The organism is Phycisphaerae bacterium (assembly GCA_019636475.1).
Lineage (GTDB): Bacteria > Planctomycetota > Phycisphaerae > UBA1845 > UTPLA1 > JADJRI01.
In genome coordinates, this window is record JAHBXN010000003.1 from 1 (window position 1) to 115,343 (window position 115,343).

A 115,343-nucleotide genomic window follows, 5' to 3' on the forward strand; every position below is an offset into this window, starting at 1 on the left:
AAGGAGGGCCCCATCGGGTGGGACCCTCCTTCATCATTTCCTGTAACGGGCGGTTGAACTTATCGGCGTCGACAGCGGCATCCCAGCCCGACCATCAAAAGGCCCGCGAACATTGCAAGCGTCGGCAGCGCCAGGCCAATCCCGCACGCCACGCCGCCCGGCAACAACGGCGACAGCGGAATGAACAACTGGAGGCCGGGTTGATTGGGATTGGGTTGCGGCGCTGGTTCCGCTGGATCGATGCAATCGGGAATGCCGTTGGCATTTGTATCCTGATCGGATTGACCGCAGCCGCACGCGCCGGGATCGAGTTTCGCGGGGTCATTGGGACAACCGTCGAGGCAATCCGCGACGCCATCGCCGTCCGTATCCGTGTCCGCGTTGCCACAGCCGCACGCGCCGGGGTCGAGTTTCGCGGGGTCGTTGGGGCAGCCGTCGAGGCAATCCGCGACGCCATCGCCGTCCGTATCCGCGTCCGCATTACCGCAGCCGCACGCGCCGGGATCGAGTTTCGCGGGGTCATTGGGACAACCGTCGAGGCAATCCGCGACGCCATCGCCGTCCGTATCCGTGTCCGCGTTGCCGCAGCCGCACGCGCCGGGGTCGAGTTTCAGCGGATCGGTCGCGCAGCCGTCCTGACAATCCTGCACACCATCGCCGTCTGAATCGCCGACTGCCGGACATGCATCGAGACAATCCGGAATGCCGTCGGCATCCGTGTCGGTCAGATCATCGGTGCCCGGGCACTGGTCGCAACCGTCAAACAACCCGTCGCCATCGGCGTCGGCCGGACAGCCAGTCGCATCCACGGAAGCAATCGCACAAGGCGGCGTGCCGCGGCACGCATCCGCATCATTCAGCACGCCGTCGCCATCTTCATCCGTTGTCGAGCAGCCGTCGGCATCCACGGTATCTCCCGCAAACGTGCCGGGGCATACGTCACAACCATCAAAGACGCTATCCGCGTCGCTGTCGATCGGACAGCCGGTTGGCGTAACGGCAGCGCAAGCGGGCGTCGCCGGACACGCATCATCGCAATCCAGAATGCCATCGCCATCGGAATCCACATCCGCAACGCCACAGCCGCACGCGCCGGGGTCGAGTTTCAGCGGATCTGCCGGGCAGCCGTCCTGACAATCCTGCACACCATCGCCGTCGGAATCGCCGACTGCCGGACACGCATCGAGACAATCCGGAATGCCGTCGGCATCCGTGTCGGTCAGATCATCGGTGCCCGGGCACTGGTCGCATCCATCGAACAACCCGTCGCCATCGGCATCGGCCGGACAGCCGTTCGCATCCACGGAAGCAATCGCACAAGGCGGTGTACCGCGGCACGCATCCACATCATTCAGCACGCCGTCGCCATCTTCATCCGCTGTCGAGCAGCCGTCGGCATCCACGGTATCTCCCGCAAACGTGCCGGGGCATACGTCACAACCATCAAAGACGCTATCCGCGTCGCTGTCGATCGGACAGCCTGTCTCGTTGACGACCGCACAGGATGGCGTATTCGGGCAGAGGTCCAGACAGTTGGGGACACCATCGCCGTCGACGTCCACCAACGTCTGAACTTCAAACGCTCCCACGTCCGGAGCGCATCCGACACGTGGAAAACCCCGCTGATCGGTGACCGGCGCGCCGGTCGTGCCGCCGCCGTCAATGAGGATGCTGCTGTTGTTTACCGGCGGCAGCGTGTCGGTCAGGCCCCCGTTGTTGAAGGGGAAAGCGATGAGGATACCCGTGTTCAACTGGGCGGGCACCGTCCCGAACTTATCAGTCGGGTCAGGCGCGAAGTTTGCGCCATCGAGGTGGCCGAAGAGGTTGTGTCCGAGCGACGTCGTCGTGCCGGCGACGGTGCCGACGTGCCCACCGGGATTTCCGCCGGCGGCGTTTGCGGTGAACAGGCTGTTCTTCAAAGTCATCGTGCCGCCGGCCACTGCGATCGCGCCGCCGGAATTCCCGGCGTTGTTGACCACGAAGGTACAGTTGGTCACCTCCGCGGTGTAGTCCGTCGTGCTGAACTGGCGGATCGCGCCGCCGGCCTGACTGGCGAAGTTGTTCACGAAGGTGCAATTGACAATGCGCGCGGTCGGGGTGCCGCCGCCCTGACCATACCAGATACATCCACCGCTGCCGGCGGCCTGATCGGTGGTGAAGGTGACGCGCTCGACGTCCACGCTGCCCGACAGAATGCAGATCGCGCCGCCCTCGTTTGTCACCAGGCACTGATCAAAGTGGCAGTCCCGGACGGTGAGCAGGTTGTCGGAGCCGCTGAACTGCACGCCGCCGCCGCGATCGGAGAAGCCGTTGGCGAGTCGAAGTCCGAAGAGTGTCAGCGAGGCGCCGGCATTGAGGATGCGGCGTGCATTGCCGCCACTGATCGAGACAATCCGGGGGCCCGGACCGTTGATGGAAAGTTCCGAGGTGATGGTGGGCAGATCGCTCGCCAGGGCGATCGTACCGGACACCCCGGCCTGAAACTCGATGACATCTGCGCCGGCCGCGGCGTTCGCATCGAGGATCGCCTGTCGCAGACTACCGGCTCCGGCATCATTGACGTTCGCCACCGTGAAGGTGGCCGCGTGCGCCGCTGTGGTAAACGCCAGCACCGCACTCGCGATCAGGATCCTCGCGCTCGCTCGGCGCGCACAATCCAACACCCGCATTGTCCATCCAGCAGTCGCGTTCATCGAAAGATTCCTTTTGGCTTCGAGGAGCCATCTGACTGAAAGGCACCGGCTGACGTTTGAAACACGCCATTTTGCGTCGGAGTCGACGTCGTCCGCCTGCCGTCCATTCTGGACAGGCCGAAAGGAAAATTCAATCCGCCGCGGGTCTTCGCGAAGGAAATTCAGGCGTGCGGGAAGCTCGCCGAATCCGGAACGGACTGATGCAGTTATTCTGGGACCTGTTCCGTTTTCCGCTCTATCACACTCGCTGCTTCGACCCGCATGATGCAATTCGTTTGAGCGCCCACCAAACGTTGGGAAGGTCAAGGGGCTTCCGATTCTTCGACTGTCAATTCCGCATCCTGAAACTGTTCGGCGTCCAGATCTTTGACGCGCTTGCGGAAGACGCGGTCCAGCATCTCCAGCTTTTGCAGCAGCCATGCATACTGCCTCGGCCATGCGGATTTTTCCGATGGATCTTCCGATTGATTCTCCAGTACGATCCAGCTTTCCTGCTTTTTAGGAAGTTCGCGCCAGTCCAACGCGCAGGCACTTTCACTTTCGATCTCAGCTCGCTCTTTCAACAGCAGATTGAAGTGCTGCTTTGCGTTGATCCCCTTGCACACCAGCGCAACGCGAATCAGCTTCTTCTGCGGCACCGCCCCGCAAATCAGAACAAATTCCGAGCGGCCGATGGCGACGTTCATCCAGTTTTGAGCCTGGGGCTTCTGGGGCTTGATCTTTGTTCGTTGGGTTGGAAGAAACTCATGAAATCCGGTCCAGAACTCCAACAACATGCGCTGGGTCCCGGTCATTTCATCTTTATCAATTTTCTTTGCCGCGTCGGTGACGGTCTTTGACCAGTCATTCGGCTTGCAAACGACATTGAACTTCGGCGCAATGGGCGAATTTCCAATCCGCCAAAGTTCCACCTCAAGCCCAAAGAAACTGAAACGATCATCTGTAATTTCATTGAGCCAATCGAGGGCGGCACGATGTTCGCTCGTGAATGTTCCCGCGATCCAGACAATGGTGACGGCCTTCAGTCCTGAGGCATAGGTGAGCAGTTGCCCGAGATGACAATGATCCGTGCGCTCGAGCTGATTCTCGATAAGCACCCAATGACCGGTCGAAGTGTCCTTGCAGAGAATGTCGGCGCGGAACGGTCCAACATTTCTCTCCAGCGCCTCGCACTCCAGTTCGAGGCCGATTGCCTCGCTAAGAAGTTCGAGATTCTCGGATTGTGCCAGCCAAGGCGTAAATGCCGTGGCTTCAGACTGCCAGACCTCGCGAAGCTCCAGTCGCTCCAAACGCCCCAATGTGTTCATGAGGGAAACCTCGATTATCTTGGAAATAGGCCGGATGCCAAATCGAATGTGCCCTCACGTTCGAACGCTCATCGCTTCCTCACGGGCGCGGCGCTGACGGGCGCGGTGACGCCGCCCTCACGCCCAGTTCTTTTCCACCCACGCGACGAGCTCCTTCACATGCGAAACGCTCGCGTCGAACAGCTTGCGCTCATCCGCGTCCAGCTTCAGCTCGATGACCTTCTCCACGCCTTCCTTGCCAAGAACGCAGGGCACGCCGACAAAGTAGCCGCCGACGCCGTATTCGCTCTTGCAGTATGCCGCGCACGGCAGGATGCGCTTCTTGTCCTTGATGATCGCCTCAGCCATCTGCACCGTGGCGGCGGCGGGAGCGTAGTAGGCGCTGCCCGTCTTGAGGAGTTTGACGATCTCGGCGCCGCCATCCCGCGTACGCTGGACGATCGCGTCGAGGCGTTCCTTCGGGATCAATTCCGTTACCGGGATGCCCCCGACGCTCGTGTAACGCGGCAGTGGCACCATGTCGTCGCCGTGGCCGCCCATCAGCACCGCGACAATGTCTTCGACGCTGCATCCCAGCTCCATCGCGAGGAATGTGCGGTAGCGGGCCGTGTCGAGGACACCCGCCTGGCCGACGATCTGATGGGTGGGAAGGCCGGTCGCCTTCCAGGCCGTCTGCACCATGGCGTCGAGCGGATTGGACACGATGATGTAAACCGCCTTCGGGCTGGCAGCCGCGGCTTTCTCCGCCACCTCGCGGACGATCTTCATGTTGGTGGACATGAGATCATCCCGGCTCATGCCCGGCTTGCGGGCGATGCCGCTGGTGATGATGACGATGTCGCTGCCCGCCGTGTCGTCGTAGCTGTTGGTGCCGACGATGTGGGCGTCGTAGCGCTCGACCGGGCCGGCCTGGCGCAGATCGAGCCCCTTGCCCTGCGGCATGCCTTCGACGATGTCGAGCAGAACGATGTCCCCCAGTTCCTTGGCGGCCGCCCAGTGTGCGCAGGTGGCGCCGACGTTTCCCGCTCCGATGATAGTGATTTTTGCACGCTTCATGATTTGTGGTCCTCCTCAAATCGACCGATTCGGCGAATTGGCAATCAGAAGATTTGGCGACTGCAATAACGACAACGAGGCGTTCCCGTGCCATCGTTGGACCGGCTTCATCAATCTGCCGATTTCGGTTCGCATCATACGATGGGCGATTCGGATTGAACAGGAACGGAGGAGGGTCAGCAGGGCCCTGCAATTCCCGGAATTATGCCTGATTCGTTCGATGGCTTGGCTTGAGCGAGCCCCGTGTCGGCGCGGGGCGGCGGAAAATCACCCCCGTCCTTCGACGACATGCCGGCCACGCCGGGACAAACCGGCATTTGACGACAGGTGCCCGCGCCGGGCCTCATCGGCCGGGTACGCAGAGACCTCGTCAGCGCCCTCTTGCAGCCTATCGACGGGCTCATCCGTGCGAAAGTCGAACTTAGAACTGCTGAGCGGCCCAATCGGGCCTTCGGGGACGAATTGACTGAATGGTTGAATTGATTAATCGCAGAATCTGCTCACGCGTGAAGGGCTTTGAGAGCACTCGATATCCCGGCGCCACTTCGCCACGATGGCGTGGCTCGTCGGTCGCGCAGCCCGTCATGAGGATGACTCCCAGATTGGTGAAGCGAGCTTTCAGAAGACCGGCCAGTTCATCGCCGCGCATCTGGTGCATCATGATGTCGGAAAGCAGCACGTCGATTTCGCTTCCATATCGATCCGCCAGGTCAATGGCCTCAGCCGGAGTGGATGCCACAAGAACGCGATGTCCCGCGCTGATCAGCATATCCGCGGCCACCTGGCGAACGGTTTCGTCATCTTCACAGAGAAGAATCGTTCCCTTGAATTCCGGCGTATCGCCCTCGTCGGCCGCATTAACAGTCGAGGGTGATTGGTCGGCCATCGGCCAGTAGATCGTGAATTCGGTGCCCGAATCGGGGATGCTTTGGACTTCGATTTCTCCTCCGGCCTGGCGCACGATTCCGTATACGGTCGGAAGGCCAAGACCGGTGCCTTTCCCCGTCGGTTTGGTCGTGAAGAACGGCTCGAATATCCGGTTAAGCGTTTCAGGCGACATTCCCATGCCGGTGTCCGCGGCACGCAAGCGCACGAACTCGCTCTGCGGCAGGTCCGGATGGGCGGCGCGGAACCTGCGATCGGGGACGAAACGATCAATGGAGAGCTGAAATGTTCCGCCGTTGGGCATTGCGTCCCGGGCGTTGATCGCGAGATTCATCAAGACTTGTTCTATCTGCGACACGTCCGCTCGAATCGGCGAAGTCTCCGCCGATTCATGAATCTCGAATCGGATGGGTTCTCCCAGCACGCCGCGAAGAAGGCGCTCGATATCCAGAATGACGCGATTCAGGTCGATGACGCGCAGCGACACCGGCTGCCGCCGACTGAACGTAAGCAGGCGGGAAGTGAGCATGGACGCACGCTGTCCGGCGCTGTCAATCTGATCAATGAAGGTGCGGACATCATTGCCAAGATGCGGATCGGCACGGAGTTTTTCACGAAGCAGGTCGGAACTGCCCAGAATGACGGTGAGCAGATTGTTAAAATCGTGAGCGATCCCCGCAGCGAGTTGTCCGGCCGTCTCCATTTTCTGAGTTTCGTGAATGCGTGCTTCGAACAGCTTGCGTTCCTCTTCGGCGAGTCGCAGTTCAGTCACATCTCGAAGCAGCAGTTGAACGACCGACTTCCCGCTGAGAACCACGTGAACGCCGCGAATCTCGACGCGCCGTTCGCCATTGCCGATTATCATCAGGCATATCTCGCCGAAATCGCTCGGCATTCGATTCTTGAGAATCTGCGCCAGACATTGCTCGACATACGATCGCTGATCCTCCCGAACGAACTCCCAGAGCCTTCTACCAATCAGCGATTGGACGTCCTGTGCGCCAAAGATCGTGACCGCGCTTTGATTGAGGTATGCGAACCCGGCATCTCCGTGCAGGGCGATGCCGTTCGGAGACAATTCGACCAGCGAGCGATATCGCTCTTCGCTTTCACTGAGTGAGGCGGTTCGCTCCGCGACGGCGGCTTCGAGATCGCCGGCGTAGCGATCGTAGTGGGACTGAATTGCACGGTGAACATGCCGGAGCAATTCTTCAGGATTGCCCGCTTTCTCGACATAAGCGAAAGCGCCGTGATTAATGGCATCCTTGGCGGAATCAAAAGAGGCGAAACCTGTGTGAATGATCACCCGGATCTGCTCGTTCATCTTCCGGATCTGTTCAAGTAGCACCGTGCCGTTGAGGTCGGGCAGCCGGAAGTCGAGTATCGCGACGCCGAACTCTTCGCGTTTCACGATATCGATCGCTTCGTGGGCGTCCACCGCGGTCGTCGTGCCGAAGCCCTCGTGTTGTAGAATGTCACTGAGGGTTGCTCGATGGTTGGCGTCATCCTCGACGATGAGCACATTCGAGAATCGCCGGCGTTCGTTTGTTGGATTTATCATTTGCCACCCGATCAATGCCGCGTCTCCAATTTCGAAGTGCCGTGAAAAAGTCCGGACATGCAGGACATTCGGCGACCTGCCTCGCGGCGCCGCCGGGCCAATCGAGAATACCCGGGGGTTGACCGATCAAGTTCCTCCACGCCGTTGAGTTCCAATGGGGCGGGCTGTGGCGCGCGGGCAATCACGAAAACCGCCGATCGAGTCCTTCGAGATGTCTTGCCCGGCGTGCCCTTGAACACCAGCGGAATAGAAGGTTATCACCGGGCCGAGTAAACTACAACCATATTGCGTGGGCAAATACCGTGAGGCTGCGAACCCGGGTCATCAGGCGGGTCGTTGATGCGCCGCAGAAGGTTCCCAGGTTCCGCGACGAAGTCGGCGGATGACGTTGTCCGACGTTGCGCCGCAAGTTTGAAACACACCCGACGAATCCGAAGGCGGCCTGACCATTGATCTCGCACACTCGACATGCGGTCCCGATGCCGTAACAATGTCATGTCGGGGTGTCACGTTGGGCGCAATGTAGTGTGGTGGCGCACTTGAGATTCAGACTATGAACGTGATTGTTCTTGCATCAATCGTCGTTCGTTTCATCGCCGTGGCCGTGTCGGTTCGGATTTTCCTTCGAATTCGAGATTTCCGAATCCTGCTCCTGACCGCGATGCTGCTGCTGACCGTGGCCCGGCAATTTCTGGGCGACTTCGATCCGGGTTCACCCGATGCGTTCGGACTGGCAGGTACCGGCGTCTCGGCGGCAGACTGGCTATTCGTCTTGGTCAGCCTGGTGTCGCTCCCCTGTGTCTATTACCTCGGGCGATTGATCGACGAACGTCAGTCGGCATTGACTGCGCACGCGGTCAGCGAGTGTCGCCTGAAGGCGTGTATCGACACATCTCCAAATGTGGCAATGCAATGGTTTGACGAAGACGGGCGCATCACGTTCTGGAATCAGGCCTCTGAACGGACTTATGGCTGGCCGGCTTCCGAAGTAATGGGAAAGCGGCTGAACGAGCTCATATTCACGGAAGAGACCGAACGCAAGTTTGAGCAACTCCTGGCGGAAGCGCGCGCCACGGGCAAGAGCATTGGTCCGATTGAATTTCCCTTCACGCGTCGCGACGGCAAAGCGTGCATATGCAGTTCATCGATTTTTGAAGTGTCGGCGCAGGACGGTCGTTCGATCGTGGCCTGCATGGATGTGGACATCACTGACCAGCGACAGATCGAGGCTGACTTGCGTCGGCGCGAGTCGCAGATGCGTCTGTTTGTCGAATACGCGCCAGCCGCGGTGGCGTTGCTGGATTGTGATTTGCGTTATCTGGCGGTGAGCCAGCGATGGAGGGAGGACTATCGCCTCGGTGATCAGGACATCATCGGTAAGACGCATTATGAGGTTTTTCCGGAGGTTCCGGAGCGATGGAAGGAAATTCATCGTCGATGTCTGAGCGGTGCGATCGAAAAGTGCGAAGAGGATATTTTCCCGCGTGCGGATGGCAAGATTGACTGGTTGCGATGGGAGATCCGACCGTGGGAACTCGAATCCGGCGAGCGCGGCGGCATCGTGATGTTTACCGAACTCCTGACGGACCGCATGCAGGCGCGAGAGGCGCTGCGCCAGTCCGAACAGCGATTCCGTCTGTTGGTCGAGAATCTGGAGGTGATCGCGTGGGAGGGTGATCCATCGGACAGGCGATTTACTTTCGTGACGGGTCAGCCCGAGCGCATCACGGGCTTCACGGCCGCGGAGTGGTATGCGCCCGGGTTCTGGATGAGTCGCATTCATCCAGAGGATCGTGACCGTGCGCTCAGTGAAAGCGAGACAGCCACGGCGGGCGGGATCGCGCACGACTTTGAGTATCGATTTGTCCGGAAGGACGGCAGCGAGGTATGGATCCATGATTATGTGACTGTCGAGATGGATAGCGGAAATCCGGTGCGACTACGCGGGATCATGGTCGATGTGACTGCCGCCCACTCAGCCATGGAGAAACTTGAGCGAAGCGAGGCGCGGTTGCGGGACACGATTGAAGCGGTAAGCCTCGGCTTCTGGGAGATGGACGTTGCAACACAGAGGCTGACGCTTTCTCCGGAATGGTATGCTCTTCTTGGTTATGCGGCCGGCGATTTTCCATCAACCTTCGAGACGGTCAATCAGCTTGTTCATCCGGAAGACAGGCACGAGACAACCTCTCGATTCGATGCATTTATTGCGGATCCTTCGACGCCGTTGGAACACCAGTTTCGCATTCGACATCGTGACGGCACGTATCGATGGTGGCTGTCGCGGGGATACGCCGTTCGGACGCGGGATGGGCGAGCGTCGCTGGTGCGAGGCGTTAACATCGATATCAGCGCCGATCGGGAGAAGTCGGAGGCGCTGCGGCTGAGCGAGGAGCGGTTCAGGGGAATTGCGGATCATGGATCGGTCGGATTCTGGCAGATTTCTCTCGATCGCCGGTCGATCTACGCGAATCCGGCGATGATTCGAATGCTCGAGGTCGACGACGCGGCGGAGCTTAGTTCGCTCAGGGTCGACGATTTCTTCGATGAACAGGATCGCCAGCGGATCATCGAGGAGTTGCGGCAGCGAGGCTGCGGAAACGCCTCCACGTATGAAGTGGAATTGGTCGGGCGGAAAGGCACGCGTCGGCGCGTCCTGATCTGCGGCGTGCCGCTGAGGGACCCTTACGGCGAGGTTCGCGGTTCGATCGGGACTTTCACGGATATCACGGCGATGCGGCAGGCCGAGCAGGAGGCGCGCGAATTTCGTGAATCACTTGAGCGCGCGCAAGCCGTCGGTCAGGTCGGAAGTTGGTGGTTTGATGTCGAGTCGAAGTCGGACCTGAAGTGGTCGCCGCATACGCACCGCATGTTCGGGCTGGCCGAATCGGAGTTTGACGGACGCGTGGAGACCTTCTTCCGGCTGGTGCATCCCGATGATCGCGCTCTTCTCCACGAAAAGCTCGATGCCGCAATTGCGGGAATGGGGCGTTATAGCATCGATCACCGCATCGTGAAACCGGACGGTGATGCCGCCTGGATCCACGAAGAAGCGGACGTCATCTGGGGTCCGGATGGTCGCGCCTCCAAGATGATCGGAATCTGTCAGGACATCACGGACCGCAAACAGGCGGAGGATCTGGGGCAGATTCGATCGTTCATGCTCGATCGATTGACTTCGGGGCGACCGCTTCCAGAGATATTGGAGGGCATTGCGCACATCATCGAACGCATCCGGCCGGGCGTCTTCTGTTCGATTCTGCTTCTGGATGAGCGGGGACGTCGTCTGCGGCATGGTGCGGCTCCAAGTCTTCCGGATTTCTACAACAAGGCCGTCGACGGTCTTGAGATTGGCGAGGGCGTCGGCTCCTGCGGCACTTCGGCGTTTCGGGGGCAACCCGTGGTGGCCGAGGACATCATGAACGACCCCCAATGGGCGGTAGCCCGGGAAGTGGCTCAGAAGGCCGGTTTGGGTTGTTGCTGGTCGTATCCGATCATGACGGCGGGTCGAAAGGTGCTCGGTACGTTTGCGTTGTATCGCGCCAGTCCCGGTGGGCCGAGTAGGTTGGACACAGAATTGATCGAGACATCGGCCCATTTTGTGTCGGTTGCGATCGAACGAAAGCGCGCGGAAGCGGCGCTGGCGCAGAGTGAAGAGCGTTATCGCGCGCTGATCAGTGCCACGGCGACAGTTGTCTGGACGACCGATTCCGAGGGTCGCTTTGTCACGTTGCAGCCGGCATGGGAGGCCTATTCCGGGCAGACGTGGGAGCAGTATCGGGGCACCGGCTGGGTTGAAGCGTTGCATATCGATGACCGCGAACAACTGCTATTGAAATGGAAGAATGCTGTTGCGAATGCGTCTTTCTTTGAGGCCGAGGGACGATTCTGGCATTCCGCGTCGGGAGAGTATCACCACGCCGTTTCGCGCGGTGTGCCGCTACTGAATGAAGACGGGAGCATTCGGGAATGGGTCGGCAGCATCACGGACATCGACGCACGCAAGCGAGCCGAGGAGGCCGTTCAGGCGGCGCAGAGCGCGTTGATTCGCCAGCAGGAGCGCGAGAAGGCTCGCATCGCGGCGGAACTCGCCCGGGCTCGGGATGAACTGGTCTTGAAGACCCGACTGGCCACGATCGGGCAAGTTTCAGCCAGCATCGCCCACGAGCTTCGCAATCCGCTTGGGGCGATTCGGAACGCCGCCTACTTCCTGAAGCGACGCTCCGGCGACACTGACGAGAAACTGACGCAGTATCTGAACATCATCGAGACAGAGGTCGCGACCTCGGATCGCATTATCACGAACCTGATGGAAATGACGCGTGCCCGCCTGCCGGACAAGCAGCCCGTGAATCTGGGTCAGATTATTGACTCCGTGCTGGGCAATTGTCGTGCGCCCGACAATGTGTCAATTCGTCGTCAGCTTCGTCCGGATCCGTTCATTGTATTCGCTGATTCCAGTCAGATTCGGCAAGTGCTCGAAAATCTCATAACCAACGCGATTCAGGCGCTGGATGGGGCGCCGGGTTCGGTGTCTATCGACGCGCTTCAGCAGGATGATTACGATGTCTTTGTTGTTCGGGACAGTGGCGTAGGCGTTCCGCCGGAGGCGCGACCGCTGCTTTTTGAGCCGCTCTTCACGACCAAGGCCAAGGCCAAGGGTACGGGACTTGGCCTGACCATCTGCCGCCAGTTGATCGAACGACATGGTGGCGTCATCGAGTATCTCGATGACGGACAGCGCGGCACGGCCTTTCATGTTCGCCTGCCTCGGGCCCAGGTATTTTCCGGAGAGTCCATATGACATCGGCGCCCCCGCAACAGACTGATTCAACCACTGTTCTGATCGTGGATGACGAGAAAAACATGCGCATCACGCTCTCAGACATACTCATCGAAGAGGGCTATCACGTCACGACGGCCTCCAACGGCGAGGAGGCGGTTGCAATGTGCGAACAACACGGTTTCGACGTGATTCTCATGGATGTGCGAATGCCTGGAATAAACGGGGTCGAAGCGTTCCGGCGGATACGCCGTCACCGCGAAGGCGTTCGCGTCATCATGATGAGCGCCTACAGCGTCGATGACCTGAAACAGGCGGCGCTGGATGAGGGGGCAATCGCCTTTCTGGCGAAGCCGCTCGACGTACAGAAAGTCGTGCAGATGATCGGTGAAGTGCGAGATACCGCCATTCTGATCGTCGAGAACGATGAGGGAGTGGCGACGTCGCTGCACGATTCATTGAAGCATTGTGGATATCGCGTCAGCCTGACCAGTTCACCGCACGATGCCCTTGAGATGGTGGAGCAGATCCGCTTTGACGTGATATTCATCGACACCCAGCTTCCAATCATGAATGGGTTGGAGTTGTATCTTGCGATTCGGAAGCTCACGCCAACGGCCGTTGCGATCATGTTGACCGGAAATGAAGTTGAGTTTGAAAGACTGGCGAAGGAGGCCGTAAAGCGGACAGCTTACACCATCGTGAGAAAGCCGCTCGACGTCGATTCGATCCTGTCGATGCTTCAACGCATCACGCACGAGCGAGCAGTCGGCGGCGAGATTGTGAAACCGGAATCAGGTGAATCGACCTGACGCTCGAATCCGTGCCGGGCATCGTCGCCGATGACAAATCGTAGTCACGCGGCTGCGAAGAACTTGCGGATCGTCTTCTCTGCCGGCGGGCGCGAGGCGAGCGAACCAATCACTAGTGCGAGCGCCGACGCTGCGAAGACAAACGTGACCGGCATCATTCCCCCAATCAGATAGTCACCTTTGCTTTTCAAATCCGATTTGCTGAAGAAGTAGAGCCCGACGGCGGCGGCGGCCAGAATCGAGCAGTAGGCGCCGACCTTGGTGGCGCGCTTCCAGTAGAGCGCCCCAAAGACAAGGGGCGAGAGCGCCGCAAAACCCGTGAAGCACCATGTCCCAAGAGCGAAGACGCTCGCATTTCGCAAATACAGCGACAATATGTAGCAGACCGCGACGATTGCGACGATGAACGATCGGCCAATGATGAGCTTCTGGCCGTCCGTCAGTCGTTCGTGCCCTATGTAATGGCCGACGATGTCGTTGGTAAAGATGCTTCCGAGGCAGAGAAACTGCGAGTCCAGGCTCGACATGATGGCGGCGAGCACGCCGGCGGTGAGGAGCCCGCCCATGACGGGCGTCGAGAGTTTGCGCACCATCAGTGGCAATACGCCGTTCTCCGGTACGCCGGGCGGGACGACGAGCGTGCCGTCCGGCATGATGGCGGATGTGGCCCAGACTCCGATGAGCACGCAGGGCAGCCATGTGAGCATCATGAGCAGGGGGTGAAGGACGACGCTGATCTTGAAGGCCTTAGCGTTTTTCGCGGTCAGCCAATGCTGAAACAAATGGGGAAACATCGCCACGCTTAAGGGGATGAAGATGTACGTGAGAAACTTCAGCGGGGGGATCTCATCGGGTTCACGCGGTGGGGCTTTCGTAATTCCGGCCGTGAATTCGGCGAGTCGCTGATCATAGAGGATGTGATCCTGTTCGGTCGCATCGAGTTTGAGGTAGGATGGGTTGTTCTCGACAACACGCTGCGTCGCCTCCTGCACCCCGCCGAGCTTATCGGCAATAACGAAAAATGTAACGATTCCCAGACCGATGAAGAGAATCGTCTGAACCGCGTTGGCCCACGCAGCGCCGCGCACGCCGCCGAAGAAGATGTAGATCAGCACGACGACACACATGACGAGGCCGCAAATCCAATAGGGAATGCCGCCCGCGCTTTGGGGAAAGTGGCCTGGGAAGGCGCCGGCGGTGATCTTCTCCATCGAGGTTGCGCCGCCGATGATCCCCATCAGGATGTAAGGCGTCACCAATCCGACCAATGCCGGAAAAAGCATCAGTCCGAGTTTGTCCGAGGCGAATCGGTCACGGAAATACTGTATCTGTGTCTGGTAGCCGTACTTCGCGCCGAGCGCCCAGAGCTTGATCCCAACGAAGAAAAAGCAAAAGGAGTGAAAGATCCCTGACCACGACACCATGAGGCCGTAAACGCCGATGCCGCTGCGGAACGCCTCGCCGCTGCTGCCGATGATCGCGAAACTGGTCATGGTCGTTCCGAAGAGCGACATGAGCAGCAGGAAAGAGCCAAGGCCGCGCGAAGCGACGAAGTAGTCGACGGCTGTGCCCCGGAACAATCGGCGCGTGATCACGCCGATGCCGATGAGCATGGTCATGTACAGGACAATCACGATACAGGAGATCTGACCCGGGTTCACGCATGCTCCTGGCCATCGAGGCGGGTTGAGGGCGAATTCGAAACATGGTCATCGACGGATTGCTCGAGGTCCCTGGGCCAGCAGAACCTGACCGCGAACGCACCCAAACACGCCGCACAGATGGAGATGCCGGCGTGCCACGCAAGTCCGACCGGAATGAAGCCGAAAACCAGAGGCTCGTGGGTGTGCCACCACCAGAAATCCTGATGAGCGACGACGAGCAGCAGGAAACCGAAAATCGCGATCGCTTTCTTCACGCGGATACGGACTCCTCAATCCTGATTTCAGGCGGAAGCGTCAAGTGCCGGCCCAGTGTATCAAAAAGCTCGGCGAGGTCATCCTCAAAAACATCGCCGACCAGGACGCGAGTGATCGCATTCTTCAAATGGGGGTATTGTCGTACAAACGCTCCCATCCGAAACTCGGGATTGTAATAGGCATACACGAGCATTCGGATTCGTTGCATTCCCTTTGCGACTCGGGGGCCGAAGGTCCCTAGCGCCGCTTCGGATACGTCCCCGGCGGCCAGCGCGACATCGATCGATTCAGCGGCGAGTTCGCCGCTCTTGAGCGCGAGCATTACACCGGACGAGTAAAGCGGATCGAGAAAGCCGAAGGCGTCGCCAACGAGCGCCCAGCCGTGACCCGCCGCTTTTCTGGAACGATAAGAGAAGTCCGCGGTCGTAAAGACCGGTTTGACGCGCTCGGCGCCGATGAGCCGTCGGGAGAGGCCGGGAGTGCCGGCGATGAGGTCGTCAAGGATTGTGCCGGGATCGTCGCCACGTCCGTTATAGATGAAATCCGGCGGTGCGACGACTCCGATACTCGTAACGTCGTCTTCGAGCGGAATGAACCAGAACCAGCCCTGTGAACCGGGAAGAGCAATGACCAGCGTGGCGCCACCGTTGCGACCCTCGTCCCGAATCGCGTTCTTCCAGTAGCTGTAGATGACGGCATTTCGGAGCTGCTCGTCGCCGTAGCGGAGCTTAAAGTGTCGAGAGATGATCGCCGACTGGCCAGTGGCATCAACCGTCACAGGCGCGCGAATTTCGGCCGGACGCCCATCGATGACGACCTCAACCCCAACGGCCCGCGCTGCGTCGAAGAGGACCTGCCTGACCGCGGCCTGTTCGATGACATGGACGCCGCACTCACGCGCATTGTCGAGCATCATTTCGTCAAACCGTGATCGCGTCACCTGCCAGGTGGAGGACCATTCGCACGGATCGAGATCGGGAAAGAAGAACGGAGCGGAATCCTTGCCGCTGGACGAGACGAATTGAACACTCTGCTTTACGACGAAATCGCTCTTTCGGAGCTTATCGAGCATGCCGAGCTTCTCAAGCGTGAAGTAGGTATAGGGAATAAGGGATTCCCCGATGTGATGTCGTGGGAATTTGCTCCGCTCAAGAAGAACGACGCGACGTCCTCTCTTTGCGAGTAGCGTTGCGACGGTAGACCCGGAGGGGCCGCCACCGATAACGATCACCTCAGGGCTCTGAAGAATTGATTGGGTCATGTTTCTATCGTTGGATTGCTGTCTGTCGCGACTCGATTCAAACCCATCCGGGTACGTTAGCTGTCCAGATAGTATCAACGATCATTCTAGCGATGTCACACGCAAATCGCCTTGAAATGCTGTGCTTTTTGTCACCGCATGAAACGGCCGTCGCGGGGAAGTCGTCCGTTGATCTGTGGCCGTCCGTCGGATTATGATCGGCCATCGCGTATGTTGACGATGTCCCTGCAATCCGGATCGAACGGCAACTGCATCTATGTGGAGGCAGGGGATGTTCGGTTGCTATTCGACGCAGGGATCAGCGGCAAACAGGCGTCGCTGCGGCTTGCATCGCGCGGCCGCGACATTTGCGAGTGCGACGCGCTGATACTTTCGCATGAGCATACCGATCATGTCAGCGGCGCAGGTGTTTTTCAACGCAAGTTCGGGATTCCGGTTTACTGCACACGGCCCACCTATCTTGAGACAAAGAAGCGCATCGGCTCGATTGATCAGGTTCGGTTCTTTGAATCGGGGCAATCACTTTCGTTTGGCGATGTTCAAGTGCATACGATTCGTACGCCACACGACGGAGTGGACGTCGTGTGCTTCATCATTGAGCACGAGTGCCGCCAGCTCGGCATATTTACCGATCTGGGTCATCCATTTCCTGCGCTGGCCGATGCCTTGGGGCAGGTCGACGCGGCCTATCTTGAAAGCAACTACGATCCCGATATGCTGTGGAACGGCTCATACACCCAATGGGCCAAGGAGCGTATCGCCGGTAGTGGTGGGCATATTTCGAACGACGAGGCGGCCGAACTGACGCGAAACTCGATGTCGGCGCGCCTGAAATGGCTGGCGGTGGCGCACCTGAGCCACGAGAACAACGTGCCGGAGTTGGCACTGGATGCGCAGCGAAGAAGAGTCGGCCGCACGCTGCCGGTGTATGTGGCATCACGCTATGGCGTCGGCGAGTTGCTTGAGGTGTGAGCAGGTGCGGCGAGCTTGATTCACTCGATTGGCCGGCGCGTCAATTCCGTACGGACCTGTTAAGCGAGAAAGGCAACAGCAGGTTCACTCCACACGTCTGCCCGGTTGATGGCGTTCTGATTGCCGGCTAAGGCGAGCCGACGCCACATCTCCGGCGAAATACTTCATCGATCCCTTCGCATGGCCACCTCATCGCGGTCGTACGGTCGCTGCCAATCATGGGCAGACGTTGCCATTCAGTGCTGCATCGACAAACAATGCCAGGTCCGTGACATCGATCGCGCAGTCATTAGTGAAGTCGCCGGCGGCTACCTGTGATGGAGTGGCTCCATCGCCACTGAGCCATGCCGTGGAAAATCCGGCGATATCGCTGCCGTCGACGATGCAATCGCCGTTCATGTCGCCCTTGAGAATCGATGGCGCGGACAACGGCTCAAGCTGGACCACCACTTGAATGGGCGAGTTCTCGACGCCGATCGGGACATCCTGAGTGACATAGCCCGGCTTCGAGACTCGAATCGTGTAGTTTGCATGGGGCGGGACCACATAGGTCCATCGACCGAACGGCAGATGCGTGTATCGCGGCAATTCGCCTGTATCGTACGCATAGTTCAGCAGGGTGACTTCGGCTTCAATCGGTGTGCAGCCATCGCGAACGTGCAGGTCAATTCGCGCCTGCCCGAGCCGGCCGAACAGATAGCGCCAACCCGCGCGATTCTCGTTGACAAGTCCGTTCACTGCCGAAAATGCGGGGATGAACGATGTGCCGACTTCAACGATGAATGGGTATGTGCCGCGGTGTGCGTAGTACCAGCTTGTGTCATCGCCGTTGACGGGGCCGGCTGCGACGGGCGAATTGACAGCGTACGTAACGCCGTTGACGGGCTGAATCGCCGCCGCCATGCCTCGCATCATCGAGTCGACGACGGCATGTTCGGGCATCCGGTTGTCGGGGTTGCCGTCGTTGCAGGCGTAAGGGTAGTCAATGAAGCGGCCGTAGGAATGATACGAAACGGCGATCGTGAAGCGAATCGTATCGGCCAGCGCGATCATCGCCAGGGTTTCGGGCTCGGAGGAGGCCGATGCGCCACGATAGGAATCGCTGCATGTGCTGCCGCTGGAACCATCGCCTCGCTCGCAGATCACGTTTCCCGGACTATTGGCCCCCCAGCTGTATGGATAGTTTCGATTGAGATCGACACCGGGATTGTTCGTGCCGGTCGTGCAGACAGGCCGCATGTTTTTGCGGTGGTTGAGATCGCCTGAGAATACTCTAGCGGAACCGTCGAGGTTGACCATCGGGACGCAGATCGTCTTGTAGTTTCGAACCCACGCAACAATCTGGGGATCGGCGGCTTCGTAGCCGTTGGTGAGATGCTGAATCGCGTCGACGACAATATGTGGCGTCACCACCTCCCGGGAGTGATGCAGGCCGTTGAGAAGTATCGCAGGCTCGTCCTCGTCGATGCCCGGGTTGTCCGAGATTTCGATTCCGAGGATGTTCCGCCCCTCGATCGTCGTGCCGACGATGAACACGCGCGTGATGTCGGGGTGTTGCTCAGCAGTTTGATTTAGAATGGTGGTGATGTCGTCCGGGTCGAAGTACTGGGGGTCGAGTCCGGGGCCGCGTGGGACCGCATCGGCCGGATTGGCGGCGGGATTGTCGAGCGGGTCGAAAGGAGAGACTTCAAATCCGACGGATTCAATAAGTGCCAACTGTGCGGCATCTTTCAATTCGAGCACAAAAGTTCGGCTGACGAAGTCCACCCCGCAGCGGTCGAGTACGAATTCCTGTTCGGCGAGCCAGCCTCGCCAGGTTCGGAGTGCTTCAATGTCTGAAAGGGCAACGGTCTGCGGATCAGCCGGCAAGCCGACACGCACGGTCTTCGGGAATTCGCCATCGTCGGCGCGTGAGGCATTCGCAAGGCCCGCCCATGCCATGCAGGATAGCGCAAACGCCATAGTGAAATAAGCCCGCGCGTGCCGTTTGGCGTGAATAAGCGTCGACAAGTTCGAATCCTTGAGCTTTTGTTTGCGGGCTCGCGGGCTTGCCACACGGCGAGCCGGCCGTCGGCAGGGGCCTTAACTACCTTGATCTTAACGTCTGCGGTGTAGGGAACCAAACGCAGGATTCCGACCTTCCCCGGCAGGGGCCGGTACAAGGGGGCAAATCGAACGCGATTCTGGGGAAAGTTGATTCGGCCGATTCAGGCTTTGACGTCTGTCTCCGTGGGCTTCACGCCGTGTGACAGGCCCAAGGCCGCCTGAACAAGTCCCAAAAAGAGCGGATCAGGGCGCAGCGGGCGGCTGGTCAGTTCCGGATGGGCCTGAGTGGCGATGAAATAGGGGTGCACGGCCTGAGGAAGTTCGAGCACCTGCATAATCGGGTAATCGGGCGCTTTGCCACTGAAGATCAGGCCGCCGCTTTCCAATTGAGCGATGTACCGCGGGTCAACTTCGTAGCGATGGCGGAAGCGTAAGCGCGTCTCGGGGGTGTTGTTGTACAGCCTGGCCGCGAGCGTGCCCGGGCGCAGAATCACGTCTTGGCCGCCGAGACGCATGTTGCCGCCGAGACCTTCGATCTGCTTCTGCTCCGGAAGAATGTCGATGACAGGGTGCTTGCACTCGAGGTCGAATTCCGTTGAATTGGCTCCGACCATGCCGCATGCGTTTCTCGCGAACTCAATGACGGCAAGTTGGAAGCCGAGACAGAGCCCGAGAAACGGCAGTCCGCTGTGACGGGCATATTGGATGCACGCGATCTTGCCTTCCACGCCGCGTGCTCCGAAGCCGCCCGGCACGATCAGACCGTGGAGTTTCGACATCCGCTCGGCAACGTTCGCAGAGGTGATGTCGGTGACCTCGATCCAGTCGATAATGACCCGGACGCCGGCTTTCGTGCCGCAGTGCTCCAGGGCTTTGATGACTGACGCATAGCTGTCACGCACCGAGGTGTACTTGCCGGCGACGCCGATCGTCAGTGGCGGGCCGCCGGCCGTCAGGCGAGCGAGATAGTCGCGCCAGATTTCACGGGCGGTGATTTCCATCTCGGGATGGGTTCGGTCCCCAAGCCTCAGGATGTCCACGATCTGACCGTCGAGTTTCGCGTCGCGGATCATTTCGGGGATGAGATAGATCGATTCACAGTCGTGCATCGAGAAGACGCGCTCGACCGGTACGCTGCTGTAGAGAGAGATTTTCTCTCGCGCCTTGGTGGTGACTGGGTGAATCGCCCGGCAGGCGATGATCTGCGGCTGAATTCCGCATTCAATCAGCTTCTTGATGCCCAGTTGCGCAGCCTTGGATTTCTGTTCGCCAAGCGCCGGCGGCTCCATGATGTAGGTCAGCGCAACCCAGCAGGTGCTGTGCTCGCCCTCTTCAAAGGCCAATTGCCGCAGAGCCTCAATGTAATACGCATTTTCCACGTCTCCAACGGTGCCGCCGATTTCGATGAAAATGACATCGGCATCCGACGCGACGGCCAATTGCCGCAGCTTGCTCTTCACTTCTCCGGTGACATGCGGGATCATCTGCACGTCGCGTCCGAGATAGCCGCCGCGGCGTTCCTTCTCGAGGACCGTGGTGAAGATCTGGCCACTGGTTGAAAAGTTCAACCTCGACATGTTCTGATCGAGCATTCGCTCGTAGGTGCCGAGGTCCATGTCGCATTCGATGCCGTCGTCGAGGACGAAAACTTCGCCGTGTCGAAACGGGTTGAGCGTGCCGGAATCCAGATTCAGATAGCCTTCAAGCTTGATTGGTGCGACTGTCAGACCCTTGTCTTTCAGGACTTTTGCAAGGCTGCTGGCGAAAATGCCCTTTCCGAGGCCGGACATGACGGTGCCGAATACGCCGACGTACTTCGTCTTGCCAGGCTTGTAACCCGCGGGAATCGGCGTGTAGAACTCGGTGTCGTCGGAGACGTTTGCAACGGAAGATAGAAGGTTCTGGGTGTTCATGCGTGCGCTCCGTGCGTGCCGACTTCAGCATTTCGGGCGGCAGTCCGAGTGACGAATCGGGAGGGTATGGGCCGCGAGTGAAACTTCGGGACGGGCATTGAAGAATTATACCGGGCCTGTCAAGTCCCAGTAAAACCGATCTCCACGGATGATGCCGCAGGGGCATTCGCCGATCGGTCTCGTTTTTTAGCTTTACGACTGAATCGTCATCTGAACTTGGGGCAGACGCCGGATTCCACCATCGCTTCGTGCATCTTGAGCACGCTCAGCGATTCCTCCAGCAAGCGTTTGACCGGCTGCCCAGGGCACTCCCTCACCACCGACGGGCCATGTGATTTTATGGAGGGGGCGTCGCACCATCGGCCTGTCGCCGCCGGACGCTTCGTCCGCCGGGATGAAGAACCTCGGTTCGTCGCATGCGTTCTCACTTAATCCACCGACAGGCGGTCAAGTTCGCGTACATGCGGAAATCAGGGTGCCACATTTTTGTCGCTGCCTGGGGCGGTTGTAGGCACCGTCGTCGTACCTTGTGTCGGATCATCGCTGATGTACCCCAGCGAACGGAGTTGTCGCATCCGTTCGTCGTACCCGGCGTGTTCCGCCCGATCTTGATCACGGCTGGAGAACCACTCCTGCGATTCGTGCGTGTCCACATAGTAGATGCGTAGTTCCCGGACACGACCTTCCGACAGAATCGATTGCAATGGCCTCCCGGTCATGTCTCGACCAATGGGAACATCCAGCAACGCCAGAATGGTCGGGGCAATGTCAATCACGCGACCGATGCGGCGAATGTCCTTTCGTTGAAGCGTTCGGATTGATTTTTCATCCGCCGTGGATGCCTTGAATGACGGACCTGCGGCAACGAATATCCCCGGCGGCCCATCAGTATGCGCGCCGGATTCCGACGTATCTGTGGGGCTGAACTGCATGAAATCCAGCTGTGTATTGGATGCGCCCATGCCGTGATCCGAGATCACGATGACGTCGGCGTTCCGGGGGAATGCACGAATGAACTCGCCGATCGCTCGGTCCGCCTCGATGTAGGCATTGGGGATGACGTCCGCGAAGGCCGAAACAAGCTCAGCTGGTGGGGGGTATTTAAATGCACCAGGCTCGTAGAATCGCCAGAAGCGATGGCCGACGACATCGGGCGTCGAGAGATACACCGCGAAGAGGTCCGGCACTTCCGGTTCCTTCATTAACCGAAGTGCAATCTGCCGATAGGCCTCGTCCGATCGGATTGTCCATCGCGACTGTTCGATGTGGTATCTCGCCAGTGGCGCTCGGACACTGCCGACACTGGCGAAGAGCCGATCGCAATACTCGTTGAGCCGGCCGTCAACCTCCGCGAAAATGCCAAGCATTTCATCCTGGCGTGATTCGGGATGAACCTGGCCGGGAACTCCTCGCAGCAATCCGCCTTTCAGAATCTCCCGCTTGCGAAACTCCTCATCAGTATTTGCCTGCGAGACGACGACGCCATTGACATCGCGATCAACCGGAAACGTGTTCCACCAACCGATCACGTCAACCCGGCGGCCGAATTCAGAAAGTATGTTCCATATCGCCTTACAGCGCCGGTCGCGGCTGTTGTAAAAACGGCGCGTCCCGGGCGACTCGGAAATCATGAAATCCAGAATTCCGTGATTCTCGGGGGGTTTGCCCGTGGCGACGGTTGTCCAGATGACCGGTGACTTGGCCGGTGCGTATGTCTCGAGCTCGCCGAACACTCCGTCTGCCATGAGCCGCGCGAGGTTCGGCATTTTCCCCTCCCGCAACAGCGGAAGGATCACGTTCCATTCGAGGCCGTCGATGCCGATGAGCAGAATTTTGCCGTGACCGTCGCGGTCGTCGGCTGCTTCTTCAACCTGCTTTGAGCAGGCCGGTCCGACCAGCGCGAGAAGGCTGCAGAGTTGCAGGATCCATCGTTTGAGCGGATGGGCAGATCGCCGGAGCATCGTGACCTCTTCGGACGGTTTACGCCGCCATCAGTGTTTCGGCATTGTATCGAAACCGGCAGAGGTCGTCATTGCCGCGATTCGCCCTCTGAGGCTGGCCGCACCGTCGAGAGAAAGAACGAAGCCTTCGATTGGGTATCGAAGGCTTCGGAGAAAGCATCAATTGTCATTTTTCGCGTCGGCTCGAGGCGATCAGGACGCCAACTTCTTCGCCTTGGCCACCGCCTCATCGACGCTGCCGACATACATGAAGGCCTGTTCCGGCAGGCTGTCATGCTTGCCGTCGCAAATTTCCTCGAAGCTTCGGATTGTGTCTTCGAGTTGGGTGTAGTTGCCGGGGAATCCGGTGAACTGCTCCGCGACATAGAACGGCTGCGAAAGGAATCGCTCGATTTTTCGGGCGCGGGACACGATCAGCTTGTCCTCTTCGCTGAGTTCTTCGACACCGAGAATCGCAATGATGTCCTGGAGGTCGCGATAGCGCTGCAGGATCTTCTGCACGCGCTGGGCGCAATCGTAGTGCCGCTGGCCGACGTACTGCGCGTCGAGAATGCGGCTTGATGACGCCAGCGGATCGATCGCCGGATAGATTCCCTTTTCCGAGATGGAACGGGCGAGAACGATGAAAGAATCGAGGTGGGTGAAGGCCGTCGCCGGAGCGGGGTCAGTCAAGTCGTCGGCCGGGACGTACACGGCCTGAACCGAGGTGACGGCGCCCTTGCTGGTTGAAGTGATTCGTTCCTGCAATTCGCCCATTTCGGTCGCAAGGGTCGGCTGATAACCGACGGCGCTGGGCATTCGGCCGAGCAGCGCGGAAACTTCGGAACCGGCCTGGCTGAATCGGAAGATGTTATCGACGAAAAGCATGGTGTCCGCGCCGGACTCATCACGGAAATATTCAGCCATGGTCAGTGCCGACAGAGCGACACGAAGACGGGCACCGGGCGGTTCGTTCATCTGGCCGAAGACCATTGCGGTGTGCTCGATGACCTTCTTGGTCTTGCCGCTGGTGTCCTTGAATTCCGCTTCCTGCATCTCGAGCCAGAGATCGTTGCCTTCGCGAGTGCGCTCACCGACACCGGCGAAGACAGAGTAACCGGCGTGCTCGCGGGCGATGCGGGCGATCATTTCTTGAATGATGACGGTCTTACCCAGGCCGGCACCTCCGAATAGACCGGTCTTGCCGCCGCGGACGAATGGCGCGAGCAGATCAACCACCTTGATGCCGGTGACAAGCTGCTCCGTCTTGGGAGTCAGTTCGGAAAACTCTGCGGGCAGCCGGTGAATGGGGCGGCGGTCACTGGATTTGACCGGCCCGCGGCCGTCGATGGGATTGCCCAGGAGATTAAAGACGCGACCGAGGATATCCTGACCGACAGGCACGGAGACCGGCGCGCCGGTATCGACGATGTCGATTCCTCGTCGTAGACCGTCGGTGCTGCCGAGTGCAATGGCCCGGACGCGTCCACCGCCGAGGTGGCTGGCAACCTCGCAGACGAGCGTGATTTTCTCGGTTCCCAGGCCCACCGATTGTTCGACTTCGACTTCAAGTGCGTTATAGAGGGCGGGCAGGCTGCCCTCCGGAAACTCGGCATCGAGCGTCGAGCCGATGACCTGAGTAACTTTGCCGGTTGAGGTTTTCGTTGCGACCATAATCGTCTCCGTTGGCGTGAACCGAGTTTGTTTGTCGAGAATTGTCGATTGCCGGATCAACGCCTATCGTTCAGTCTTCTCGTTCCGACTACCGGTTCCGCTCCTGCAATTCTCATCATTTACAGCATTCGATGCTGATTCATTCAATCAAAAATCCACGATACAGCCTACTTCAGGGCTTCGGCGCCGCCGACGATGTCGAGCAGTTCCATCGTGATCTGCGTCTGACGAGCGCGATTGTATTGCCGCGACAGCGATTTGATCATGTCGCCGGCCGCGTCCGTCGCCGCCTTCATGGCGACCATGCGGGCGACCTGCTCGCTCACGGCCATATCGGTGAAGCACTGATAGAGCCGGACCTTCACGGTCTGCGGCAGTAGTTTCTTGAGAAGTTCGGCAGGCTCCGGCGAGAAGTCATATTGGACTTCCGACGAGCCGCCCGTTGGCGCCGCGTTGCCCACGCCCGCTGATTCGCGCGTGAGCGGGAGCAGGTGCATCACGTCCGGCACCTGTTTGCCGGCCGAGATGAACCGCATGTACACGACGTACACGTTGCCGATTTCGCCTTTTTCGTAGCGATTGATGAAATCGGTCGCGAGCGGCTCAACCTGCTCAAAGCGGGGACGGTCGTCAATCGACGTAATGCCGCGTGCGATCGCGCGGCCGATGAACCTGAAGTATGCGATACCTTTTTTGCCGACGACGTGAATCTCGTTATTCCGGTCCGCATTCGCGTTGAGATGCTCATTCACTTTTCGAATGATGCCGGCATTGTAGCCGCCGCACAGCCCGCGGTTGGATGTCAGCACCAGCACCAGATCGGTCGTCGATTCATTTCTCTTCATCAGGGGGTGATCGATCTGCCCGGAGGCGGCCTCTGCAAGTTCGCTGACGAGCTGCGTGATCTTTCGTGTGTAGGGCTTGGTCGCTGTGGCGCGGTTGAAGGCCTGCTGAAACCGCGCGGTGGCGATGAGCTGCATCGTCTTGGTGATTTTTCGAATATTCGTGACGGCCTTGCGGCGCTTCACAATATGTCTTGCGTTTGCCATGCGAATCTGCTTCCGCTATCTGCATCCGGCCGACTGCCGGTGGTAAATCACCGCGAGAAAACGCCGCCGATCACTTCTTCTCGGTCTGGAACTTGGTCCGGTAGGTCTTGATGCCATCAACCAGCTTCGCTTCGATGCCGGAATCCAGCTCCTTCTTCGCCTCAAGCTCCTTCCAGACTTCAGGAATCTCATCGCGAAAATACTTGAGGAGACCGGCCTCGAACCGTCCGACATCGGAGATCGGCAATTCGTCCAGGAATCCCTTCGAACCCGCGAAAATGCTGATCACCTGATCGATGACGTTGTAAGGGCGATACTGGCCCTGTTTGAGCAGTTCGACCATTCGTGCGCCACGATCGAGCTGGCGCTGAGTGGCCGCATCGAGATCCGTACCGAGCTGGGCGAATGCTTCGAGCTCACGATACGAAGCGAGGTCGAGTCGCAGCGATCCGGCGATCTTCTTCATCGCCTTAATTTGGGCATTGCCACCGACGCGGCTGACGGAAATGCCGACGTTGATCGCGGGGCGGACGCCCGCGAAGAACAGATCTGGCTCCAGGTAGATCTGGCCGTCGGTAATTGAGATCACGTTGGTCGGGATGTAGGCGGAAACCTCGCCTTCAAGGGTTTCAATGACTGGAAGCGCCGTGAGGGAGCCACCGGAGGTGGGATCAGTCACCACCACATGTCCGGGCATGTTTTTGGCGTCGTGTTCGGCCTCATGCTTGCCGGGTACGCCGACATACGTCTTGCCATTCACCCCCCCGGCCTTGTAGGGCTGGCCTTGCGGGACGACGGCATATCGCTCGGCCAGTTTGCAGGAGCGCTCCAGCAGGCGGGAGTGTAAGTAGAACACGTCGCCCGGATATGCTTCGCGGCCCGGCGGGCGTCGCAGGAGCAGCGAAAGCTGGCGATAAGCCTGGGCCTGTTTTGACAGGTCGTCGTAAATGCAGAGCGTGGCCTTGCCCTGCGTATACATGAAATACTCGGCCATCGCGCAGCCGGAGTAGGGCGCGATGTACTGGAGCGGCGCGGGGTCGCTGCTGGCAGCGGAGACGACGATCGTGTAGTCCATCGCGCCAACTTCCCGCAAACGCTCGACGACTGTCGCGACGGTCGATTCCTTCAGGCCGATCGCGACGTAGACGCAAATGACGCCGGAGCCTTTCTGATTGATGATCGTGTCGATCGCAATCGCCGTCTTGCCGGTCTTGCGGTCGCCGATGATCAACTCGCGCTGACCGCGGCCGATGGGGATCATCGAGTCGATCGCCTTGATGCCGGTCTGGAGCGGCTCCTTGACGGGCTGTCGTTCGGCGATGCCGGGAGCCTTGTACTCAAGAGGCCAGTTCTGGCTTGACTTGATCGGACCCTTGCCATCGAGCGGGCGGCCAAGCGGATCCACGACGCGACCGATCAGAGCCTCACCCACTGGCACACTGAGCAGGCGGCCGGTCGCCTTGACCACGTCGCCCTCTTTCACGCCGAGGTAGTCGCCCAGGACGACCGCGCCGACGCTGTTCTCCTCGAGGTTCATCACCTGTCCGATCGCGCCGTTCTGATACTCGACCATTTCGCCGGCCATCGCATTGGACAGACCGTAGATCTGTGTGACGCCGTCGCCGACGCCTATCACGCGGCCGACTTCCGCAGCCTGCAACTGGTCGGAAAACTGCGCGATTTCCTGTTTGATAACGGACGTAATTTCGTCAACCTGAATCTTCATTCGATTACCCTTGTGTCACGAAGCGCGCCGTGCCCGCACGCAGGTGTTTGTCTGAGGAAGCGAGAAGGTGTGCCCGAAGTGCATTCAAGCGGCTTCGGATGGTCATGTCATAAAGGCGGTCACCGACTTGGATGGTCACGCCACCGAGCACATCGGGATCGACCTTTTCAATGAGGATCGCATCGCGATTGGCGAGCCGTTTAATCTGGGCTCGAATGCTCTCACGCTGTGATTCGGAAAGCGGGGTGGCCGTTGTCACGAAGACGTCTTCGCGGCCGTGCAGCCGGTCCAGCTTTCGGCGATAGGACTCGCAGACCCACGGAAGGATCATGGCGCGGCGATTCTTGTTGAGCACGAGAAGCAGATTCAGCACCAGCGAACTGACCCGCCCATTGCCGAACGCCTTCTGAATCGCGGTGTGCCGTGAATCCTCATCGACCGCCGCCGAGCGCATCAACGATGCGAAGGCCGGCTCTCGGTGCCATAGCTCTTTCAGGTCCGCAAGCTCGCGGCCGATTTCGTCCTCCTTGCCCTCGCTTTTGGCGAGCGACAGAAGGCTCTCGGCATAGATCTGAGCCGCCGCGATAAATGTGTCGAGTTCCGTTGCCATGAGTGCTCTGCTTCAGTTTCCTGAAAATGCGTCAGTTCATCTTGCTCAACTCGGCGAGCGATTCGTTGAGTAGCGCCTGATGATCGGCCGCGCTCAGTTCGCGCTTGATCAGTTTGCCGGCCACGGCGGTCGCCAGCATCACGCTCTGATCATGCATACTTTTGATCGCTTCGTCACGGGCCAGCTCGATATCCTTCTTGGCGCGGGCGACGATCGCTTCAGCCTCGGATTTCGCTTCGCCTTGAATCCGTTTTCGAAGTTCCTCGGCGTCGCGTCGGCCTTCTTCGACGATCGCTGTGGCCTCCTGATGGGACTCTTCAATCTTGGCCTTGTATTCGGCCATCATCCGTTCGGCGGCTTCGCGTTCATGTTTGGCCTGGGAGAGCGAGTCCCGGATGAAATTCTCTCGCTGATTCAGTCCCGCCAGGATCGGCTTCCACGCTGCGACCCGGAGGATCACGAGCAGGATGACAAACACGGCGATCGACCACAGTGCCGAACCGATGTCCCAGTGCAGGAGTTCAGCCTTGTGCTCGCCGTGACCGGCTTCCGACGCGGCGCTCGGCGCGGAAGCCTGCGTTTGGGCTGCGAACGACAGCAGCGCCGAGAATACAAGAACTGTGAGGAGCGTGTGCTTCATTTTCAAACTCTCGATTCGAAATGTGAACCGATCCGTCGGATTCCGTAATGAATGAGAACTCGACATCGCGCCGAACCGCGGCCCGGCGCGATGTCGATCAATGAGCAATATCAGCCGCCAACCATCTTCGACAGCGAACCACCGACGCCGTTGCAGACGACCAGCGCGAAGAATGTGAAACCTTCGATCAGCGCGGCCGCGATAATCAGCGACGTGAAGATTCGGCCGCCGGCTTCGGGCTGGCGAGCGATGCCTCCCATCGCCTCGCCGGCGAGGTGACCGATACCCTTGGCGGCGCCCATCGTAACGAGGCCCGCGCCAAGGCCGGCGCCAAGAGCCACAAGACCCTTGTCACCGAACAACATGGTGCCTTCTGCAAGCATTTCCAACATGAGTCGACTCCTTGTCTCTCTGCGGCGATTTCCCCCGCCGCGGGGGATGAATAAATCGTTCGTCGGCGTTTGTTCAAAGTATGGCCGGGGCGCCGACTACCCCAACCGCCGTCAGTGTTCGGCTGCAAGAGGCTCGGCCTCCATTGCAGCGATTCGATGCCAGCGAAATCAATGCTCCGGCGAAACCGACGCCCCGATGAACAGCGACGTCAGAAACGTAAAGATGTACGCCTGTAGAAAGGCGACAAACAATTCCAGACAACTCAGCGCCGCACAGCCAACCGCGATCATTGGCCCGACAGTTGACTCCATCATGAAAGTGCCGAGGCCGGTAATCAGCGCGAGAATCGACGCGAGCACCACGTGCCCCGCAACCATGTTCGCGAACAATCGCACGGCAAGCGCGAACGGCTTGATGATCGCTCCGATCGATTCAAGAACGAGCAGCACCGCCCACATGATTACGTCCGCGATCAGGAGCAGAATCGCCATCGGACTGTCGATCTTCTCCGGTTTGAACACGTGAGGGGCGAAATTCCAGACATAGAGAATCGGTGCAAGTATCGCCGCGGCGGGCGGTGCCATCCACTTGTCAACCGAATGATGTCCATGATGGGAAGGATCGTGCGCGAGACCGAATTCGTGGCCTTCGCCATGCAGTGCATGGTCTTCATCATGTTCATGATGGTGGCCATAGGTGCCGGCGACCAGATCGCGATACACCTGCATGGCACCTGACAGGTGAATCATTACGAAAGCGCAGAAGGCCAGTCCGGCGGTAATCATGATGTTGCCGGTGGCAGTTCCGCCGATGTGCTCGAGTCGTCCGCCCGTCGCTGCACCGATGATCTCGGCCAGTGGAATCATGCCGAGCAGATTGCATGTCAGAATATAGAAGAAAACCGTCCACAAAAACGGCATGAAACGATCGGTCTTGTCACCCAGCACCGGGCGAACCACATCGACGCGAATGAACTGCATCATCGCTTCGATCAGGTTCGTAAAACCCGATGGTATGTTGCGTTCAACTCCGGCGGCTGACATCGCGGCATATCGACGACCCAGCAGCGTGAAGCCGATCAGGACAATCACCGCCGCGACCAATGACATCAGTAGGTGATTTGTGAAATACGTATCGTGCGGCTTGATTGTGAAGAGATTGAGCGGCGCCGTAAAATCAAAGTTCCAGTGCATCAGCGGCTCATGGCTGATCGGATGCGGCAGAACGTGACTCAGCGGGTCGCCCGAGGCGAGTGTTAGAATTTTCACGAAGCGGGGCCCTCTTTGCGCGGCGGCGGCGTCCGATAGTACTTCTGAATGGCGACCACCCCGAATGTCGTGTCGATCGCAAGCACAATGAGGTAGAAAATCACCGCCCAGAACAGAAACGACTCAAAATGCGGGCGGGCAAGTATCTGGTATCCAATCATTCCGGCAATTGCCAATATCAGACGCAGCACCGTGCCCGCGAGCGCCGCGGAACCGATCTGATCCGGCCAGCGCGGCGCCACGATCACAATCGGAGCAAACGCCACCAGCGCCGTGACAAGACAGATCGAGCCGACGGCCACCATGCTCGCCACACCCTCTGCGCCCCATCGGGCCGCTGTCGGCGCGTAACCGATCGCGGCAGCCGTGGCGACGGCGAGAATCAGGCAAGTCACGCAGGTCAATGAAAGTTTCAACTCGCTTCTACCGGTTCAACTTTTCCAGTTGCTTGATCATCGTGAACAAGCCAATGGCCATTCCGATGATCAGTCCGCCGAACGTGCCCCACGGGTCGGAGCCATATCGCTCGTCCACCTTGATGCCCAGATATCCAAGGATGAGAACCGCGCCCGCGAACTCGAAGCCGATTGCACTGAAGCGCATCCCAATTGCAAAGAACTTCGAGTCATTCTTCGGGCCGTCGGGCTTTTCAGGCTCATCCATCTGGACTTTGTGAAAAAAGGTACGAAGTCCGAGATAAAAAAACAGCGGGTGTACGCAACGCCCACTGTATTTGCGGCGCAATCGGGCCGCCGCAAGAAGGCGAAGTCTAGCTACCCACCCATCAGGGTGTCAAGGGCGACCGCTTGCCCCGCTTCAAGCGAGCGACCCTGAGCTCTTCGCGTGCGGCGAGCGCGCAACCCTCGGCCCGCATACGCTACAGAAGCATACGCTTCAGCAGCGTCTGAAGTCCGTCCAGCAAGACTCCCCAACATGCCGCAAACCACCGGAACACCCCAAAGCCGTGAAAACGAGAATTTCCTGTCGTCATTGCCAGCAATCCATACAATGTTTCTGCATGAACTCCGCGCTCGATCAATTGACTGCCAGATTGGCCCGCCTCGCGACCCATTTTGACATGACCTCCGACTGGCCGGCTGAATCGCTGGAGTGCCTCGGCGCGGCCGGAGCATGGACGTGGATTATTCCGACGAAATTCGGCGGGATCGGCCTGCCCATCTCGTCGCAAATGCAAGCTTATGAAGCGGTTGCGGCCGGTTGCCTCTCATGCGCTCTGATCCTCACCCAACGCGATGGCGCGGCCGAATTCATCGCCGAGTCGGAAAACGACGCCGCAAAGGCGGATCTGCTGCCGAGCCTGGCGATGGGCAAGCGGTTCGCCTCCATCGGAATCAGTCATCTCACGACGAGTCGGCAGGGCGGCAAGCCGGCGCTGACGGCCCAGCCGGACGGCGACGGCTTTGTGCTGACCGGCTACATGCCGTGGGTCACCGCCGCGGATCATTGCGACCTGATCGTGACCGGTGCCGTTGTGCCGGATGGATCACAGGTGCTGGTCTGGGTGCCGACCGATACCGTCGGAGTCCAGATCGATCCGCCGATGCGCCTGGCGGCGCTCCAGAGTTCGCATACATCGGAGGTTCATTGCCGACAGGTGCGCATTAAGAAAGAGCATGTGCTCAGAAGGCCGTGTGACAACGCCTTGCGCCGCGGTTCACCCGTCAAATCGATGGTCGTCTCAGTCGTGGGCATGGGGCTGGCGAAAGCGCTCGTTCGGGATATTGAGCGTCACACCGCGGGCGAGGGCGGCGCGCTGCGCGAATTGGTTGACGATGCCGTGGCTCGGTACGACGCTTTGCGCGAACGTGTTTTTTCGCACGTCGACCGTCTGGCCGATGAGTCCGCCGACGTGCCGAAAACGGCCTTGCGCATCGCTGTGAACGACTTGCTTATGCGGCTGGCCATCACGGCGGTCACAATGGGAAAGGGTTCGGGATTCATTCGTCAGCGCGACACACAGCGCCTGGCGCGTGAAGCGATGTTTTTTCTCGTCTGGTCAGCTCCCGAGGATGTCAGATCCAGGACACTCTCAAATATGCTGGATCGGCCCATGCCGGAAATAAAGTCAATGGGATTCTGACGCGGAGTGCTGTTTTCACAAATTTCATCGCGTGGCGTTTTCTATCGATTCTTCCGTTGCGTCTTCGGGCGGTCGCTCAAGTCCCATCCACGGCGCCAGGATGCCGGGAAGCGACCAGACAACCTGTACCAGCCGCGCCGACAGCGTCAGCGCGAGCATCGTCGAATAGTCGCACCACTGTCCCTGGACCAGGACCCGGATGAATACCGCCTCCATCAACCCGAAGCCCTGAAAACTGATCGGAATCGCCGCGAACAGGAATCCCACGACCGACGCCATAAGGACGGCGAAGTAGAGATCGATCTGGGTTCGATCGCCGGACGCCGTGATTCCGAATCCGCGCGAGAGAAAGTAAATGTAGGTCACGATGCAGATGTGGCTGACGAATGTCACGAAAAGCGCCATGGCCGCCTGAGCCTTATGGTATCTGAACGCGAAGGTCGTCTCGTCGATGTGGCGGATCTTCTCCGCGAAGGGTAGCTTGCTCAGCCAGTGGTCATATCGTAGCAGGGTTCGGACTCGCCGGGAAAAGAACATCAATCCGGCCGCGATGATGCCTACGGTGAGATAGCCGACGATCTGGCCATAAGCGCCGATTCGGCCGGTGCTCCCCGCAAACATGAGTACCACTGCCGCAATCAGCAGAAAGCTCACGAGACCCACGACACGATCGAGTATCACGATCGTGACACCCTGCACGCGCTTCGGCGTTCGCTTCGCGATGTGATACGCCTTGTAAAGATCACCTCCGGTTGATCCGGGCATCGCGAAGTTGAAGAAATTACCGGCAAACGTCAGCAGCAGGGCGTCGCGCAGGCTCAAGGCGATCTCCTGCGTCGCAAGCAACAGACGCAATCGCCAGCCGAGAATGAAGGTGACAGGCGCCATCAGCACGAGCGCCCAGGCCGACCACTTCCAGTCCGTGCGCCGGATGACCGACTTCAGGCCGCGAACAATGCGCGGCTCATTCTCGGAGATCGGCTCGCCGATCGCCGGTTGATGATAGGGCAGCGTGTGCTCCGCGCCAGTTACAGCATTCTGATATCGAATCGAGTCCCCGGTCTCCGCGATCAGGCGATGCAGAACACCGGGGTCGCCCGGCAGACGGACGTAGTCATCCAGCGTGACTTTGGTGCTGAGATAGACCAGGGCGGCGGCGCAGACGGCGAGCTTCAGAACCCTCAACGCCCATTTCTTGACAGATGCGGTCAAACCGGTTCCTCATCAAAGGCGGGCGGCAGCTTAACGCGACAAGTTGGCCCGGGCAATCCGGCAATCGATGAAGGAGCGACGGCGGCACCGGGTTCGAATGGAGCAGTCAACGGATCGAGGCAAGGCTTTCCACGCGTCTGAACAGCGCGGCGGTGCGATCCTGATGCAACAGCTCCCACCGGCCTGAACCGGCGAGGTAGGCGTGCTGGGGTGATTGACTGCGGACCATGGCATAATCGATATCGCGGTAGATCGCCTCACCCTCGATCTGTTGAGGGTGTTTCTGAAGCTCAACGTATCGCAGGAGTCCGATGTCGCGATAAAGCTCGCATCGATCGTCAATGAACACGCGCGCCCGAGGCTCACGATAAATCAGGTAGCCCGCGAATCGCATATCATTAAACACCCTGATGCTGTCGGAATGTCCGGTGCCGGCGATGTGACGCTGCAAGACGGCGGTGGCGTCGACAGGCCAGTAATTGGGATCAAGCCGGCTCCATCCGGCCCCTATCACTGGCGCCCGCACCCCCGCCGACTCGAACGTAAACGCAAGGATGACGATTCCGACCGCCGCCCATCGCGCGTAACGTGCCACGCCGGTAGGTGCCTCGCTTGCTGCACTCCGCGGCACCGGACGGACGAACCCGGTGAGCGGCAGCATGTCGAGGATGACGACCGCCGCAACCATTGCGAAAATCGGGGCATGACGGACGCGCGACAGCGCAAGCATGAACCACACGGCCGGCAGCAGCCAGGTCACGCGGAGCATGTGGACGCCATGACTCCGAAGCACGTGGAAAAGGATCGTGGCGTAAGCGCCGCCGATTGCCAGGATGAACATTCCTTCGACGCTGATCAGCCGGGTTCGAGCGTGTTCGATGATGACGCGAGGCAGGACGTCGGAATCCATCAGGCTGATCCAGACGCGCGGCAGTGACACGCCGTAGGGATTCAGCAGCACCGCGGGAATTGCGCCGCCGACCGCCAGTGCGAAGTAGGGGAAGAGCGAACGGTCAGCATTCTCCCCGGAATCATGCGTCGGGGTGTGAACAATGCGATTGCATCGATGGAACTGCATGCGAAACACATAAAGCGATCCGATGACCAGCAACGACGCGACGCCTCCCAGTGCGCCGCCATGAAGATTGCTCCAGAGAGCCAGGACCGGCGGAATCGTTAGCAGCCACCTCGGACTGACGCGGCCGGCCTCCACGTTGCACAGGAGCATGGTGCCCGAGGTCATCGCCAGCAGAGTGACAAGATGCGGACGCGGCATGAAGTGGTAGCTGCCGGCGGCCGCGATGATCATCAGGAACACGACCGAAATCGGCCAGGACAGGCCGATGCGTTCGGCCCGTCCCGCCAGGATGCCGAATATCACGGCAATGAGGACGCACGCGAGCGCGAGCAGTCCGTCGAGACCGGCGGCCCCATGCACCAGTGCCATGATCACTTCAGCGAGCCATTGCTGCGCGATCCATTCATTGCCGCCTTGCGTGAAGCTGAACGGGTCTTCGCGGATCACCCGATGCTCGGTCAGCATGCGCTCGCCCGCGACGGTGTGCCAGAGCGTTCCCGGATCGCGCATCATTCGGCTTCGACCTGCGATCATCAGGCCCAAAAAGACAATGATAAACACGATGGCGGACGCGCGGCCTGCATGGCGTGAAGTCGGCGGATTCATCGAAGACGATATCGGTCAGCTCGGAAGCGGGATGGCGGTTGGTAAAACGATTGCACGCTTATCGGGCGGATCGGACGCTCGGTTTCAGCGCGCGTCGTGCGGAGGCGTAAGCCGAATCAACGTGCCGGGTGCGCGAACATGCCGCAAATGCAGCGGATGATCGCGCGAATTTGAACCTTCAGGCCGCTATTTCACGTGTGATAATTCAAAGCTGGCATGTTTGGGAATTGGCATGTTCCGAATAATCTCGCGACTCCTGTCTCAAACCTGGGCCGATTATTGGCGAATGCGAAACACTGAGCAAGCATACACATTGTCGCGAGACTTGTCTTAAAGAGACACGCATGCGCACCCGATAGCGACAGTAACGAATGCACGTCAGGCGCTGTCGGAAGACGCGAACTGGCATGGGTTTTCTGAAAGATTGTCGTCAGGCGCTGCAGGCGCCACAGCCACACGGGGGACATGAAATGAGAAAGAAGGCGTTTACCCTGGTCGAACTGTTGATCGTCGTGATCATCCTTGGAATCCTCGCAGCCGTCGTGATTCCGCAGTTCAGCGATGCGAGCACTGAAGCGCGCGAAAGCTCGCTCGCGACCAATCTCGCGACGATTCGCGGGCAGATTGAATTGTATCGCTTGCAGCACAACGGGAATTATCCTCCTGAGGCGAACTTCGACACGGTCATGACGTCGAAGACGAATGCCGATCATACGACCACGGGCACGCCGACGCTCGGGCCGTATCTCCAGCGAATTCCCAACAACCCCTTTACAAATACGAACAACGTCGTCAATACCGGCACGCCGGCTTCGACCACGGCCTGGTATTACAACGCCGCGACGGGCACCTTCCAGGCCTTTGACACCGTCGCTCACTCGAATCTGTAATTCGTATCGTCGCTGGGCCGAACGACAATCTGCTTGACCTGAGGAAGGCCGGGGCGGTCGAAGATTCGATCGCCCCGGTCTTCTGAATTATCGGCACGGTCATTTTCGGGCCTCAATCGTGCCACCGGTCCGCATCGAATCGTATGGTTGCATTACCGCGAAACGACGAGAGGATTGCGGATGACCACGACGAAGAATCAACACATTCGGAACACAACGTTCGCCGGATTAAAACGCCGCCGCGCATTCACCTTCGCGGAAGCGCTGCTTGCGTCGACCATTCTCGCGATCATCGCGACAACCGCGACGCTTCCCTTCTCCGCAGGAACGCAAAGCGCCAAGGAAGCCCAAAAGCTCGAACGGGCCGTGGAACTGGCTGAATCCATGATGGAGGAGATCCTCGCACGCCCGTTCTTCGCGCCCGGTCAGAGCGCGCCAACGCCCGGTCCGGACTCGGGCGAGACGGTACGACTTGCGTATGACAGCATCGACGATTTCAGCGGATATTCGGAAAGCGATCAGGTCCTCCGCAACTACAAGGGCGGGGCGATCAACGATCCGGACGTCCAGGGCTTCTGGCGACAGGTGTCGGTCGATTATGTGTCGTATCCTGACCAGCAGCCCGGTGACACGGACAGCATCATGCATGTCCGTGTGAAGGTGTATTACAAGTCCGCGTTACAGGTCACGCTCGATCGCGTCGTCACGAGGGATGACTGAATGCCTCAAAAAATCACAAAAATTGCGATGAAACGAGCATTTACGCTGATCGAAATGATGCTTGCGGCATCTGTCACGGCGCTGACGGCGACCGCCGGCGCGACCATGATTTATGCCATCAGTTCGTCGGCCACGCAGACCCGCGACTACCGCACCCAGCGATCGGAGGGGCATTATGCTCTGAGCATGATCGGGAGGACGATTCGGCAGGCCCGCGCGATCGGCTATCTCAACGGCGACAGCATGTCACTCTGGCTGCGGGATTCGAACGGCAATGACACGGTCGATATTGAAGAAATGGGTCGAATTTACTTCGATTCATCCAACCACGCCGTCCTGTTTGACTACTTCGACAATTCCGAGGTGACGGGACTGGGCGCATTGGCATTCAATCAGCTCTTCACACCTTCGGATGTCGCGACCGTCATGAATGTCACGCAGCGAAAGACCGTGGCGCTGGCCAAAGGCGTTGATTCGCTCCAGTTTGACGGCCATCCAGACAGCGTTGAAGTTCGCATGGTGCAGATGCGTCTGACGATGTCGGTCAATGGAGAGTCACTGACCTTCCATCATGCCGCCTCTCCGAAGGCCTCGGGCGACTACCTGTTCTTCCGTGAGACATCGGTTCCGGTGAGCGACACTTCGACGAGGGTGCTTCGAAAAAAGAAGACGGCATGGGACGGGTTTTCGTATCTCGGCACACTGACACCGGCCGGAAGCAAGACGCCGACCAAGTGATCGAACGCAGCCGGTAACACGCCACGAGGGCGAATCACGCCGCAGGAGGCGATTCGAAATGAGCGCGAACGAACGAACAAATCTTCCCGAATCGAGGCGACCACGGTCGCCGCTCGCTCGCCGGGCCTATGTCCTGATCTTCGTGCTGGGACTGGCGACGGTCGTGAGTTCCCTCGGGATCGCCTATATCCACGCAAACAACACCGCGATGCCCGCGGCGATGAATCGGTACTATGCGTCGCGCGCGCAGTACCTCGCCGAGTCGGGATTCGATCTTGCGAAGCATTACCTGCTGTATCCGCCATCGTCCGTGCCTTTCGACGGATTCTGGGCCGGCGGAAACCTCATCTCGATCGATGGCGGCAATGACTTCACCAATGTCATGGTCACGAAGGATCCGAAGCATCCGCTGGGATACCGGGTCTTCTCTGTCGGAGCCGCCAACGATTCGGCAGGGGAACTACGTTCGAAAAAAGGCGTGCAGGCGGACGTGATACTCCCCGAGTCAAACATGTGGAAATTCAATTACGCCTTGCTCAGCAGCTCCGCAGCATTGAGCATTCCTGCCGCGGTGACGGTGAGGGGCAATCTGCATGGTAACGGTTCGGTCACGGGCATGGGCAATTGCACGGGCGACGTTTCGGCCAGCCTGAGCGCTACGTGGCCCGGAGGCGGTCCGCCGACGTCGGTGAAATCCTTGCAGCCGACGGTTACATTGCCGGCGTCGACCAATTCGCCGTACTTCACTTATACGATTCGCGGCAAGACCTATACGGCTTATGAGTACACGTCCAATCGAATGTCTGCATCGGACGCCCTCGCGCTGAATCAGATTGACATGTCGGCGACAAATCCCGGTCGAATCATCCGGACTCCCAACGGCAATTTTCGACTTCAAAACGGAGCCCAGGTCGACGGCACAATTCTCGTATCGGGCGGGAATCTCGAGGTCGAACTGGGCATCGTTGTCACTGCGCGTCCCAACTTTCCGGCGGTTATCTGCACGGGGAATATCGAAGCAAGAGGCAGCGGTGATGGAGTCTCCGTTACAGGTGCAGTGATTTGCGGCGGAAATATCACAGACAAGAACAATGGTAACGTCGTGATCAGCGTGCGCGGCGCCACGGTTGTCGGCGGCTCGGTCATCGTGAACGGGAAGAACAGCATGGCTGAATTCATCTGGGATGCCGATCGCAGCCGTTTTTATAATTTTGAAACCGCCGGCACACGTGAACCGGCCACAGTTCTGAACTGGACCGAGTATTGACAAGGAAATCGCTCCTATGAGGAAAGTCGTTTCCATTTCGGACGATCGCGCGTCGCGCCTGTTTCGAATCTCAGTGGTGGCGTTGCTCGCGGTGATCGCCGTTGCATTATGGGACAGCCGACCGTCATTGCTGCCGCAGGCCGTGGGACAGATTCCGGACACCGCGTTGCAGCGTAAGCAGATGGTGGATGAACAGCGGACCACCAATCAGTTATTGGCCCGTATCCTGAAGCACCTGGAAACGAAGCCGATCAAGACGCGGGCCGCAGGCACCGATGACTTCAATGATGCAGGCGAGCGACCCGACGCCGCGCGGAGTCCGTTTGCGGGCAGACCATCGCGGTAGTGCCCGATATGGCGGCCGGGCAACGCTCGGACGGAAGGGGGAATGCCGATATGAGAATGCGCGTCGCATTTACATTAATGGAGTTGATGATCGTGGTGGCCATCGCGGCGATCATTTTCGTGGCGTCGGTGACGGGAGAGGATTCGACCGAGAATGAGAGTATCAAGCAGTTCACCGAGAAGCTTGATGGTGACGTCAGCTATGCACGAAGTCTTTCGATCGCTAATCCGCTCGATCCGGTGGTTGTGAAAGTCGATCCGGAATCCGACAAGTACTGGCTTGCCAAGAAGGCGGCTCCGGACACACCGATCGCCAACCCGGCTGATAAAAAGCCGTACGTCGTCGCGCTGGGACAAAACCCTCAGGCCAAGGGCATCATGCGACGCCTTTCGATTGCGGCGACCGATCTCGGTGATGACAAGATGCTTGAATTTGATTCGATGGGGACTCTCAAGCGAAGCGACGCCGCAACGATCCGACTGGCCATCGGTGAGCGTGCCGTGGACATCCAGGTGGTGCCCCAGGCGAGCCGGACAACCAAGATCACTGCCTCGGTGGATGCGTTGGCGGATGATGGCAGCGGCAAGCTGGTTCGCGAGGAGTCCGCGGACGGCGAAATCGCCACCGAAACCAACACCGCTGATGCGAACGACAAGGGACTGATTGAATCGATCCTGGGTGGTCTGGGGCTCTAGGGCGGGGATTGAACCGTTTTCGAAGACGCGATTCGGCTGTGGGAGGCCGCGGTGTTATTCAGGAATCGTCACAAACGGGGGCCGATCGGTTTGGACATCGGCGCGTCCGGTGTCCGGATGATTCAATTCGGCAGCGAGGCGGGTCAGCCTTCGGTTGTGGCGTCGGCTTTCTGCGACTTTCCCCGGGATCTTCCGGAGTCAACGGACATCAACGATGTCGTGCGGGAGACGATCGCCGAGGCGATGAGGCGCCACCCGTTCGAGGGTCGCGATGTCGTGACGTCGTTCGGCAACGGCGAATTTCAACTCAAGAATATCCGGCTTCCGCGAATGCCGCCGGATGAATTGTCGGCGGCGGTGGAATTCGAGGCCCGCGAGCGTTTTGACTTCAGCCGGTCACCCGCGCAGGTTCGGTATCTTCCGGTCGGGGAAGTTCGACACGGGAACGAACTGAAGGAAGAAGTCATTGTATTTGCGGCGTTTGAAGAGGTAGTCAACGCGCGACTCGAATTGCTCGAATCGCTTAAGCTGAACCCCGTGGCAATCGACCTGACGCCGTGCGCCGTGGCGCGCAGCTTCATCCGATTTCTGCGTCGCTCCGAAGACGCCAATGCCATTAATGTCTTCATTGATCTGGGCTATCGCGGGACGAATGTCATCATCACGCGCGGCGCGGAGATTTCCTTCCTGAAACAGATCGAAGTCGGCGGCATGCAACTGACGGATGCCGTCGCCAAGGCACTTTCGATCACTCCGCAGGAAGCAACCGAACTTCGCTTGAAAATCATGCGGGAACAAAGCGGCCGCCGTTCGGACGCCGGCGTGACCGTGCCGCACGAGGTCAAGGCCGCGGTGAGTGACGCGGTTCGGCCGTTTTCGGAGCGACTGGGCCGCGATCTTCAATTGTGCCTTCGGTACTTCGCGGTCACGTTTCGCGGCCAGAAACCGGAGACCCTGACGCTGGTGGGTGGAGACGCCCACGAACCGCAGCATTCGCAGGTGCTTGGCGAGGCGGTCAGCGTTCCCTGCACGATCGGCTACCCGCTTCGCGGGATGGGCGGTCTGGCGGGATTGAGCGGCCGAGATCGACGAACGACGCAGCCTGCGTGGGCGACGGCCTGCGGGTTGGCGCTGCGAAACTCGCCATGGGTGCGTACCGGAGCGCGAATGAGCGAACCGGTCGGCGCGGCGACCTAGCACGAGGTGCGACTGCCAGAGGCAATCGTGCGTCCGGCCTCGACGCATCGTCGTCCGGCCGCGCCGTTTTGAAATGGAACGAGAAGACAGGAAGCGTGACTCAGCTTGATAGACTGCGATTTCATCCCGAATTCCTACCATGACCGCCGCGCCGTCGCGCGCACGATTCGGCGACGTTCCGCATGTGTCGGTGGGATGATCGCGGTCATGTGCATCTGGCTGGTGGCGAATCATCGGCAACTGAGCGTGGCCGAGGCGATGCTTGCGGATGTGGAGTCCCAGCAATCCCAGTTGAAGCATTTATCGGAAGAGAAGCTGCAACTCCAGTCCGAACTGGCGGGCATCGTGACACACGAGCAGATGATCGGCCAGTTGGGCGATCGCGCCAGCTTGGTCATCGTTCTGGCGGACTTGTCTCGGAATATTCCGGAGAATGTGAAACTAACACGGGTCACGATGGATGCGACGTACCTGGCACCTTATCTCGTCCTCTCCGGCGGGCATCGCGATCCGGCCAGGAATCCGGTGTCTTCCAGTGTGCCGAGTCAGGAACAGTTGAATGGCCAGCGAACCGACCGCTTTGACATCCTGCGGCTGGAGGGTATTGCACTGGGGCCGGCGGACGTCATCGAATTTGCGTCGGCCCTCGAACGAAGCGGACTCTTCGCCGATGTCTATACCGAGGTGGTCGAATCCGGCGTGTGGTCCGGCCGAGCGGTTCGTAAATTCGCATTGCTGTGCGAGATCATCCCGCACGAGAGGTCGCGGCCATGAATGCAAGGAAACTCAACGCAACATTCATTGCGATCATCGTGGTCGTCTCCGGCGCGTTCGGGTCGCTCATGATGGTTCCCGGCCTGCGTGAACTGGAGAAACGCCGCGAAGCGATTGGCGCGGAGTTGAATGAAACGAAGCAGATTCAGGCTGTTGTGGCCGACATGTCGAGTCTTTATGCGGAAATTCTGCGCGTGCGGGGCAGGGATTTGACACTGTGGGAGCAGGTTCCCGCGGAGCCGCGATTCAGTGAGTTTCTGAACGGCCTGTCTCGCTGCCTGTCAGCGGGCGGCATCACGAAGTACGACGTCCAGCCGCAACTTGCGAGGGAGATTGACGCGACAAAGCTGCCGGAATCGCTGAATCTTATCGGGCAAATCGCCGTTCAGCCGGTCGAGTTGAAGTTCGATGCGGAATTCAAGCAGGTCTTCGAGCTGCTCGCGGAGATGGAAAGGCTAAATCGCCTGATTCATGTGGACCGGCTGCAGATGACCTGTGACGACAAGAATGCCGAGACTCTCCATGTAGAGCTGGTGCTACAGGCCTACTATCGGCGACCTGCGTGAGGATTCACCTTGGATATGTCGTTTGCGACATTGAAAGCTCAACTGGCCGCCGACAAGAAGAAGTCGGTCATCCTCTCCGTACTGCTTGCGGTGCTGCTGGCCGTCATCGTGCGAGCATTCGTTGCAGACGAATCTCCGGCGGAGGCCGAGGCGCTGATTCCTCCGGCATCAACGTCTGTCAGTGGCGTGTCGACACCGACCGTGCGGCCTACGACGGTGTCGATCGGCGGCGCTTCTGCGGCCGTCGGTCCGAACTCGTCAAGCGGCGCAGGAAATTACACCGTCGTGCGTCCGAAACGAACGAGTTCGAAGAAGATCGCCGTCGATGGCATGTCCCGCGAGATCGTCCGGGACCCCTTTGTTACGCCGTCGTGGAGTCGATTTCCGCAGGATTCCCAATCGACGGTCCAAGCGGACGGATCAGCCAATCCAGCGGTAGAATCGGGGCCGGGCATTCTCGATTCGATTCGAAAGCAGTTCAGTCTGTATCAAGACGCGCGTCGACAGACCGTTCGGAAGTTTGACGCGGAGATCGACGGTCTTGAGTTGCAGTCCACGATGACCGGGCAGAACCGCTCGGCCTACATTTCCGGTCGGCTGGTACATGAGGGCGATGAAATCGACGGATTCACTGTCGTGAACATTCGTGAACGGGAAGTCCACCTATCCAAGGGCGGGATTCATGGGCGGCTCAGAATGAAGTGACGGCAGGTCGGCCGCGCTGTTATTTGACTAACCGAGGATCGAGGTTTCCCGGAGGACGGGACGCAGGCGTGTTGACCCGATATAGTCTCGGGCCGTGACGCGGCCTGCATCACTACCGGCTCTGCTTTTCGTCGCGGTGCTTTCCATTGCGACCGCAGCGATTTTCATCAAGCTGTCGTCCGATGCCGCGCCGATTGTCATCGCCGCCGCCCGGCTTTCACTATCTGCGATCCTGCTTGTTCCGATCGCGCTCGCGCGGCGCGACGGCTCGGTCCGGTCCGGTGGTCGCAAGCGCTGGGGTGGCATCGGGCTGGCGGGCGTTTTCCTTGCCGCGCACTTCTTCTGCTGGATTACGTCGCTACGGCACACGAGTGTCGTCAGCTCGGTCGTGCTGGTCACGACCAATCCGATCTTTACCGGCATTGCTTCGTATTTTCTCTTCAAGGAACCGATTACACGCCCGCTGCTGTTCGGCATCCTGCTGGCCGTTGTCGGGGGCGGGACGATCGCCTATGCGGACGCCGGTCGCGATGCCGGCTCTGTGTATGGCAACGTCATGTCACTTCTCGGCGCGATCACCGCGTCGAGCTATTTTCTGGTGGGGCGAAGCGTTCGACGCGATGTTGACACGCTCAATTACGTTCTGCCGGTTTATTCGATCGCCGCACTTCTTCTGTGCAGCGGGGCGATGGTGCTGAGGGAACCGATTGCGGGACTTCGCACGTCGACTTATGTGTATTTCGTGCTGTTGGCGATCGTCCCGCAGCTTATCGGTCACAGTATTTTCAACTGGGCATTGAAATACATGAGTGCGACGATGATCGCGATCTGCATCCTAGGTGAGCCGATTGGCGCGACGATCATGGCGGCTGGTTTTCTTGACGAGTCAGTTACCGGAGAGCAGGCCGTCGGTGGGGCACTGATTCTCGCGGGCATATTTCTTGCTTCTCGTGGCTCGCCGCCGGCAGAGAGCGGATCGGATCGCCCCGAATTGGCCGTTGCGGGTTCCGGGTCGGCGGGTCCGTCGGGCCGGACGAATGGCGACTAGGGATTTCGGCCAGGTACTGCCCGGGGGGCGGTGTCCGCCATGGATTGGATTTTGGCATGACCGGGAGTTACAATGACGTGATCCTCCGCGGGGAACTTCTGAGGCCACACGTTCGCACGATTGGAAAAACCTGCGCATGCCTGATCGAATACGACCATCCTTCGCGGCCCTGATTCTGACCGTCGCGCTACTGGTCCTCGGGAGCAGGGCGGCGATGGCGCAGCCGACCGATATGATTGTAACCTACTGCGGGCCGGTGGACCCGGACAATAGCTTGATCCTGGATGATCCAACGGAGGTGCTGGAATCACTCCTGACTCTTCCGACGTCCGGCGTGATTCATGATCTCGATGTTCAGCTTGGCATCGAGCATTCCTGGGTTGGCGACCTGCGTGTTCATCTGATTCACTTCGAGACCGGTTCGTATGCTGTGCTGGTTGATCGACCGGGAAACCCAGCGTCGCCGGCGGGGTGTGGGAGCAATGACCTACTTGTTGTGCTGGATGATGACGGCTTCGGCGGCCCACTTGAAGATCAGTGCGGGGCATCGAGCGACGCGTCATTTCCGACATCGCCTCCGAACTTCACTCCGTATCAGCCGCTGAGCGCATTTAACGGCGAAAGCCTCGACGGCAACTGGCTTCTGAGCGTGACGGATCTTCGTCCCGGCAATTCGGGTCGGCTTGTTTCATGGTGCCTCCGAGCCAACCTCGGTTCCGGGGAGATTCGCTCCACCGTCTCTGCGGCGGCTGACAGCGGCGCAGATTTGTGCGCGCCGCAGTCCGATGAACTGGTTGTCGCTCCCGGCACGACGTTGCGATTCTGCTATGAGGTGGCGAATCCCGGCGAAGTCGGGTTTGATCGGCTATCGCTGAATAGTTCGTTGCATGGAGATGTGCTTGTCGATGAGCATATTCCGCTGGCGCCGGGTGCGGACTACCGGATTTCTCAACTCGCGACCATCACGGCCGATGTGGTTGTGACGGGGACATGGCAGGCGGGCATCGCGGACGCGAGCCTGACTTCGGACGATCAAATCACGATATTGATTGATTCCGACGGGGACGGGCGCGCCGATGTTCATGATCAATGTCCGGGAGGAGATGATTTCGTCGATTCGGATGGTGACGGCGTCGCCGACAGTTGCGACGGATGCCCGAATGATCCCGAGAAGACGGAGCCGGGCGTCTGCGGGTGCGGCATGCCCGAGACGGACTGCGGCGAGGTCGACAATTCCAACGATAATTCAAACTCCAACGACAACGCGAACGACAACACGAATCTCAACGGCAACAAGAACGACAACACGAATCTCAACGGCAATGACAATTCCAATTCGTCCGACGAGGGCAACGCAAACGACAACGTCGGCAACGACAATCTGAATTCGAACGGTAACGGGAATTCAAACCTGAACGGCAATACCAATCAGAATTCGAACGCCAACAACAATCAGAATTCCAACGTCGATTCCGGCGGCAACCAGAACACCAACTCCGGCAATCAGAATGGTGACGGGCCGGCAGGCTTGCCGTTTGAGGACTGCCTTTCCCATCTGAATTGCGGTGACGGTCTTTGCGGCGCGGGCGTGAATTTCTTCGCGGCCATCGCGGCCATGTTTCTTTTTGTGGCACGGAACCGTCGTACTCGTTGATTCACACCAAACGGTCGGTAAATCGGATTCACCTTGAAGTGATCAGGGTGTTCGCGTGAATCCAGATTCACCGACTCCGGCCCCGATTTCGGTGACGCCGCGTCCAATCCGGATTTGTATGATCCGCATCTTTTCGATCCTGGTCCATCGATTCGCCGATTGTCGCGTCTGCTGCCGTGATTCGTCCGCGGATTCCGCGTCCGCGTTCGTCCTGAACGCTCCTTGCGGCGGACCAGTAAAACGTGAGGATCGCGGCGGCCATAATGACCATTGTCGCGATACCAATCCAAAAACGGCGCTGCCGTGCGAGCGGACGTTTGGCGACTTGATCGCCGGTAATCGAGCGGCGTGCGACCTGACAAATCCACGCCCAATGCAGAATCACGTGAACGAGTATCAGTCCGAGCAACCCAACAGCCAACCAGAAATGCAGATCGCCCCAATCGTGCCGACCCCAGTTCCAAATTGACAGTCGGCCCCCTGTTCCCGGTGGGAGCAGGAACCGCACAAGAAATCCCGTGATCACCATGCCAAGGAAGACAATCAGCGTTACGAAGTCCACGCAGAAATTCAGTGTGTTGCGTTTCATGGCACTTCCTCGCGATCCGGCGGTCGAGACTGCGACTATTAAACGCGGGAGACGGTTGGTTTACGGGTGCGTGTCTCGTCGCTGGGGGCCTGCGCAGGGGACTCGATCACCGATTTTGCCCTAGCGGCGGTCAGGATTACCTCTGTCGCTTGATCTATGCTTAAGTGCTCCATGTTGATTACCAGGTCGAAACGCGATAGATCGTCAGCCGCGGTCTTGAAGTGGGTCTTCAAGAACCGCGTGCGATCGTGCTCGATTTCCTCGACCTGGCGGGCGGCATAATCGAACTCGATCCGATTGAGTCGTGCGAACTCCCGGATGCAATAGTCGCGGTTTGCGGTAAACCGCACGCGAAGTCCGAGATCGCGCGGCAGAATGAGATCCGCGGCCCGACCAAGGAAGATGGCGTGGCCCTTGCGCGCGAGTGCCGAGATGGTTGCACTGAGTCGATGGAAATAGTCTTCGCGATTGATGAGGCCTTTGGTCAAGGACATGACAAAATCCGAGAGCCAGTTCAGGTCTCGTTCATCCAGACTGGAGTAGATCTGTCGGCGATATTCCTCGTCACCCGACATAATCGCGAGAATCTCACGATCAAACATCGGCCAGCCCGTGGCTTCCAGCAGCTTGCAAGCGACCTTTTCGCCAGGCAGGCCGACGGCCCGCGAAATGCAGATGAACTGCTCAACCGGTTGCAGACCTGTCGAGACCGGATCGGCGCGTTTCTGCGATCTGGCGATTTCCCAATTACGCATCTGGCGTTCGACGAGATTACCGAGGCTCCCGTCGGCGGTGATTTGGCGTTTCATAGGGCACCTCTCATTGGAATCAACGTGCAAACGGCGCGCCGCAAGATGGGGCGCTGCGTCGGTGTACGAGAAGCTGCAAAATGCGCGATGGGCGCCGAGTTGGCAGATCGCCGCAGGGGCCGTCTCAGAAGTACCGGTTCAATGCAACCATGTAGTTGGCCCGCTCGAAGGCCGCCGGGTCGGGACAGGATTTCTGGCTCATGCTCCCCTTCATTTCTTCGATCGACTGATAATCGTGCTCGTTCATCCATTCGCGCATGTTCGCGAGAATTTCCGCGATTTCCCCGATTCCACGCTTAAGCAGGACCGAGCAGAGCTGGACAATGTCAGCGCCGGCCATGGTGAGCTTGAGCACGTCGATGGCGGTATGCACGCCAGTCGTTGCCGCGAGGTTCGCGCGAATTCGTCCATTCAGAATGGCGACCCATCGCAGCGGCAGGCGAATCGCTGACGGTGCGGAAAGCTGTAAGTTGGGCACGACGCTGAGTGACTCCAGATCGAAATCCGGTTGATAGAAGCGGTTGAAGAGGACAAGGCCGTTCGCCCCGGCCTCGTCGAGGCGCTGGGCCATCCAGGCCATTGAACTGAAATAGGGAGAGAGCTTCATTGCCACCGGGATATTTACAGCCGATTTCACCGCACTGAGAATCTCGATGTAGCGGTTTTCGATTTCGCGGCCGGAAACGAGTGGATCGGTCGCTACCTGATAGACGTTTAGTTCGAGCGCGTCGGCCCCAGCCTGCTCGATCATCTTCGCGTAGTCGGTCCAGCCGCCGACGGTCGAGCCGTTGAGGCTGGCGATGATCGGTATATCGACGGCCTGTTTGGCAGCTGCGACGTGTGACAAATATTCATCGGGGCCGAGAATGAACTGACTGACATTCGGGAAGTAATGCGTCGCTTCGGCGTAACTCTCCGTACCGAAGTTGAGATGGTGGTCCAACTCACGGGCCTCGTGACTGATCTGTTCCTCGAACAGTGAATACATGACAACGGCGGCGGCGCCGGCATCCTCAAGCCTGCGAATCGCCCCGACTTCGCGGGAGAGCGGGCTCGCCGACGGCACCAGCGGATTACCGAGTTTCAAACCCATGTAAGTTGTCGAAAGGTCCATCGGACTTCTCCGTTCCGGCAGCTGTGCGGACTTTCACCGGTTGGTCTATCAGGTTGCGGCGGTCACGCTGGGCTCCTTTTCGTTGACCTGACGTTCTGAGGAACTCGTATGTGCGACGGATTGCGCCGCGATCATTCCCATTGAGGCCATGCGTTCATACCGGGCATAGCGTTCGCGTGCGTCGCGCTCTCCGAGCGCGAGGAAGCGTTTCGCCTCTTTCGGCGCGCTCTTGGTCAACATCTTGAATCGGTTCTGACGATAGGCAAAGTCCGCGAACGGCGCCTTGGGAGGTCTTGAATCCAATTGCAGGGGGTTTTTTCCTGCTGCCGCTAGTCGCGGATCAAATCGCAAGAGCGGCCAATGTCCGCACTCCACCGCGGCGTTCTGAATGTCGAGCCCGTCGCGCATGTTGATTCCGTGCGCGATGCAATGACTGTATGCGACGATCAGCGAGGGGCCGTCGTAGCTTTCGGCCTCGTTCATTGCGTGAACCGACTGCATATCACTTGCACCTATCGCAATGGTTGCCACATAGACGTTTCCGTAACTCATGGCGATGAGTGGCAGGTCTTTTTTTGCAGCGGGTCTACCGGCAGCGGCAAACTTCGCCACGGCGCCGCGCGGCGTTGATTTTGAGCACTGTCCGCCGGTGTTTGAATACACCTCGGTGTCGAGGACGAGGATGTTCACGTTGCGGCCCGAGGCGAAGACATGATCCAGACCACCGAATCCGATGTCGTATGCCCAGCCGTCACCGCCGATGATCCAGACGCTTCGCTTGACGAGGGCGTCGGCCAGGGTCAGCAGTCGTGCCGCTTCCGGGTCCTTGCTTGATGCGAGCCGCTTTTTCAGTTCGGCCACGCGCCGACGCTGCGCGACAATTTCGGCTTCCGCAATCTGAGTTGCGTTAAGAATCTCGTCGGCCAGTTCGCCGCCGATCACATCGCGCAGACGATGGACCAGTTCCGTGGCGAACTCCATCTGCTTGTCGATGGCCAGGCGGAAACCAAGCCCAAACTCCGCATTGTCCTCGAAGAGCGAATTGCACCAGGCAGGGCCGCGGCCTTCCCGATTGAGGGCGTAGGGCGTTGTCGGCAGATTTCCTCCATAGATTGAGGAGCAGCCCGTCGCGTTCGCTATGACCATTCGATCGCCGAAGAGCTGTGTCGCGAGCTTGATGTAGGGCGTTTCACCGCAGCCGGTGCATGCACCAGAATACTCGAAGAGCGGTTGCAGGTATTGCGAACCCTTGACCGAATTTGCCTGGACTCGGTCCCGATCCAATTCCGGTATTTTCAGGAAGTAGTCGTAGTTCTTCGCCTCGGATTCGCGTAGCGGCGGCTGCGGCTGCATGTTGATGGCCTTGAGGCGGGTCTCTTTCTTGTTCTTCGCGGGGCAGGCCTCGACGCAGATGCCGCAACCCGTGCAGTCTTCAGGCGCGACCTGCACCGTCATGTTGAGTCCCTTGAATTCCCTGCCCTTGGCTGCGGTTGATTTGAAGGTTGGCGGGGCTGAGCCGAGCACATCGGGGTCGTAGGCTTTGAGGCGAATCGCTGCATGCGGACACACAATGCCGCATTTGCCACACTGGATGCACAATTCCGAATCCCACACCGGTATTTCGAGCGCGATGTTTCTTTTTTCCCATTGCGCCGTGTCCGTCGGAAACGTGCCGTCGGCCGGCATCGACTTCACGGTGAGAGCGTCTCCGCGGCCGGCAATGATCTCTCCCAGAACCGTCCGGACGAATTCCGGTGCACATTCCGCGACCGGCAGCGGCATCGCGGTCCGGCTGGTTGCGGCCGCCGGAATCTTCACTTCGAACAGATTCGCCAGGGTTTGATCGACGGCCTGGCAGTTTCTGGCCACGACGTCGTCACCTTTGGCGGAGTAGGTTTTCTTGATGGCATTCTTGATTGCCTGGATCGCGGCATCGCGTGGCAGCACGTTTGAGATGGCGAAGAAGCAGGTCTGCATGATCGTATTGATGCGCGAGCCCATGCCTGTTTCATGTGCCACGTTGTAGGCGTCGATGACGAAGAGCCGCACCTTCTTCTCGATGATCTGCTCCTGGACGCTTCGCGTCAGTCGGTCCCAGGTGCCATCTGGACCGTAAGGGCTGTTGAGAAGAAAGACCGCGCCCGGCGCGGCATTTGCGAGCATGTCATATCGTTCGAGAAAGACCCACTGGTGGCAGCCGATGAAATTGGCCTGCGAGATGAGATAGGTGGAGCGTATCGGCCTGGGACCGAATCGAAGGTGGGAGATGGTGATTGACCCGGCCTTCTTTGAATCGTAGACGAAGTAGCCCTGTCCGTAGTTTTCGGTATCCTCGCCGATGATCTTGATTGAGTTCTTGTTCGCGCCGACGGTGCCGTCGGCACCGAGGCCGTAGAACATGGCTCGGACTACGTCTTCCGGCTCTGTCGAGAACGACGCGTCGTGCTCAAGGCTGGTATGCGTGAGGTCATCACAGATTCCGACTGTGAAGTGGTTTTTTGGCTGAGGTTTCCCAAGGTTATCGAATACCGCCTTTGCCATTGCCGGGGTGAATTCCTTGGAAGACAGGCCGTAGCGGCCGCCGACGACGCGCGGCAGCGAAGCGGTTTCGAGCCTGCCGCTGGAATAGGCCTCGATCAAAGCCGTCTGTACATCCTTGTAGAGCGGCTCGCCTTCGGCGCCCGGCTCCTTGGTGCGATCCAGCACCGCGATGGCCTTGACGGTTCGTGGAAGTGCCACGAGAAAGGCATCATTTGAGAAGGGGCGATAGAGCCTTACCTTAAGGAGTCCGACTTTCTCGCCGTCGCGATTGAGATGCTCGATGGTCTCGTGGACTGTTTCGGCACCCGATCCCATCATGACAATCACGCGCTCTGCATCGCTCGGACCGACATAGTCGAACAGGCGATATTGTCTTCCGGTGAGTGCCGCAAACCGATCCATCGTCGCCTGTACGATTCCGGGGCAATCCGCGAAGAAGAGATTCGACGCCTCGCGTGCTTGGAAGAACACGTCGGGATTCTGCGCCGTGCCGCGAAGGACCGGCCGATCGGGCGACAGGCCGCGTGCCCGATGGGCGGCGACATATTTTTCGTCGATCATGGCGCGCATGTCGTCGTCCGTCAGTTCCTCGATCTTGGAGATTTCGTGCGATGTACGGAAGCCGTCAAAGAAATGAAGAAACGGAATGCGAGATTCGAGGGTTGCGGCTGTCGAAATCAGGGCGAGGTCCATCACCTCCTGTACCGAGCCGGAACACAGCATGGCCCAGCCGGTCGAGCGGCAGGCCATGACGTCGCTGTGATCGCCAAAAATGGAGAGTGCGTGCGTTGCAATGGTGCGCGCCGTGACATGAAAGACCGTCGGGGTCAGTTCGCCGGCGATCTTGAACATGTTCGGGATCATGAGCAGCAAGCCCTGCGACGCCGTGAACGTCGTCGTCAGGCAACCCGACTGAAGCACGCCGTGTACCGCACCGGCCGCACCGGCTTCGCTCTGCATTTCAACGACGGATGGAACCGTGGACCAGATGTTTTTTCGGCCTTCCGCGGTCCATTGATCCGCCCATTCTCCCATCGGAGAAGAAGGCGTAATCGGATAGATGGCGATGACCTCGCTGACTCCGTGTGCCACATGCGCCGCCGCCTGGTTTCCATCGATCGTGACCATCCGTCTTGAAGGCATCCGTTTCGCTCCCTCTGCACGACGCCACAGTCGATTGGCGGCCCCTGACGATTCGCGGTTGACTCGAAACGAATCTCAAGGTTGCATCACCGGGCGAATACGTCGTGCGATACCTCAGGGAGCAATCCACGTTCCGCGCGTAGGAGAGGTCCGGGAATTCTTCGGCGGGCTTGTTCGAAGGGCAGTGAGTGCTTCGTTGATGCTCCGGTGGCGCTTTGGGCAGACGTTCGTAACGGCTGAATCCTGATGGTGATGCGGATGCCGCCCCAAAGTTTTGCGGATTATTCCGCAGCAGAGAAGGCTGTGGGAGACGTTTGGAAGATTTCGAATTGTTCGTTCCGGAACACGGTTGCGAGGTGGTCAAGCTGCCCGCGATGACGGCGTCGGTCGATTACGAAATAGCGGATGCCGAATTCTTCTGTGAGTGATTCGACGCGTGCTGAGTCGGCTTCGGCGTACTTTTGGATGGCGTCGGGAAAATCTGCCACTGATCCGCCGGCCTGTCGGTCCTGTCGCCGCTTCCATTCAAGCTGGTGTGTAGGTGTCAGGGGAAAGCACTTGAAGTCGATGATGACCGATCGGCCGGTGGCCAGTCGAAAATGAAACAGGTCGGGGGGCACGGCGAAGGTGGCGTGTTCCGGCGTGGACGAGCGCACCCAGTCATAGAGCGCGGCTTCCTGTTGCGGCACGCGTCGCGTGAACATGTCCTGTCGCCAGAGTCCGGATCGTACGCCGAGCAGGGCAATGACGAAAAGCACAGCCCACGTGGCAATTGACGGAATCCACCGTTGGAGCTTTCCGCCTCGTATTGGGAATAGATTCGGCGTGGAGTCGATCATCCAGAGGGCCAGGCTCAACGCGGTAAGGCTCGCGATCAGCACGATGGCGCGGCGGTCCATTTCCGTCAAAGCCAGCAGTGTGATCACCGCGAGAATCGCGGGAAGCCCCTGCAACGGCCTCTGGGGGCCGGCTGCGACGAGCATTCCGATGCAGACATATGCGGCGATCGTCAGGTAGGGTGCGAATCGCCATGGAAAAACTGAGTTCGCAAAGTCGTTGCCGAACAGGATGATCGCGGCCGCACCGCATGCAACCACCACGGCGACGGCTGCGGCAACACGCCGGGCATTTGCGTTCACGCGGCGGCGAATCAGCGTCCACGCGAGACCCGCCGCCGCTATCACGAGAAAGTAGTCGGTCCATTGCCTTGCAGGCCATGTTGAAGGTGCGTAATGCAGTGGGGCATAGATGCGAAAAAACGTATCCTTTGCCACTGCCGAAGGCGATGGATCGATCAGGATTCGATAAAACATGTCGAGATGCGGGACCCAAGCAAGCACCCACGGTCCGAGAAGATGAGCTGCGACGAGAAGCCTTGCGCGCCGTTCGCTTGTCAGTTTCGGACGCGGCAATGCCGCGAGCGCGGCATAGATGACCCAAACCGGTCCGAGCAGCACCAGGTAGTTCGCATGTGCGGCGCAACCCACGGCCGCAACAATTCCACTCGCGAGTGTGCGCCCGTAAATCAACAGCACAAACGCAATCAAGACCATCACGCCCGCAAACACTGATGGCACGAAGTAGGGCAAAAGCAGGTTGCTGTGCCCCGGTCCATCCGATGGCATAAACGCGAACATTGCGAGAATTGCGGCATAGGCGATGAGCGGTCTTGGAGAGAACCTTGCGGCGAGAAAATAAATCGCCAGGGCTGCTGCAGTCGACGCGAGGCCGTTCAGAAGTCCGAGCGCGATGTTCAGGATGCCCGTGTTCTGGAGGGAACAGACAAGCCACCCGAAAAGCCCATGATGTTCTGGCGTTTGGGTTGTGAACCAGTCATTTGCCAAGAAATTGTTATCAGCCGCATGCATACCATGCAGCAGGTACTGCGCATGATTGCTGATTCCAACCTGCATTCCACAGTGCATCGCGAAGCCTACAGCAAGGCCGATAACGACCAAGGCGTTGATGCACATTTGCGATGATTTCGAGAGAGCCACGGCGCGCTGTTCGTCGCTTGCTGTTACCCGTGCACCTTGCTGGTCTTGGCGCGAGCACCCGCCGGGCACGTCGGATTGCACGACTGGTGAGCGGCAGAGCGGATTGGCGGCATGAGTTGGCATCCGGTGGATCGAACCTTGCGCGAACGCTCCGATGGGAAGTCGCCATGAAACGACATCGTTGGCGTGCGGACGAGCTTTCGTGATGATCGGCTATCGCGTCAGTCGGCGTTGGGATCATTGCGGCCTCTGTCGCTTTGTCGGACGTTGCGGGATAGCGAGAAAATCGGACGTGGAAATGCCGGTCTGAGAATTGATAATATCGAGGGGCGCGTGCGAATCTGATCTGATCGGCCTGGGTTCGCAGCCTGCGGGGGGCTTGATATGAAGCAGGATCGATCGACGGCAACAACTGTGCTGGTGTCGCTTCTGGCAGCCGGTGTCTATCCGCTGTTCCTGGTGTTGTCGACGCTCTATGTGTTACCCCTGTCACTCTGGAATCAACTCTTTGCAGATCGATGCACCTCGCTCGCCAGCGTCCGATCACGGGTGATTCACCGATCGCGCTGGTTCGTGCTCATCGATGTGATCGCGACAATCGTGACGTACATTGTGGCCGATCTGTTCCGCTGCGGTTTGTGGATGGGATGCGGTTGGCCGGAAAATGTGCCGGGCCATGGCAGTACCCAAAACATCCATCTGTTGATGCTGGGATTTCTGGTGTTCGCTTGGCCGTCGATCCTGTATTGGCTGGGTTGGTATCGCCCGCGACGTCGTACCATCACTTGGCGGATGCGGAACACGGTCGCTGCTGCTGGCATTTTGACATTGCTGATGTCGGCTGTTGCACTGGCGTCGTTTCGTGAGATTTATCCTCGCGCTCAGATCGGGCTGATGGTGGGATTATTGCCGATCATCACGGCCGTGATTCGCTTGATCGTTGAGTCACTGGAGCAGTTTGTCACTCGGCGGCATCGCGATCCGAATCGTCTTGATCCGGCCTGGTGAGCCGGTGCGTTACGCTCCGACAATGGTTTGTCGCCGATCGGCCAGATCATTGATATGTCGAGCGACGCAAGAGTAACACGGAAGTAGCACCATCCTTTTACTCAATAGCCCCAATGGTCCACGCGCCATTTTTTGGCCGGTCGTTGCCGTCGTAGTCGGTGAGCAATTCGCTCTGGTCCAGTCTAGAGAGATTGTCACCCGCGCCGCGAAGTGGTGAATCAACTCTCGGGGTCAAGTCGATTATCTCGCGGAAATCCGCCGGCCATTCTCTGGCAAGGGGCACCTTGGTCCGGTCCGTCTCCATCCGCGCGAACATCGGATCAGCGAGCAGGCTGTGCGAATCCGCGCCGGTCGCCTTCGGCCCATTGAGTTCGTCGTCGCCGCCGGGCTCGCCGCGCGACCAGTAGTCGCTCCAGTCTTTCACGTTCCGCCATCGGTAATCCTGATATCGAAACAGGGTGGCGCCCGGATCACCGAAAGAGTAGTACAAGTTGTGATCGCCATAGAAGCTTCGATTCTGCAGGTAGGGCTTGCCGTTCTGCTGAAGCATCCACATGACACCCCCGTCGAGGGTGGCAATCACGCAATTTCGAAATTCGGCCGTGCATGCCATGTATGGCGGAATGTGTCGTTCGCCGTTGCCGAAGGGGCCGCCTGACTTTGTTTGCGTCTCATCGCGCATCGCGAGGATGGTGCAGTTCAGCAATCGGATGTTGGCGTTTTCTCGCCAGATCACGACGCCGCTTCCGCCATTCCTCGGACCGATGCCGATGCAGTTGGTCAACAGGTGGCTGTTCATTGCATTGGTCTTTCGGCCGGGAGGGTCATCGAAGACCATGCCGCGAAGGTAGTACTGTGCGGAAGTATTGCCGTATGAGACGCAGCGATCGAGCACGAAATTGCCGGAGCCTTTGAGGGCGAAGCCGTAGTTTGCATTGTTCCAGCATCGTGTGCGGCGAATGGTGACATTGTGCACGCCGCCTTGCGTCACCATGCCGTTGATCTTGTTCTTTGCAGTGTTGTCGTGAAGCAGGCAGTCTTCTATCAGGATATCGTGACTGGCGGACCGTGGCGTCTCCAGATCGTCGACGTTATTAGAGAAGTCCATCGCTCCTTCGGTCCCGTTGCATCCATGGAAATCGCATCGCCGGATCGTGATGTGCGCAACGCCGCCGCGCCGGGCGGCAATGACGGATGCACAATCCCAAGCCTCGACATCTTCAATAGTAATATGGTGAGGCTTCGGCGCACCGGGGTGTCCCGGAAATGCGAACCGCCAGATGTGCGCCGCTCCGTGCGCTTTGAAGTTTCGAAACACATAATGGCCGTGATCCGGCCGAGAGAGCGGCGACTTTGGTGTAAAATCGAAGACCCAGCGCGCTGTCGAGCCGGTGGTGAGAACGACATTGTCGCCCTTGCGACCCTCGATGGTGATCGGGGCTTCGGGCCGGCCGCCGTGGGTAAAACGAATCTCGCTTTCCTTGTAGGTTCCCGCAGTCAGGACGATGGTATCGCCGGGACGGGCGATCTGTGCGGCGCGTGCGATTGTTCGCATCGGCATGGCTTCGGTTCCTGGGTTCATGTCAGAGCCCCTGTCCGGAAGCGGTGAGACGAAGATCATGCCATCGGAGTTGCGACCTCGAACGGTGATGGTCAATGTGCTGGTTGCGGTCGCGCCGACATCATCTGTGACCTGAAGCGTGAAGGAGTGCAGGCCGACCGGCAGTGAGACCTCTCGCGATGGGGATCTACCCAGTTCGCGGCCGTCCATCGTCCAGAGATATTCGACGATTTCACCGTCGCCATCGCTGCTATCGCGCCCGTCCAGGGTAACGACCGCGGTAACCGAGTCGGGATCCAGATCGACAGCGCGGCTTTCACCGGCTCGTGCGACCGGCGCCAGATTGCAGCCATTTGTTTCCCGATCCGGCGACGCCGTGAAGATCAAATCGCTTCGGCCCGGTGAGTCGTCCGTGAACGAGACTGTCCGCGGCTCAAACACCGCACACTTTCGCGAAGGCGTGATTCTTCCGCGCCATGTCACGGGCATGGGAAGTGAGAATCGCCCCAGAGAGTCCGTGACAGCCGTTCGTCCTCCCGGCTCCGCGATCACCACGACACCCGCCATCGGCGTTCCATGATGGTTGAAGATTCGGCCGTCGATTGCCTGAAGCACGGACTGTCGACCGGCCTGCCGCACGTTTCGCCGGGCATTGTTTGCGCAGGCGGAAACCAGCGTCAGGCATGAAAGTAGCGCAATCATGACGCGTGCACGGCGATTCCGTCCGAAGGCGTCAGGCTGGCAGCGCGACAAGCTCGTCCAGCAGGCTTTCATAGGCATCTCCCACGGCGCAGATCGTGTGATGTTGCTCGAAGTGTCGTCGCGCGTTGGACGAACACTGTCTCCAGTACGACTCGTCCGTCAGCAGCCGCTGGATCTCGCGGCTGAGTTGATCGACCCCCGATGCAACCGCGCCCAGCGCCTCCGTCTTGATGACGCCATCGGGATCAAAAGTGCTGACGACCGGCAGGCCACCCGACCATGCCTCGAGGAATGTGTTTGGAAACCCTTCAACTTCGCTTGTGCAAAGGAGGGCGGCTGCTTCATCGAGGAATGTCTGTACCAACTCGCGAGACTGAACACCATTGAATTTCACGTTCGGCGGCATCGGGTATTCAGCAGCGGTGTCCAGACTGCGGCAATAACGCTCGGCGTCCGCCAAATCGCCTCCCAGTACATTGAATTGGACATCCGGACATCGCTGCGCAACTTGAAGCAGCCAATCAAGCCGTTTCGCTCGCGTGAATCGCGCGGCCCAGACTATTCGGCGGCGGCTTAATCGATCTGACAAGTCTGCTGCATCACTAACGCATTGGCGATCGGCGGCGCAGCTACGAATGATGCGTGCATTCACACCGAAGTGCTTCTGCAACGCCTCCACCTGGGCGGCAGTCTGCGCGACAACCACATCCGCCCGGCGAAGGCCATAGCCTTGCAGCCACCGCTCCCGGCGATTGAGACGACATCGAAGCGATTTGAAGCAGTCGCGATCATTGGCCAGCGCCGCGATCATTGGTCTGCCGTGCCATCGGCACCACATCGCGACCTGTCCGGTTTCAACACCGCCGGTTCGCTGATAGTAAACGGCCGCGTTGGCGCGGTTCATCGCGGCGCACAGACTGGTCCATCGCGGCTTGATGAATCGCAGCCCCGGCAATCCTTGCGAACGGGAGCACATGAAAAAGACGTGGATGCCGTCGATCTCTTCGCCATCGCGTTGTCCGTGGTTGTGCGTGATGAACGCAATTCGCCGTCCGCGCCGGGCCAACTCGCGCGCGATGTGCGTCTGCTGCACTTCGGCACCACCGATGTGGCGCGATTCATTTTTCCCGGAGAGCGCCGGGTAAGCGTTGGGTGCGACAAAGCACATGTCGAATTGTGGTGTTCGAAGTCTCATTTCGGTGTTCAGTCGTTTGGCATCGTGACGTACTCCAGCGAGCGCGGCCGATGCGGCGGACGGATTACCTCACACGGTCCGGATGAACGATCCCTTTCGCGGGTCCGGCGATCGGCTGATCTTCTCGCGGCCATCGCTTCCAGCTTCCTGGAAACAGATTGCTCACCTGCTTCACGACTCGCTCGCGAAGACCGGACGGCAGCACCGCGAACCAGTAGACCGGCCCCATGACCAGAACCATCGATCCGAGACCGATGCCGAGCGATATCCAATCAGATCGAGGCGACACGATACGGGCGAGGAGCAACACGGCGAAGCAAGGAATCGAGGCGAGCAGAGGTCCTGGCAGTGATTCCCGAACATATCGGCTGACCTTCAGATTCAAACAGCGGCACGCATGCAGCGGAACCCAAACGCCGTTGCTCAAAGCCAGAGGAATCGATACTGCCAGCGCGCCCCCGATGATTCCCATCCTGAGCGGTCCCATGAGCACGACGCCCAGAAGAATACTGAGTATGAGCCCCGCAATCTCGTAAACCGAGGCCCGGCCGTGTCGATTGATTCCCATCAGGATGGAGTATGCGCTTTGCTGGGGCACAAGCAGCGCGTGACTGATGGTGAAGATCGCGAGGGCCGCGGGTGACACATAATCCGCGCCCATCCAAACGGTCATTAGAGGCGTCCCCATGACAAGCAACAGCGCAATCATCGGCAAGGTCAGGTACAGACCATACTTGGTGGAGAGGATCAGAAGCCGTTGAAGCGCTTCGTCGTTTCTGCTGGCGTCGAGGGAACTGCTCTTGGGGATGAAGACCTGCGCATACTGGTTCATGAACTTCATTGCGTGGCTTACCGGTGATCGCTGGCGCGCGAAGATCGCCAATACGGACGGTCCCAGAAAATAGGTCATCAAAAGGCTGTTGAACTGATAGGTTCCTCCACGGCAGAGATTCCGAACCACGGTCTTACCGCCGAAAGAAAGCATTTCCTTCGTCGAGGCCCATCGGCAGTTTCGAACTGAGATCGACAATGTCGGAATGAGCCGTTTCGCCGCGATGTATTTTGAGAAATCTCCGATCAGTTCGGTCGCAAGGACGGCGGCGGCGAGCCATGCCAGCGACAACTTCGCGTTCAGCAGCGCCACCCCGGCAACGAGCAGGCCGATGTCGCGCGCGCCGCGCGCCAGATTCAGCATATCGAATCGTTCACTGCCGGTAATGACCCCGTTGAAAACGCCGCCAGGCAAGGACAAGGCCGCGCTGGCCGACAGGAGGAAGATGACCCATCGCGCCTCCGACAATACTCCCGGACTTGAGTTTGTAAGAAAGTAGGGCACGCAATAGGCGAAGGCACCGGCCGCGACGAGTCCGATCGCGCCGCCGATCACGAGCAGCAGCAACGACGAATTCACGACCTGATTCAGCGCGTTCCAATCCTGCATTGCGCGAAATCGGGCGACATAGCGTGCGACGGCGCCGCGCGTGCCTAAAGCGAGAAGGCCGGTATAGAAGACGAGGCTCCAGCCGAGATCCCAGACACCAAGTATTTCACGGCCGAGATGATCGCTGATCAGCCGCGGAAGGATGAAGCCCTGCGCGAGTACAATGATGTACCACGTCAGGTTGGTGAGCGTATTGCTGAATAGAGACGGCTTTCGATTCGCGATGGCCTGGACGATTCGCGCGCCGCGACCCGGCCGCGCGGGTTGCGCGGAAATCGTGGTGGGCCCGCCTGGCAGCGGCATAATCATCACAGCATCGGTCCTCCAAAGCGGACGGTCGCCGGTTGTCCTCTGTCATTCATAGCCGTAGGCCCGGTTGAGACCGCCTGCGACATGCTCGAACTCCAGCAGGTCCTCTGTTTCCATTTCGCGCCGCCACCGATCGTCCAGTTGAATGTCGGAGTCGTTTCGCAGCCGCATCGAGTTGCCGAGTATGTGGTGCTCCTGTCGTCGATGGTCCGTGCCGGCTTCGTCGGGATCCAGTCCGGCAAATTCAAACACGCGTCGCATGACACTGAGTGTCCGGGTGCAGAGATCCTCGTAGTGAACGCGGATAAATCGCTCGGGCGGCAATCGCGATGCGACCCGCTCGATCTGTTCGTGTGTCCATTGCCAATCGGTCGCGGCGGTATACGCGTCGGTGTTCTTGTTCTTGATGGTGGATGCAGTCACGCCGCGGCCGTCGCGGACGAGTTGAATGACGCGCGGCGCGTAGTCGCCGGTCGCGATGAGGTGCATCAGGCGGACGGGGTCTTTGGATCCGTCGACAAACATCGATGCATTCTGCAGATCGAGGACCGCTTCGATCGCTTCGCGATTTACGGCCGCAATCGTGGGCCATCGCTCGCGACAAACCGGCGTCACCATGATCGCGGCCGATCGAACGGCTTCAAAGACCGGTCCGCGGTTTCGCGCCCGGACCATGCGGTCGGCGAATGGATGATCCGGGAATCTGAAGTCAGTCGGCGGCAGTCGCAGGTCAAACGGCAGTCCCTTCGATTCGACGCGGCGTTTTACGTCATTCCAGAAGCCGCACTCGCGTAGCAGAGCGCCGCACGAACAGCGGTAGGTTTCGATATCAATGCATCCCCATTTCAGTTCGCCGATTGTGCCGATGCGCGGGTGCGCGTTGAGCAGCATGGTCAGCAGAGTCGAGCCAGAGAAACTGGGTGAGGCGATGTAAATCAGATCGATCATTCGGAGTCCCCCCAAATCAACCATTCGACATTGCTGGCGACGAATGCATTTCCGTTGACGTCGGTATCAGACACGCGCGTCGCCTGCCGGCTGCTTGCGCCGACTTCTCCACCACCGCACGAAGCAGCACTCCCCAGATGCACAGATAGGGAACCGCGCTCTGGCCAGGGTAGAAGCTAGAACCGGCCACGCCGGCCGACAGTTCGGTGACGACACCGATCAGTCCGATCGCGCCGACGGCAGTCATGAGCGGATCGTAACGTTGTCGCATCAGTGCGAGGCCCGACCGCGCAAGGCCGGCCATGCTGATCAGGCAGATTGCCAGGCCGATCACGCCGGCATCGATCAGCATTTCGAGATACGAGTTGTGCGGATGGGTCGGAACGCCGCCGGCGACGTCGTAAATCGCGTCGTACATGCCGGTGCGCAGGATCGTGAATCGGCCCCGTCCGAAGATCGGCGAGTCGACGAATTGATTCAACGCGGCCGGCCAAAGATAGGTGGTTCGGCCGGCGGAAATAGCGTCCCAGTCGCTATCGGCAATGCCGTCTGAGGCGACGCCCGTCATGACGCGATCGACGACATTGGGTGCAAAGACCACGACACTCAGTAGTACGATCGGCAGGGCTAGAAGAATTCGCCGCCACTTCAGCACACCCAAAACGAGTCCAGTGGCGCAGAATGCGAGAAATCCCGCGCGGGATTTGAGCACCGCAAAACAGGGCACTACCGCTGCGTTGGCAAGTAGCCAGCCGAATTTCAGCCAGTGCCTCTGTATGAGCAGTACCGCGATCAGGCCGGCCCAGAGTGTGAAGGCGAGGACTTCCCCCATGTCGTTGGCATAAAGCCCCACGAGCTTGTCGGTCGCTCGCCGGGCCGCCGAATAGTCCATCGTGAACACGCCTGTCTTGAGCGACTTGTACATGAGGGCGGCGTAGGCTGCTCCGCTGCCGACGGCGGTGAAAACGGCCTGCTTTACGCGCAGTCGCGTTGTCGCGCCGTCGTAGAACATGATGCCGACCATGAGGTACTTCATCGGGTTGATGATTGTCTCCACGAATACGTCGCGAGCCGACGCGATCGCCCGACCGTCCGCGTGCATGGAATCGGAATCCATGACGGCCGTCAGGCCCGTCAACGTCAGCACCGAGGCGTAGGAGAGGACGATGAGTGCGACGCGCGGCGGCGTTTGGGCGCGTGGCGGATCATTGTGGCGTGTCAGTATCCACATTGAGAAAATCGCGAGAAAGGAGGCGTTCCACGGATTGAGTCCCTGGATTCCGGCGATTTCGCGGGGCATGTTGGGGTGCTGAGTGAGTACCGTGAGGAACACGAGGCCACAAAGCGCAAGGAACCATCTGCGAACCGCGACCACGGCCAACCCGCACACAAACAGGTAGAGTAGAGTCAGCCGCAGCATGACGAATCAACGCCTCCCCAATTGCCGACCGCAAGTTTTTTTTGCGCGCACGACGATCGTTCCAGCCAACCAGGGTGACAAGGTTCGATTGTTTCTGAGGACGTGCGATGCAAATCTTGACGCGCGAAGCATCGGTCGAAAGCGCCCGAGCCGACCCCACGGACCGACTGTATGGAGCAGCATGGCGTCGATCTCGAATCCGTTGGAAGTCATTAACTGCCTTACCTCCGTTTTCGAGAACCGGCGGTGCGGATATCGCGACGATCGTAACGCGTTGACCGCGGGATTGTTCGAAGATGCCCGCAAGCGATGGACCCAGGTATCCAGCATGCGCTCCAGTGACAGCAGCTTTCGAAAGATGCTTCCGCGATTCGGAAATGAGACAATGAACGCGCCGCCCGGCCGCAGCACCCGGAAGACGGCAGCCAGTGCGGCCGTGGGATCGGGCAGATACTCAAGCATGCCGAGTGATGTCACAACGTCGGCACATTCGTCTGTGAACGGCAACGCTGCGGCATCGGCCGCCAGGAACCGGTCTGATGGATGCGTACGTCGGGCGACGGCGACCATTTCCGGGACAAAATCGACACCGGTCACACGCATCAAGTCACGCGGCAGGCCATCGAGCACGTCGCCTGTGCCGCAGCCGACGTCGAGAACTCGGAGTGATTGTTCGGCTGCGTTCAAGAGCGGCCAGAGCAGCCGATGAACGCATTCTCGCCGCATTGCCAAGTCGAGATCAGCCATGCTCCTGGGTGTTCCGCTGTAGCGCGTGCTCCATTGTGCGCTTTGAATCGAGAAATGACGGCGCACGGCACACGTGTCATCTGTGCCGCGCGGAGTTGCCTGATCGCCGGTGCGCATGTCCTGCTTGTTCATCGCGCGTACTCCGGTCGAGACGGTCCAACAGGAGCGGCGAGCCGCGGTCTGGTGAATACTGCAAGGATCAGGTGCCGAAGACCTTCAATCGGCCGAATGGTGCGCTCAAGCAGAACGCCAAGTCGATAGGCGACAGTGGAAAACATGAGATAGTGGGGGTGGTGGGTAATGTACTTGATCTCATCAACCTCCAATCCTGCATCGAGCGCGAGTTCCGCCAGCACGCCTGCGGAATTCGCCCTGTAGTACGCCGGAAACGTGTCATGTTCGACTGTCCCGGACGCGAAACGGTTCAGCGTTTGCCGAAGGACATGTGGCAGCGCCCGCGCGATTGCGATCGGAGGAAATAGCCGATTGACGGTCATGATGATCAAGCGACCTGATGGCTTGAGGATTCGCGAGCACTCGCGAAACACCTCCGCGGGATCGGCGAGATGTTCCGCGACATTGGCCATGGCGATGACATCGACTGAGGCATCGCGTAGCGCGATGCGATGGGCATCACCTTTGATCAGACGCGATCGGCCAAGCTCGTCGAGCTGCCCGGCGATTTCCATATCAATCCCGATTCCCAGACCAAATCCCAGCGCCATGCGCGCCAGCCGCCGGCCCTCGCGTCCGCAGCCGATTTCGAGCAGCACCGCACCATCGTCCGCGCTGGCTGCGACCGCGGCTTCATATCGCAGACCCGGCCATTCCTCACGGGGATAGTAGCGATCGCGAAGCGCGTTGCATTTCCTGATGGAGTCGTTCGGTTTCATTTAACCTCCGCGGGGCCGCAGTTCACGGCCTTCCTAGCGATCGATCCTCCGGCTGCCCGGTTTGGCTGATCTCGCAAATCGGGTCGATGCTGTTCGCGAGCAGTGTGGCCTCATTTCTCGGCCCGCAAGCGATCTGTTCGCGGCGACGGCATGTCACCGGCTGTTGCGTCACCATTGATTCCGAAATGGCGAAGGTCGCCACCGTCGCTGACACGGCGTCCTCAAACGGCAGTGCGACTTCGCTGGCCGAGCGAATCGCATGGAAGAATGCAGCCATTTCTTCGACGTGGCCCTTGCCGCGGCCTCGAATTCTTCGCGTCTTGCCGCCCGCTACAAGGTACGCGGTCTTCCAGTTATCGATCACGGCTGACTTGTTCTGCCCGAAGACTTCGATGCGTTCCTTGCCGATGGACGGATCGCCGTTCGCGACATAAACGAGCGACGCGGTTGAGCCGTCCATCATGCGCATCACGGTGGAACAGTTCGCGTTCTGTGCGCCCGGCGTTCTGCCACCGATCATTTCAGTAAAGACGCGAACCGGCTGACATCCGCAGATGTATTGAATAAGGTCAACGAAATGGCAACCTTCGCTGATGATCCGCCAGCCGCCTTGTTCGGGGTCCTCGTACCATGATTCTCCGCCGACCTTTCCCGCGTTCACGCGACAGACGATTTCCAGCGGCGTGTTTCGGCCCGCGAAGTGGTTCTTCACGGCGGCCGACAGCGGACTGAATCGGCGATTGAATCCAGGCATGACCAGCTTGGCGCATCCGGCACGAGCGGCGATCACCGCTTCAAGCTGGTCATGGCACAGGGCGAGCGGTTTTTCGACGAATACATGTTTGCCGGCTTCGAGGGCTTCACAGACGAATCGCGCGTGGGTGTCGTGACGCGTGGCGATGACGACTGCATCGATTTGAGGATCGGTGAGCAGAGCGCGGTAATCCGTGGAAGAGTTCTCGAATGCGTGTCGCCTGGCTACACTGGCTGCGGACAGTCCGCCTGCTGAACAGACGGAAATCAGGCGCGCGTTCGGAGCCTTCTTCAATGCCGGGATCAGCGTCGCGGTTGCGAAATGTCCTGCGCCGATGAGACCAATGCCGACCGGCCCGGCGGAGAGCTGGCCGTTGAGATAGGTTCTCGGGAGCGTGATTTTCCGCTGGATCGGCGCGCTGGAGGAGTATTCAAAAAGCATGCCCACGGCGTGTCGGCCGGGCGATTCATGCAGTTCGCGATAAGCGATGGGAGCATCGGCAAACTTGAATACGCTCGGGCCGAGTCTGGAAGGACTGACCGCGCCGGATTCGACGAGGCGTAGAAACTCCTCCATGTTGCGACCTTCGGTCCAGCGAACGTAGCCGATCGGGTAATCGACGCCTTTCTGTTCGTAAGCGGGATCGTGGCGTCCCGGTCCGTACGACCGTGACATGACAACGGAAAGCTCTTTGCTGTAGTAGGTCTGCCAATCGGCATGAACCGGCACCATTCCGACGATGATGACGCGCCCGCGATCGCGCAAGATCTTTCCAGCTAGATCCAGCGGATCGGCGCTGCGGGTGCTGGCCGCGATGTAGGCGGCGTCCGCACCGACACCGTTGGTGACTTCGAGTACAACCGCCTCCACGCCAGCATCCTGACGTGCCACTGCGATGTCAGCGCCACATTGCCGCGCAAGTTCGAGCTTCTGTGCATCGACATCGATGCCGATTACTTTGCAACCCGCCGCCTTGAGCACCTGTACCGCCAGCAGTCCGACGAGGCCCAGTCCGATGACGACAACGCAATCTCCGAGGCCGACGCCCCCTTGGCGCACTCCGTTCAGCGCAATTGCGCCAACGGTGGAGAACGCGGCATCCTGCATCGAAATCGTGTCAGCAATGCGAACGCAGAGATTCCGGGGGACCGAAACGAATTCCGCGTGCATCGCGACGCCTTCGCCCGCGCAGGCTACGCGATCGCCGATGCGCAGGTTATCCACACCCGCTCCGACCTCTTCAACCACACCGGCAAGACTGTATCCGAGCGGCGTCAGCGCACCTAGTCGTTCCCGCACCTTCTGAATGGTTTCCCTCAGTCCGGTTGAGCGGATACTCTCCACGACCTGTCTGACTTTGTCCGGGCGCGAACAGGCCTTGGCGATCAGATTCATACGAGCCTGGTCCACCTTCATGCGTTCGGTTCCGCTTGACACCAGGGAAAATGCAGTGCGGACGAGGACGCTTCCGGGCCGGCAAAGCGGCGTCGGCACATGCTCGAGGTAGAGCGCGCCGGAGCGATAGTTTTGAACGATCTGCCTCATGCCTGTCCGCTCCCGTACCGTGCCAAAGCGCTAACGCACGTTGCCTACCTGACTTCGCAAGCCGTGTGAGTTTCGGTTTTTCCGCTGAGATACGTCTCCAGGTCGATCCGCTGATCGACGTATGTGCTTTTGCCGCGCTGAGTGAGTTCGATCGTTTCGCAGGGCTCGATATCAAAGTGAATTCGTCCCGCGAGCTTTCGCTCCAGATTGCGTCGCATTCGATGCAGTTGCACGTCCGTAAGTTTGGTCCACGGCACGACCCGGAGCGTCGCGCAGCCCGGCGTATGCTGTCGAAACTGAAACTGCCTTACTGCATTAAAGGTTTCGTCGTGCATGTTGATCGCCGTCCACGCGATCAATGAGCCGTCGATCGCGACGAGCAACTCCTGTGTGCGATGACCTTGTATGTCTCGGATGATCGGCATATGACGGCCGCAGTGACTGCACGTGTTTCCGACATAGGTTGCATAGTCGCCGGTGCGATAGCGAATAAAGGGCGTGACCGTGTTGATGAATCCGGTTCCAACGATTTCGCCTACCTGTCCCTGCGTTGTCACCGGTCGGCCGTGTTCGTCAAGCAGTTCAAAGTGACCGTACGTCGGCCAAACGTGGTAGTCGTTTGAGTGTTCGCACTCCGCGGCGAGAACAAGTTTTTCACTGTGGCCATACCAGGAGAAATAGCGCACGCCCCAGAGGCGTTCGGTGGCGTCGCGATCGGCGGCGTGAACCATTTCGGAACCGGCGAGGATGCCGCGCACGTTGCGCGGAGCCTCCTGTCCGGATTGCACGAGGAAACGCGTGATCGCTGCAATGGACGAAGGGTACACATGCAGAAAGCACGGCCCGATTGTCGAGATGTGCGTGAGATATCGCCAGATCTCGGCGTCGCTCATGTGAAAGTTACTGTACGCGTGACGGCGAAGAATGGGGTCATATTCATGTCGAAGCCCCGTTGCGTCCGGGCTTACGACCTGTCCGCGAAAGACCGCCTGCACGCTCTCGGGTGTGTATCCGACACGCTGCCAGCCGGCGACAAGATAGGCGTACTCAACCGCGGATCGATCGGCACCGATGTGGAATCCCAGCGGCTGGCCACTTGATCCGCCAGTCGAGACAAAATCCACGCCGGCTGATCCAGGCAATGTGGTCATCATTTCGCGGCCGTGTGCACGAATGGTCGATTTGTCGATGAGCGGCAGGTCCGCGATGTCCTCAGGAGACTTCAGTTCGCGAATGTCGAATCCGATCGCTTTGAAAACGCGCCTGTAATATGGTGATTTCTGCGATGCCAGCGTCAGGATCCGGCGTAGACGATACAACTGCTCGGCGCGCGTTTCATCCGCGCTCCAATGGTCCACGGCCTGCGCGAAGGCGAGGTGTGAACGAAACCGCCTGCCGAGAAGCCATTGCGGCGGGATATGGCTAATCACCCATCCGATGCCGCGCTTCACGGACAGCGGCGTGCGCTCCCACAGGTTTTTTCGGGATATCGCTCTCATGCCCCCAACCAAAGTTATGCCGCCGGGCTGCCTGCAATCAACAACTCGTCGGCGACAGGCAGATCTTTGAAAACGATCTCAACGCATCCGCATTGAGCCGCTAACCGGTGCGAGCGGGTCGATGAGACCGCCGGGTAATTATCCAAACGCAGCAGCCGCGCCGATGCGCGAGGCCGGTCGAAGCCACGTCGTCAGACGAGCCGCACCAATCGAAGCCGCAGGCGCAATCAACATCACCATCGGCAAACAGAACCGTGAGGAATGGACAATAATCATCGAATAGAGGACCACGAAGGCGAAGACAAATAGTCCGAATATTTCCGTCTCCAACCCTCGATTTCGATGTAGGCCGGGTAGCGCAATAATTCCAAACAGCAACAGGACGCCATTGACGACGCCGTTCGCGACCGATTTGAGTGCACCTGACGAGAAGTACCAAAAACGTACGGAATTGACTGCCAGTTTTCGAAACATGAGGAACGGTGAATCAAACATCATGTCAAGCGCTGCGCGTCCGTAGAGATGATCGATATCGGCTGGCACGTCCAGATAATTCGTGGGGCGAAGTTGGTGATTGTAAATCGCGGCTCCGTGTGTTTTGCGGACGTATTCGATGGCGCGAGCGCGTCCGTAGGCAAGACTCGTGTCACAATCGCTCCACTCCTCGATCATGAAGTTTCCGATCAGCGCGTTGTAGCCAGTGCCGCCCGTGATCAGGATCAACTGATTCGCGACGACAAGGTTGCGCGCGGTCCAGATCGAGATGAATGCCGTCGCAACGCAAATCGCCGTGACGAGGTGCTTGATGAGTCCGGCACGCAATGATTGACGCATTTCCGACGCGCCTCTCAATTTCGTCCGCACGATCAGGTATGCGCCGATGATAAACGGTATCGGAAGGATAACGGCCTTTGTCAATGCTGCGAACGCGAAAGCAAGACCGTGCAGGAAACCGTTTGCGGCGGTCGGTCTCTGAACAAGTCGCAACAATGTGAGCGCGTACAGGCTGACTGCAAACGCAAAAAACGTATCAGAGAAGCCGCTCGTGCAGTAGTAAATTGACAATGGGAAGAAGATCGCCGGCACGGTCAGCATGAAGCCGGCGCGCTCACCGACGAAACGCTTCGCAATCAGGAACACAAACGCGCAAGTTAGTGCTGACACCAGACAATTTACCAACAGAACTGCCGTGCCGATGTCACCCAGAAGTGCGTAAACCGCGGCCAGCGCGAAAGGGAACATCGGCGCGCGGTAGGTTGTCGGCGGGGCGTCGGCGCTGAATGCATATTTCCCGTGCTCGATTAACGTCCTGGCGATCTGGACGTAGCCGTCGGTTGAGGAGTAGAAATCCGGCTGAGAAGGACCGGTACGGAGATTCAGCGAGGGGACCGCCACAAAGCAGAAGAGCAAACGCACCGCCAGCGCGACGGTGGTGATCAGCGTAAGGCGCCGCAGGGTCGATTCGGGCGCAACCACGGGTACATCCGCCGGCGCACTGCGTCGAGGTTGCGATGGATTCGCACAGACACTGCGATCATATCCGTCTAACGAATCAAAGGAGTCGCACCATCTCCGTGCCACGGCCGGGACGCTTGCATGGGCTAGGGCCGTCTGTGGAGCCCGGCGAGAGAGCTTCTTAAGGAGATCGGCATTATTCAGGAGCGACGCGATTTTCTCTGCGGTAGCATCAGTTTCTTCCGGATTGATAATGATGCCGGTCTCGCCATCCCGGACGAGATCGCCAAGTTCTCCGACGGCGGGAACGATCGCCGGCAGGCCGGCTGCCATGGCTTCCATCATGGCGATGGAGAGTCCCTCGTTTTCGGATGTCATGATAAAGGCACGAGCGCTAGGCAAGAGTCGATCGACATCGTCTCGCTTCCCCATGAAGACGATGTGTTGCGAAATACCGAGCCGCGACGCATGATCTCGAAGCTTCGACTCTTCGGGTCCGTCCCCGACAATCGCCACGCGAACGCCCGGAATGATATGCCGCAGCCTTGCGACGATGTTCAACAGGCGGTCATATCGCTTCACATCGACGAGCCGTCCGACGGCGATCAGATCAATCGCGTCATCGACAGGCCGAGGAGAGTTGTGCGGCTCGGCGAATCTGTCGGCAATGCTTCCGGGAATGATTCGGCAACGATCACCCGCGCCGATCGAGTTAATGTACTCCGCGGCCGATTGCCCGCGAACAATGACGAGATCGAACGCCCGTACAAGTCGAATCATCAGACGCTCACGGAACGCAGAGAATCGTCGCTGCCGCCGCAGGAGCGTGTTCTCGCTGCCAATTCCGCCGCCGATCACCTGCACAGGTCCACCGGTCATCTGATACGCCGCCAGAACGCCGAACCATCGCGCCGCCACAAGGCACATGAGGGCGTTTGGCATAATGTGGTAGCCCATGAGAAGTTGCGGCCGCGCGGTCCGCGCAACGCGCATCAGCATCAAGAATCGAGCGAGCGTCCGGCCGAGCACACGCATCAGAAACGGGGATGGGGTTCGATAGACGACCTTGTCAATCGCATCGAGCGGTTGGTCACAAACGACCAAGATCCGCCTGACGCGATTGCAGTGAACAAGGGGCATGACATGGGATCGAAACCATCCGCCGTTGTAGAATGTACCTGCCATGACGACATCAATGCCGTCGCGGTCCGCGACCGTTCGCGCCCCGGCCTTGCAGAACCACGCGCGCACCCGGCTTCCGAGCGCGGTCGCCGCCATCGTCACCGTCAGGATGATCGTGACGAGCGCTTGTGCCAGGATGGATTCGAGCCACGTCTTCATGCTAGTTCACGCACCGCGTTATCGATCCGAAGCGCCAATGCTCGGCCTAACATTTCGTTATTGATTCAGGAGGACATCGGAAATTGTGAACAAGTGTTTACCACTCTTTCGTGGGGGAATGTGATCGACCAGATGCAGGGTTGTCTCGAACTGATTCGGATAGTCCTGGTCGATTTGTTTCCGTATGCGTTCCAACTGCTCTCGTTGTTCAGAAGTTGTAGGTCCGTCGAGAGCGACGTAGATATCGATGTGGCGTACGTCGGTCTGATGAAACTGAAAAGACCGCACGCTTGGATCGCCGTGGAAGAATCGCGAGAAGTATCCGCCGTTGATCAGTCGCCCGTCGGTGGTGACGAAGTTGTTGGCGATTCGCCCCCGGCATCCGCTCATGAGCGGCAGCGCCCGACCGCATATGCATTCTCCGTCGATCGGCGCGGCCTCGTCTCCGCTTCGGTAGCGGAAGAGCGGCATAGCCTCGTTGTCGAGCGGCGTCACGATGACGGCATTCATATCCTCTTCGGCATCATCAATCGGCAAGAACTCGACCACGTTCAGATCAGCAAAAATATGATGACAGCCGGCCGTGCACTGCATGGAGATGGAGTTCACTTCGCGGCTGCCGTACCGATCAAAAACCGGCGCTCCGTACGTCTCTTCGAGGATCGCACGATCGGCGTCGAAAAGACGCTCGGCCGTGGTGCTCACAGCCCGGACGCTGTTCCAGTCCAGTTTGAGCTCGCGAGCGATCCGGGCGATTGCGACCATTGGCGTTGTATAGCCGAAAACATGTACCGGACGGCGAGCGGCCGCCTCGCGTAGCAGGCCGCGAACGAACGAAGGGTCGATCTGGAGGCCGTCGATCAGGAAGCCTCGCTCCATTGCAGTTCGAACCGTACGCAGCAGCCGTCTTTGGCCGCGAATGTAAGCGCCGTTCGCCTGAATGCAGAGGTAGGGCTCGCCGGGCTGCAATCCCATCCATGCTCGCGATCGATATTCGTTCGCCGCGTGAATCGTGCGATAGTACCGACTCTGATAGAGATTGACTTGTTTCCCCGTGGAACCGCCCGACGACTCAAGGACCACGTGAGAGTCGGGCAGATGCGACGATCGCATCGCACGCCAGTTCGCTCGAACCTCGTCCTTGGTAAGAATCGGTAATTTTGCAAGCTCCGCGTGCGGATTGGAACCGTCTGGATTCACTCCATGACGGACGAACTTCGTTTGCCAGTAGCCGTTGTGATCGCGGCATATCCGGAATAGGCGAGCCAATTGTTTCGCCTGGTGTGTCCTGATCTCCTCGCGCGACCATGCATCGCGCGCCAACAGCGCATCGATCAGTTCGAATCGTCGATCGCGCATCATGCGATAGGCGAGCGGCATCAGAACCTTTGCGTGGAGGCGCGTTCGCAGATCAGCCATCATGCGTCGCCTCCGGTCGTGCCTGCAAGCCGGGGTGTGTTTCGTGACGGACATTTGTCTGGGAGCACGCTCAGGTAAACGGCCGCGGTCCGGCGAGCCAGTGTCGACACGGAGTACTCCCTCTCCGCACGTTGGCGGGCAGATGCGCCAAGTCGGGCGCGCAAATCGGCGTCATCAACGAGTCGTTTCAGCCGATCGGCGAGTGTGATCGAGTCCCGTGGCGGAACGATGAAGCCATTTACGCCGTCCTGGACGATTCGGCGATTGTCACATACGTCGCTCGCGACGACCGGTAGTCCCGATGCCATCGCCTCAAGTACGGCGTTGGGAGTGCCTTCAAAGAGCGTGCTGAGGGCTTTGACGTCCATCGCATGATAGAGATCGGCCACGTCCGATCGCGCGCCGAGAAACGACACCTGATCCGTGAGGCCGAGGCGATCGACTTGGGCGCGACATTGTCCGTGAATGAATTCAGGGCCGGCTCCATCCGCACCGCCAACCAGAATCAGTCGGACGGGTCGCGGTCCGCGCGCCAGGCCGGCGAACGCGTTGATCAGAGTCGCATGATCCTTGTTGCCGCGAAAGTGGGCGAACATGCCGATGGCTACTGTTTCCGGCCCGACTCCCAGCGCCGCACGAATATCTTCCCGTCTGCCGGGAAAGAATCGGTTCACGTCAATGCCATTGGGCACGACGCAAAGCTTGTTGGCACCGACACCCTGTTCATCACGCTCGAATGCCATTCCGGCCCATGAGTTCGCGATCATCACGTCAAAACATGGTTCGGTGACACGCGAAACCCATCGCTTGAAGCGGCCGCGTCCATGATGCGGGCAGCGGTTTGAACAGACTACGGCCGGTACCCGAGCGAGGCGACCAGACAATCGGCCCACGATTTCTGCATCAAACATGAATGAGTGCACCACGTCGGCCTTAAGCTTCCGCAGGAGCCGCGCGATCTTGAACACAAGTGGCAAGTCGAACCTTCGCTGCTTGGGAACGACGACGAGGCGTGACGCCGCGTCACGCAGATCAGACGCGAGCGGGTTCTCGGTCGAGAGCGAGACGACATGCACGTGGTATTGCGACGAGTCCAGCGCGTTGGCCAGTTCGACAACCTGCCGCTCTGCGCCGCCGCGTTCGAGGCTGCTGGTCAACAGTACGACACGGACCGTACTGTTGGCGATGTCGTCTTGTAACCTGTCGTTTCTTCGCTGCATCTTGACGCTCTATTTTTCTCGCGGTCGTCCGTCACGCCGTGGATCGCTCGGGTTCTCAACTCCGATGAAGACCGGGCGACCTAATGATGACGAACGCGCAGAGGCCGGATGGCTGCCTTTGCAGGTGCATCAATGCCGAAGAGGACGCGCCGACTTCGTTGCAACGCTTCTTGCATAACTTTTGCGGCGAAGACGGTATTCGTATCGAGATACCGGCTCAGCAACCTTCGTGGTTCCTGTGCCGCGCGGAAGGCCCATTCGAGTCCCATGCGCTGGATGACCTTCGGGGCGCGCCGCACTTTGCCTGCTAACACGTCAAACGCGCCGCCGACGCCGTGGTAAACCGGCACGTCCATCCTGTGTGCCCACTTTGCGATGAATCTTTCCTTTCGCGGCGACGACATGGCGACGAAAAGGATGTCCGGTTTTACATCTCGGATATTCTCCGCCACTTGCGCTTCGTCAGTGGCCGGGTAATAGCCATGCCGTGAACCGACGATTCGCGCGCCGGGGTAGTCTTGGGCAACGCGCTCACGAGCGACCGCCAGCACGTTTTCCTCCGCCCCTAGCAGGTAAACCGCATGGCCGTTGCGATCGCAGCGTTCAAGCATACAGCGCATCAGGTCGATTCCCGCGACGCGTTCCGGCAATGGCGAGCGAAAAAGCCGGCAGGCCCACACGATCGACATGCCGTCGGCAAGAATCAGGTCGGCTCCGAGAACGGCGCGGCGCAGGGCCGGGTCGCGATCCATGTTCACCATCTTGGCCGCGTTCACGACACTGATAAGCAGGCGCGTTCGCCGCTTGATCGCATCATCGACCGCATTGAGTACTTGCTGCGTCGTCACTGCGTCGATTCGCACATCAAACAAATGACGCGTCAGCCAGGTTGTCGTTGTGTGATTCATGGAATTCTCCCAGACATCGCGATGAGAATTCCTCCACTCGTTCCGTCGGCCACGCGTGCAAAATCCAGCCCATGTGATAGGGCCGGCTTTCATGGTCAATTCGAACGGGTCGGAAGAATCGATCCAAGCCGGGCGCCCTCCACCCGCAATGAACCGCGCTGAATGCTGCATTAAGGCCGCGTGAGAGCTTGTTCGGCTCGCGTCGAGCCACTTTTCGCCAGATCACGTCGCTCTGCCGGTCGATCAGGGCGCCGTCGATCTCCGGCGCGTGGGCCAGCCATTCAAGCCCTCGACGAATTGCGTCTTGGTACCCAATTCCAAAGGCTTTCTCGGCAGCGAACAGCGCCATCGGAGCCATTGCATCCTGATGCACGGCATAAACGGGATACTCCTCGATGACGCCGCCGGTACGTGCGTCGAAGTGCCACCACCATTGCCCGTTCTCGCCCTGCGTATTGCACATCTGGTCGGCGCATCGCCGGGCCGCCGCAAGCGAAGTCATGTCGCCGGCGCGCAGGCCGTATTCGCACAGCGCGATCGTCGGATAGACCAGATCGGCGAAGCAGGCGACATGCGAACGCAGGCGCGATTTTCCGGATTTCGGAGACTGATGCGAAAACACACCGCTTCGGGGATTGAAGCAATCGAGCAGGCCCCGCGCCAGGAACTGAGCCAGAGTCGGATCCGACATACCGTCTGGCCCGATCGACAGCGCCGTTAACGCCCAGGCTCGCTCAACGGTGGGATGTCGATCGGAGATTGGCTCAAGCTGGCGTAGATACCGTAGAGCCGTCGTGAGATGCCCGTGTTTCAGCTTCGCGGCGGCCCATGCCACCGCCGCGACATCACCGAAATTGTCAGTAGACCGTGACAATTCGATCATGCGCGAGCACGCGTCGTCGATGGATTCGCCGCGGAGGATATCTCGTGAGATCGCGGAATCCTCGCCGCATAGTCCCGTCAGCGCCATGGCCGTATAACGGAGGCTTATGCCTTCGAGACGGTCGCGGCCGTCGACCCGGCGCAGGCGGAATGCGAAGACACCGTCCTCCGCACGATACATGCGATGAAGACTGCGTAACGCAACGTCGCGCAGGTCGAGCAGGGCGGTTTTCATACCTCATCTTATGCCGATGCATCGGAATTCAAGGTCCGAAAGTAATAAGGTACTTCAACAACGTCCGCAGTGCGTGGTTTCTGGCACTCCGATCGCTGTCGAACGACCAATACACAACATGAAGCGTTTCAGGATGCGGTCCGAATCCACCACAGGCCATTCCGCCCGGTGCGGCTGAAACGAAGCGGATAGGGCCTCGATATGACCGAGAATATATCCTTCGGCGCGCTATCATTTCGCAGGGAACACCCTCGCGAGCATATCCAATTGCTGCCAGTCATCCGCGATTGACGCTTTGAGGCGGTCCATATCGATTTCGGTCGAGGCGTATCGGCGTTGTCGCGACGTGTACGCATCGAGTGGGGTGCCGTCGGGCCGCACATTGATCCGATAGCGACGTCCGTCGAAAATCTCAATGAGCGGGAACAGCCCGCATCGCACTGCCAGATCGATCAGGTCAACACTCTCTTCCGGTTCCGATTTCCAACCTGTTGGGCAGGGCGACAACATCAGTAGAAATCGAAAGCCTCGTATTGAAAGTGCGGTGCGAACCTTTCGAAGAAAGTCATCGCGATGCGCGACACTCAAGGTGGCTGCGTAGGGAATGCGATGCGCTGCCATGATCGCCAAGATATCCTTCTTGCGCTCCGCCTTGCCGCGCGGTGTCGTTGAGGTGCGTACGCCTTCCGGAGTCGCGGAACTTCGCTGCCCGCCCGTGTTTCCGTAAATCTCGTTGTCGTAGCAGATGTAGATGATATTTTCGTTTCGTTCAGCGGCGGCTGACAGAGTTGCGATGCCGATGTCATACGTCCCGCCATCGCCTGCCCAGCATACGACCGGATGTGGGTCCCGATTCAGCTCGTAGACGATTGAAAGTCCGGTGGCGACTGCCGGCGCGCTGGCGAATGTCGTCGCAGCGACAGGCACTGCATAGCCCGATGTCGGAAACGCCCCAGCCGTCACAATGCCACAACAGGCCGGTATAGCGAGGGTCGGTCGTGTCGCGCCGAGTCCCTGCTCAAGTAACTGCAAGCCCACGGACATTCCGCAGCCGGCGCAGTTTGTATTGCCGGCTCTGAGAATGTGATCGCACGCGGTGACTGTGGTCATGTGAGTCATGCCATCACCTCCTCCCAGATCGGGTCGACCGCCACGGTTCGCGAGGCGAGATCGTCAATCACCCGATTGATGACAGCAGGTGTCACATCTCCGCCACCCAGTCCGACGATGTAATTCTGTATGAGCGCTCCGGTGAACGTCTGCAACGATGCCGCAATTTCCTGTCCGAAGATTCCGCCCGAACCGGGAGAGTGATTTCGATCGAGAACCGCGATTCTGCGCCTGCCCCGCAGTAACCGTCGAAATGCCTCGCGAGGAAACGGGCGAAACAGCTTCGTACTGATCAGCCCGATGCGCTCCCCGTGTTCGCGTCGGGCGTGAATGACGTTGCGTGCCGTTCTCGCCATGGTGCCGGACGCGATAATCACGGTCTCGGCATCCTCGACAAACTCAGGGGAAATCACGCCTTTCGGACGCCGCTCGAAAACGTGTTCGAATTCGTCGAGTGTGTCGGGCAATACATCGAGTACCCGGACCATCGCTTCCTGAATTTCGTGCCGCATGTGCTCCGTTTCGCGCGGCCAGGCCAGTCCGCCGATGGTCGCGGGATGCTCGTGCCGCAACCGGTGAGGCACCCGGCAAATCGGGAGATAGCGATCGACCTGATTCTGCTCCGGCAGATTGGCCACCATCTGCGTGTGCGAAAGTATGAATCCGTCCATGCACACCATCGCCGGCAGAAGCACTCGCGGGTCCTCGGCCAACCGAAAAGCGACGAGGATCGTATCGACGAGGTCCTGATGAGACTCAACATACAGCTGAATCCAGGGTGCGTCCCGCAGTGCGAGGCTGTCACCCTGGTCCGTCCAGATGTTCCACGGCGGACCCAGCGTTCGATTGACTGCGACCATGACAATCGGCAGCCGGAAGTAACCTGCCGCGAAGACGTTTTCCGTCATATACGCCAGCCCGTTCGCGGAGCTTGCGGTGAACGCGCGGGCGCCGGCAAGCGAGGCGCCAATGCAAACCGCCATGGCGCTGTGTTCGGACTCCACCGGAACGATTTGACCCTTCTCGAACTCGAATGCCCGGAGAAATTCGATGATCTCGGTCTGGGGCGTGATCGGATAGGCCCCACCGCAGCAGCCACGGGCTTTACGATTGGCCTGGCCAGCCATCGCCAGCGCGTAACCGGCAGCCGCGTTTCCGGTAAGCAGCTCTCTCGCCATGTAGACTCTCCTGAACTCAGAGGTCGGTCATGTGGATCACACCGCGCGGACATTGCGACGCGCACACGCCGCAGCCTTTGCAATAGTCGTAATTAAAGTTGTAGCAGCCGTCTCGACCCTGAACGAGGATTCCCTCAGGGCAGTACTCGATGCATCGACCGCAATCCGTGCAGGTGCCACAGCTAAAGCACCTGGATGCCTCAGCCAGGGCAGGGCTTCGTCCCAGGTCGTCGACGTAACCAAGCCGCACTTCGTCGAAGGTGCGGCGTCGATCGTCCGGCGGCAACTCGACTGCAAGTTCCGCCGGGGAATGGCTGAACATGTGGGAACGAACCATGCCCGATGTGGCAATTGGTCGACCGAGCTCAGGCAGCAGGTCTTCGCCCGTCAACGATCGATGTATTCGCATGGCCGCTCGTCGGCCGCTGCCGATGGCGTGAGCGACCGTGCCGTCCTGGGTTGCGAAATCGCCTCCCAGAATGATCGGTGAGCCGTTGTGGCCGCCGAGCGTTCGGTTCTCTTCGATCGTCGCGCCCGCCGGCAGTATGGAAAGGTCCGCCGCCTGTCCCAGCGCGAGAATAACGACGTCGCAACCGATTTCGAACGTACTGCCTTCAGAGGTGTCGATCAGCGGTCGACGGCGACCGGACTCGTCCGGCTCGCCCAGTCGCATGCGGCTGCAAGTGAGTACGTGCCCAGAATGGTCGGGGCGCAGGCTGGTCGGCAGCACCAGTTCAGAAATCTCAATCCGCTCCGCGAGTGCTTCTTCAATCTCCTCGCGAATTGCCGGCATCTCCTTTCTCGTCCGGCGGTAGAGCACCCGAATGCTTCGGGCGCTGAGCCGCAAAGCAGTGCGCGCCGCGTCGATCGCGGTGTTGCCTCCGCCCACGACGACCACACGCTGGTCCTTGCAGGAGATGCGGCCGCGACGCGCCCGATCCAGAAACTCAATTCCTTCAATGACGGAGCTGCTCACCGCGGTGCCCAGGTCCAGTGAACGAAATTTCTGAAGCCCGACGGCGACAAATACGGCCGCAAATTGACGCGAAATTTCGTCAAGCCGGTCGCGAGTGACCGTGATGCCTGTCACGGCCGTGACACCATGGTCGAGGATGTGGCCGATCTCGCGATCAAGAACCTCTCGGGGCAATCGATAGATCGGAATACCGGTCCGCAGTAGTCCGCCGAGTTGAACACCGGCTTCATAAACAGTCACCGGATAGCCGAGTCGCGCCAGGTGATAGGCGCAACTGAGCCCCGCCGGACCGGAGCCGATCACCGCAATCGGCTGACTGCGCCAGGGCGACGTTCCCTCGGGCAGTTCGCCGTGATCCGCCGCATATCGCTCAAGCTCGCGCACATGCACCGGTTCGTCGAACTCATTTCGATTGCAGGCGTCAATGCAAGGAGCCGGGCAGACGCGTCCGCATACGCCGGGCAGCGGCGAGGTTCTCAGCAACGTTCGCAGCGCCTCGTCCGGATCGCTGCGAACCACGGCCGCGATGAAGGCCGAAATGTCATTGCCAGCCGGGCACGCATGGGCGCAAGGCGCGACAAGACCCTGGCGCTCGGGGCGGCGAGTCGCCCAGTTCCCGGTTCGCAGCTTCGGCGCTGCGCCAACCTGAGGATCAAGCAGACCGATCGGACGACCAGGTATGACTGCGGCCGTAGCGCATCTTGCTTCGCCAGGGAGCCGTGTCCGCTCGATTCTCTCATAAGTCTGGCGCGCGGCACGGACGTTGACATCGTCGAATCGAAGGTGGCGGATCGCGGCGTCGACGTCCTCCCAGGTTAATTCAAGAACCCGGCACACCGCGCCGAGCAGTGCAGTGTTCACAATCGGGACGGTGCGTGTGCCCAGGTTGTTCTCCACAGCGATCGATGTGGCATCGACGACCGCGACATTCCGGCCGGGAAACAGCTCGGCAAATATGACTGCCGGCTGCGGCGTGTTCAACACGATCCAGCCCTGCGGCTTGTGACCGATGAGGATTTGCGGACCGATCAGGGTGCGATCGAGGACGATGACATGATCCGGATTCTGGACCTGATTATGAATGGTGATCTCGTCGTCGTCGATTCGAACATAGGCTTGGAGGGGGGCGCCGGAACGCTCCGCGGCATAGACGCCGAACGCCTGGGCATGTAAGCCTTTCAGGAAGTGAGCCGTCGCGATCAGCTTTGCCAATGTCACGCCACCCTGTCCGCCTCGGCCGTGTATCGTAATCTCGATCATGATGAGCTCCGGAAGAGGCTCAGCGATCTGATTGCACCGACCGTCCGCTTGCTGCGCAGAGGGCTTGCGTGCTGCCCATCACCTGGCAAGTGGCATTCCACAATGGCGGATTCGGTCGCACCGGTGACGCGTTCGCCGGGGAATTCCGTCGCGTTTGACGAAATAATCCGCCGAAAGTGGAGATCGGCATGGGGAAGACGCCGAGTCGGAAAGCGCCAATTCGAGGCTTATTAAGGAAGATTCCTCAGCGGCGTGCGCATCGTTCAGATTGAATCGGCAGCGAATCGCTCCGCCCTGACCTGCCGGCGCGAGGCGGCTCACGCGGCCGTCGATGCTAACTCATTCATTCACTTCGCGGCATCGGCCGCCGTGCGCTTGCCATGACCGCGAAAGGCATCGGCGCCGCTCTCCGCCAGCTCTTTCTTCCAGCGATACAGCGCGTTCGGGGCAATCCCCAGATCGCCCGCCACGCGAATCACCGTCATCCCCGGCTGCCGGCAACGCTCGACGGCCTGGGCCTTGAAATCCCTCGTGTACTTTCGACGGGCTTTCTCTCGACTCATCGGACACCTCCCGCGAAAATCATTCTCGCGTTTCTGGGTGTCCACTAACAGTGGGGAAGCTCAAACTGAATCCCGACGAATATCTCAACCATGACGTGAAGGCCAATGCCATCGGCCGTCAACGACCCGTCGATCAGGAAGAACTCATCCTGAATGTCACCGCCTATCTGCAAGATACCAAACGACAACCTACACTCGTCCGACGGTACTTCCTTGCAAAGGAGGTGCAGTATGCAGCCAGTTGAGGATGTTCAACGTTTAGTGACCGGGGTAATAACAACGTGTCCCACTAATATGGGGAATACCATGCCACTCTGTCTGGCACACCGCACTCTCGCCAGACCAACAGCGATTCGGTCCATGGAGCGAACAAAGTCGCGCGCTGACTCAGGACTGACGCTTGCGCTTGATCGATAACAGACGCGCCGTCGTACTCTGTCCCGGTTCATTTCCCTGTGACGCGGCCTTCTCAGAAGACTTCGGCGCATCGGAGGCCGGCGCCACACTGCCGGCCTTCAGATCAATCGGCGGGACGGTCGGCGCCTTGAATCGCTTCGGCAACTCACGTGGAACGGTAATCGGTGGCCCGGCAGACTCAGCGGATTGCGAGGTGCGAGAGGGGATCCGTGGTGTCAGGTTCACGGCATTCGATGGGATATGCTCATCTTCTGGAATGCGATCAGTCCGTGCCCGACCCCGTGCATCACGCAAGGCCGACATCGTCAGTTGCTGTGCCTCGGCCGCGATGACGCGTGTTCGTCCGAAGCGCGCCGCGAACCACTCGGCAACCGCCTCTCTGCGAATGGCGATACGCCGTACCGCCACATCGAAAATGAGGAGGGCAATGGTGGCGATGAAGAGCTCTCGCTCGATCGGTCGCGGCGTGCGAAACTCTGTGAATGCCGACACGTCGAAGGTCTTCTTCGGATCGTCTGTTGAGAGAACGCGGCCCCCGGTCGTTTCGGCCACACTTCGCAGCAAACCGGTGTTGGACCGCACCTCGGCGAACTCGGGCGAGTAAGCGACCGTCACGCCCGCGCGCACAAGACTCGATAGCTCGCGACCTTGCTGAAAGACGTTCACAATGTAGCTGCCGGCTGCGGAGGTTTCGAACTCCGCCTCGTAACGGCCCGGTCCGACCGGCTTGAGCAGCACCGGCGTGACCTTGAAATTTGGATCGACGACCTGCGCCGTGAGCGCGGCCGGCATGGAATCCATTTCATTACGCTCTTCCAGTTCCACAGAGATGGCCGCTTTGCGACCCTCTACGCGTGTCCAGACCATGGCATCCTGGCGACCGAAGGAACGAGATGCCCAGCGAACGATCTGCGACCAGAACTGGCTGAAGGCGGGCCACTTGATCCATTCGCTTCCCCACTTCGGCCACATGCCACTGGTGAAGGCGAGCGTGCGGCCCAGTCCAACCTGCCAATGCGCGAGGATCGGATCCTCACCCTGATCTGTGCGGCTGGTCAGCAAAACGCTTGCCGAGGGCTTTGGAATCGTGACGACATAGCCGTCGAGCGGCGGCAGCCCTTCACTGACCATCGCTTTGAGGTAAAGATCATCGAGGCTCGGGCGGACCGTCGGAACGAAGCGCTTCTCCTGAAGGCTGGAGCGCCCGGCGATGATGGTTTCTCTTGCGAAAATGCGCGGCAGCGGATTGCCGTCGACGGCGCGATAGGAACGCCCGTTTGCGGTCTTAGCAATGCCGCTCAGAAGCGCGAAGTCGCAGTCCGCCCCGATCGCGATCGTCGAGATCGTGATGTTCTTCGTAATGGCGTCAGCCGCAGCGCCGTCAAAATCGCCGGGCAACGATTGACCATCCGTCAGCAAGATGATGTGCTTCAGGCTGACCGGCGAATTCGCGAGGGCATTGATGGCCGCGCACATGGCGGGATACATGCTGGTTCCTCCGCCAATCCCGATCGTCTGGATGTGATTAAGTATGGCCTGCTTGTTATTGCACAACCGCAGGGGGACCGCCCAGTCATACATGGTGTCAAACGCGATGACGCCAATTCGATCCGATGAAGACAGAAGCTTGGCCGACGCCGCGGCCGCCTGCTTCGCGAGGACGAGTTTGGTCCCGGCCATCGAGCCGGAACGATCGATGACCAGGATCAGGCCAAGATTAAGCGTGACGAGCTTCCGACGATTCGTCTCCACCGGCAAGACATCCTCGAGCGCGGTATTGAAATAGCCGCCGACACTGAACGACTGATCGCCGCCAAGAACAATCAGACCGCCACCAAGATCCCGAGCGTAGGAAGCGAGCGCTTCGGGGCCGTCGTCACCGATATCGACCGCCGACACATTTGATAGAATGACGGCCGCATAGGGAAACAGGGTTGCTGAATTGAGTCGGGTGTGCTTTGCGTCAGTCACATCGGCTTCAATCGCCTGCGCCGCAAGCGCCTCGGCGATAACCTGCATCGATCGGAATTCAGTTCCTTTCTCATCTGAATCGTCGTTGCCGATGATCAGGACTCGGTCTTTCCCGCCTACGCGTGTAAATGCTTCGCCGCGGTTATTCTGCGCGATCACATCACTGGCGAGATCGTCCGGCTCGATAACTGCGCTGAATCGGTGGATGCCTTCGCTGGAAATCTTGACGGGCAGCGTCATTCGATTGACGCCCGGCTGAAGTGTCACAGGGAATCCCGGCTTGCCGGTGTCGTCATTCAGTTCCTGATCGCCGTGACGGATGCGAACTCGCCCGCTCACGAACTGTCTGGCGCGAAACACCAGCCCGAGCGAGATTGTCTCGTTGATCCGCGCCGAGGCCGGGGCATCAAGCCGTTCCAGAACCACTTCGTTTGTGTGTTCATACTCAAGCGGAACGATGTCGACAGGCAGTTTCAGGGCAGCCAGCGTTTGGGCTTCGTGTTCAGCCGAGCCGATGGTTTCGTTGCCGTCTGATAAGACGACAATTCGCGCGGACTGATCCCCCGGCACCAGTGCCGCGGCCATGCGCATCGCAGCGGCGATATCGGTTTCATTCGGATCGATCCCGGGACTGATGCCGTCGATTCTGACGCCGTCAGTCGGGAGTTGTTCAATCGAAGTTCGGCCGTCAAACGCGAGCACCGCCATCCGGTCCTTTCCCGGTCGCATTGCAGCGGCGGATTCTTTGACAAACTGGAATGCCATCGCCTGCTGATCGTTCGGGATGCTCTTCGACTTGTCCAGCATGAACAGCACTACACGATCATCGACAACCTTGACGCGCTGAGCGCCGCAGAGAATCAAGATCAACAAGGTCACCAGCAGCGAACGCGCGACAACAGCGGCGAACCGACGGCCTCTTCCCAGGCCGGCCAAGGATCGCCGGCTCATCAAGACGACGGTCGGAACCAGAGCGGCCAGAAGAAGAAGGTAGGCCGGATAAATCAAGGCCAGCGGGATAAATTTCTGAATGAAGCCCATCAAATAGGATTATTGCATGGTTTGCCCGATGGTCCAAGCGCTCCGGCTGAGTGGGCGGACCGAAATGTTTCGTGCCTGAGATGGCCTCGGCAGGTAATATATGGAAACAAATCATCACGATCGAGGCCGATCATATGAGCCGAAAAAACTCGACAACGTGCCGATTGCTCGCCTTGGCATTCGGATTACCGTGCTTCGCGCCAATGGCGATCGCGCAGGAAGCACCGCAGATCGTGCGTATTTCGCCAAAGCCCGGCTCAACCGATGTCGATCCGGCCATTCGCGAGTTACGCGTCGAGTTTGATCGCGATATGCAGATCGGGTCGCATTCAGTCTGCGGCGGCGGTGACTCGTTCCCAAAGTTGCGGGGCGATCCGGTTTGGGAGGATGCACGGAATTTTGTCCTCAGGGTCAAGCTCGAACCCGAGCACGAATATGTGATGAACCTGAACTGTCCTTCATCGAAGGGCTTTCGCAGCTCTCAGGGCGTGCCGCTCGAAATGACGCCATGGCAATTCACCACCAGGGCCGCTTCGGACACGAAGAAGCTTTCGCAGAAGGAGCTGAATGAGAAGAGCCTCGACGAATTGCTCAAGGCATTGAGGGACAGATATTCCTACTACGACCGAAAACAGATCGATTGGGATCGGCTTGTCGAGAGTCATCGAAAGAAGATTCTCGCGTCGAAGAGTACGAAAGTCTGGATCAAACGGGTTGCCGGGATGCTGTCTGTCTGCGAGGACCCACACCTGTGGATTCAATATCGAGATAAGACGACCGCAACCTACCAACTCAACTTCATGCCGAACTTCAATCTCAAGGGCGTTGAAGCAGAGATCGGCGCCTTGACTCGTAGAAATCGTTTCGCCCTGACGGCTGATCTGGGGGGAGGTATCGCCTACTTGCTGATTCTCAGTTGGTCGGGCGGCGATTACCTCGCTCAAGGCGACCTGCAAATGGTTCTGGCGGAGCTTCGCCCGTCGAAGGGACTGATCTTGGACGTTCGACCAAACGGCGGCGGCGACGAGTCCTTCGCCAGAAACGTCGCGTCATGGTTCGTCGAGGGCGAGCATACGTACTCAAAATGCTGTTATCGCGACGTCTCTGCGAAGGGCGGATTCGGACCGATGATCGATCGTAAGATCGTGGGAAACCCCGAAGACCGGCGAATAAAATGCCCGGTCATCATTCTGATGGGGCCGAACAACATGAGCAGTTGCGAATCGTTTCTACTGATGATGAAGCAGGCAAAGGGCGTAACGCTTGTCGGCGGCAAGTCATCGGGTAGCAGCGGTAACCCCAAGGCCCTGACCCTGGAAAACGACGTCACGATGTTCATCCCGTCATGGAAAGACTTCATGGCCGACGGTGGAGTTCTGGAGGGCGTCGGGATCAAGCCGGATATAGTGGTAAGAGTGAAACCGAATGAGATCGAAAAGGGCGACCCCATCATCCGCCGGGCGATCGATCTCCTGAAGCGGAAGCCGCCCGACAACGACTCGCCTCGTCGGCGGGCAGCGGAATGAGTCATCTCAATTGAAATCACACATGCGCCCCGGCGACAGAGACAGTTTTCCTGCCTCCGTCGCCGGCCGTCCCGGCCACTCGCAGCGTTGGACGCCACGGTCCGGAATCACCATTTGTACTGCACGGTGTAAGTTACGATTTTCTCGCCGTCCGGCGGAACGTTGACATCGAAATGGATTGTTCGTGAGTCGATTTTCTCAAATTCATCGCTGTGCTTGGTGATTTCCCACGAAGTCCATCGATACAGATTCTCCTTAACAAGGACCCGCTGAGCGACGTCTTTGCGATTGCGAAGAGAGATCTTGATCGACTCCGTCATCATCTTGCGCCCGGAGTCCATTTTGAAATCGGTCGGGATCCGTTCGCCGACAACATCGAATGCCTGTCCCAGCTTGATGAGCACTTTCTCATTTCGCGGCGTGTGATCGATCAGATCTTCACCGACGAACTCCAGAGTTCCGTCAGCATCATCCTGCTTGTACACGCGGAATTTGCCTTTGGGCAGTGGCCGCCCAAGGTTGTTATCCTCTCCATTCTTGAATCGTACATAGACATCCAGCTTCTTGTTGCATTGAGTTCCCAGATTCCGATCATTCATCGGATCGGCGAAAATCCAATGCTGTGCATCCGGAAGCCCGTAGTAAACAAGCAGCTTTTCGACGGTCACCCCGCTGGCAGTCGGAAAGAGCGAAATCTGCTGGACCGTGTTCGAAAGGACATCGGTGCGTCGTGGCAGGGTGTATAAGTGATATTCGAAAAAGCTCTTCTCTTCGAAGCCCATGTCTGCGTCGGCCCTTTTCATCTCAACTGAGTTGCGAGCGAGTGAGGGCGCGGGATATCGCGTCGGCTGCACGCGATGAACGTCGCCGGCAATCAGCTTCAATTGTGCATTCTTGAATCCGGCGCCGGAAAGATTCATCAATGAAACCCATGCGGCAATATCAGCCTGCGTATCGCTGTTATTCAGCACCATCGTGTAGTCCGCACGCCAGGTCATGCCCGCTGTCTGGTAGGTCGTGCGGATGGAGTGCTCGCCTTCCTTCGCCGCTCGGACCTTCCAGAGCAGCGTCGGGCGAGTGCGCAATCCCGCAGGTAGTTCCCCGAGCATGACCGACTGGCCCATGCCGTTGATAATTCGAACTCCGGCGTCGGTCTTGAGAACAAGGCTTCCTTGCACCGAGGAGAGTAGGATACCCTCGATCGTCTCGGTTTTATCTCCCGATTGGACTACGATCGAAATCTTCTGATCGATGTACTTATCCAACAGCTTTTCGGAATTGACGAGATCGAACTGAAAGTTCTGTTCGAATATGCTGGTGCCCGCCGGATCGGTGAGATCAACGAAGCTCACTGTGGTGGGATCGATGAACTGAGCAACGTCAACGAACGGCAGGTCGTTCAGCCCGGCCGAGAGCGTCACGCGCCGGATTTCTTTAACGACGGCAAATCCTGGAACCTGCCACGCGAAATTGGGGTTATAGCCCGTGCGTTGCTGGGCAATGAACTGCTGCGGATCGAAGCCGGCCGGATCAGCCGATGAATATACGGTCACCGCCGGTCCGTCAGCATCTTCCGCTGAAACGACGGCCGCAGCCGTCACGAGGGATGCGAAAATAACTAACAAAGTGCGTCGGGCATGGCAAATCATGATTGGAGTCCTTTCATTGGGTGGACGGTTCCGCTGTGGATTGGGATCATCGCGCAATCATACTCTTGGCGAAATAACAGTCGCATTGTTTCTTCCTGCGAAAAATCGGCTGCCAATGTGGGTCCGGAAGGGGGGCCTCCTCCGTAAACCGCTTTCGGGCGGCCCAGACGAAAAGTCCGCCATCATTTGATGATTTGGACGCCGGAACATGCCGATCGGTTCCGAACCTGCCCGAATATTTGCGACGAAATGCGACCGCCCCAGCCGATTCACTTTGCGACAATGACAGGTATGTTCAGTGTGCCGTCTTTGCGATCGAGCACAATCGTGCGGGCAAGTTTCTCCCAGCCGGCCGCACAGGCAATATCGCTTCGCACCCGAGAAGCCGTTTTCGCGACAATCTGCGTCATGGCGTGCTTGGCGGACTCATTGACATCCGCGAGACTGAAGGAACCGACATCGCACCGGGTCCCGACATAGGACAACCCGTTCTGACGGCCAACGTCATTCAAGCTGAGATACCACGATCGGAGAGTCGGGTCGAGCGCCCAAGGTGAATTCTTCGCGAATGCCGCCCCGGTCGGAATGTATACCATCCATCCTTCAGGCCCTTTGATTCGATCCAACAGGACATTTTCCGCGCGACTCCAATCGACGCCGCGTGGGAACCCATCGAGCGCGACAATCGCATGCAGGTTTTCGCTGCCGGTCAGCGTCGAGACGGCCTCACTCAGCAGGGACGTCATTCCTTCTGTGCTGCCGTCAGCGGAATACCAGCGCGCCGATTCAAACTGAGTATCCGCAACGATGGTCGGCGAGGTGGTCCGTATCACGAACGCGTGCAGCTTGCCCATGGTTGGGCCTGTCGCGCCGGTCTGGAAAATCTCAATATAGATATGAATATCTCGCGGCCGTGCCTGCCCGCCGAATCCGATCAGCCGCTTGACCGCGTCCGCCGTGATGACTGCGTCACTGCTCTCCGAATTGCCGATCAGCGTTAATTCGGCGTTCTTGGCACGCTGCATTGCTAGAAAGGCCGCGTTGTCGTCGCCGCTCGCCAGCGCTCGAAGGAATTCGGCTTCGAGCACGGCCCGGCGTCGCCTGCCACGAGATCGAAAGTCGAAGCTGAGTGGAAGCTGGCCCGGTGATTCCAAGGAATCAGGAGTTCCAACACGGAGTCGGACAAGCCAGTCAGCAACTGCCGGCCAGCGATCCCTGGAGTTCTGCACGTTGGTGGCGAATGCGGCATACACCGCGTCGACCTTCGACCATGCCGAATCCGCCGCATTCACCGCCGAAAGCCGATCTTCCACGGACTCGCACGAGGCCGCCTGAAGGATTCTTGCGAGGGCTTCCCACCGCCACAAATTCGCGTTGCCTAATGTGTCCGCCTTGATTTCCCAATAAGCGGGTTTCTCAAGATCGCCGCTCGGATGCAGGTCGCGCCCGTCCAGTCCCATTGCCCGCGCAAAAAGTACCGTGGTCATCTCGCTCGCCATGCCGGTAACTTCGTCGCCGAAGCCGCCGCGCAGCCCGGGCTGGTTCAGAATGAGCGAAGCGCGCGTGAGGAGCGTGCGAATCGGGGGCAGTTCGCCGGCCTTTCCTGCCAACTCACCCGCCAGATCGCGGGCGATTGCGTCGGGCGCGTCAGACCGGATGCCGAGCAGTGATTCAGGTATTCCTCGGGCATGCAGCGTCGACTTTTCGGCGGGCGTGAGTTCGGCAATGCGATCCGGTTCATCCAGCAGCGACTTGAACCGCGCGATGAGTTCATCCGGAACGATGATATCAACGATCGGCTGAATCGTATCAATCAGTGCCTTCAAGGATTGCTCAATCTCAGCCGGGATCGATTGAGCGTTGAACTCTCGCCATCTTCGCATGCGCATGCGGGCTTCGTTCGCAAGATCGAAAGCCAGATTCTTGTCCGAATCCCTGTAGGTCTCCGCTCGCCGGCTGAGAAAGCGGATCTGTTCGTCCGCTCGAGGCAACAACCTGCACAGATCGGCGGCCGCCGCCACAAACTGTTTCTTTTCTTCGACGGATGACCCGACCGAGCGCGTGGCAAGGGCGGCATCAAGCGCCTCGACCAGGTTAGAGTCGGAATTCGTCTGCGCGCGCGCGACCGCGTTGAGCAGGCAAACGCATGTCAACATCGCCGCGATCTGTCCTCGATGTACCCGATTTATCATGCGGCATTCAATCGAGCAGCCCGGAGGCTTTTTTCGTCACCGGGCCGTTCAGATAAGTAAGAGTGACTCCGCCCTCGCCTCCGGACGGCTAAGGACGACCGCCGACACGCGGCTGATCGACCGAACGCGTGCCGCCACGGGTATCGTTGGAAGCAGGACGTTGTCCACGGGCACGGCGCTCTTCGGCCTGGGCATCCAGTTCGGCTGATGCTCGATCGGCATCTCCGCCCGTGATCGTATCACCATCGCGTACTTCGGCGCTGCCATTCTGACCGCTCTGAGTCTCAGAGGTCGACTGATTCGACGATTGACATCCCGTCGCATGGGCGAGGGCAATGGCGACCACCACGGCGAAAACCGTCGATCTCAATGTACGGTAGCGGATCATATTCTCTTAGTCCTTTCGATGGGGGGAGCGGCCGTTGGTGGATTATAACAGGCTCGCCAACATGTGTCGCTTCACCTCTATCGCCTGAAATAATGCCATCAGCAATGAAAGAAGCCGGCGTACGCGCTGCACGCCGGCTTCAGTACCGATTCAGGTCCGGCTCGGCCAAAGACATCGTTCCGAACCGTTTGTCACGCGTGTGGCGTCAAGGCTTTCGCAATCGTCGCTTCTCTCGATTTCGGCGTGAGATCCGAGCCATGCCGAACAGACCCAGCAGCGCGCCAGCTGTGGCCTGAGCCATGCCGAATCCGCAGATGTTCGGGAATTGCAGTGCGGTCACGGGCAACTGACGCACCGGATCAAGGAAATTCGGAATGCCGTCGTTGTCGAGGTCGGCATCGCAGGCGTCGCCTAACCCATCGCCGTCAAAATCCTCCTGCGTCGCATTCGACTGCCGGGGACAGTTGTCGCTGGGGATCAACTGGCCATTGCTATCGATGTTATCAAGAACGCCGTCGCCACCCAGCTTTTCTGAAACGCGATAGGTGCCGAATCGATTTGAGCCGCTCTGATCAACCTCGCCCAAACCGAGCGAGCCGACATCAAATCCATCATCCAGACTTCCGGTGTTGCTGAAATCCACGCCATAGGCCTGTTCGAGAGTCGCCTCGTTGTAACGGGTGAAGTCAGGGAACCCGTCGCCGTTGACGTCCGGCGCCTCGAGGAATCCGTCGCCGTCCTGATCGAAATTGAGCAGGCGAGCCTGGAAGATGGCATGGGTCCACGGCGCGTTCGCCGCAAGCTCCCTGGTGCGAATCAGTTGCTGGCGAATTGCTTCGAGATCGTTCAGATCGAAGTCTCCATCGCCATCCTGATCGAATCCGAACCGGGCCGGGTGAATGTTCGGCGCGGGATCTTCGTGATCGAGTAGGCCGTCCCCATCCGTATCAACGCGCGTCGGATCTGTGCGAATGCCGAACGACACCTTTGTCTTCGTGCTGATGCAGCCCACGCCGGTGTCATTTCGGCCACACTCCGTACCCGCGGCGAAGGGTCGTCCGGCGCGGGCGATGAGCGGCTGCAGACCGATCGCGGGCACGCTACCGGCATTCGCCCGCTCCTCTGCGGTGATATTGTTCTCGTCAGCAAAGCCTTCAGCATTGCGGGCCCATGTATTCACTTCATCCCAGTCGCTGATGTCGTCGCCGTCCGTGTCCCAGTTGTTCGGATCGGTAAATACCTTGCAGGTGAACGATTTGTTGAAGCGACCGCTCGTTCCGTTGGCCGGATATCGTGAGATGGTCCAGCCGTTCGGCGCTGATTCCTCCCGGTCACTCAGTCCGTCCCCATCTGAATCCCAGTTGTTCGGATCGGTGAAGGGAATCAGATAAACATCCAGCACACCGTCACAATCCAGATCAATCGCGATCGAGTCTTGCAGCAACTCATCCGGGTCGAGCCGGCCGTTGCCGTTGAGGTCGCGTCGACCGAGGACTTCCTCGCCGTCCAGGAGGCCGTCACCGTCCGTATCAGGATTACGCGGATCGGTGCCAAGTGCCCGCTCTTCGGCGTCGGTCAATCCATCGCCGTCGGAATCGGGTGTCGTGTCGAGCGTCTCGGTCCGTTCGCGACCGATCGGGGCGCCGGCCTGCGCGGGCAGCGACTGAGCGTTAAACACCTGATTCGCCGGGATGTCGAAACCATCACGCTCTTGTTTCTCGGTGAGCCCGTCATTGTCGACGTCCGCGTTGTCTCCTCGATTTCGCAGCGACACGACGTTGTTCGAATTCGCTTCAACGCCGGCGATGTTCCCTTCGAGGATGTCGCCGTTGGGCTTCGCGCCCGTGATGTCATCGTCTATACGAATCTTGATGAAGATGTCGCCCGGCAGCGCCGGCGGCGTGGCAAGGGCGTTGACATCAGCAAGAGTAATCGTCAATGCCGACAGGTTCAACTCGTGCCCCAATCCCGTCACCTGAGAACCAATCGCCGGCAAAATGAAATCGGTACCGGAAATCAATTGTCGAACCCGGCGATCTTCCACCGGGTCGATGTCCCCGGCCTTCGCGGAAATCCATACGCCGATACGGAAGTTCGTGCCAGGAGGAACCGGGTTATTCGCAATGAAGTAACGCACACCGATATTGTCGATCGGCTTGCCCAGCGCGAAGCCCTTGAAAGCTGTCAGATCGGGCACCGTGATGCCGAGATCGACGATGTAACGAGCCGCATCGGCCGCCGTATTGCTGACTCGATTGGATGACGCCGGCGCTTCAATGACCGTGTCATCGGGGTCGATTTCAACCAGCAGTTGGAGCAGCCGTTTGGGTTGAACAATCTTACCGGTGTTCAGGACCAGTTCAGCAAGATCGCCGGACTCCAGCGTCACATGATTACCCGGCGCAAATGGGTCGAGGTTGGCCGGATCCGGCTGCAACTCGACTCGGTTGATGCCCACAAGCAACAGGTGATCGATGATTCCGTCTCCACCCGGATCAATAAGTCCGTCGCCGTTGGCATCGTCGTTCGCGAGACGGTCCAAACCGACCTGAAGCGCGAAATCCGCGACTTTGCCCGGTGCGTCGATTCGATAAGAGGCTTTGACGCGCACGCCGTCAGATGCCGTGACAATTACCCCGGTCACAGACAGGTCAACCCGTACGCCGGCCGACAACCGCTGGTTATTCAATCCGTTCAGATCGGGCTGGGCCGGCGGCAGGACGAGCACTGCGAAAAGTTGATCGCCGTCATCGACCCGCTGATTATTCGGAAGTGCATCCAGAAGCGGGCGAATATTTCGCACGACTTCGTGCGTCGGCGGTAGATTCGAGAGGCTGAAATCAAGGTCAGCGCTGGTGATTGTCAAGAGATTGACATCCGGCGAGCCGTCAAACTTGCGCAGCCGCAGTTCGATTCGGGTGTCCACATGCGCGGAGACCGGGCTGTTGATCGAATAGGCAATGCGAGCGTTCGTCACATCGCCAATCAATTCAACGGAGACCGCGTCGATCGACAGATCGGTCGTTTGCGAGTTGGTTGCAGTGCCCTCATTGTTGCCTTCGTCGTCTTCAGTGATCGTGCCGCCCGCATCGATCCGGGCGAAAATGCGTTGATCCGAGGCAGGAACGGCGCCGCCGTAGTTGCGAGTCACCTGATGAGGCCCCGGCGTCACCAATCCAGGAACATTACCCATGTCGCCCAGGATTTCGATGAGCGTATCACCGGGGATATCGAGCACGTTATTCTGCGGGCCATCGTCCAGATAGAACCGAATCAGATACGGAGCGACGTTCGCCGGAGCCAGAACATTGTAACTGAGCGTCGCATCCTGCGTGGGTGGATCATACGCCAGACCGACGACCTGCAAATCAACCGTGATCCCCGCCGAGGCGGCCGTGTCATCGAGGGGATTGGAATTCTCCTGCCCCGGAGGAATGATCATGACTGCCACGACCGTGTCGCCATTGGCGATGCCCAATCCGTTGAGGCCGACGACCGCCGGAGCGATACCATCCACACGAATATCTCGAACCACAAGGCGGTTGATGCCGTTTCCTGCGTTATTGAAGGACAAATCCAGGTCGGCATTGGTAAACGTCGTCAGCAGCACGTCGTTGCCGACGCCGTTACTGGCACGGTCCAGCCACAGTTCAATCGTCGTGGCAGGATTGGCCGCCACCGGGCTGTCGATCGAATATCGAACCTGCGCAAAAGTCTGGACGCCGGCGACCTGAAGAAACACGGAATTCACCGCCAGATTGGTTCCGGCGTTGTTGGTTGCCGTCGCGATGTTATCCGTCACGGTGCCGATGTCGGCAGGCGAGCTGATATCGGCGAATTCCCGGCTTTCCGGAACTGTATTGGCCTGATCGATGACGGCCCAGATGCGCTGACCCGACGCCAGCGGCGCGCCCGAAAAGTCCACGGTCATGAAATAAGGCCCGCCCTGCGCGGTAACAGGCGCAGGCGGCGCTGTCGGCAGCGCGAGGAGCGTGTCCGAACCCGCTTCAAAGTCGTCATCGCCATCGTCAAGGTAGAACTGAATCGCGTACGCGGGAACAGGCGTCGGCGCGATGACCGTGTACGAGAGTGTGGCCGCCTGCAAGGTGGCATCATAGGCCAGTGCGTTGGCGATCAGGTTCGTCGGATCGCCGTTGACACCCGTCGCGATGTTATTCGTCTCATTCGACTCATTCACGGCCAAGCCCACATCCACCTGCGCGAAAATCGATTGATCCGAGGCCGGGATATTGGGACCCGAATAGACCTGTGTGGCCGTATAGATGCCGGGAACGGTATTACCCGGCTGCGCCGGGCCGACTGTCGAGTCCGCACCCGCATCGAATGTGCCGTTCTGCGGCGAGTCATCAAGGAAGAAACGGATGTTGTATGCCGGAACATTGGCGGGCGCGCTCAAGACGTACGATAGCGTCGCCACATTCAGGTTGGAATTGTAGTTCAGGCTCACCACGGAGATGTCGACGTTCAAATCGGCGCTGCTCGCGGCATTATCTCCCGCCGGCTCAGCCACGGTGTCTGTCGTGTCCAGTCGAACAATCACGCGATCGCCGTTGCCGACCGTCGCGGCATTAAGAGCGGCTCGGATATTCCGCGTGATCTGGTAGGTCCCCGGAGACAGGCCGATGTCCGGATTGCCCGCGGGAATCGTCGCAAGCACCACATCCGGCACGCCATCTGGAACAGGCCCGCGGTCCAGTCCGATCTCGATCGCAAACGCATTCACCGTGGCCGATCCCTGAACGGAATAGTTGAACGTCGCGTTCGTCGCCGAGCCGGCCACGTCCACGCTCACCGTTCCCATGGCGAGGTTGGTCGCCTGGGAGATGTCGAAGAAAGCTGAATTTGCATTGGGCAGTCCGCCGCTGCTGGCGACCAGGCGATAGCCCGTGCACACGGTATTGATCGACAGCGCGTTGAAGGTCGCGAGACCCAAAACGGCGTTCGTCGCGCCGCCGCCGCTGAGGCTGCCGCTGCATGGATTCGGATTCAGGGCAAGTGCCACGGCAACGGCAGCATTCGTGCGATTGCCGAATGCGTCAATGACCTCAACCGAAACAGGCGGCGCGATTGTCGCGTTCACTTCCGTGTTGCTCGGCTGCTGCACGAACTGAAGATTCGCGTTGGCGCCGGGATCGATCGTAAACGAACTACTCAAGATAGGCGCGCCCGCACCCGCTGCCTGCAGACGGTACCCGGAAGAAGCGACGGTAATTCGCAGATCATCCGCGGCCGCCCAGGATGCCACGCCCGAGGCGTTGGTATTCTTCACCAGCGTGCTGCCGACTTGCAGCAGCGCGCCCGTCGGATTGCTTCCGAGGCTCAAAGTGACCGGAACGCCGGCAACCGTGTTGTTGAACTGGTCGCGCACGGTCACCGAGGCGAGGATGTCCGCGCCCGCGCCAATATTGGCGGCCGGCTGCACTGAAAACTCGAGACTCGTCGGTACGGCCGCGATGATATTGAACGGCACGCTGTCCACTTGATTGCTGCTCAGGAACGCCGGGCCGGTTTGCCGCGTCGCGCGCAGGGTATACCCATTGCCGACTGCGTTGATCCGTATGTTCTCCGTTATGGTCCAACTTGCCACGCCGTTGAACGAAACGACGTTGCGATCGCCATCGAGTGTCCCGCCGCCCGGGTTGTTCTGAATGGACATTCGGATCGTGCGGTCGCTGGTTGTCACCGTATTTTCGCCAAAGTCGACGATGGCCACCTGTGGAAAAAGCGAAGAACCTGCCGCCGTATCCACGGGCTGCGTCAAAAAATTAAGATGGTGCGCGGCGCCGACAGACACGTTTGCCGCGGCAAACGCGCCGTTGTTGATCGTTCCACCCACCGCGAGCGTATTGATCCGAAGCAGCGTGGTCGCGCCTGCCACGGCCCCGGTCTGACTGATGATTCGAACGCGAATGCCGGTCACCGTGAATGTGTCAACGCCGGCCGTGCCGCCGGAGCTCAGATTAAACGTGAGTGTCTCATTCGCGGCCCCTGTCGGATTCACCGACGCGGCAACGCCGGCCGCGAGACCGTTGATTCCATAAGCGGGGCAGGACATCTGAACGGCCGAAGTCGAGTCAAACTGAAATCCCGGCGCGATGGTGATGGTGATGTCACTGCCTGCGCCGACCGTGTATTGTTCCGGACCGTCCTGGATCTGAAGATTGCCGACAACCGCGCTGACGCCGCCGGCGCCGGCGCCGGTCGCCAGGGCTCGATTGGTATCGACATTTAGATTGGTCACCGCGGGAGGTGTCACCGAGTCGGCTCGACCAACAACCGGAAACAACAGGGCGGCCAATGCAATGATCAAAATCGCCACATGGAGTCGGCATCGCAAATCGGATTGAGATGAAAGTTCCGCCGTTTTCGTAAACGGTGTACTGCGATCGCTCGTCGTCAACTTCGTCATTTGAGATACCCTCTTAAGCCAATGCCGCTCATGTTGCGCCGAATTCTGAATTAGCCATCGTTGGAATGAGTCGCACGCTCGGAAAACCATGTTCAGCAGGCGCCGAGCGCGAACACCCAATGCTCAGAGTACTGGCCCTTATGGCATTATACTCCGTACGAGTGCATTACAAGCGATGTGCGGGAACTTAACTCCGCAGAGTTCTCGCCGTACGTCCGGATAAAATCGCGCACTCCAATCGGGTGGTGGAAGTGACCGTCAGAATTGAAACGGACTTATTGATTCTAACGCATGAACATGTCACACCGGCGCGTTGAGAATTCGCAACACGGACGATGTCAGAATGTGAATGGCGCGATGCGAATCATCGCTTGGCCTTCTGTGCGCCGAGACCGCCCGGGCCGATGAAGCGGAAGCCGGAGACAAAGCCGGGCAACGCCAATCGGCTCGGACCGTTGAAGCCGAGTCCGCGACTTTGAGTCTGCGTTAACAGATTTCTGGCCTGGGCATTGTTCTGATTGACAGCCGTCACGCCTCCAACACTGATCGCGCCAGGAGACAGCGAAGGAACTTCGTTCGCGCCCTGCACGTTCGGAGTCTGAGGCGATCCGCTGCGGTTGGTGGTGTTGCGCACGGCATTCTGTGCCGCGGCGATGTTCTGCCGAATTTCCGCCCGAACTTCACTGCCTTCGGGCAGAGGTTCGATATTCGAAGGCTGCGCGTATTGGTCCCACTGAACGACGGTATCGAGCAGATCCGATTGCACCTTGATGCGCGCATCGCGAGCCGATTTCACCGAAAGTTCCGACGAAACCGCGACGAATTCAAACCCGTTCTCCGATCCCCATGTTCCCATGTCGGCTTCAGTGGAATCAGTCGCATCGACAATCAGTCGCTTCTCCGTCGCAAGTTCGCGATCGACATCTCCGATGCGCACTTTCATCGAGCCCGCGCGTGCGGACGATGCATCAAACCCCACTTCGATTCGGCCATCAGCGTTCTTGAAAAATGTTTCTCCCTCACCCAGCGCAGCTTCCACAGTCAGACCCGAGGGCAAAGACGACCTGATGAAGACCAGTTGGTCGGCCTGCGGATGAAAGGCTGAACTCATCATGCGACCGCTGTTGAGACTTAGCGTGAGTCGATCCGGCTGCCAGTCCACTGAGACTTCGGCGGGACCAAGCACGATGACCGCGCCACCGCCGCTCCCGGCATCGGCTCCGCAATACATCATCACCTGGCGCCCGGCATTGATCTTCAACAGCCCGAAGTCGATGGCCTCGCCGATCGCGACAGGCTGTTCGGGGCCTTCCCCCTGAAGCGAACCGACCGAGCCATTGGACACGGCCGTCACAGTCGGTCCACGAACCTCAGCCAGCGCGGCACCGGAAACGCAGAGAGCCACGCACATCGACACCGCGATGTTGACCACGCGTGGAAGAACTCGATACGCATTGATCGCGAAAAAGATGCTTTTCATAGCCGATTCCTCGATGCGTGCGGGCCATGCGGCGCGGAAAATCGCAGTCCTGAAACCGCCTTCTACATTATACCCGGCCGCCAGGCCGTTCGCTGCTCGGATTCGAAGGACCAGCGGCAACCGCTCGAATTTCGGCTGCGCTAAAAGCTGATAAGCAGTTCGAGACCGTAGATCTGACGGTTGAACGAATAGACATCCTGGCTGAGCCGGTCCCAGATGCTGGAGTCCTGATATTGCAGCTCGATGCTCCCTCGCAATTTGACGCTGAGCGACTCCATGGTTGTAACTTCGCCGCGATCCTTGAGTGTATAGGTCAGACCGAAGATGTAGCGTTGAATGAAGTCGCTGCGTTCGAATCCGCGGTAGTCGAAAAGACTCGGACGGGTGTATTCGTCCCACGTGTATTCCGCGGCAAAATCGAACGAGAGTCGGCGGGGCAATGGAATCTCGATGCCGCCGTAGACCGTATTGCCCCACAAATCAAATTCATCGCCCTGGGTTCGTTCGTTGCGGTAGGTGTAGCCGAATCGAAATGTCATCCAGCGTTCAAAATCGCGAAAGTCGCGGGGGCCGTTTCCGCGATCGGCGTAGTACTGTCGCCAGATGTTCTTCGCCTGCATGAGATTAAACGTCTGTCGGAAGCCGACCGAGTGATAGTTACCGTCGCGATCGAGTCGCGGGTCGAAGATGCGATCGAGATAGTCCCGATCGTCATAGGTATAAAAGAAGTCCGTCCGTCCCAGTTCGGAATTGGCATCGTTCGATGACATTCCGGGGCGGCGCCACGTTTTCGACACAACCGGCGTGATGCGATTACTCGAGATGAACGGTTCCTGCCCCAGTTTGGTATAGGAGTAGTCGTACTGCATGCCTACAAACAGGTCCGCGACCGGTTCCCAGTTCACATAGGCGCGACCGCCGTAAATATTCAGATCGAATTCTTTGACGTGGGGTTGCCAGAAATGCGACGTGGAGCCGCCCACGCCGATGAAAAGGCTCTCGCCGATGATGTTATCGCGTTTTTTCGTCAGGAACCGACTGACGTCCACGCCCGTCTGCAATCCAAAGCGATAATCCTCTTCATGCGGAATCCCTCTGGGGAGGAGAGTGTCCTGGCCCAACAGGATGACATTCGTATCGTAGTAGTTTCCGACGGTGACAAATCCCTCAATCTGAAGTGGTCCGATGGGGGAATCCAGCGTCATTGGCGCCGGCGAACTCTGCATCACGTCGTCGATTTTCCTGATCAACTGCTCGGAAAATTCGATGATCTTTGTCTTCGGACCGGCCGCGCCGCGATCAACGACGTTCTGAAGGAGGCCCCGAGCTTCGGAGTTGCTTTGTGCGAAAATCGCCAGGAGTCCGCGATAGTAGATGATCTTGGTTTCGAAATCGGCGTATTCCGCCTGAGAAAACGTGCCGTCAGCGAGATCCCGGTTTGCAAGGATCATGGCCCGTTCAAATGCGGCTTCAGCGCGACGGTGGTCACGGCTTTTGTTCTGTCCGCTCAGCCTCCTTTGCTGGCTCGACAACCGGTAGTAGGCAACGCCAAGGAAAAAATGACCGATTCGATCATCTCGGCCGATCTCCTGATCGACATAACTTTGCAGGGTCTGGGCGGCACGGAGCGAAATGGCCATGCCCTCATCGGTAAGTTCCTGAGAACCGAGTTGCGCGATTCCGAGATCCAGATACGCCTCAAATGGGAATGCCGCCGGATCGGCGATTTCGACAACCTTGCGCAACCGGACCTGCGCGGACTCAAACAACTTTCTCGCTTCATCGGGATTGCCTGTTGTCGACAAGCCGAGCTTCAGAAAGATCAGGCCGAGATAATATTGTCCGGCTGTGTTGTTCGGGTCGGTCGCGACGAGACCTTCGAGAATCCTGCGAGCTTCATCGAGGCTGCCTGCGCGATACGCTGCGATGCCGGCGTTGAGCTGAACCAGTTTTGCTGAATCGGTGAGCGGTTCGGGCTGCGGTGATGATTGCTCGGCCGAGGGCGGTTCTTCGCCGTCGGGCTGTTGTGCGTGGGCGGAAACCGTCCCGCTGAGTAGCACCAACAATCCTGCAACCATCATCCGTGTGGGAGCGGGAAGGAATCGCCGGGCAATCATACTTGATCTTCTCTCATCTAGTCGAGATGGACTGCGACATGCCTATGGCACCGCACGAGCGACCACGAAAAGCGGCACGGCAATCGTCCGGCAGAGCCGATCATGCCGCACTGAACGGACTGGTCGCCTGAATCAGGATCAGCAAAAACTGGCCGACCAGATCCGCGGTCAGCCGGGCAAATTCCGTGCGAACGAAATCCGTGCCCTGGACGCGACTGACGCATCCGGTCATCGGCAGGATCAGCGTTGCCGCGGCGAGCGACCAAACCATGCACCTTCGAATACTCATATCTGACACTCCATGGCGTTTTGCTGATCGCTGTCACCCAAAGCAACGCGATCGCACGGCCCAGTCTGAATCATTTGAAACTGATACAAATCAGGCCGCAGTCAGGCGAACCAGGAAATTATCCAGAAGGAAAAAGAGCGTGTCTGAAACAAAGGTCACGAACGTCTGGGTCGCGACACCCGCGGTTGCCTGGAGCAGCGCTCCGAGCTGGCCTGAATCGACCGCGCAGGGTCCCGCTTGCGCGATGCAAGCTCCGATTGCGAAGAAACCAGCCAATCGCCGGAGCGATCTCAGCTTACGAGGTGACATCCGGATACTCCCAAATTCAAATGCGATTCCCGAACTTCGTACTTGACGCCCGTAACCCATTAAACATATTCGATAGTGAAAATATTACCAGTCGACCCGATTCTCCCGTTTCGAAGCGGCCCGGCGCACCCGCGCCGGCTTCTCGTGCTGACACCGTGAGTCCGCGGTCATGGAACCCCGGCTCCCGGCGCATTCAGGCGGGGGCCTGCCGTCGAACTTGCAGCCGCAATATCTTGCCAGTCAGCAGCATAGCTGCACTACATGCAGTGGCCATTATATTTATCGGACCAATCTCGTCAATTACTTCAGCCTCCCGGAAATGAGCTTGCTCACTGTCCCGGATGCCGCGCCCCATGACTTTACGATCCTGGGTAGAGTACCTTCACCGTGCGCAAACCGACCAGGTCATCCCCGAACGTGCGTCCCTGAGTGACGAGCGGGCTGCGCAGCCAGTCGAGTCTGGCTTCGAGATCGGTTCCTGTAGGCGCCGGAGGCAGATTGTACTTCGCGTTCAGTGAACAGCCGCCGGTGACCCATCGGGGATCGATCGAATCCAGATCGCCTTCCGCCCTGGGGGCGAAGTCCCGGGTCCATTCGTAGAGGCCGTCGTAGAGCCCGACGCAATGAGGGTTGGTCTGGAGCTTCAAGGCGCCGAGCTTCCATTGTTGGAGAGTCGGAATGGCGACACCGGCATTTGAGGCCGCCGATTCGGCATCGGCAAATGAGTTAAATGGTTTGCCTGCCGCCGGGGCGGCGCCCGCATCATTCCACTCCACGGCGTCGACGTACATGATCAGCCAGTCCGCCGTGCCTGCTTCCACTCCCACTCTGGTCCAGAGCGGGTCATCTGGGGGAAGCGTGACGAGGAGCATTCGCCGGCCATTTGACTCGACTTCGTTTGGATAGGCTGACTGCTGGTCGATGCCCGCTTCGGCGACTTCTTCGAAATTGGGAGGTTTCACGGTCTCCCATGTGCCGGGGACACGGATCGTGAGCGGATTCATGTCGCGGAATTCCGCGCCTGCGCGAAGCTGTTCCATGGCGGCAGTCAGTGGCTCCAGCGCTGCCCGTGCCAAGTTGAGCTTGCCGGCGCTGCTGAGGCGGCGTACACGTGTATCGCCTTCTGCGACGAGGGCGTTCGCGAGAGCGAGTTGCTCCTCCGACGACGACAACAACGTCCATGTCGGCGTCGCCTCATGGGAGGCAGACGCTTCCGTGTATCTGAAGGTACAGCGAACCTGGAGGGGGGGCAGGTTGCCCAGAGGAATTTTCGCCATTCGGGTTGATTCGTCTGCCGAGCTTAAATCCCACGGATCCGGCCCGAACTCTGGTCGCACCATGAGTTCATTTCGACGGCCGGAGCCGACGACACTCTGGATCAATTGCGCCAACGGGGCATGTTCCGTGCCCATGACCTCGGTGATTGAATATTCCGAGTTTGGTTGCGGGGGATCACGACTCACCTGCCTGGTTACGACTTCCTCGAGCGGCGCCAGCACTTCTGCGTATCCCTTCGCTGCGAGCGTTTCGAATTGGGGAGAGAGATCCTTCAGGAGTGCTTCAGCACCCGAGCGATCTCCCTCCTTATCAATTGCCTGAATCCGCCGCATTGTCAGGCCGCGCAGCCAGCCGCCAATTTCCGCGCGCGGCAGGGGGGCGAGCAACTTCCAAGTGGGCGGTCCCCAGGATTTACCCGATTCGTCGTATCGAATCGCGCATTGAACGCGAATTGAAGAATTCCCGATCGCGATGCGCAGGGAATTTGTCATCTCCCCGTTCGGGCTTTCCACCCAGTCGGACTCGAAAGCGGCCGGGGAATCACTGATTGCCTGGTTGTTGATGCGATTGAGGACCGTGGTAACGACTGCGGCGAATTCTGGATCAGCTTCCGTCAGTATACCGGCTGGAGAAACAGTCATTGCCGGCGGGCTCGGCCGATCGACGGCCTGCGTGTTTGAATTTGAATTCGGCTCAGTCCGGGGCGGTGACGTGTTCGGAGTCCCGCGCATCATCATGGAAACAACGGCGATCAATCCGACAGCCGCGGCCGCCCCGATGCCGATCATCGCCTTGCGTCTGGATTTTCCAGCCCTGGCTTCCGCTTCGGGCTTTGCCGTCTCGGCGCCGCCGATCGCTTTCGCATCTTTTTTCCCTGCGGAGGGCGCGGGCGGCGTCGGCACTTCGCTTGGCCTTCCCGGGGCGAAGTCGTAGGCAAACGTCGCGGGGTTCCACCGGCCGACAAGTTCCTGATCGGGCTGCCCCTTCGTGCGAATTTCGAGGCCGACTTCCGGCGTCGGTGACTTGATCCGCTTGGGTGAGAAGGTGATTTTGGGTTTGGCACCGTCTTTCGAGGCTTGGGCGGTGTGGGATTCGATCGCCTTGTCCCGGCTGGCGTTCTGTTCCCCGACAATGATCTCATCGAACGCGTGATGAACCTTGCTCCATTGACCGAACACGTCGACGCGACCTGATGAGGATATTTCGCCGTTTACCTCGTGGATCGGAAACAGACGGCCGTCAGTCGGATGGTTCACAGCAAGCTTCGCCGTGAAGTTCGCCGTCGGAGAAAGCGGGTTTGTTGCGAGCGACGGCGCGTCTATCTCGACTGAGAGCAGCGGGGCATACGGTGCGAAGGCGGGGGCATCCTGCACCCAGTTTGATTGGACTGCCTTGCTCGCGGCTTCAATCGCGCGACCGGACAGTGCCATGCCAAGGTCAGCCGTATCGGCGGCATACCATGTCAGGCGATGGGCATCCCATGCGAGCTTCAGCGCGATGGGGTTCTTGTCCTGGGGCGCGATTCGAAGCGATGCGGTGGCTTGCCTGGCTATCTTTTTAAGTTCAACCGAGATCGCGGCTTCCGGGAAGAGACCTTTCTTCAGGCGTTGGGCGACATCGGTCGGCCCTGCCGCCTGATGTTTCAGCAAGGCCGCGCCAAGTCCTTCGGTGACGGCTTTATTGACAGCGCCGTTGGGATCGCGGATGGTCCGATTCTTATCAGACAGGTCATATCCGAACGGGACCCTCAACTCCTCGCCGTCGCGCTGCCCCGCACTTTTTGGGAATGCGACGACGATGACGGCCTTTCCGCGATCCATCGACTCGTCGAGTTCCATCTGATCGCCGTCGACGGAGACGTGGAGAATGTCGGGCTCGATCAGGTCCTTGAAAGCTGCTTCAACACTTTCACGAACAAATGCTCGAGCGGCACGCTCGATGTTCTCCGTTCGGAGTTGGAGCTTGAGCGCGGCATCGTTGCCGATCGACTCCGCGCATTGATCCAGCAGCCGATCGGATTCCTGGAGAAGACCGGTCGGCCAGTTGGACAGCTTTGGCCGCTCATGCAGAATCTCGATCGCGCGAGCATACTCCTTGCTCTCGAGCGCGAGCTTCGCCTCATCGATCCATTTGCGGGCGCGCTGGTGCTCGGCTCGGATTGCCGAGAGGTGTTTGTCCAACTCCGCTTGGAGGGCGGCAATCTGCTTTTGTGAATCCTTGGGCCAGAACTCGAGTGTCGGCTTCTGGCCCATTCGCTCGTCCGCGCCAAGCCAATCGCCTTGCTCCGCAAGCTGGGCAACTTCCGAAGTCCACGCCCTGGCTGCTGCATGATCGTCGATCGTCTTCAGTTCCCGGGTGAGCGTTTTCTCCAGCGGTGCGGCAGCCCGCGCGACTTCATCGGGCCAGTAAGTCAGTTTCGGCTTTGACTGAATCAGTGACCGCCCGTCTTCCCATCTGTTTGTCTGAACGACCGCGCTTATCTTTTCGAACCATGCTTCCGCGACTTTCTGATCGGCCGCGCGCTGCGCTTCGCGTTTCTCCTTCTCGCCAAATTCGCGCAGTTGTGACTCGATTTCGTCGATGCGCTTCGATATGGCGGCGGGCCACGCATTGAGGGTCGGCCGATCGGACAGCGCTTCCTCGAGTTCCAGCCAGTTTCGAGAAGCGACGAGGGGTTCGATTCCGGCGAGCCAATATTCCGCGTGCGCGGCATCCCGGGCCGATGCGATCGCACCGACGTCTTGCTTCGCCGCATAGAGCGGGGCCAACGATTCCGCCAGTTCGGCCGCGCGCGGGCGGTTGATTGGCTTGCGCTCGAGCATCCTGGTTAATCGCTCGGCGAATCGTCGAAGGTCGGCGTCGGTCGCGTTGGAGAGGTCGGCGCGTTGAATACCGAGGGGAACCGTCGACGCCATCATCCGAGAGACATCCAGGATGCGGTGGCCGTCGTCCAGTTCGCTGAGGAACGGGTGAATGCGTTGAGCCAGCAGCGCGATCAGATTGCCTGCCGCGATGATATCCGAGCCGGCCTCGAATGTTGCGATTGCGCGTTCACCCTGCTCCAAGGCGGCGGCGTACTTTTCGGGATCGACAAAGGCGCAGATTCGGTCGTCGCGTTCATACTCCGATTCGTCCAGCACCTCCCATCGGCCAGTCAGGATAACATCTGGTTCGGATGACTTGGCCGGTCCGACGGCGAGATTCAGGAATCGATCGACCCCCAATGAGTCGCAAAGAATTGGGGCGATCCGAAAATCGGCGACCTTCCAGATCCCGTCTTTGCTTCTGAGCAGGACTCCGGGGCACAGGCCGCCATGGACCGCGCCGGTCCCACCGGAGCCGTGAGCGATTCGCAGCGATTCAGCCAGGGCGAAAGCGGCCGCGAGGAGTTCGTCCAGGGCGAGTTCGTCCGCGTCTCGCCGGAAAAAGAACTTGAGATCGATGGGAGCCGCAGGTTCATGATCGAAGTAGTAACCGCGATCGTCCTGCCTGAGCGTTGAGAAGAGCCGTAGCCCGTGATGCGAAGAAGCGGCGATGTTGTTCTGAAAGTCGAGTGCGGCGCGAAGGCTGCGTTCGAGATCGGCGCGGACGGCATCCGTCAGGTCGGGCGGCGTGAGGATGACTCGTCGGTGGATTTTGGGCATTGTTTTTTCATGGCGGCGCCAACCGCTGCCGACCTTGCTTGTGGTTTTCTCGACCACAAGTATAATCGCGCTGCGGACTTCGGAATATGAATGAGTCGCCCGTCCGTCGAGAGTCGGATCGAAGTGAGCCCGAAAAAGGGAAGCACTTTTACCGGCGCGTTGTCGCTTTGGCCTTGCAAGATTCGGGCGATTCGGCCGTGGCGTCAAGACTTGAAGCTTGGTGATCTCTTCTCATCCGATGTTCGCAGGAGTATCGGGATTTTCAGAATCAATGCTCGGCGGATGCGGCGTTCGGGTGAGTGTTCCCGCTCGAGACGCTTGAGATCCGTTTGGATGGGCTGGGCGGAGTTTTCAATCACGTGAGCGACGTCGAATCCAATTTCGAGCATTCCTATTCCGGCCGGGTTTCCCCCGATCTGCTGGTTCGCCTTCAGTCCGAGTTGCTTCAGACGGACGAAGCGGACCGTTATCGTCTGTTTTCATCCATCCTCGCGACACTTGCTGACAAGCGAGCCGGGCAAGGCAACGGGCGTGAGGCTGCGGATGCGGGAACCGGTTTAGGAAAGAAGCTCCAATTGGCGACGGAGGAGATTGCGCTCCTCAAGGACGAGATTGCGACGCTGAAGGCCGATCTGGGTCTCGCGTCGAAGCAATTGGCCGAGGAGCAGAACCGCAATCAGGAATTTCGGAAGACAATCGAAGGCCATCGCCTGCGATTGGAAGAGTCGAGAAAGAAGGAGGCAGAGCTCGAGGCCGAGCTTGTTGCCAAGAACTCGGCATTGCACAAGGCGGAGACTGAATCGGAACGATTTCAGCTTCAGGCCCAGCGGATGGAACTTGCGACGCAGGACATGTCGCGAATTGACGCGCTGGAGGCAGAGAAACGGTCGCAACTGGCCCGGATCACCGATCTGGAGCGCACAATTGAACAGCTGCGAGCCGACAAAGACCGTGAGATTGATAACCTCAAGGGCAATTTGGCCATCACCTCAACGCAGACTGACCGTGGCGCGGACGAGATGCTTGCCGCGTTGTGGGATCGGCTGGGCCGTGCCAAGCCCCCGCTCGCCGAGGGGCATGTCAAGCCGACTCGGCAGGCAGCAGAGAAGCTGTTTGATGCGCTGATTGAACTGGCGTATTTCTCGAATGCGTTTGAGAACCAGATGCGACCGTTCCTTGATCGTTATACGAGACAGAACGAGCTGGTCGCCAAACCCTGGAAGGTATACCGTAGCTACGAGGACGTATTCGAGACGATCGTAAAGACTCTGGCGGTCGCCGGCGGGAAACCGGTCGGGGTGTTGAAAATGAGGCTGCGTGAGTTGAATAAGTGGACTATCGGCGCGCTGATGGGTGGCGATGCGGTGGTTGAATCGGTCGGGGCCGAGTTGAAGGGTTTCTTGCAGGGCCCTGCCGGAATGAGCGGAAATCCGAATTTGACGGTGAAAGACTTTCTTCGCAACGACGGCGACGAGATGTTCCGCGATCACATGCTGAAGTTCCGGAGCGAGAAGCTGTCCGAGGTTTTCAAGTTAACGTCGATGTAGCCGGAAGTCGGGCCGACGCATGGCACGATGATGAACCTCATCATCAACATCGAGAGCATCAGATTGACGAGGGAGCAAGCAATGAAACCAAAGTTTTGCCGTACTAGAGGCTGGCTTCAAGCGAGCGTGCTGTGCGTGGCGGCGTGCGCGACCACATGGGTCGGATGCGGGCGGGAACTGACCATCTATCGCGACGACGTGATCAACACGGATTTTGATCGAAACGGCGCGCCGATTGAAGTGGACATCGTCTCTGTTTTTCCGAGCGATTTTCGCAAGGTAAACGATGTGGACCTCGAGGAAATCAACACCGATCTGCTGCCGAGCAAGGGCATCAATTCGAAGATGTGGTTCGAGAGGAAGCCGACCCGCGAGTCGTACAGCAAAATGGATCCCAACCACTATTACATTCCGAGCAAGCGCATTTTCTCGTTCGCGGCCAATCGCGAAACCACTTTTGGGAATTACAAGGGCGGCCGGATTCAGGGCGCCAAATTCCGCGAGTCGGGCCGGACCGCGAAGGAGATTGTGGTGACGGGGATTCCAGTTGATGACATCTGGAACGACCGCTCCGTGATCTTCGTATTCTGCAAGTTTACCAATGCCAACGGCGAGATTCTGCCGACCGCGCCCGCCGAATTCCGGAAGCTGGGACGCTACAAGGAGGACCTTGCGATCCATATTCACGACAAATCGGTGGAGGCGCTGTCATCTGCGAAGCTCGACCGGAACTTTGAGGAAAAGCAGAACAAGAAGGCGGACTGAGGCGGCATCCCTGATTCATATCCATCGCAGTGACTGAAAAGGTCGACGCATGAACGCATGGACGGAAGTTCATTGGTCGGAGGGAATGTTTCTCCGACCGCATCACCTGCAATCCGGTCAACGCTATCTGGAGGCATTGATCCGGACGGCTCTGGATTCGTCTCGCCCATTCGCGTGGGGCTTCACTGAACTGCACGTTGCGAAAGAGCCGCTCGAGAACTTCACGCTGCGGCTTGATCGATCCACGATCCGACTCAAGGACGGCACCTGGGTGCGCATTCCGGACAACACCGAGGTCGATCCGCTCAACTTCAAAGAGCAGATTGAGCAGAATCGGGGCGTCGTCGATATCTTTTTCGGCGTTCCGACGATGCAGGAAGTCCGTGCCAACGCCGTTTCGCTGGAGAATCCTGAATCAACCACGGGTTCGCCTCGATACGAGCCGCATCCTGTCAGCCGCCGGGATGAAAACACCGGAGAGAATCCGCAGATTGTCTACACGCGGCGCATGCGCGGCCGCCTCTTCACGCAATTTGACGATATGACGGGCTACGAAGTCGTGCGTGTCGGCCGGGTGAAACGGACGGATCGGGCTGGCGCGCTGCCGGAGATGGACGACCTGGGCACCGGACCCCTGCTCGCATTACAGGCGGACGCGGGTTTGAGTGTGCTGGTCCGATCGCTATCGGATCAGATTGAAGCAAAGGACGAGGTCCTGGCACGAGAAGCGCGTGAACACCGGATGTTGTTTACGGATGGCGTTGCAGCCAATACCGAGCATCTGATCAAACTGCATGTGCTGAATGAAGTTCGAGGCGGGATGAAAGCGCTGCTCCAGTGCCCGGTGCTTCATCCGTTCGATGTGTTTACAACCTTCGCGAAGCTGGTCGGACATCTTTCCGTCTTTCACGAGGACCTCGTCCCGATCGACATTCCGAATTATGACCACGACCGCCCGGGCGATTCACTCGAGCGTCTGCGTGCGCGGATCGTCGTGTTGCTTGAAGCGATGCGGCCGGTCGCGTACATCGAAAGGCCGTTCGTTCTCAAGAAGGACGATACGGGCCGGGAAGGGCTCGAGGTGGAACTCGATCGCAAGTGGATCGACGAGAATCTGGAGATGTTCGTGGCGCTGATCGCGGACGATCTGGATATCAACGAGCTTTACGCGCATGTCTATCAGAAGCTGGACATGAAGCTTGCCTCGCCGTCGCGATCGCGGCGCATCCACAATATCGCGGTCAAGGGCCTCTCACTGCAGATCAAGTCGGTACCGGCGGGTTCACTTCCGCGTCGTCAGAATCTGCACTACTTCAAGGTGGACAAGACGATCGGTCCGGATCGCACGGATTATTGGAAGGAATGTGAGCAGGAGCGCGGCATTCGCATGAGCATTCGGGAGGGTCAGCTTGCCGGGATGACCCGATTCAAGCCGGCGCTCTATGTTGCATTGAAAAGCTAAAGGGTTTCGATACGACGGGGCGATCCATGGGTTCGCGCCGAAATCGCAGTGCAGACTTGGGAAATCCAACATGGCAGAACGTGAACCAGGCAAACACCGACTGACTGAAGCAGCGTGGCCGGTGTTCGAGTTTCTGATCAATTTTGGGCGACAGGTTAAGTACGGCAATGTTCCGACGCCTGAACAAGTGCGGTACGAAGCGTTGTCGGCGGTGCGGGACGCCGAGGACATCGCCCGTAACGATCCGGTCACGGAGCGCTGCTGGAACGATCGCATCAAGGCGATGCTCGTTTACCTGATCGACTACAAGCTTCTGAACACGAACTGGCGCGGGCAATCCTACTGGTTTGACAATCGATTCGAGACGGACCCGGAGGTTCTGAATCACGTCGAGTCTCTTGGCGGCGACAAGTTCTTCGAAGACTGTGACGAAATGCAGCGCGAATACGAACTGGCCGAGCGCCGTGATCGACGCGACAAGGATGAACTGGCCGAAATGCTGAATCTATATTTCGTAGCGCTTCGGCTCGGATTCAAGGGACGATTTCACGATCGACCGATGGAACTTGCCGATTATGTCCGCAAGCTTTATTCACGGCTGCCCGCCTATGCCACGACCCGCGCGAAGGAAATGTTTCCTGATGCGTATGAGAACGTGGCCGAGGAGCGCGTCGATTACAAGCTGGGCATGAGCCTCACCGTGATTGCTTCGATCCTGCTGGCGACGCTGATTTTTTCCGGCATTGGACTGCGCGTGGCATGGAAACAAGCAGTTGGTGACATCGCAACGGCTGCTGAGGGAGTGAGGAAGGGCGAATTTTTTGAGCAGACGGCATTGGCGGCCAGCGAGAAGAATCGTGAGGCGACGTCCGATCGGTGAGGTACGATCATCGGACGATGGATGGACGGTGCCTGCGTCGGATGCGATCGAGTTTCAGATTCCGATACGATGGCGACGTTCCGCCCACATTCCTGCTTTGAGGGAGCGGCATGTTTAAGAAAATCCTGACGGCATACAAGGAACTCCCGCCAGAACTCCGCATTGTTCTGGCGATGGCGGGACTGGCCTCGCCTTACGGCGCGTTCGAGTTGCTGCGCGCCATGTTTCCGGGCGTTTCGACGCGCGTCCTGATCTTCAGTGTTGCGGGCGTTCTGGCCGGCCTGGCGATAATTGGGTTCCTGGGCTCGAAGCTCTTCACGATGGGCAAGAAGCGCCGCGCCAACAAGCTCGCGAGCGATCTGTCGAGTCAGGAATCCGGCGGGCCGGTCTCGATGGATGTTCGAGCGGCCATCAAATCGAACAACGAGAAATTCTTCACCGCGATTCGCGAGATGAAGAAGAACCTGAACGTCAACGTATACGATCTTCCCTGGTACATCGTCATCGGCGATTCGGGTTGCGGCAAGACGAAACTGATCAATGAGGGCGGACTTACTTTTTCGACGGGCAAGCCTGAAGGCTATCAGCTTGGCACGCTGAACTACAACTGGTGGTTCACGGAAGACGCCATCTTCGTTGACATGGCGGGACGCCTCTGCAATCCGCAGGACGATGCGGACCATCGCGAGTGGCAGGCCTTTCTCGATACGATCGCGAAAGGCCGCAAGGGCTTTCCGATCAACGGCGCGCTGGTGTGCGTTTCGGCTGATCATCTCCTGCAGGACTCCCCGGAGAAGCACGAGCAGGATGCCAATACGGCGCTCGAGCGCCTGCGCGAACTTCAGACGCGCCTCGGCGTGACGTTTGCGACCTATCTGGTCGTCACCAAGTGCGACAAGATTCTCGGATTCATGCAGTTCTTTGACCGCGCCGAGCGCGACATCAGCTTTCGAAATCAGATCTTCGGCTGGTCAAAGCCGGGCGATTTCGCCACGCTGTATGATCCCGAGCAATTCATGGGCGATTTTGACGGGTTGTACACCCGCCTGAATGAACTTCGGATCCGGCGGCTGAACGACGACGTCGACGAGCATGAACTGGGCATGGCCTACAGCTTTCCGGAGGAATTCCGGGAGATCCGCGAGCCATTGCAAACCTACATGCGCACGCTCTTCCCGATGATCAAGCAGGCCCGCGTCGTCAAGAATCTGATTTTCCGCGGCGTGTATTTCACGACTGCGACTCAGCAGGGCTCCGTTATTCTCAAGCACCTGGCTGAACGACTTGGCAACGACGCGGCCCAGAACATTCCCACCCTGGAAGAACTCTATCCGAAGCCCCGCGCGCATTTCATCAAGGACCTGTTCTTCCGCAAGGTGTTTCGCGAATACGGGCTTGTCTTCCGAAACGAACAGGACGCCGCCAAACACCAAAAACTGGCCCGATTGTTGCGTGGCGCCACGGTCGCCGTGACGTTCATCGTCCTCGCGACGCTCATTTACGGCTTTACGCGATTCAACGGACTGATCGGCGATGCGCGCACCATGGTCATCGCCGCTCAGAATGACAAGGGCGAGGCATTGCCGCCGCCCGTCGTCGTGGCAACCAAAGCGGAGACGCAGGCGATTGATGCGTGCGTCAAACTCGGAAAGTACCGTCAATCGCTGATCGACAATCCGTGGGCGGCGAGACTCCTGTCGTTGTTCTGGGACAGCGGCCAGCCTCAACGCGACCTTCAGACCATACGCACCGGACTGTTTGAACAGGCGGTGCTGCGCCCCGCACTGGAGCGCGTCGAAAAAGCGCTCGTGTCGACGAAGCTCGGAGAATATGGCGACTCGAAGGAGCACCACGAGCGGGCCGAAAAGTTTCGCCGCGCGCTGGTTGTCTATCTGAAACTTCTGGCATATCGCGACCGCGAAGGCGAGCGCCCCACGCTCGAACAGCCGGACTTTGAGTCCCTTTTCTCGCTGGTCAAGGAAAAGGAGTCGGACAAGGGTGATGTCATCGGGCAGGTTTCATGGGGCGTCTTCATGTCCGAACTGGGGCAGTACATCACTCAATATCCCCGGGATGAGAATCTGAACCCGTCCGCGATCCTTCGCGGCCGCGGTTTTGATTCGTACGCGGCGGCGACGGCGGCGCTGGAGACCTATCGCCGATATCTCATGCCGCTTGCGACGCTCGATGAGAATCACCCGGACCGCACCGTTCAGAAGTGGATGCTGGTGAAAAAATCCTGCGCTGATATCGAGAGCGCTTATTCACAGATCCTGGCGCTCAGCGGGCGAGAGATCGGTGATCGCAATGATCTCGAAACACTCCGAGTCGAGTTCTCCAAGCAGCACGGCGTGCTCAAGGCAGCGTTCGAGAACTGCCGCTGGGAAGAGACCAAGGGCGAATTCCGCCAGCGTGGCGAACCGCTCAAGCCGCTGGGCGTCGCACTTTCCGAGATGCGCGACAAGGAGTGGATCGCGGTACAGAAGGCCTTTCATCAGGCCTTCACGGGACGGGATGTGTCAGGCGACCTGCTCAAGTCCGCCGGTGACGAAGCGGTCGAAGGTGACGTAACCGCGGCACGTTCGGTCGTCAATTCACCAGATCGAATCCGTGTGCTCGCGGCGATCGGTCGATTGGCCTCGCCGTCTGTCGGCATGGCGGATGATGATGAGTCGCTGGACAAAATCCTCAAGCGCGGACTATCTGATATTTCGCTGCTCAATACGAGCAATCTGAAGCCTGAGACGCCGTTCGCGGAGCTTGTCCGGGATGTCCCGTCTTTGTACGCCGCTATTCTCGCACCGATTCGCGCCGGCGGCGGAGCCGATGCGGAGAAGATGTTCGGCCTGGAACTGACCGAGGATGCGAACATCGTCCGCAGCCGGCTCGACGACATGAACGACACGCTCGAGAAGCTGGCCAAGCCGGACGATGGCGGCATGAAGCGTGAGATGTTCAAGGCGTGCGTCGACAACATCATTGATTCGGGCAACGCGGTCTTCGAGGTTCGCGAACAGCCGGTCGCGATTCAGTTACGCGGCGAACAGAAGGAGTTCTGGAAGCCGACTGAACTCACACAACTGCTGACCCGGCAGGCAGAATTGATTGCGCGGGCCCGTCTGACGGATGCCATTAAGCTCACTGTCGCCAGCCTGAAATCCTCGACGGATGGCGAATGGGGTATCGGCGAACTTGTTCCGGGCTATGAGAAGCCCGTGAAAAGCCCCTATGTGATCGCCGCTCCGCGTCCGCTGGAGAAATCGCCGTCGCGCGAAGCGGAATCGCGAAGGCCGGCGGATCGCCCCGCAAGTCGTCGCCGATTCGGCCGTGATTCCAGTGGCGAGCGTCCGGAGACTCCGATTGAAACGGCCGTGCCCACGGAAGACACAACGACGGATGCCATCCCGCTGTGTGCGACTCGCGGCTTTCTGGCGAACATTGTTTCGGAAATCAATGTGCTACGGCGCATGCTGACAGATCTGAGTCCGAATGACTACCTGCCAGATGGCGACGAGGACCTCGGAAAACGCTGCCGCGATGCAATCAATGAATCCGAGAAGAAATTCTTCGATACGTATTTCGCGAAATGGAAGAATTCCTACGACCAAGCCACGATGAAATTCACCCAGCAACTCAAGGTCCAGAAAGACTGGGGCTCTATTCAAACGGATATCAAGTCGTTTCGCCCGGGCGTGAAGAACGAACTTGAGGGGCTAATCGGCTGGCTGTTCGAGAATGTTGTTTGGCCCGAACACAAGCTGCGAATGACCAATGACGATTCCCATTTTCTGCGGGATGCGCGAAATCGTTCATGGAAGGATGCTCAGTTCATCGCCGCCATGACTGACGCAGCCGACCGCAACTCGGAGAAACCCTGGTCGGAACTATCAGGCACTCTCGGCCGGGGCTGGGATGCCTTCGCGGCATCGGTTGGTGAGTACCCACCACTGCCTGACGACTACACAAACGAGCTTCTGCAACCGGTCAAATCGCTCAGTTGGCGGATCGCTGAAGATACGATTCAACGCAAGCTGGATGACCTGAAATTCATGCGCGATCTACTAGGCATCGTGGATGGCTGTCGCAATGCGATGGACCGCGAGGTTCACGCCAAGCTCATGGCAATTCAGGACGGCAGCGGTTTCGGCATGGCGACCCTTCCTTATGCCGGGCCGGATTTCACGGCCAAGCCCATCGATGCGGGCAAATTCTCGCTGTTTTTGCGAGCGGTACGTGTTGCGTCGGTTTCTCTGGAGCCGCTGGATCGCGAACTTCCGACCTACAACACGCGAAATTCGTTTTATTTCGCCTGTCGGCAGTGGGAACAGTTTTTGAAGTCTGGCGAGCGGACGGCATTTGGCGAACCGCTTGGCGTGTCAATCAAATACGATCCGAATTTCAAGTCCAACGCTCACCTGAATCGACGCTGGATCGATGCGAGCGACCTGACCGAATGGAAGAACAGCAAGCCGGATACCAATCCTCCGAACATGTTTGACGTCGCTCAGTTCATGATCGGACTGAGCCCGGATGCGGAGGGCGGTGGAGAGATCGTGGCCGTCTCGGTGGAGACAGGCGGTGCGGGCACCAAGGCGAAATGGACGTGGCCGACGAGTTCCGTGGCCTACTCCACCGCTCGGATCCAGCTGCATTCGAGCGGTCAGCGCAGCAACGTGAATGTCAAGGACCTGTCGTCCGCCGACCTCGGAAAGGTCGACCGGATGCTCTTCTCCGCGATGCTTGAGCAGATCGGGAAGCCCGAAGACACGGATCGGACGGAATGGAGCATCTGCCTGGGCTGGGACCTGCTGCGCATGTACGAGAAGCGGTCGGACTCGCTGTCTGCCAATGCGATTCGCACGCTGCGTCCGGAAGATCGAATCGTCGGAACGATGTTTATCCTGAAACTGGATCGCCCGTTGCCTTTACCGATCCAGTGCCTTCGTCCGATTTCACCCGGTTCGGGTCGTTAGGGTCGAAGGATCGGATGCCGAAATGTTGTGTTTGTATCATGGAGTAGGATCGCGTCAGACCGGCAGTCTCCGCGAAGGGGGCGAATAGCGGCAGGTCACGGCGACGTTTCAGGTGCTT

General features: G+C 59.0%; 78 protein-coding genes. 24 read left to right on the forward strand and 54 right to left on the reverse strand.

Features of this window, described 5'->3' with window-relative positions; all coding sequences use genetic code 11:
• Nucleotides 1-59 precede the first annotated feature (59 nt).
• The 4 genes from KF841_05655 to KF841_05670 all read right to left on the reverse strand — a co-directional run bounded on the left by KF841_05655 (nt 60) and on the right by KF841_05670 (nt 7,502).
• Nucleotides 60-2,693, reverse strand: a complete 2,634-nt coding sequence (locus KF841_05655) for a thrombospondin type 3 repeat-containing protein (GenBank protein MBX3394832.1) — start codon at nt 2,691-2,693, stop codon at nt 60-62.
• A gap of 302 nt (nt 2,694-2,995) precedes the next feature.
• Nucleotides 2,996-4,000 (reverse strand): DUF4268 domain-containing protein, encoded by a 1,005-nt coding sequence (locus KF841_05660; GenBank protein MBX3394833.1) that lies wholly within the window; start codon nt 3,998-4,000, stop codon nt 2,996-2,998.
• A gap of 117 nt (nt 4,001-4,117) precedes the next feature.
• Nucleotides 4,118-5,056, reverse strand: a complete 939-nt coding sequence (gene mdh, locus KF841_05665) for a malate dehydrogenase (GenBank protein ID MBX3394834.1) — start codon at nt 5,054-5,056, stop codon at nt 4,118-4,120.
• A gap of 421 nt (nt 5,057-5,477) precedes the next feature.
• Nucleotides 5,478-7,502: a response regulator gene (locus tag KF841_05670; protein MBX3394835.1), complete on the reverse strand. Its 2,025-nt coding sequence runs from the start codon at nt 7,500-7,502 to the stop codon at nt 5,478-5,480.
• Nucleotides 7,503-8,055: 553 nt separating this feature from the next.
• Between KF841_05670 and KF841_05675 the strand changes: the two genes are divergently transcribed.
• Nucleotides 8,056-12,306, forward strand: coding sequence for a PAS domain S-box protein (locus tag KF841_05675; protein ID MBX3394836.1), 4,251 nt, complete (start codon nt 8,056-8,058; stop codon nt 12,304-12,306).
• Nucleotides 12,303-13,097 carry a response regulator gene (locus KF841_05680; protein ID MBX3394837.1) on the forward strand — a complete coding sequence of 265 codons (795 nt, stop codon included), beginning with the start codon at nt 12,303-12,305 and terminating at the stop codon, nt 13,095-13,097. The genes KF841_05675 and KF841_05680 overlap by 4 nt, the downstream gene beginning before the upstream one ends.
• A 44-nt stretch (nt 13,098-13,141) precedes the next feature.
• Here the strand turns inward: KF841_05680 and KF841_05685 are convergent, their stop codons facing one another.
• From KF841_05685 to KF841_05695, 3 genes are read right to left on the reverse strand one after another with little or no spacing between them, the layout of a single operon-like run.
• Nucleotides 13,142-14,716: a sodium:solute symporter family protein gene (locus KF841_05685; protein ID MBX3394838.1), complete on the reverse strand. Its 1,575-nt coding sequence runs from the start codon at nt 14,714-14,716 to the stop codon at nt 13,142-13,144.
• 38 nt (nt 14,717-14,754) lie between these two features.
• Nucleotides 14,755-15,015, reverse strand: a complete 261-nt coding sequence (locus KF841_05690; GenBank protein MBX3394839.1) for a hypothetical protein — start codon at nt 15,013-15,015, stop codon at nt 14,755-14,757.
• Nucleotides 15,012-16,277 (reverse strand): tryptophan 7-halogenase, encoded by a 1,266-nt coding sequence (locus KF841_05695; GenBank protein ID MBX3394840.1) that lies wholly within the window; start codon nt 16,275-16,277, stop codon nt 15,012-15,014. Before KF841_05695 ends, KF841_05690 begins: the two co-directional genes overlap by 4 nt.
• A gap of 219 nt (nt 16,278-16,496) precedes the next feature.
• On the opposite strand from KF841_05695, the gene KF841_05700 reads away from it, so the two are divergent.
• Nucleotides 16,497-17,249, forward strand: a complete 753-nt coding sequence (locus KF841_05700) for an MBL fold metallo-hydrolase (GenBank protein ID MBX3394841.1) — start codon at nt 16,497-16,499, stop codon at nt 17,247-17,249.
• Nucleotides 17,250-17,465: 216 nt separating this feature from the next.
• Here the strand turns inward: KF841_05700 and KF841_05705 are convergent, their stop codons facing one another.
• The 12 genes from KF841_05705 to KF841_05760 all read right to left on the reverse strand — a co-directional run bounded on the left by KF841_05705 (nt 17,466) and on the right by KF841_05760 (nt 31,171).
• Nucleotides 17,466-19,259, reverse strand: a complete 1,794-nt coding sequence (locus KF841_05705) for a hypothetical protein (protein MBX3394842.1) — start codon at nt 19,257-19,259, stop codon at nt 17,466-17,468.
• A 197-nt stretch (nt 19,260-19,456) separates the two neighbouring features.
• Complete coding sequence (gene pyrG / locus KF841_05710) at nt 19,457-21,208, reverse strand: CTP synthase (glutamine hydrolyzing) (GenBank protein MBX3394843.1); 1,752 nt, start codon at nt 21,206-21,208, stop codon at nt 19,457-19,459.
• Nucleotides 21,209-21,678: 470 nt separating this feature from the next.
• On the reverse strand, nt 21,679-23,169 hold the full coding sequence (locus tag KF841_05715) for an alkaline phosphatase family protein (GenBank protein MBX3394844.1): 1,491 nt from the start codon (nt 23,167-23,169) through the stop codon (nt 21,679-21,681).
• A 192-nt stretch (nt 23,170-23,361) separates the two neighbouring features.
• Nucleotides 23,362-24,822 carry a F0F1 ATP synthase subunit beta gene (gene atpD / locus KF841_05720; GenBank protein MBX3394845.1) on the reverse strand — a complete coding sequence of 487 codons (1,461 nt, stop codon included), beginning with the start codon at nt 24,820-24,822 and terminating at the stop codon, nt 23,362-23,364.
• A 167-nt stretch (nt 24,823-24,989) separates the two neighbouring features.
• Complete coding sequence (atpG, locus tag KF841_05725; GenBank protein ID MBX3394846.1) at nt 24,990-25,871, reverse strand: ATP synthase F1 subunit gamma; 882 nt, start codon at nt 25,869-25,871, stop codon at nt 24,990-24,992.
• Between the two features lie 70 nt (nt 25,872-25,941).
• Nucleotides 25,942-27,597 carry a F0F1 ATP synthase subunit alpha gene (gene atpA, locus KF841_05730; protein ID MBX3394847.1) on the reverse strand — a complete coding sequence of 552 codons (1,656 nt, stop codon included), beginning with the start codon at nt 27,595-27,597 and terminating at the stop codon, nt 25,942-25,944.
• A gap of 4 nt (nt 27,598-27,601) precedes the next feature.
• Entirely contained in the window at nt 27,602-28,207 is a 606-nt protein-coding gene (gene atpH, locus KF841_05735; GenBank protein ID MBX3394848.1) for an ATP synthase F1 subunit delta, read from the reverse strand.
• 31 nt (nt 28,208-28,238) lie between these two features.
• A complete protein-coding gene (gene atpF / locus KF841_05740) occupies nt 28,239-28,847 on the reverse strand; it encodes a F0F1 ATP synthase subunit B (protein MBX3394849.1) in 609 nt (202 codons plus the stop codon).
• Between the two features lie 110 nt (nt 28,848-28,957).
• Nucleotides 28,958-29,230, reverse strand: a complete 273-nt coding sequence (locus KF841_05745) for an ATP synthase F0 subunit C (GenBank protein MBX3394850.1) — start codon at nt 29,228-29,230, stop codon at nt 28,958-28,960.
• Between the two features lie 177 nt (nt 29,231-29,407).
• The gene (locus KF841_05750; GenBank protein ID MBX3394851.1) at nt 29,408-30,508 is read right to left on the reverse strand and encodes a F0F1 ATP synthase subunit A; all 1,101 of its coding nucleotides are present in this window, start codon (nt 30,506-30,508) and stop codon (nt 29,408-29,410) included.
• Nucleotides 30,505-30,924: a hypothetical protein gene (locus KF841_05755; GenBank protein ID MBX3394852.1), complete on the reverse strand. Its 420-nt coding sequence runs from the start codon at nt 30,922-30,924 to the stop codon at nt 30,505-30,507. Before KF841_05755 ends, KF841_05750 begins: the two co-directional genes overlap by 4 nt.
• Nucleotides 30,925-30,931: 7 nt before the next feature.
• Nucleotides 30,932-31,171, reverse strand: coding sequence for an AtpZ/AtpI family protein (locus KF841_05760; protein ID MBX3394853.1), 240 nt, complete (start codon nt 31,169-31,171; stop codon nt 30,932-30,934).
• Nucleotides 31,172-31,526: 355 nt separating this feature from the next.
• Between KF841_05760 and KF841_05765 the strand changes: the two genes are divergently transcribed.
• Nucleotides 31,527-32,609 (forward strand): acyl-CoA/acyl-ACP dehydrogenase, encoded by a 1,083-nt coding sequence (locus tag KF841_05765; GenBank protein MBX3394854.1) that lies wholly within the window; start codon nt 31,527-31,529, stop codon nt 32,607-32,609.
• A gap of 24 nt (nt 32,610-32,633) precedes the next feature.
• Here the strand turns inward: KF841_05765 and KF841_05770 are convergent, their stop codons facing one another.
• Both KF841_05770 and KF841_05775 read right to left on the reverse strand, forming a co-directional pair.
• A complete protein-coding gene (locus tag KF841_05770; protein ID MBX3394855.1) occupies nt 32,634-33,821 on the reverse strand; it encodes a flippase-like domain-containing protein in 1,188 nt (395 codons plus the stop codon).
• A gap of 106 nt (nt 33,822-33,927) precedes the next feature.
• Nucleotides 33,928-35,505, reverse strand: a complete 1,578-nt coding sequence (locus KF841_05775; GenBank protein MBX3394856.1) for a hypothetical protein — start codon at nt 35,503-35,505, stop codon at nt 33,928-33,930.
• Between the two features lie 470 nt (nt 35,506-35,975).
• Here KF841_05775 and KF841_05780 point away from each other — a divergent pair, with 470 nt between their 5' ends.
• The 12 genes from KF841_05780 (at nt 35,976) to KF841_05835 (ending at nt 46,105) form a co-directional block, all read left to right on the forward strand.
• The gene (locus KF841_05780) at nt 35,976-36,395 is read left to right on the forward strand and encodes a type II secretion system protein (GenBank protein MBX3394857.1); all 420 of its coding nucleotides are present in this window, start codon (nt 35,976-35,978) and stop codon (nt 36,393-36,395) included.
• Between the two features lie 180 nt (nt 36,396-36,575).
• Nucleotides 36,576-37,115 (forward strand): type II secretion system protein, encoded by a 540-nt coding sequence (locus KF841_05785; protein MBX3394858.1) that lies wholly within the window; start codon nt 36,576-36,578, stop codon nt 37,113-37,115.
• Nucleotides 37,116-37,853, forward strand: coding sequence for a prepilin-type N-terminal cleavage/methylation domain-containing protein (locus KF841_05790; protein ID MBX3394859.1), 738 nt, complete (start codon nt 37,116-37,118; stop codon nt 37,851-37,853).
• A gap of 58 nt (nt 37,854-37,911) precedes the next feature.
• Nucleotides 37,912-39,120 carry a hypothetical protein gene (locus tag KF841_05795; protein ID MBX3394860.1) on the forward strand — a complete coding sequence of 403 codons (1,209 nt, stop codon included), beginning with the start codon at nt 37,912-37,914 and terminating at the stop codon, nt 39,118-39,120.
• A gap of 16 nt (nt 39,121-39,136) precedes the next feature.
• Nucleotides 39,137-39,466 (forward strand): hypothetical protein, encoded by a 330-nt coding sequence (locus KF841_05800; GenBank protein MBX3394861.1) that lies wholly within the window; start codon nt 39,137-39,139, stop codon nt 39,464-39,466.
• Nucleotides 39,467-39,516: 50 nt separating this feature from the next.
• Nucleotides 39,517-40,161 (forward strand): prepilin-type N-terminal cleavage/methylation domain-containing protein, encoded by a 645-nt coding sequence (locus KF841_05805; GenBank protein MBX3394862.1) that lies wholly within the window; start codon nt 39,517-39,519, stop codon nt 40,159-40,161.
• 51 nt (nt 40,162-40,212) lie between these two features.
• The gene (pilM, locus tag KF841_05810) at nt 40,213-41,358 is read left to right on the forward strand and encodes a pilus assembly protein PilM (protein MBX3394863.1); all 1,146 of its coding nucleotides are present in this window, start codon (nt 40,213-40,215) and stop codon (nt 41,356-41,358) included.
• A gap of 207 nt (nt 41,359-41,565) precedes the next feature.
• Entirely contained in the window at nt 41,566-42,132 is a 567-nt protein-coding gene (locus KF841_05815; protein ID MBX3394864.1) for a PilN domain-containing protein, read from the forward strand.
• Nucleotides 42,129-42,698 carry a hypothetical protein gene (locus KF841_05820; protein ID MBX3394865.1) on the forward strand — a complete coding sequence of 190 codons (570 nt, stop codon included), beginning with the start codon at nt 42,129-42,131 and terminating at the stop codon, nt 42,696-42,698. The genes KF841_05815 and KF841_05820 overlap by 4 nt, the downstream gene beginning before the upstream one ends.
• A gap of 15 nt (nt 42,699-42,713) precedes the next feature.
• On the forward strand, nt 42,714-43,403 hold the full coding sequence (locus tag KF841_05825) for a hypothetical protein (protein ID MBX3394866.1): 690 nt from the start codon (nt 42,714-42,716) through the stop codon (nt 43,401-43,403).
• Nucleotides 43,404-43,497: 94 nt separating this feature from the next.
• Nucleotides 43,498-44,451 carry a DMT family transporter gene (locus KF841_05830; protein ID MBX3394867.1) on the forward strand — a complete coding sequence of 318 codons (954 nt, stop codon included), beginning with the start codon at nt 43,498-43,500 and terminating at the stop codon, nt 44,449-44,451.
• A 136-nt stretch (nt 44,452-44,587) separates the two neighbouring features.
• Complete coding sequence (locus KF841_05835; GenBank protein MBX3394868.1) at nt 44,588-46,105, forward strand: proprotein convertase P-domain-containing protein; 1,518 nt, start codon at nt 44,588-44,590, stop codon at nt 46,103-46,105.
• A gap of 67 nt (nt 46,106-46,172) precedes the next feature.
• Here the strand turns inward: KF841_05835 and KF841_05840 are convergent, their stop codons facing one another.
• From KF841_05840 to KF841_05860, 5 genes are all read right to left on the reverse strand, one after another.
• A complete protein-coding gene (locus KF841_05840; protein ID MBX3394869.1) occupies nt 46,173-46,694 on the reverse strand; it encodes a DUF4405 domain-containing protein in 522 nt (173 codons plus the stop codon).
• Nucleotides 46,695-46,732: 38 nt separating this feature from the next.
• Nucleotides 46,733-47,503: a cytidylate kinase-like family protein gene (locus KF841_05845; protein MBX3394870.1), complete on the reverse strand. Its 771-nt coding sequence runs from the start codon at nt 47,501-47,503 to the stop codon at nt 46,733-46,735.
• A 124-nt stretch (nt 47,504-47,627) separates the two neighbouring features.
• Nucleotides 47,628-48,617 (reverse strand): dihydroorotate dehydrogenase-like protein, encoded by a 990-nt coding sequence (locus KF841_05850; protein MBX3394871.1) that lies wholly within the window; start codon nt 48,615-48,617, stop codon nt 47,628-47,630.
• A gap of 48 nt (nt 48,618-48,665) precedes the next feature.
• Nucleotides 48,666-52,301, reverse strand: coding sequence for a pyruvate:ferredoxin (flavodoxin) oxidoreductase (gene nifJ / locus KF841_05855; GenBank protein ID MBX3394872.1), 3,636 nt, complete (start codon nt 52,299-52,301; stop codon nt 48,666-48,668).
• 281 nt (nt 52,302-52,582) lie between these two features.
• On the reverse strand, nt 52,583-54,298 hold the full coding sequence (locus KF841_05860) for a hypothetical protein (GenBank protein ID MBX3394873.1): 1,716 nt from the start codon (nt 54,296-54,298) through the stop codon (nt 52,583-52,585).
• Nucleotides 54,299-54,682: 384 nt separating this feature from the next.
• On the opposite strand from KF841_05860, the gene KF841_05865 reads away from it, so the two are divergent.
• The gene (locus tag KF841_05865) at nt 54,683-55,306 is read left to right on the forward strand and encodes a hypothetical protein (protein MBX3394874.1); all 624 of its coding nucleotides are present in this window, start codon (nt 54,683-54,685) and stop codon (nt 55,304-55,306) included.
• A gap of 97 nt (nt 55,307-55,403) precedes the next feature.
• Here the strand turns inward: KF841_05865 and KF841_05870 are convergent, their stop codons facing one another.
• From KF841_05870 to KF841_05955, 18 genes are all read right to left on the reverse strand, one after another.
• On the reverse strand, nt 55,404-56,927 hold the full coding sequence (locus KF841_05870) for a DUF1565 domain-containing protein (GenBank protein ID MBX3394875.1): 1,524 nt from the start codon (nt 56,925-56,927) through the stop codon (nt 55,404-55,406).
• 673 nt (nt 56,928-57,600) lie between these two features.
• The gene (locus KF841_05875; GenBank protein ID MBX3394876.1) at nt 57,601-58,764 is read right to left on the reverse strand and encodes a glycosyltransferase family 4 protein; all 1,164 of its coding nucleotides are present in this window, start codon (nt 58,762-58,764) and stop codon (nt 57,601-57,603) included.
• Nucleotides 58,765-58,828: 64 nt separating this feature from the next.
• Nucleotides 58,829-60,514, reverse strand: coding sequence for a polysaccharide biosynthesis protein (locus KF841_05880; protein MBX3394877.1), 1,686 nt, complete (start codon nt 60,512-60,514; stop codon nt 58,829-58,831).
• Between the two features lie 45 nt (nt 60,515-60,559).
• The gene (locus tag KF841_05885; GenBank protein MBX3394878.1) at nt 60,560-61,462 is read right to left on the reverse strand and encodes a sulfotransferase; all 903 of its coding nucleotides are present in this window, start codon (nt 61,460-61,462) and stop codon (nt 60,560-60,562) included.
• A 16-nt stretch (nt 61,463-61,478) separates the two neighbouring features.
• Entirely contained in the window at nt 61,479-62,882 is a 1,404-nt protein-coding gene (locus tag KF841_05890; GenBank protein MBX3394879.1) for an O-antigen ligase family protein, read from the reverse strand.
• Nucleotides 62,883-62,888: 6 nt separating this feature from the next.
• The gene (locus KF841_05895) at nt 62,889-63,761 is read right to left on the reverse strand and encodes a class I SAM-dependent methyltransferase (GenBank protein ID MBX3394880.1); all 873 of its coding nucleotides are present in this window, start codon (nt 63,759-63,761) and stop codon (nt 62,889-62,891) included.
• Nucleotides 63,758-64,522 carry a methyltransferase domain-containing protein gene (locus tag KF841_05900; protein ID MBX3394881.1) on the reverse strand — a complete coding sequence of 255 codons (765 nt, stop codon included), beginning with the start codon at nt 64,520-64,522 and terminating at the stop codon, nt 63,758-63,760. The genes KF841_05895 and KF841_05900 overlap by 4 nt, the downstream gene beginning before the upstream one ends.
• 22 nt (nt 64,523-64,544) lie before the next feature.
• Nucleotides 64,545-66,821 (reverse strand): bi-domain-containing oxidoreductase, encoded by a 2,277-nt coding sequence (locus tag KF841_05905; GenBank protein ID MBX3394882.1) that lies wholly within the window; start codon nt 66,819-66,821, stop codon nt 64,545-64,547.
• Nucleotides 66,822-66,865: 44 nt separating this feature from the next.
• The gene (locus tag KF841_05910; GenBank protein ID MBX3394883.1) at nt 66,866-68,320 is read right to left on the reverse strand and encodes a phenylacetate--CoA ligase family protein; all 1,455 of its coding nucleotides are present in this window, start codon (nt 68,318-68,320) and stop codon (nt 66,866-66,868) included.
• A gap of 138 nt (nt 68,321-68,458) precedes the next feature.
• Nucleotides 68,459-71,116, reverse strand: coding sequence for a glycosyltransferase (locus KF841_05915; GenBank protein MBX3394884.1), 2,658 nt, complete (start codon nt 71,114-71,116; stop codon nt 68,459-68,461).
• Nucleotides 71,117-71,173: 57 nt separating this feature from the next.
• The gene (locus KF841_05920; GenBank protein ID MBX3394885.1) at nt 71,174-72,538 is read right to left on the reverse strand and encodes a phenylacetate--CoA ligase family protein; all 1,365 of its coding nucleotides are present in this window, start codon (nt 72,536-72,538) and stop codon (nt 71,174-71,176) included.
• The gene (locus KF841_05925) at nt 72,535-73,755 is read right to left on the reverse strand and encodes a glycosyltransferase (protein MBX3394886.1); all 1,221 of its coding nucleotides are present in this window, start codon (nt 73,753-73,755) and stop codon (nt 72,535-72,537) included. Before KF841_05925 ends, KF841_05920 begins: the two co-directional genes overlap by 4 nt.
• Before the next feature lie 80 nt (nt 73,756-73,835).
• Complete coding sequence (locus KF841_05930; GenBank protein MBX3394887.1) at nt 73,836-74,663, reverse strand: WecB/TagA/CpsF family glycosyltransferase; 828 nt, start codon at nt 74,661-74,663, stop codon at nt 73,836-73,838.
• Nucleotides 74,620-75,780, reverse strand: coding sequence for a hypothetical protein (locus KF841_05935; protein ID MBX3394888.1), 1,161 nt, complete (start codon nt 75,778-75,780; stop codon nt 74,620-74,622). Before KF841_05935 ends, KF841_05930 begins: the two co-directional genes overlap by 44 nt.
• A gap of 231 nt (nt 75,781-76,011) precedes the next feature.
• A complete protein-coding gene (locus tag KF841_05940) occupies nt 76,012-76,899 on the reverse strand; it encodes a pyruvate synthase subunit beta (GenBank protein MBX3394889.1) in 888 nt (295 codons plus the stop codon).
• Nucleotides 76,896-78,068, reverse strand: a complete 1,173-nt coding sequence (gene porA / locus KF841_05945; protein ID MBX3394890.1) for a pyruvate ferredoxin oxidoreductase — start codon at nt 78,066-78,068, stop codon at nt 76,896-76,898. Before porA ends, KF841_05940 begins: the two co-directional genes overlap by 4 nt.
• Before the next feature lie 16 nt (nt 78,069-78,084).
• Nucleotides 78,085-80,304: a 2-oxoacid:acceptor oxidoreductase family protein gene (locus tag KF841_05950; protein MBX3394891.1), complete on the reverse strand. Its 2,220-nt coding sequence runs from the start codon at nt 80,302-80,304 to the stop codon at nt 78,085-78,087.
• Nucleotides 80,305-80,651: 347 nt separating this feature from the next.
• Complete coding sequence (locus KF841_05955) at nt 80,652-80,867, reverse strand: transposase (GenBank protein MBX3394892.1); 216 nt, start codon at nt 80,865-80,867, stop codon at nt 80,652-80,654.
• 50 nt (nt 80,868-80,917) lie between these two features.
• Here KF841_05955 and KF841_05960 point away from each other — a divergent pair, with 50 nt between their 5' ends.
• Nucleotides 80,918-81,112, forward strand: coding sequence for a hypothetical protein (locus KF841_05960; protein ID MBX3394893.1), 195 nt, complete (start codon nt 80,918-80,920; stop codon nt 81,110-81,112).
• A 142-nt stretch (nt 81,113-81,254) separates the two neighbouring features.
• On the opposite strand, the gene KF841_05965 is transcribed toward KF841_05960, so the two are convergent.
• Complete coding sequence (locus KF841_05965; GenBank protein ID MBX3394894.1) at nt 81,255-84,296, reverse strand: VWA domain-containing protein; 3,042 nt, start codon at nt 84,294-84,296, stop codon at nt 81,255-81,257.
• A gap of 134 nt (nt 84,297-84,430) precedes the next feature.
• On the opposite strand from KF841_05965, the gene KF841_05970 reads away from it, so the two are divergent.
• Nucleotides 84,431-85,822 carry a hypothetical protein gene (locus KF841_05970; protein ID MBX3394895.1) on the forward strand — a complete coding sequence of 464 codons (1,392 nt, stop codon included), beginning with the start codon at nt 84,431-84,433 and terminating at the stop codon, nt 85,820-85,822.
• 107 nt (nt 85,823-85,929) lie between these two features.
• Here KF841_05970 and KF841_05975 read toward each other — a convergent pair whose 3' ends face one another.
• From KF841_05975 to KF841_06015, 9 genes are all read right to left on the reverse strand, one after another.
• On the reverse strand, nt 85,930-87,471 hold the full coding sequence (locus KF841_05975) for a DUF4139 domain-containing protein (GenBank protein MBX3394896.1): 1,542 nt from the start codon (nt 87,469-87,471) through the stop codon (nt 85,930-85,932).
• A 269-nt stretch (nt 87,472-87,740) separates the two neighbouring features.
• Entirely contained in the window at nt 87,741-89,663 is a 1,923-nt protein-coding gene (locus KF841_05980) for a hypothetical protein (GenBank protein ID MBX3394897.1), read from the reverse strand.
• A gap of 48 nt (nt 89,664-89,711) precedes the next feature.
• Nucleotides 89,712-89,930: a hypothetical protein gene (locus tag KF841_05985; GenBank protein ID MBX3394898.1), complete on the reverse strand. Its 219-nt coding sequence runs from the start codon at nt 89,928-89,930 to the stop codon at nt 89,712-89,714.
• Nucleotides 89,931-90,256: 326 nt separating this feature from the next.
• Entirely contained in the window at nt 90,257-96,481 is a 6,225-nt protein-coding gene (locus KF841_05990; GenBank protein ID MBX3394899.1) for a thrombospondin type 3 repeat-containing protein, read from the reverse strand.
• A gap of 364 nt (nt 96,482-96,845) precedes the next feature.
• Nucleotides 96,846-97,961 (reverse strand): hypothetical protein, encoded by a 1,116-nt coding sequence (locus KF841_05995; GenBank protein MBX3394900.1) that lies wholly within the window; start codon nt 97,959-97,961, stop codon nt 96,846-96,848.
• Nucleotides 97,962-98,101: 140 nt separating this feature from the next.
• The gene (locus KF841_06000; protein MBX3394901.1) at nt 98,102-100,078 is read right to left on the reverse strand and encodes a tetratricopeptide repeat protein; all 1,977 of its coding nucleotides are present in this window, start codon (nt 100,076-100,078) and stop codon (nt 98,102-98,104) included.
• Between the two features lie 100 nt (nt 100,079-100,178).
• Complete coding sequence (locus KF841_06005) at nt 100,179-100,367, reverse strand: hypothetical protein (protein ID MBX3394902.1); 189 nt, start codon at nt 100,365-100,367, stop codon at nt 100,179-100,181.
• 90 nt (nt 100,368-100,457) lie between these two features.
• Nucleotides 100,458-100,676 (reverse strand): hypothetical protein, encoded by a 219-nt coding sequence (locus tag KF841_06010; protein MBX3394903.1) that lies wholly within the window; start codon nt 100,674-100,676, stop codon nt 100,458-100,460.
• A 359-nt stretch (nt 100,677-101,035) separates the two neighbouring features.
• Nucleotides 101,036-105,598, reverse strand: coding sequence for a hypothetical protein (locus KF841_06015; protein ID MBX3394904.1), 4,563 nt, complete (start codon nt 105,596-105,598; stop codon nt 101,036-101,038).
• Nucleotides 105,599-105,957: 359 nt separating this feature from the next.
• Between KF841_06015 and KF841_06020 the strand changes: the two genes are divergently transcribed.
• From KF841_06020 to KF841_06040, 5 genes are all read left to right on the forward strand, one after another.
• Entirely contained in the window at nt 105,958-107,145 is a 1,188-nt protein-coding gene (locus KF841_06020; GenBank protein MBX3394905.1) for a hypothetical protein, read from the forward strand.
• Nucleotides 107,146-107,226: 81 nt separating this feature from the next.
• Nucleotides 107,227-107,910 (forward strand): hypothetical protein, encoded by a 684-nt coding sequence (locus KF841_06025; protein ID MBX3394906.1) that lies wholly within the window; start codon nt 107,227-107,229, stop codon nt 107,908-107,910.
• Nucleotides 107,911-107,995: 85 nt separating this feature from the next.
• The gene (gene tssK / locus KF841_06030) at nt 107,996-109,372 is read left to right on the forward strand and encodes a type VI secretion system baseplate subunit TssK (protein ID MBX3394907.1); all 1,377 of its coding nucleotides are present in this window, start codon (nt 107,996-107,998) and stop codon (nt 109,370-109,372) included.
• 70 nt (nt 109,373-109,442) lie between these two features.
• A complete protein-coding gene (locus tag KF841_06035; GenBank protein ID MBX3394908.1) occupies nt 109,443-110,252 on the forward strand; it encodes a DotU family type IV/VI secretion system protein in 810 nt (269 codons plus the stop codon).
• Between the two features lie 110 nt (nt 110,253-110,362).
• Nucleotides 110,363-115,225, forward strand: coding sequence for a hypothetical protein (locus KF841_06040; protein MBX3394909.1), 4,863 nt, complete (start codon nt 110,363-110,365; stop codon nt 115,223-115,225).
• The last annotated feature ends 118 nt before the right edge of the window (nt 115,226-115,343 follow it).

Coding starts and splice junctions, on each gene's coding strand:
- KF841_05815 (MBX3394864.1), top strand. CDS start 41,566: ATGTGCATCTGGCTGGTGGCGAATCATCGGCAACTGAGCGTGGCCGAG.
- KF841_05760 (MBX3394853.1), bottom strand. CDS start 31,171: ATGGATGAGCCTGAAAAGCCCGACGGCCCGAAGAATGACTCGAAGTTC.
- KF841_05920 (MBX3394885.1), bottom strand. CDS start 72,538: ATGATGGCTGATCTGCGAACGCGCCTCCACGCAAAGGTTCTGATGCCG.
- KF841_05925 (MBX3394886.1), bottom strand. CDS start 73,755: ATGCAGCGAAGAAACGACAGGTTACAAGACGACATCGCCAACAGTACG.
- KF841_05935 (MBX3394888.1), bottom strand. CDS start 75,780: ATGAAAACCGCCCTGCTCGACCTGCGCGACGTTGCGTTACGCAGTCTT.
- KF841_05905 (MBX3394882.1), bottom strand. CDS start 66,821: ATGAGGCAGATCGTTCAAAACTATCGCTCCGGCGCGCTCTACCTCGAG.
- KF841_05910 (MBX3394883.1), bottom strand. CDS start 68,320: ATGAGAGCGATATCCCGAAAAAACCTGTGGGAGCGCACGCCGCTGTCC.
- KF841_05955 (MBX3394892.1), bottom strand. CDS start 80,867: ATGAGTCGAGAGAAAGCCCGTCGAAAGTACACGAGGGATTTCAAGGCC.
- KF841_05985 (MBX3394898.1), bottom strand. CDS start 89,930: ATGGCAGCGCCGAAGTACGCGATGGTGATACGATCACGGGCGGAGATG.
- KF841_06025 (MBX3394906.1), top strand. CDS start 107,227: ATGAAACCAAAGTTTTGCCGTACTAGAGGCTGGCTTCAAGCGAGCGTG.
- KF841_05780 (MBX3394857.1), top strand. CDS start 35,976: ATGAGAAAGAAGGCGTTTACCCTGGTCGAACTGTTGATCGTCGTGATC.
- KF841_05980 (MBX3394897.1), bottom strand. CDS start 89,663: ATGATAAATCGGGTACATCGAGGACAGATCGCGGCGATGTTGACATGC.
- KF841_06010 (MBX3394903.1), bottom strand. CDS start 100,676: ATGTCACCTCGTAAGCTGAGATCGCTCCGGCGATTGGCTGGTTTCTTC.
- KF841_05880 (MBX3394877.1), bottom strand. CDS start 60,514: ATGATTATGCCGCTGCCAGGCGGGCCCACCACGATTTCCGCGCAACCC.
- porA (MBX3394890.1), bottom strand. CDS start 78,068: ATGGCGAGAGAGCTGCTTACCGGAAACGCGGCTGCCGGTTACGCGCTG.
- KF841_05940 (MBX3394889.1), bottom strand. CDS start 76,899: ATGACTCACATGACCACAGTCACCGCGTGCGATCACATTCTCAGAGCC.
- KF841_05995 (MBX3394900.1), bottom strand. CDS start 97,961: ATGAAAAGCATCTTTTTCGCGATCAATGCGTATCGAGTTCTTCCACGC.
- KF841_05900 (MBX3394881.1), bottom strand. CDS start 64,522: ATGAAACCGAACGACTCCATCAGGAAATGCAACGCGCTTCGCGATCGC.
- tssK (MBX3394907.1), top strand. CDS start 107,996: ATGTTTCTCCGACCGCATCACCTGCAATCCGGTCAACGCTATCTGGAG.
- KF841_05825 (MBX3394866.1), top strand. CDS start 42,714: ATGTCGTTTGCGACATTGAAAGCTCAACTGGCCGCCGACAAGAAGAAG.
- KF841_05655 (MBX3394832.1), bottom strand. CDS start 2,693: ATGAACGCGACTGCTGGATGGACAATGCGGGTGTTGGATTGTGCGCGC.
- KF841_05930 (MBX3394887.1), bottom strand. CDS start 74,663: ATGAATCACACAACGACAACCTGGCTGACGCGTCATTTGTTTGATGTG.
- KF841_05865 (MBX3394874.1), top strand. CDS start 54,683: ATGAAGCAGGATCGATCGACGGCAACAACTGTGCTGGTGTCGCTTCTG.
- KF841_05785 (MBX3394858.1), top strand. CDS start 36,576: ATGACCACGACGAAGAATCAACACATTCGGAACACAACGTTCGCCGGA.
- KF841_05875 (MBX3394876.1), bottom strand. CDS start 58,764: ATGAGACTTCGAACACCACAATTCGACATGTGCTTTGTCGCACCCAAC.
- KF841_05670 (MBX3394835.1), bottom strand. CDS start 7,502: ATGATAAATCCAACAAACGAACGCCGGCGATTCTCGAATGTGCTCATC.
- KF841_06035 (MBX3394908.1), top strand. CDS start 109,443: ATGGCAGAACGTGAACCAGGCAAACACCGACTGACTGAAGCAGCGTGG.
- KF841_05970 (MBX3394895.1), top strand. CDS start 84,431: ATGAGCCGAAAAAACTCGACAACGTGCCGATTGCTCGCCTTGGCATTC.
- KF841_06005 (MBX3394902.1), bottom strand. CDS start 100,367: ATGAGTATTCGAAGGTGCATGGTTTGGTCGCTCGCCGCGGCAACGCTG.
- KF841_05790 (MBX3394859.1), top strand. CDS start 37,116: ATGCCTCAAAAAATCACAAAAATTGCGATGAAACGAGCATTTACGCTG.
- KF841_06000 (MBX3394901.1), bottom strand. CDS start 100,078: ATGATTGCCCGGCGATTCCTTCCCGCTCCCACACGGATGATGGTTGCA.
- KF841_05990 (MBX3394899.1), bottom strand. CDS start 96,481: ATGACGAAGTTGACGACGAGCGATCGCAGTACACCGTTTACGAAAACG.
- KF841_05695 (MBX3394840.1), bottom strand. CDS start 16,277: ATGACCCAATCAATTCTTCAGAGCCCTGAGGTGATCGTTATCGGTGGC.
- atpA (MBX3394847.1), bottom strand. CDS start 27,597: ATGAAGATTCAGGTTGACGAAATTACGTCCGTTATCAAACAGGAAATC.
- atpG (MBX3394846.1), bottom strand. CDS start 25,871: ATGGCAAACGCAAGACATATTGTGAAGCGCCGCAAGGCCGTCACGAAT.
- atpF (MBX3394849.1), bottom strand. CDS start 28,847: ATGAAGCACACGCTCCTCACAGTTCTTGTATTCTCGGCGCTGCTGTCG.
- KF841_05775 (MBX3394856.1), bottom strand. CDS start 35,505: ATGAATCCGCCGACTTCACGCCATGCAGGCCGCGCGTCCGCCATCGTG.
- mdh (MBX3394834.1), bottom strand. CDS start 5,056: ATGAAGCGTGCAAAAATCACTATCATCGGAGCGGGAAACGTCGGCGCC.
- KF841_05805 (MBX3394862.1), top strand. CDS start 39,517: ATGAGAATGCGCGTCGCATTTACATTAATGGAGTTGATGATCGTGGTG.
- KF841_06040 (MBX3394909.1), top strand. CDS start 110,363: ATGTTTAAGAAAATCCTGACGGCATACAAGGAACTCCCGCCAGAACTC.
- KF841_05885 (MBX3394878.1), bottom strand. CDS start 61,462: ATGATCGATCTGATTTACATCGCCTCACCCAGTTTCTCTGGCTCGACT.
- atpH (MBX3394848.1), bottom strand. CDS start 28,207: ATGGCAACGGAACTCGACACATTTATCGCGGCGGCTCAGATCTATGCC.
- KF841_05975 (MBX3394896.1), bottom strand. CDS start 87,471: ATGATTTGCCATGCCCGACGCACTTTGTTAGTTATTTTCGCATCCCTC.
- KF841_05850 (MBX3394871.1), bottom strand. CDS start 48,617: ATGGACCTTTCGACAACTTACATGGGTTTGAAACTCGGTAATCCGCTG.
- KF841_05700 (MBX3394841.1), top strand. CDS start 16,497: ATGTCCCTGCAATCCGGATCGAACGGCAACTGCATCTATGTGGAGGCA.
- pyrG (MBX3394843.1), bottom strand. CDS start 21,208: ATGAACACCCAGAACCTTCTATCTTCCGTTGCAAACGTCTCCGACGAC.
- KF841_05870 (MBX3394875.1), bottom strand. CDS start 56,927: ATGATCTTCGTCTCACCGCTTCCGGACAGGGGCTCTGACATGAACCCA.
- KF841_05765 (MBX3394854.1), top strand. CDS start 31,527: ATGAACTCCGCGCTCGATCAATTGACTGCCAGATTGGCCCGCCTCGCG.
- nifJ (MBX3394872.1), bottom strand. CDS start 52,301: ATGCCTTCAAGACGGATGGTCACGATCGATGGAAACCAGGCGGCGGCG.
- KF841_05835 (MBX3394868.1), top strand. CDS start 44,588: ATGCCTGATCGAATACGACCATCCTTCGCGGCCCTGATTCTGACCGTC.
- KF841_05685 (MBX3394838.1), bottom strand. CDS start 14,716: ATGACCATGCTCATCGGCATCGGCGTGATCACGCGCCGATTGTTCCGG.
- KF841_05680 (MBX3394837.1), top strand. CDS start 12,303: ATGACATCGGCGCCCCCGCAACAGACTGATTCAACCACTGTTCTGATC.
- KF841_05890 (MBX3394879.1), bottom strand. CDS start 62,882: ATGCTGCGGCTGACTCTACTCTACCTGTTTGTGTGCGGGTTGGCCGTG.
- KF841_05820 (MBX3394865.1), top strand. CDS start 42,129: ATGAATGCAAGGAAACTCAACGCAACATTCATTGCGATCATCGTGGTC.
- KF841_05840 (MBX3394869.1), bottom strand. CDS start 46,694: ATGAAACGCAACACACTGAATTTCTGCGTGGACTTCGTAACGCTGATT.
- KF841_05950 (MBX3394891.1), bottom strand. CDS start 80,304: ATGATCGAGATTACGATACACGGCCGAGGCGGACAGGGTGGCGTGACA.
- KF841_05895 (MBX3394880.1), bottom strand. CDS start 63,761: ATGAACAAGCAGGACATGCGCACCGGCGATCAGGCAACTCCGCGCGGC.
- KF841_05660 (MBX3394833.1), bottom strand. CDS start 4,000: ATGAACACATTGGGGCGTTTGGAGCGACTGGAGCTTCGCGAGGTCTGG.
- KF841_05675 (MBX3394836.1), top strand. CDS start 8,056: ATGAACGTGATTGTTCTTGCATCAATCGTCGTTCGTTTCATCGCCGTG.
- KF841_05800 (MBX3394861.1), top strand. CDS start 39,137: ATGAGGAAAGTCGTTTCCATTTCGGACGATCGCGCGTCGCGCCTGTTT.
- KF841_05845 (MBX3394870.1), bottom strand. CDS start 47,503: ATGAAACGCCAAATCACCGCCGACGGGAGCCTCGGTAATCTCGTCGAA.
- KF841_05795 (MBX3394860.1), top strand. CDS start 37,912: ATGAGCGCGAACGAACGAACAAATCTTCCCGAATCGAGGCGACCACGG.
- KF841_05745 (MBX3394850.1), bottom strand. CDS start 29,230: ATGCTTGCAGAAGGCACCATGTTGTTCGGTGACAAGGGTCTTGTGGCT.
- KF841_05965 (MBX3394894.1), bottom strand. CDS start 84,296: ATGGGCTTCATTCAGAAATTTATCCCGCTGGCCTTGATTTATCCGGCC.
- KF841_06015 (MBX3394904.1), bottom strand. CDS start 105,598: ATGCCCAAAATCCACCGACGAGTCATCCTCACGCCGCCCGACCTGACG.
- KF841_05915 (MBX3394884.1), bottom strand. CDS start 71,116: ATGAAGACGTGGCTCGAATCCATCCTGGCACAAGCGCTCGTCACGATC.
- KF841_05715 (MBX3394844.1), bottom strand. CDS start 23,169: ATGCTCCGGCGATCTGCCCATCCGCTCAAACGATGGATCCTGCAACTC.
- atpD (MBX3394845.1), bottom strand. CDS start 24,822: ATGGTCGCAACGAAAACCTCAACCGGCAAAGTTACTCAGGTCATCGGC.